This is a genomic window from Cupriavidus sp. KB_39 (assembly GCF_052114485.1).
GTDB lineage: Bacteria > Pseudomonadota > Gammaproteobacteria > Burkholderiales > Burkholderiaceae > Cupriavidus.
The window spans coordinates 57,672-173,014 of sequence record NZ_JBFREV010000009.1 but is presented as its reverse complement, the minus strand read 5'-3'; the positions used below and the strand labels follow the sequence as shown (position 1 = coordinate 173,014).

Below are 115,343 nucleotides of genomic sequence, written 5' to 3'. Positions count from 1 at the left end.
ACCGGGTGGTCGGAGCGCGCGGCCAGGCTCGCCGCAATCGCGCGTGCCTGCGGCAGGTCATCCGCCAGCAGGCCGACATCGGTCTGCACCGGCTTGCCGTGCGTGAGCGTGCCGGTCTTGTCGAGTGCCAGCCACTTCAGGTGCCGGCCCTGTTCCAGATAGACGCCACCCTTGATCAGGATGCCGCGCCGCGCGGCGGCGGCCAGCCCGCTGACGATGGTCACCGGCGTGGAGATCACCAGCGCGCACGGGCAGGCAATCACCAGCAGCACCAGCGCCTTGTAGATCCAGTCGGGCCAGGCGCCGCCCAGCAGCAGCGGCGGCACCACCGCCACGGCCACGGCCAGCGCGAACACCACCGGGGTGTAGATGCGCGCGAACTGATCGACAAAGCGCTGCGTGGGCGCGCGGCTGCCCTGCGCGGCCTCCACGGCGTGGATGATTCGGGCCAGCGTGGAATCGCTGGCCGGGGCCGTCACGGTGTATTCGAGYTCGCCGGACTGGTTGATCGAGCCRGCGTAGAGCGGGTCTCCCACGGCCTTGTCGACCGGCACGCTCTCGCCCGTGATCGGCGCCTGATCCAGCGCGGACTGGCCGCGCAGCACGCGGCCATCGATCGCCACGCGCTCGCCGGGGCGCAGGCGCACCACGGCGCCCACGGGCACGTCGCGCGCCRTCACGGCCAGCCAGGTGCCGTCCGGCTGCTGCACGGTGGCCTGYTCGGGCGCCATCGCCATCAGCCCCCGCACGGCGTTGCGCGCGCGGTCCAGCGAGGCGGCCTCGATGCGCTCCGCCAGCGCGAAGAGGACCATCACCATCGCCGCCTCGGGCCACTGGCCGATCAGCATGGCGCCGGTGACGGCGATGCTCATCAGCGCATTGATATTGAGGTTGCCGTGGCGGATGGCGATCCAGCCCTTGCGGTAGACGCCCAGACCCGACACCAGCACGGCGGCCAGCGCCAGCACGGCGGGCGCATACGGCAGGCCCCATTCGAACCAATGCGCCACCTCGGCGCCCAGCGCCGCCACGCCGGCCAGCGCCAGCGGCCACCAGGGCTTGGGCGSTTCGGGGGCGGCGACCGGCGCATCAGCCTGGGTGTCGGCATTCAGCGGCTGGGCATGCATGCCGAGCGTGGCAATCGCCTTGACCACGCCCTCAGTCGAATCCAGCGTGTGGTGGACGGTCAGCACGCGCTGCATCAGATTGAAGTCGAGCGCAGCCACGCCGGCCATGCCGCCAAGCTTGTTGCGGATCAGCGTTTCCTCGGTCGGGCAATCCATGGCCTCGATGCGGTAGGCGGCCGAGCGCGTACCGGCCGGGGCCGCCTTCGGCTTACGGATGGGCGTCGGCATCGACACCGTTGCCGTACCGCAACCGCCGCCACAGCAGGCGTGCTCGGCGGCAGGGGCATGGGCATGATCGTGGGCATGATCGTGGTCGTGCGCATGTGCATGAGGCATCACGTGATCGTCGGTATGGCGAGCCATGGCGGTGAGCGTTGGTCTGATATGGATGTCATTGAAGACCCTGTAGTCGCTACAAGGTCAACCCTTCGGGGCGAAGCCCCACAGATGACACGGTTGTCACGTGCGCCCGCGCGGCAGCCCCGTATAATCGGCCGCCATGCGTCGCCTGCTCCTCGTCTTTCTCGCCATCCTGCTGCCGATCCAGTTCGCCTGGGCCGGTGCTGCGGCGTATTGCGCCCATGAGGAGCGCACGCCGGCGAACGGCGCCAGTTGGCACATCGGGCATCACAGCCATGTGCATCCTGGCGCCGATGCCCATCAGGACGCCGCCAAGCCGGCCCCGAAACTGCCCGACGCCGACTGCGCCGCCTGCCACTTCCCCGGCTCGCACGGGGTGATTGCGCAGGCCATCCTGCCCGGCAGCTACCATTTCGTCACCGTGCGCTACCTGCCGCGTGTTGCGGGCTTCGGCTCGATCCCCGCGCGCGCCCCAGACCGGCCCCAGTGGTCCCGTCCCGCCTGAGCGGCGAGACGCGGACAATCCCCCTTCCCTGACTGCCTGACGTCTCGCCGRTTTTCCCTGTTTGCAACGGTGAAATTCGATGAGAAACCTTGTATTGCCCTGGGCAATGGCCGCCGCTTTGGCGTGGTGCGGCCTCCTGCCCCATGCCGCCGCGCAGCKTGCCTTGCCACCTGTGTCACCGCCTGCCGGCCAGGAGCCACCCGGCCCGCTGACGCTGGAAACCGCGCTGGCGCTGGCCATCGCGCAGAACCCCACGCTCTCCGCCTCGCGCCACGAGCTTGACGCCACCGAAGGCGGCATCACCCAGGCGCGCGTGATACCGAACCCCGAAGTGGCCGTGCTGATGGAAGACACGCGCCAGTCCACCCGCACCACCACGGCGCAGATGAACCTGCCGGTGGAGCTGGGCGGCAAGCGCGCCGCGCGCATCGGCGTGGCCCAGCGCACCCGTGAACTGGCGCAAGCGCAGCTGGAAGCTACGCAAGCCGACCTCCGCGCCAGCGTCATCGGCGCCTTTTTCAACGTACTGGTGGCCCAGGAGCGCGTGCGGCTGGCAGCGGGTGCCGTCGACATCGCCAGGCGCGGCGCCAACGTGGCCGCGCGCCGCGTGGCGGCCGGCAAGGTCTCGCCGGTGGAAGAAACCAAGGCCGGCGTGGAGTTGGCCAATGCCGAACTCGAGCGCGCCGAGGCCGATGCGGCGCTTGTCGCCGCGCGGCAGGCGCTGGCCACGCTGTGGGGCAACCCGTCGCCCCAGTTCGCCGAAGCGGACGGCAGCCTCGATACGCTGCCCGCGCGCCCGGACGCCCTCGTCCTGCGCGAAGCGCTCGACGCCGCCCCCGCCACCGTGGCCAGCCAGCGCGAACTGGCGCGCCGGCAGGCCGAGATCAACGTGGAGCGCAGCCGCCAGTATCCCGATGTGACGCTGAGCCTTGGCGCCAAGCGCGAAAACGCGTCCGACCGTGGCTACTACCCGGTGCTCGGCGTGGCGATTCCGCTGCCGCTGTTCGATCGCAACCAGGGCAACCTCTACACCGCGATCCGGCAGGCCGACAAGGCGGCGGACACCTATCGCGCYACGCGGCTCCGGCTGGACCACGACCTCCAACAGGCCACCAGCCAACTCGCCGTCTCGCGCGGCTCAGCGCAGACGCTACGCGACACCGTGCTCCCTGCCGCCCAGCGCGCCTATCAGGCCGCCACGCAGGGCTTCGAGGCCGGCAAGTTCAGCTATCTCGAAGTACTGGACGCCCAGCGCACGCTGTTCCAGGCGCGCATCCGCTATCTCGGCGTGGTGGCCAATGCCTGGCAGGCCGCCACCACGATCGACCGCATTCTCGGCCGCTGACGCGCCGCAAGGATTTCCCATGACCCTCACACGAAAACAAGGCATGGCCATCGCGGCCATCGTCATCGGCRGCCTGATCGCCGCGCTSGCGCTGCTGCTGGTGGGCCGCGAGAGCGGTTCGCATGACGACCACGTCCATGGCGGCCACGGCAGGCACAGCGAAAATGCACCCGCCGCCTCGGCGCCTCAGGCCCCAGCCGCCGCCCCCGGCCTGATCGCCATGACGCCTGAGCAGATCGCCAACGCCAACCTCGTGCTACGTACCGCCGGCCCGGGCCGCATCCGCAGCACGGTGCAGTTCCCGGGCGAAATCCGCTTCAATGAGGATCGCACCGCCCACGTGGTGCCGCGCGTGGCGGGCGTGGCGGAGGCGGTCGCGGCCAACCTCGGCCAGCGGGTGAAGAAGGGCGACTTGCTGGCGGTTTTCGCCAGTTCGCAGTTGTCCGAACTGCGTAGCGAATGGCTGGCCGGCCAGCGCCGGCTGGAGCTGGCGCGCAGCACCTTCGCGCGCGAGAAGCGGCTCTGGGAAGACAAGGTGTCCGCCGAGCAGGACTACCTGGCCGCCCGCACGGCCTTGCAGGAAGCCGAAATCGCCGTGCGCAACGCCACGCAGAAGCTGACCGCCATCGGCGCGAAGCCTTCGTCGGACGGCATCAACCGCTTCGAGCTGCGCGCGCCGTTCGACGGCATCGTGGTCGAGAAACACCTGTCGCTGGGCGAAGCCGTGGGCGCCGACACCGCCGTCTTCACCCTCTCCGACCTGACCACGGTCTGGGCCGAATTCGTGATCGCGCCGAAGGATCTCGGCCACGTGCGGCTCGGGGAGGCGGTRCGCGTCACYTCCACCGCGTTCGACGGCACCGCCGACGGCAAGGTCTCCTACGTGGGCGCCCTGCTCGGCCAGCAGACCCGCACGGCCACCGCCCGTGTGACGCTGGCCAATCCCGAGATGGCCTGGCGCCCCGGGCTGTTCGTCACGGTCAGCGTCAATACGGGCGAAGTGGACGCCCCCGTGGTGATCGAAGCCGAAGCCCTGCAGACCGACGATGGCCACACCCAGGTCTTCGTGGCGGTGCCCGGCGGCTTCGCGGCGCGCACGGTCAAGACCGGCCGCACGGACGGCCAGCGCATCGAGGTCACGGACGGCCTGCCCGCCGGCACGCGCTACGTGGCGGCCAACAGCTTCGTGCTGAAGGCCGAACAGGGCAAGGCTGGCGCCGAGCACGCCCACTGAGCGGAGCGACCACACATGTTCGAACGCATCCTCCGCTTCGCCATCGCCCAGCGCTGGCTGGTCATGCTGGCCGTGCTGGTCATGGCCGCGCTGGGCTTCTACAACTACGGCCGGCTGCCGATCGACGCCGTGCCGGACATCACCAACGTCCAGGTCCAGATCAACACGGCGGCGCCGGGCTACTCGCCGCTCGAATCCGAGCAGCGCATCACTTATCCGATCGAAACGGTCATGGCCGGCCTGCCGGGGCTGGTGCAGACGCGCTCGCTGTCACGCTACGGGCTGTCGCAGGTCACGGTGATCTTCCGGGACGGCACCGATATCCACTTCGCGCGGCAACTGGTCAGCCAGCGCATCCAGGACGCCCGCGCGCAGCTGCCAGCCGGCGTGGCGCCGCAGATGGGGCCAATCTCGACCGGCCTCGGCGAGATCTACCTGTGGACCGTGGAGGCGGAACCCGACGCGCGCAAGCCGGACGGCACGCCCTACACCGCCACGGACCTGCGCGAGATCCAGGACTGGCTCATCAAGCCGCAGCTGCGCACCGTGCCGGGCGTGACCGAGATCAACACGATCGGCGGCTTCGCCAAGGAATACCTCGTGGCGCCGAACCCCGAGAAGCTGGCGGCCTACGGCATGTCCCTCCAGCACGTGGTGCAGGCGCTGGAGCGCAACAACGGCAACGTCGGCGCCGGCTATATCGAGCGGCGCGGCGAGCAGTACCTGGTGCGGGCGCCGGGGCAGGTGAAGTCGATCGACGACATCCGCGATGTGATCGTCGGCACCGCCCAGGGCCAGCCGATCCGCATCCGGGATCTGGCCGATGTGGGCCTGGGCCGGGAGTTGCGCACCGGCGCGGCCACCGACAACGGGCGGGAGGTAGTGCTCGGCACGGTCTTCATGCTGATTGGCGAGAACAGCCGCGCCGTGTCGCGCGCGGTGGATGCGCGCATGGTGGCGATCAACAAGTCGCTGCCGGCCGGCGTGCGGGCGGTGACGGTCTACGACCGCACCGTGCTGGTCGACAAGGCCATCGCCACGGTCAAGAAGAACCTGCTGGAAGGCGCCGCGCTGGTGGTGGCGGTGTTGTTCCTGTTCCTCGGCAACCTGCGCGCGGCGCTGATCACGGCGATGGTGATCCCGCTGTCGATGCTGTTCACGTTCACCGGCATGGTSGCGGCCGGCATCAGCGCCAACCTGATGAGCCTGGGCGCGCTGGACTTCGGCATCATCGTCGATGGCGCGGTGGTCATCGTCGAGAACTGCGTGCGGCGGCTGGCCCATGCGCGGCAGGCCGCCGGACGGCCGCTGACGCGTGCCGAGCGCTTCGAGGAGGTGTTCGCGGCGGCGCGGGAGGCGCGGCGGCCGCTGGTCTTCGGCCAGCTCATCATCATGATCGTCTACGTGCCGATCCTGGCGCTGACGGGCGTCGAGGGGAAGATGTTCCACCCGATGGCGAACACCGTGGTGCTGGCGCTGCTGGGCGCGCTGATCCTGTCGGTGACCTTCGTGCCGGCCGCCGTGGCGCTGTGCATTGGCGACCGCGTGGCGGAGAAGGAGAACCGCGTGATGGGCTGGGCGCGCCGCTGGTACGCGCCGGCGCTGTCGCGCGCGCTGGCCAATACGCCGGTGGTGCTGACCGGCGCCGTGGTGGCCGTGCTGCTGAGCGGGCTGGTGGCCACGCGGCTCGGCAGCGAGTTCATCCCCAACCTGAATGAGGGCGACTTCGCCGTGCAGGCGCTGCGCATTCCAGGCACCAGCCTGACCCAGTCGGTGGCGATGCAGCAGCAGATCGAAACCCGGCTCAAGGCGAAGTTTCCCGAGGTGGAGCGCGTGTTCGCGCGCACGGGCACGGCAGAGATCGCGGCGGACCCGATGCCGCCCAACATCTCGGACGGCTACATCATGCTCAAGCCGCGCGACCAGTGGCCCGATCCATCCCGCTCGTACGACGCGCTGCGCACGGCCATGTCAGCCGAACTGGAGCAGCTGCCCGGCAACCGCTACGAGTTCTCGCAGCCGATCCAGCTCCGCTTCAACGAGTTGATCTCTGGCGTGCGCAGCGACGTGGCGGTGAAGCTCTATGGCGACGACAACGCCGTGCTGGCCGCCACCGCCCAGCGCATCGCCGAGGTGCTGCAACGCGTGCCCGGCGCCGCCGAGGTCAAGGTGGAGCAGACCTCCGGGCTGCCGGTGCTCACGGTAGACATCGACCGCGCGCGCGCCGCGCGCTACGGCCTGAACATGGCCGATGTGCAGGAAACCGTGGCAATTGCCGTGGGCGGGCGGGAGGCCGGCCTGTTCTACCAGGGCGACCGCCGCTTCAATATCGGCGTGCGGCTGCCGGAAGGGATTCGTGCCGACGTGGAGGCGCTGCGGCGCCTGCCGATTCCGCTGCCGGCCGCGGAAACCAAGGGCGCCGAGGCGCGCACGAGCTACATCCCGCTGGGCGAGATCGCCACGCTGGAGATTGCGCCGGGGCCGAACCAGGTATCGCGCGAGAACGGCAAGCGGCGCATCGTGGTCAGCGCCAACGTGCGCGGGCGCGATGTCGGCAGCTTCGTGCCGGAGGCGATGAGCGCCGTCGAGCGTGGGGTGACGGTGCCGGCCGGCTACTGGATTGCCTGGGGCGGCACGTTCGAGCAGCTGCAATCGGCCACGCAACGGCTCGCCATCGTGGTACCGCTGGCGTTGCTGCTGGTCTTCGGGTTGCTGTTCGCCATGTTCGGCAAYCTGCGCGACGGCCTGCTGGTCTTCACCGGCATTCCGTTCGCGCTGACGGGCGGCGTGCTGGCGCTCTGGCTGCGTGGCATGCCGCTGTCGATCTCGGCGGCGGTGGGGTTTATCGCGCTGTCTGGCGTGGCGGTGCTGAACGGGCTGGTGATGCTGTCGTTCATCCGCACCCTGCGGGACGCCGGCGAGCCACTGGACGCGGCGGTCACMACCGGCGCCCTGACCCGCCTGAGGCCCGTGCTGATGACGGCGCTGGTGGCSTCGCTGGGYTTCGTGCCGATGGCCATCGCCACCGGCACGGGCGCCGAGGTACAGCGCCCGGTGGCCACGGTGGTGATCGGCGGCATCCTGTCATCGACGGCGCTGACGCTGCTTGTCCTCCCGGTGCTKTACCGGTGGGCGCATCGGCGCGGGGGATTGGGCGCCGCCGGGCCTGCTCTTAGTGCTCGCAGTTGACCATCCAGCTCATGCCGAACTTGTCGACGAGCATGCCGAAKCCTTCGGCCCAGAACGTCTTCTGGTACGGCATGAGCACCTTTCCGCCTTCGGCCAGCGCCTCGAAGATGCGCTTGCCCTCCGCGTTGGGCACGTAGCCCACGGACAGCATGAAGCCCGAGAAGGGATACGGCTGGCCTTCCCTGCCGTCCGAGGCCATGATCTGGCTGTCGCCGATCTGGATGTTGGCGTGCATCACCTTGTCCCCCCAGGCCGGCGAGGCAGGCGCCTCTCCGGGCGGCGCTTCCTTGTAGCGCATCAGGAACGTCACCTTGGCGTCGAGCACCTTGCCGTAGAACGCCATCGCCTCGTCGAAACGGCCACCAAAATCGAGATACGGTTGTACCTGCATATCGGTCTCCTTTACGTCACGTGGGTTGCCCAGATCCGGGCGCCGTCAATTATGCGCCGGCCTTGCTGCCGGTCAACGCGTCCGGAAAGTCGATCTCGAACTCGGTCTGTACCGCATCGCTGCGCACGGTGACGCTGCCGCCATGCAGCCGCATGATGGTATCGACGATGGCCAGCCCCAGCCCCGTGGAGGTGGCCGAATTGCGGCGCGACGGGTCGGCGCGGTAGAAGCGCCCGAACAGGTGCGGCAACGACTCCGGCGCGATGGCCGGGCCGTCGTTGGCCACGCGGATGTCGGTAAAGCCCGGCCGACCGCGCCCCACCGCCACGCGCACGGTGCTGCCGGCCGGCGCGTGGCGCAGGGCGTTGTCGAGCAGGTTGATGATGGCGCGCCGCAGCAGCGTGCGGTCGGCCGTGACCGTGGCGACGCCCGACACGGCCAGCGTGACGTCGCGGTCGGCGGCCACGGCCTCGAAGTACTCGGCSACCTTGTCCAGTTCKGCGCGGGCGTCGAGTTCGCATGCCCCCAACGCCACCTGCGCGTTGTCCGCGCGGGCCAGGAACAGCATGTTCTCGATCATCCGCGCCAGCCGCTCGTATTCCTCGAGGTTCGATTCGAGCAGCGATTCGTACTCGGCGGCGCTGCGGCGTTGGGCCAGCGTGACCTGCGTCTGTCCCACGAGGTTGCTGATCGGCGTGCGGAAGTCGTGGGCCAGATCGGCCGAGAATGCCGAGAGCCGCGTGAAGCTGTCCTGCAGCCGCGCCAGCATGCCGTTGAGGGCGCCGGCCAGTTCGCGCAGCTCCTCGGGCGCGCCGCCCACGTCCAGCCGCGTAGCCAGCCGGCTGGTGGTCACCGCCGCCGCGTCGCCGGCCATGCGGCGCAGCGGCCTTAGGCCCCGGCGCGCCAGCAGGTAGCCCAGCGCCGCCGCCACCAGCGCGCCGCACAGCACGGCGCCCAGTAGCTGGCTGCGGTATTCGCTCATCAGCGCCACGCGGTARCCGGCATCGCTGAGCACGATGATCTCCACGGCGCGGTCGGTATTGCCCAGCACGCCCAGCGCCGCCATGCCGCGCGACGGCACGCCGTTGCGCGGATACCAGGTCTGGAGCATGCCCTTGTCCGGCGCGGCGTTAGCCGGCAGCACGCGCAGCGGCGGCACCGACTCGTTGCGCGGATTCAGCGTGATCAGCGGCTCGCCCTGCCGCGTGCGCACCACGAGGATCAGGCCCTCATGGCCCATGGCGATATCGGCAAAGCGGTGGGTGTCGGCACGGATATCGGCTTCGTCGCCCACCTCGCGCAGCAAGTGGCGCACGAGCAGGATCTCGCCAACCAGTTCGCTCTCGTCGCGCGCCTGCAGCTGGCTGTCGAGCGCGCTGGAGAGGTAGGCGGCCACGCCGACCAGGATCAGCGCCGTGGTCAGGCCATAGGCCAGCGCCAGCCGCGTGGTCAGGGACGCCGTGAGGGAAACCGGGAGCGCGCCGGAGAGGCGGCCCAGCATTCGTCGCCAGCGACGCGCCATCGCCGCTCAGCCCTCGTCCGATTCGTCGAGCACGTAGCCCATGCCGCGACGCGTGTGGATCAGCTTGCGCGGGAACGGATCGTCCACCTTGGCGCGCAGCCGGCGGATGGACACATCCACCACATTGGTATTGCTGTCGAAGTTCATGTCCCAGACCTGGGAGGCGATCAGCGAGCGCGAGAGCACCTCGCCCCGGCGCCGCGCCAGCAGTTGCAGCAGCGCGAATTCCTTCGATGTGAGATCGATCTTCTGCCCGGCACGCGAGACGCGGCGCCGGATCGCATCGATCTGGAGRTCGGCCACCTCCATGAACTCGCTCTCGCGCAGCGGCCCGCGCCGCAGGATGGTGCGGATGCGCGCCACCAGTTCCGCGAAGGCGAACGGCTTGACCATGTAGTCGTCGGCGCCCAGTTCCAGGCCCTTGAGGCGGTCGGACAATTCGTCGCGAGCGGTCAGGCAGAGCACTGGGGTGTCCTTGTCGCGGCGCAGTTCGCGCAGCACCTGCCAGCCGTCCATGCCGGGCAGCATCACGTCGAGGACGATCAGGTCGTAGTGCTGCTCGCGTGCGTGGCCCAGGCCGTCCACGCCGTCGCGGGCGAGATCGGCCACGAAACCTGATTCCGTGAGGCCCTTGAGCAGGTAGTCGCCGGCCTTGGGTTCGTCTTCAACAATCAGGATGCGCATGGGAATTCACTGACACCAGCCATGGGTTGCGGGGGGAATCCACGACACTAGCCGAGGTTGGTACGCAATGGGCGAAGATTGCAGGAATGTCATCTTGGCGCCAGCGTTCTGACGGGTGGAATCCCAKTACAATGCGTGCTGCCATGATGAAAGGACGCCACCTGTGCGTCCCGTCTGGCGCGCCGCCCCCAAGATCCCGCAATGAAACGCCTGCCTGCCCTCTCCCTGCTGTGCCTTGCCCTGTCCACCCTGCCCGTTTCCGGCGCCAGCGCGGCGGTCGTGGACTCCAGCGTAGCGGAAGTGGCCGGTTTGTCGATGTCGGAACGGCATGTGGCCATCAAGGCCGAGGCGGAAGCCGCCATCGCCAACACGGAAGCGGCCCAGTGCACCGAGGCGACCAGCGCGGCCAACCTGCCGGCGCCCCTGCCCGTGCTCGCGGAACTGCCGCGTGTGGCGCTTGAGCATCATCGACACTCCATGCCGATGGCCTCGCCGGCGGCGTTCGCGACCTCAGCGGCCTACGTCCCGCKGCCGGYCGAGCGCCCGGCCCCTCACTGCTGAACCCTGCCCGCGTGGCGCTCAGTCCACGCGATAAAAATCGATCGACTGCCCCGCGTTGACTGCGCGCTGGAGCCAGTCGGGATATTCGCCGGTACCGTCCCACGTCTGCCCCATCGCATTGCGGTAGAGCACCCGTACGCGCGCAACTTCGGGTTGGGCGGCGATGGTGGGGGGTACGTCGGTTTCCACGGTGACGGCGTCGCCGTCTTCGCTATCGGCAAAGCAACCTGCTTCGACCAGATCGTCGAACGTCAGGCCATGGCGATCCATTTGCTCGCGGATCCACGCTACCGCGGCTAGTTTGGCTGCATCAGACTCGGACATGACTATCGTGCGGCGCCCGCCGCAAGATGGGCGGGCTGGTGAAAGACCTTTTTGGGGGAATGGCCCTGAACGGCTGGGCCAGTACGGATTCTACAGGGTGTTTGCTCCGCCCCCGCCGCATTTCGTGCGGCGGCACATCGTCACACCGCTGGAATTGCTGCATGACAGCATTGTCATGGATGGGTCATCTTGGCGTCGGGGGCCCGCTTCTAGACTGCCTGCCATGGTCGCCATCAGCCCGGTGCGCGTCGTCAAGAACGGCGCCACGCAGCGCGGCCCAACGCAGTTTCCCGCCTCCCTGGGACACGCAACGGAGTCTCACTATGCCTTCTATCCGACAAACCATCCGACAAACCATCGCCTACGCCGCGCTGGCCGCCACACTGGCCGGCACCGCCGGTCTCGCCAACGCCGCGCCGCGCTCGACCGACCCGTTCACCGACGGGGCCCGTGTGGGTGCGCGCGATGTCTATTCCGACGGCGCCCGCGCCGTGCACGACACCCGCAGCCCGTTCGTGGACGGTGCGTTCAGCGCTACCGGCCCGCGTGACGCGTTCGACAGCGGCGCCTGATCGACACCCCTCCCTCSCGCGCAGGCGGCTTCAGCCCGCCTGCTCCACGCCGGGAAATTGCGACGCGGGCATCGGGCGGCCCAACAGGTAGCCTTGCAGCGCGTCGCAGCCCARATCGGCAAGGAAGGTCCGCTGCGCGGCCGTTTCCACACCTTCCGCCACCACCTGCAGTTTCAGCGTGCGGCCCAGCGCCACGATGGCGGACACGATGGCCGCATCCTCCGTATCCTCCGCAAGATCCCGCACGAAGCCACGATCGATCTTCAGCTCGCTGGCCGGAATCCGCTTCAGGTGCAGCAGGCTCGAATACCCCGTACCGAAATCATCGATGGCGATGCGCACGCCCATGTCGTCCAGTTGCGTGAGGATGGCCAGGCTGGCCTCCACGTCGCGCATGGCCGTGGACTCCGTGATCTCCAGCGTCAGGCTGGCCGGCGGCACGCCGTGGCACGCCAGCGCCTCCCCTACCGACTCGACCATGCCGGCATGGCAGAACTGCAGCGCCGACAGGTTGACCGCCATCGACCAGCTCGTATGGCCCAGCGCGTGCCACTCGGCCAGTTGGCGGCACGCCTCGTCGAGCACCCAGGCGCCAATCGGCACGATGGCGCCGGTCTTCTCCGCCAGCGTGATGAACTGGTCCGGCATCAGCATGCCGTGCGCGGGATGGTTCCAGCGCAGCAGCGCCTCCGCGCCGACCAGCTCGCCGCCCGCCGCCGCGAACTTGGGCTGGTAGTGCAGCTGTAGCTGCCCGTGCTTGAGCGCGCCGCGCAGATCCTGRATCAGCGCCTGCTGGGTGCGCGCCTGGTGATTCATCGAGCGTTCGAAGAAGCAGTACGCGTTGCGGCCGGCGGCCTTGGCGTGATACATCGCCGCGTCCGCGTTGGACATCAGCGCGTCCTGGTCCTGCCCATCCGCCGGATGCAGGGCGATGCCGATGCTGCCCGAGACATGCAGCGCATGGCCGGCCACCTGCACGGTCTCGCGCAGCGCTTCCAGCAGCCCTTCGGCGATCACGCCGGCGTCCTCGGGTTCGTCGATGCGCACCAGCAACACGAATTCGTCGCCGCCCACACGCGAGATGGTGTCATCGGCGCGCACCGCCGAGCGCAGCCGCCGGGCGATTTCCACCAGCAGGCCGTCCCCCACGTGATGGCCGTAGGTATCGTTGACGCCCTTGAATCCGTCGAGATCGACGAACAGCACGGCAAAGCGCGCATGCTGGCTGGCGCCGGCCTGGATGGCCTGCGCGAAGCGGTCGTCCAGCAGCGCGCGGTTCGGCAGATGGGTGAGCTTGTCGTGCAGGGCGAGGAATTCRAGTTCCTTATTCGCCACGCCGAGCGCCTGTGCCAGCATGGCGGTGCGCATTTCCAGCCGCATGTCGAGGACCGACGTAATCAGCGCCACCGCCAGCACGCAGACCGTGACGACGAGGATGGGCAGCGCCAGCGAGCCGCTGTCCACGCCGTCCCGGGCCGCGCCGCACACGCTGCCGAGCGGAAACTGGGCCGCTGCCATGCCCGTGTAGTGCATGGCGGCGATGGCCCCGCCCATCACCACGGCGGCGCCGAGGCGCAACTGGTGGATGCGCGGCATGTTCCGGCGCAGCCGGAAGGCAATCCACAACGCCACGCCCGACGCCACCACCGCGATCCCAATCGACAGCACGAACAGCCACGGCACGTACTGGATGCCCGGCTGCATGCGCAGCGCGGCCATGCCGGTGTAGTGCATGCTGGCCACGGCGGCGCCGAGCACCAGCGCGCCCATCACCAGCCGGCGGCGAGGCAGGTGTTCCTGGCAGACCAGTTTCAGCGCGAAGGCCGAGGCGACGATGGCAATCAACAGCGAGCCCACCGTGATGGCGGGGTCGTAGCCCAGTGGAATCGGCAGCCGGAAGGCCAGCATGCCGACGAAATGCATCGACCAGATGCCCAGCCCCATGGCAACCGCGCCGCCGGCCAGCCACATATGGGCATAGCGTCCGCGCGCAGTGGCGATACGGCCGGCCAGGTCCAGCGCGGTATAGGACGCGAGGATGGCCACCAACAGGGAAAACAAGACGAGAAGCGCGTCGTAGCTCGGGGAAATCATGGTGGCGCGTGACGAAGCAGTGGCTTGGAGAGCCGGAATTCTGAGGGGTGGCGCCGCGCGAGCGTGCAATTCCCGTTATCAGTAAGGTTATCGGCGGATGGAGGCCAGACTTTAGCGGGATTGCGCTAGGCCCGCCTCCCCCGTTTTCCCTGCTTGCGCGCTGATATCCGACCTGTACCCGGCTTGCGCCCAGCTTGCCGAGGGCTTGACACGAGGCCGACCCGGCCCGCCCSCCGTCCGACAATTCCTACATCCCAATCGGCGCGCGCCGGAATGGCTGYGCCCAGCGCCCCGCCTATTCTTGAGTCGTGGCGGAAGCGCCGCATCGCAAATCTGCAAGACCTAGGCAATGCGACGCGGCCCGCGGAATGCAGGAGAGCAACCATGTGGAAACGACTGGCTGGCGCGCTCGCGGTGGGCGCATGCTGTTGGGCCTTCTCGGGCTGCACGGCAACCGGCGCCGTCGCGGGCGGCGTCGTTGGACACGAAGCGACCAACGGCAGCRCGCTAGGCACCGTGGGTGGTGCSGTGGTGGGTGGCGTGATTGGCCACGAGCTTGGCAAGTAACGCTGCAAGTAACGGATTGATGAAGTAACGTTTTCCGCGGTCTGGATGGCGGGCAGGGTCGTCCAGGCTAGCGCGGCATATGCTTGAAGATGGGAAGGATATGCCGCCGCGCGCCGCGCCATGAGCATCGGCTGTTGTGTTTTTCAACGATGAGCGGACGTTTTCATCGCTGAAAGGCATCGCGGCACACAACGATGTCAGATCTCCCCGATCGTCATGGCGCGGCCGTGGGAAACCCTGCAATGAGAAAGCCCCGGCGCGTGTGCACCGGGGCTTTTTCTTTTCCTGCTTTTCTCGATACTGCCTTCGACACTGCTYTCGACACGCCTCTCGCGTTCCCGCGCGATAGGACTAGTACGACTTCGGCAACCCCAGCACCCGCTCGGCGATATGGCACATGATCAGTTGGGCGCTGACCGGCGCGATGCGCGGGATGTACGACTCACGCAGGTAACGCTCCACGTGGTATTCCCGCGCATAGCCCATGCCGCCCAGCGTCAGCACGGCGGTCTGGCACGCCTGGTGCGCGGCCTCGGCGGCCAGGTACTTGGCGGCGTTGGCCTCGGCGCCGCACGGCTTGCCGTTGTCGTAGAGCCAGGCGGCCTTCCACACCATCATGTCGGCGGCTTCCAGCGCCATCCACGCCTGCGCCAGCGGATGCTGGATGCCCTGGTTCTGGCCGATGGGCCGGCCGAATACGATGCGCTCGCGGGCGTAGCGGGTGGCGGCCTCCAGCGCAGCGCGGCCCAGTCCCACGGCTTCGGCGGCAATCAGGATGCGCTCCGGGTTCAGGCCATGGAGGATGTACTCGAAGCCCCTGCCCTCCTCGCCGATGCGGTCCGCCGCCGGCACCATCAGGCCGTCGATAAACAGCATGTTCGAGTCCACGGCGCCCCGGCCCATCTTGTCGATCTCGCGCACCTCGATGTGCTCGCGGTCCAGCGCCGTGTAGAACAGGCTCAGGCCCTGCGTGGGCTTGGCCACGGCCTCCAGCGGCGTGGTGCGCGCCAGCAGCAGCATGCGCGTGGCCACCTGCGCCGTGGAGATCCAGATCTTGCGGCCATCCACGCGATAGGCGCTGCCGTCCGCCGTGCGCACCGCCTGCGTCTTCAGGTGGGTGGTATCGAGCCCCGCGTCCGGCTCGGTCACGGCGAAGCAGGCCTTCTCCTGCCCGGCGATCAGCGGCGGCAGCGCGGCCGCCTGCTGGGCCTCGGTGCCGAACACCACCACCGGGTTCAGGCCGAACACGTTCATGTGGATGGCGGACGCGCCCGAGAATCCCGCCCCGGACGCCGACACGGTCTGCATGATCAGCGCCGCCTCGGTAATGCCCAGCCCCGCGCCGCCGTACTGCTCCGGCATGGCAATGCCGAGCCAGCCCGCGCCGGCCATCGCCTTGTGGAACGCCTCGGGAAACGCGTGGCGCTGGTCCAGCCCGGCCCAGTARTCGGGGCCGAAGTCGCTGCATAGCTGGCTGACGGCCTCGACGATGGCGTTCTGTTCAGGTGTCCTTTCGAAGTTCATCGGCGTCTCGCGTTATTCCGGCTGGATGCCGGCGTCCTTCACCAGCTTGGTCCACTTGACCAGCTCGCCCGCCACGAAGCCGGCGAACTGCTGCGGGGTCTGACCGAAGGCCTCGAAGCCCAGCGCCTCGAAGCGCGGCGCCACCTCCTTGCTCGACGCAATGCGCGACAGCTCGCGATTGACCCGCTCGACGATCGGCTGCGGCGTCTTGGCCGGCGCGAACACGCCGTTCCACGATGTGATGTCGAAGCCCTTCATCTCCGGCGTATCGGCAATCGGCGGCAGGTCCGGCAGCAGGCGGCTGCGCTGCGCGGTGGTCACGGCCAGCGCGCGCATCTTGCCGGCCTTCACGTTGGCGATGCCGGCGGCCACGTCGACGAACATCATCGGCACCTGGCCGGCAATCACGTCGGTCATGGCCGGCGGTGTGCTTTTATAAGGCACGTGCAGCAGGTCCAGCTTGGCCAGRCGCGAGAACGTGGCGCCGGAGACGATGCCMGTGCTGTTGCCGCTGGCGTAGGACATGCCCGGATGCGCCTTGGCATAGGCAATCAACTCGCCCACCGTCTTCACCGGCAGCTTGGGATTGATCACCAGCATGAACGGCAGGTTGCCCATGCGGCCGACCGGCGTGAAGTCCTTGATCGGGTCGTAGGGCAGCTTCTTCATCAGCGACGGATTGGCCGAATGCGTGGTGTTGGTGGTCATGAACAGCGTGTAGCCGTCCGGGGCCGCCTGCGCCACCAGCTCCGCCGCGATGGCGCCATTGGCGCCGGGGCGATTGTCGACCACCACGTTCTGGCCGAGCGCATCGCCCAACTCCTTGGCCGTGATGCGCGCCACGGCATCGGTGCCACTGCCGGCCGCAAACGGCACGACGAGGCGGATCGGGCGGCTAGGCCAGTTATCGGCAGCCTGGACGGCGGGGGCAAACGACAGCGTTGCCAGCGCGGGCAACGCCACGATGGCGGCGGCAAGCACGCGCCGCGCACGGAAAGTCGGCATGGAGGTCTCCTCGGGTTCTTATATAGGCAGGCGGCGCGGATTCAGGCGGGACGGATGACGCGGTCCGGCGATTCCTCGTAAGGCGGGGCGTAGACCACGAGCAGCTTGACGGGCTCGTCGCTGATCACCGTGAAGACGTGCATCGCTTCGGCGGGAAAGAAGCAGCAGTCCCCGGGGCCCAGTTCCTGGGACTGTCCGTTGACTTCGGCSCGCGCACGGCCTTCCAGCACATAGCAGACCTGTTCGATGCCCGGGTGCGCGTGGGGCAGCGCGCCCTTGCCGCGTTCGATGGTGCCGTGGATGACTTCGAGTTGGGTGGCGCCGACGTTCTCGCGCCCGATGATGCGGCGGTTCAGCGTGCCGACGTGATTGGCGGGGTGGTAGCCGGCAACGTCCTCGGTGCGGACGAAATACACCGGCCCSGATGCGGGTGATGCGGGTGATGCTTGAGTCATAAAGGGCTTGTCTCCAACAGGGAATGACATCGGTCGCCGCGTGGCATCACGGGCGTCTCTTTTCATGTTTGTGAAACTGATTTTATGCCCATGAAAAACGAAGTCAACTAGGGGATGGCCCTTGGGTGTGGCGCGGGTGCACAGCGCATTCATGAAATTGAGGCACGAATGAAGTGCATCGACCGAAATTATGTCTCCGCAGGCAAATGCTAGGATGCCAGCCATAACGACACCTATCCAAAAGGAGACAACCCCATGAAACTCAGCCATCTCGCCTGCACTGCCTTGCTCGCCTGCACCGCCGTCGTGGGCACGGCTTCGGCCCAGTCCTACCCGCAACGCCCGGTTCGCCTGATCGTGCCCTACGCGCCCGGCGGCAGCGCCGACATCGCCGCGCGCCTGATCTCGGAAGCCTGGTCGAAGAGCCTCGGCGGCACCCTCGTGGTGGAGAACCGCGCCGGTGCGGGCGGCAATATCGGCGTGGATGCCGTCGCCAAGTCGCCGGCGGATGGCTACACCATCGGCCTGCAAACCGTCTCGCTGGCCATCAACCCGGGCCTGTTCCCGCGCATGCCGTATGACACGCTGAAGGATCTGGCCCCGATCGGCATGGTGGCCAGCTCGCAGCACGTGCTGGTGGTCAACAACAAGGTGCCGGCCAAGAATCTGCAGGAACTGATTGCGCTGGCCAAGGCGTCGCCGGGCAAGCTGACCTACGGCTCCGCCGGCAATGGCAGCACCTTCCATATGTCGGCGGAACTGTTCAAGTCCGTCGCCAATGTGTCGATCGTCCACGTGCCCTATCGCGGCGGCGGCCCGGCCCTGGTGGACACCATCGCCGGACAGGTCGACATGAGCTTCCCGGTGATTTCCGCCGCCCAGCAGCACGTGCAGGGCGGCAAGCTGACCGCGCTGGCGGTGACCGGCGCCAAGCGCTCGGCCCTGCTGCCGAATGTGCCGACCGCCGCCGAAGCCGGCCTGCCCGACTACCAGTTCGAGACGTGGTTCATGGTCTTCGCCCCGACCGGCACGCCCAAGCCCATCATCGACAAGCTCAATGCCTCGCTGAACAGCGCGCTGGCCGCGCAGGCCACCAAGGAGCGCATGGTCAAGGAAGGCTTCGAGCCCACCCCGACCACGCCGGAAGCCGCCCGCCAGCGCCTGGAGCGCGAAATGCCGATGTGGGCCAAATTGATCAAGCAGCGCGGCATCACCGCCGAATGACCGAAGCAGAGAMCGTAGCGATGACTTCCCGAACCCTATACAACAAGCTGGTGGACTCCCACACCGTCGCCCGGATCGAYGAGGACAACGTCCTCCTGTTCTGCGACCTGCATCTGATGAACGAGTACACCAGCCCGCAGGCCTTTGCCGGCCTGCACGAGCAAGGGCGCGGCGTGCTGGTCCCGGGGCAGAATGTCTCGGTCGTCAGTCATATCATCCCGACCCATCCCACGGTGATCCGCGTGATTGCGGACCCGGCGTCGGCGCTACAGGCGACCAACCTGCGCGATAACTGCACCCGCCACGCGATTCCGCTGTTCGACACCAATGACCGCCTGCAGGGCATCGAGCACGTGGTGGCGCCCGAGCACGGCATGATCCGGCCCGGCATGGTGGTGATCTGCGGCGACAGCCACACCACCACCTATGGRGCGCTGGGGGCGCTGGGCTTTGGCATCGGCACGTCCGAGGTCGAGCATGTGCTGGCCACCCAGACGCTGGTCTACCGGATGGCGAAGACCATGCGCATCCGCGTGGACGGCAAGCTGCCGGTGGGCACCACGGCCAAGGACCTGATCCTCAAGATCATCGCCCGCATCGGCGCGCAGGGCGCGCGCGGCTACGTGGTGGAGTACTGCGGCACCGCRATTCGTGACCTGAGCATCGAGGCGCGCTTCACGCTGTGCAATATGACCGTGGAAGCCGCCGCGCGCGGCGCGCTGATCGCCCCGGACGACGCCGCCATCGACTACGTGCTGCGCCGAGCAGCCGATATGGACGAGGCGCAGCGCATCGCCGCCCGCCAGTACTGGGAAACGCTGAAAAGCGATGCCGACGCCACCTTTGACATGGAGTACGTGTTCGATGCCAGCGACATCGAGCCCTACGTCACCTGGGGTACCAGCCCGGACCAGGCGCTGCCGGTGTCTGGCCACATCCCCTTCCCCGAAGACCAGATGGACGATGCCGAGCAGCGCTCGGTGGCACGCGCCCTGGCCTACACCCACCTGACGTCTGGCGCGACGCTGGAAGGCACGCCGATCCAGCACGTGTTCATCGGCTCCTGCACCAATGGCCGCATCGAGGACCTGCGCGCGGTGGCCAGCGTGGTACGCGGCAAGCACGTGGCGCAAGGCGTGCGGGCGATGGTCGTGCCGGGCTCCGGCACGGTGAAGGCGCAGGCCGAACGCGAGGGGCTGGCCGACATCCTGACCGCCGCCGGCTTCGAATGGCGCCAGCCGGGCTGCTCGATGTGCCTGGCGATGAATGACGATGTGCTGGCCGACGGCGTGCGCTGCGCCTCCACGACCAACCGCAACTTCGAAGGCCGCCAGGGGCGCGGCGCCATCACCCACCTGATGAGCCCGGCCATGGCCGCCGCCGCCGCCATCACCGGCACGATTACCGATGTCCGCAAGCTGGAGCTTTCCCATGTCTGATTTCGCACACCTTACCGGCAAGGGCGCAGCCATCCGSTTCGAGAACCTCGACACGGACCAGATCATCCCCAAGCAGTTCCTGCGCGGCATCGACAAGGCCGGCCTGGCCCAGGGCGTGCTCTACGACCACCGCTTCGACGCCGCCGGCCAGCCGCGCCCCGATTTCGTGCTGAACCGGCCCGAATACGCCGGCACCCGCATCCTGGTGGGCGGCGCCAACTTCGGCTGCGGTTCCAGCCGCGAGCACGCGGTGTGGGGGCTCCAGCAGTTCGGCGTGCAGGCGGTGATCGCGCCGAGCTTCGGCGAGATCTTCTACTCGAACGCGATGAACAATCGCCTGCTGCTGGTGATGCTGCCCCGGGACGTGATCGAGCAGTTGATGAACGATGTCGATGCCGACAGCGACAACGTCATCACCATCGACGTCGACGCCATGCGGGTGCGCACCCCGGCTGGCGAATACCCGTTCGAACTGTCCGCGCGGCACCGCCGCATGTTCCTGGAGGGGCTGGACATGATCGGCCTGTCCCTGAAGCAGCGCGGCGAGATCGAGCAGTTTGCCGCGCGCTACTGGTCGGCATTCCCCTGGACCAAGGACGTCGCCCGGCGCACCCGGGATCGCCTCTCCGAGGTCTGAAATAAAAATCTTTCGGATGAGTGCCACCCAAACGGGTGGAACCTGTCTGCATACGGCCCGTGATGAACGGGCCGTTTTGCATTTCGGAATCGATATGGGGACCAGGCAGGCGGCACCATAAGCGCCGCTTTCACCATTTTCCACGCCGMYAATGTATTAAWACGGAGACAATCTCGATACGCTCACCGTGTCTGTGTCGGGCCAGCAACGCAAATTGCAATGGGAATTGTTCGCATTTATATTCCGCCAGCCCGCCAGATAGATGCCCCTCCCGCAGCCGAACCCCGCGCAATCGCGCCCGGCGGCTGAGGACGGATCGGGCCCGACCGCGGAGGAGCGAATGGACCTGACAATGATTCGCCGTACCCCCGTGGCCACCGCACTTGTGGCCCTGTTCGCCGCCCCCGCCGCCCCCGCTGCGTTCGCGCAGCAGGCCCCCACGCCTCCGGCCGCCACGGCCGCCCCAGCCGCCCCTGCTGCCACCGAAAGCGCGCCGACCACGCTGCGCGAAGTCACGGTCCAGGGCTCGGCGGCGCGCGACGACTTCAATGCGTCCGGCAGCCAGCTGTCCAAGCTGCCCGCCGACCTGCGCGACGTGCCCCAGTCCGTCACCATCGTGAACCAGGCGCTGATGCAATCGCAGGGCGTCAGCTCCCTGACCGACGCGCTGCGCAACGTCCCCGGCATCACCATCGGCGGCGCGGAAGGCGGCCAGATCGGCAACAACATCAACCTGAACGGCTTTTCGGCGCGCACCGACATCTACCTCGATGGCTTCCGCGACCGTGGCCAGTACTACCGCGACACCTTCGCGCTGGATCAGGTGGAAGTGCTGATGGGCCCCTCTTCGATGCTGTTCGGGCGCGGCTCCACCGGCGGCGTGATCAACCAGGTCACCAAGAAGCCGTCCCTGAAGGCCGCCACCGAGGTCAGCGCCTCGGTCACCACCAACGGCCTGGTGCGTGCCACCGCYGACGTGAACACGCCCACCGGCGACACCTCGGCCTTCCGCATTTCGGCGATGGCGCAGGACGGCAAGCCGAGCACGCGCGACGAGATGACCGTGCAGGACTTCGGCATCGCGCCGTCGTGGCGCTATGGCATCGGCACGTCCACCCAGATCACGCTGTCCGCGCTGCTCCAGCACAACGAGGACATGCCCGACTACGGCCTGCCGGCCATCAACGGCCATCCGGTGAAGGTGGACCGGGACACGTTCTACGGCTTCAACAACGACCACACGCGGCAGAACATCGCCTCGCTGTCGGCGGGCATCGACCACAAGTTCTCGCCCAACCTGCGCCTGCGCAACCAGACCGCGTTCAACTACGTGGAAACGGACGCCCGCGAGACCGCGCCGAACGCCGTCGGCTCCATCAACGCGGCGGGCGCCTTCACCGCGCTGACCACCACCAACCTGCCGCTGTCGCAGCTCTACGTGCGCCAGCAGAGCCACGACCGCAACATCCGCGACTACTCGATCTTCAACCAGACCGAGCTGACCGCCACCTTCGAAACTGGGTCGATCAAGCACACGCTGCTCACGGGCGTGGAACTGGGCCACGACGGCTACAACAACCAGAACTACTACCGGAACGGCAGCTGCGGCAGCACGCCGCTGAACCCGCCGGCCACCGCTACGGCTGCCGCCGGCACCTCGGGCTTCGTGGCCTGCACGCCGGTGGTCGATCCGGTGTACCGGGACTCCCCGGGCAACGTGCCGACCGCCACCGGCAACCTGCAGGGCGGCTCGGCCAACACCGTCGCCGTGTACGCCAACGACGCCATCGAATTCACAAAACAGTGGAAGGCGGTGGCGGGCCTGCGCTATGACCGCTACATCGCCAGCATCAGCAACTCGGTGAATGCCACGAACACACGGGGCAACACGGCGCTGGCCAACGCCGACCAGACCGTCAACTTCACCAGCGTGCGGCTGGGCGGCATCTGGCAGCCTACGGAGCAGCAGTCGTACTACCTCTCGTATGGCACGTCGTTCAACCCGTCGCTGGAGCARCTGGTGGGCACGGTGGGCCAGCAGTCGCTGGACCCCGAGAAGAACAAGTCCTACGAGGCCGGCGGCAAGTGGGACCTGCTGAACGGCAACCTCTCGGTCACCTCGGCCCTCTTCCGCATCACCAAGGACAACGCGCGCAGCCAGATCGACGCCACCACCTACGCGCTGGCCGGCAAGATCCAGGTGGATGGCTTCCGCGCCGGCGTCACCGGCCGCATCACGCCGAAGTGGCAGGTCTTTGCCGGCTACACCTACCTCGACGCCGAGATCAAGAACGGCATCGCGGCGGGCACGCAGGGCAAGGTGCCGACCAACACGCCCAAGCACACCGCCACGGCATGGACCAGCTACGCCGTGCTGCCAAGCTGGGAAGTGGGCGGCGGCGCGTTCTATATGTCCGAGCGCTACGCCAACAACACCAACACCGTGCAGGTGGGCGGCTTCGTGCGCTGGGACGGCATGATCGCCTTCCACCAACCGAAGTACGATGTGCGCCTGAATCTCTTCAACATCTTCGACAAGAAGTATTACGATGCGCTGATTCAGTCGGATGGCGGCCGGTCGGTGCCGGGCACGGGCCGTACCGCCATGCTGTCGCTCACCTATCGCATGTAAACGCCGGCGGGGCCGCCCTGCCGGCGGCCTTCGCCAGGATTCCAGCCATGCTCGTCTGCATTCCCCGGGTACTCGACGCCGAACAGCTCGCGGTACTGGTCGCCCAACTCGAACACGCCGGCGATGCCTGGGTGGATGGCCGCGTCACGGCCGGCTACTCCGGCGCACCGGTCAAGTTCAACCAGCAGATCGACGAACGCGCCGAGGTGGCGGCCCAGTGCCAGCACCTGATCCTGAGCGCGCTGGAGCGCAACCCGCTGTTCATCAGCGCGGCGCTGCCCAACCTCGTCTATCCGCCGATGTTCAACCGCTACAGCGAGGGCATGACCTTTGGCGCCCATGTGGATGGCAGCGTGCGCATCGACCCGCACAGCGGGCGCAAGCTGCGCACGGACATCTCGGCCACGCTGTTCCTCTCGGACCCGGCCAGCTATGACGGCGGCGAACTCCAGGTGGAAGACACCTACGGCCTGCACAAGGTCAAGCTGGCCGCCGGCGACATGGTGATCTACCCGGCCACCAGCCTGCATCAGGTCACGCCCATCACGCGCGGCACCCGGCTGGCCAGCTTTTTCTGGATCCAGAGCCTGGTGCGCGACGATGGCCAGCGCGCGCTGCTGTTCGACATGGACAACGCCATCCAGACCCTGAACCAGACCAACGCCGACGAACGCGCCCGGCGCAGCCTGGTGGGCTGCTATCACAACCTGCTGCGGCAGTGGAGCGAGACCTGAGCTAGCGCGGATCGGCGGCGAGCCACGGGCTGCCCCGCTCCAGTCCGGCCCGGACTTCGTCGGCATGCTCGCCAATGGCAGGAATACGCCCGACCTGCCGCACCGCGCCGTCGAAGCGCGGCGCCGGGGCAGTCTGCAGGAAACCATCCGCCTCCACATAGACCCCGCGCGCCACGTTATGGGGATGGGCGGCGGCCTCCGCCGGGCTCAGTACCGGCGCAAAGCACACGTCGGTGCCCTCCAGCCGGCGGCACCAGCCTTCCCGGGTATCCGTGGCGAACACCTCGGCCAGATGCCGGTGGAGTTCCGGCCAGGCCTCGCGCTGCCACTGCCGGGCGAAGCGCGGGTCATCGGCCAGCCCCAGCGCCTGCACCAGCAAGCCGTAGAACTGCGGCTCGATGGCGCCCACGGTGATGAACTGGCCATCCGCGCAGCGATARGTGGCGTAGAAGTGCGAACTGTCGTGGAGATTGCGCCCGCGCTCGCCGTGGATATAGCCCTTGGCCGTGGCCCCCAGCAGCAGTTGCAGCATGTGCGCCGAACCATCGACGATGGCGGCATCGACCACCGTGCCGACGCCCGTGCCCCGYGCGCGCAGGATGCCGGACAGCAGGCCCACGGCGAGGTACARGGCYCCRCCGCCCACGTCCCCGGTCACGGCGAAAGCGGTCGAGGGCGGCGTCTCSGGYGCRCCGTTGTARTAGAGCGCGCCRGACAGCGCGGTGTAGTTGTTGTCGTGGCCGGCCACCTGCGCCATCGGGCCGGTCTGGCCCCAGCCGGTCATCCGGCCATAGACCAGCCGGGGGTTACGCGYCATGCACACCTCTGGCCCGAGCCCCAGCCGCTCCATCACACCGGGMCGCATGCCTTCGATCAGCGCGTCSGCGTCCGCGATCAGGTCCAGCACCAGCGTGCGGCCTTCCGGCGTCTTCAGGTCGGCCATCACCGAGCGCTTGCCCCGGTTGACCAGCTTGCGCGGCTGCCCCGACGCGCCATCGTCAGGCCGTTCCACGGCTATCACATCGGCGCCGAGGTCGGCCAGATGCATCGCACAGAAYGGCCCCGGGCCGAGCCCGCTGATTTCCACGATCCGCACGCCTTCCAGCATGGCTGCTCCTGACATCGCTCAAACGACTCCGGCCGACTTCAGCGCCGCAAGATCCGCAGCGGTGACCCCGATCGCGCCATAGACCGCCGCGTTGTGCTCGCCCGTGGCCGGACCACTGCGCGGCGGCGACGGCTGGTAGCCGGAGAAGCGCGGCACMACGCACGGCGCCGGAATCGTGCCGAGGTCGGCGTCTTCGAGCCGGACGATGGCCTCGCGCGCCTGCAGGTGGGGATCGTCGATCACATCGACAATGGTGAAGACCTTGCTGAACGGCACCTCGTGCGCCTTCAGCGCGGTGGCGATGGCGTCATAGGACTGCGCGGCGAACCAGGCCACGATCAGGTCGTCCAGCGGGCCGATATTGCGGATGCGGTCCGGGTTGCGGCGATAGTCGACGGACTCCGCCAGATCGGGCCGTTCCATGGCCTTGGCCAGCCGCCGGAACGTGACGTCCGACGAGGCCACCAGCGAGACCCACTGGTTGTCCGCCGTGCGATACATATTCGACGGCGCGGTGTAGGTCGCCCGGTTGCCGGAGCGCCCGCGCACCTGCCCAAGTTGCTCGTACTCCACCGCCAGCGGCTCCAGCAGGCGCAGCAGCGCCTCCGTGGCCGACAGGTCGATCTCCCGCCCCGGGCCCTCCGGCGCGCCGCGCGCCTCGGCAATCGCCGTGGCAATCGAGAACGCGCCGAACAGCCCCGCCACCATGTCCCCGATCGGATAGTTCATRTGCATCGGCCCGCCGGCGGCCTCGCCGCACAGGTTGGTGAAGCCGCTCATCGCCTCGAAGATCCGCGCGAAGCCGGGGTTGGCGGCATACGGGCCGGTCTGGCCGAAGCCGGTCAGGCGCAGCACGGTCAGGCGCGGATTGGCGCGATGCAGGGTGGCGATATCCAGACCCCATCGATCCAGCGTGCCGGTGCGGAAGTTCTCCACCAGCACATCGAACTCCGGCAGCAGGCGCAGGAACAGCGCCCGGCCTTCCGGCGTGCGGACATCGAGCGAAATACCCTGCTTGCCGCGATTGGTGACCTTCCAGTACAGCGACAGGTCGTCCTTTACCGGCGCCAGGCCGCGCAGCGGGTCGCTGCCGTCCGGCAGTTCCAGCTTGACCACCTCCGCGCCCATGTCGCCGCACAGCGTGGCGGAGAACGGCGCGGCCACCACGGTGGCCATGTCCAGGATGCGCACGCCGCGCAGCGGGCCGCCTTGGGGCGAGTCGGAGGGGGTCCGCTGTGCGGAATTGCATTCGGAGGGGTGCATGTCGTCGCCAGGTAGAAAGGGAAAAAGCACGGTGAGACGAGGGTGGTCCCGCCAGACCCGCCTTGCAAGCAGGGTTTCGCACAGCGAAACCGTTCCGGTTCATCATTGACTCCCCGACCTGCGGAAACCAACATGAATCCACCCCAGCGCCCCCCCGCCATGGACCCAAACACGATTTCCGGCCTGGCCAGCGCCGACGAGCTGGCCCACGACAGACAGTTCGCCACCAACCTGGCGCGCGGCGTGGAAGTGCTGCGTGCCTTCACCCCGGCCCGGCCGATCCTGGGCAACCAGGATCTCGTGGTCAGCACCGGGCTGCCGAAGGCCACGGTGTCGCGACTGACCTACACCTTGTGCCTGCTGGGCTTCCTGAGCCGGGTGCCCGGCACGCAGAAATACCGGCTCGGTTCGGGCGTGCTGGCGCTGGCGTACCCGATGCTCGCCGCGCTGCCGATCCGCCAGGTGGCCCGCCCCTACATGGAGGCCATCGCGCGGGAAACCGGCTGCACGGTGAACCTCGGCATGCGGGACCGGCTGACCGTGGTGTACGTGGATAGCTGCCGGCTGGACCCGACCAACGTGTACCAGCCGGACATCGGCAGCACCCGGCCGGTGCTGTCCACGTCGATTGGCCGCGCGCTGCTGCTCGGGTGCAGCGCGGAGGAGCGCACGGCGGTGCTGAACCGGCTGCGCGTGGAAGACCCGGAGCGGTTCCGCGTGGAGAAGCCAATGTGGACGGCCGAGCAGCAGCACTTTCCCGCGCGCGGCTTCTGCCTGAGCCCGGGCGAGTGGCGGGCGGAGATCCACGCGATTGCCGCGCCGATCCGCATGCCGAAGCAGGAGCCGTTTGCCTTGAACTGTTCGATCTCGGCCTTGCGCGACAAGGACGGGTATCTGGAGCGGGAAGTCGCCCCGAAGCTGCTGGAAGCCGTGCGGCAAATCGAATTCGGCCTGATGCGATAGCGAACCCGCCATCGCGCACMGGCCACCCGGACGGCCCGCAGAGGCCGCCGGACCCATCGTGGACCATCGTCAAATACGGAGACAACCATGTCTGGCATGAAGAATCTGGCCCGCTCGCGYCGCGGGTGGCTCACYGGCGCGCTGCTGATGGCAGCCTCACCGGCCCTCTGGTCAGCGGCCGCTCAGGCAGCGGACAAGGCAGCRGATAAGGCCAACGAGAGCGCGGCGCGCTTCCCGGACCATCCGATCCGGATCATCGTGCCCTTCTCCGCCGGCGGCGTGGTGGATTCCGTAACGCGCGTGGTGGCGGAGCGGATGTCGAAGACGCTGGGCCAGCCGGTCATCGTCGAGAACAAGTCCGGCGCCGGCGGCGCCATCGGCACGGACGGCGTGGCCCGCTCCACGCCGGACGGCTACACGCTGCTCGCGGTCAGCCCCAGCCACGCGGTGGCCCCGCTGCTCAACGCCAGCATCACCTGGAACGCCGAGCGCGATTTCCGCGCCATCGGCGGCTTCGGCATGATTCCCAACGTGATCGCCGTGCCGGCCAACTCCAGCGCGCAGACGCTCAAGGCGCTGCTCGACGATGCCCGCGCCCACCCGGACAAGCTGACCTATGCCAGCGCCGGCGTCGGCACCTCCAACCACCTGGCGGGCGCGCTGCTGGCGCAGAGCGCCGGGGTGCAGATCACCCACGTGCCMTACAAGGGCCAGCCGGAGGCGCTGACGGACCTGCTCGGCGGCCGGGTGTCGATGATGCCGCTGACGGTGGCCATCGCCCAGTCGCACGTCAAGAGCGGCAAGCTGCGCGCGCTGGCCGTAACGTCCACCAAGCGCTACCCCGGCATGCCGGACGTGCCCACGGTGGCCGAGGCAGCCAACCTGCCCGGCTACGAGGCCGGCGGCTGGTTCGGGCTSGTGGCGCCGCGCAAGACGCCGGACGCCGTGGTGCGCAAGCTGGCCGATGCCGTGGCCCAGGCCGTGGCCGCGCCGGATGTGGCCAGCCGGCTCCAGGACCTCGGCATGGACGTGACCCCGCAGACCGCCCCCGCCTTCGACAAATACGTCGATGCCGAATCGCGCAAGTGGGCCCGTGTGCTCAAGGCGTCCGGCATCACCGCCCAATAATCCTTTCCCGAGAGGCGACCTCCCATGATTACCAACCCTTCCGCCATGAACACGCTGCTGGCCGACATCCGCCGCTTCGTGCTGGAAACCTGCATCCCGCTGGAAGCCGAGATCGATCGCACCGATGTCATTCCCGAGCCCGTGGTGGAACAGATGCGCGCGCTGGGCCTGTTCGGCCACAGCATTCCGCGCGAGTACGGCGGCGCCGGCCTGACGGCCGAGGAGCTGACGCTGGTCAATATCGAGGTGTCGCAGGCGGCCACGGTGTTCCGCGCCCGCTTTGGCGGCAATACCGGCATCGCCTCCGAATCGCTGGTGGCAGACGGCACCGAGGCCCAGCGCACGCGTTACCTGCCCCGGCTGGCCTCCGGCGAGATCACCGGCTGCTTCGCGCTGACCGAGCCCGAGGCCGGCTCGGACGCCACCTCGCTGCGCACCGTGGCCGTGCGCGATGGCGACCACTACGTGCTCAACGGCAGCAAGTGCTTTATCACCAACGCGCCGCTGGCGGACCTGTTCACGGTCTTCGCCCGCACGGACCCCAACACGCCGGGCGCGCACGGCATCAGCGCTTTCCTGATCGAGCGCGGCACGCCGGGCCTGAGCACCGGGCCGGCGGAGCGCAAGATGGGCCAGCACGGCTCCCCGGTGGGCGATGTGTACCTGAAGAACTGCCGCGTGCCGGCTTCGGCCATCGTCGGCGAGGTGCCGGGCCGTGGCTTCAAGACCGCGATGAAGGCGCTCAACAAGCAGCGCATCAACCTGGCCGGGCTGTGCATCGGCCCGGCCATCCGGCTGGTGGACGAAATGGTGCGCTACGCCGCCACGCGCGAGCAGTTCGGCCGCCCCATCGCCGATTACCAGCTGGTGCAGCAGATGATTGCCGACAGCAACACCGAGGTGCACGCAGCGCGGGCGCTGGTGCTGGAGACGGCGCGCAAGCGCGACAACGGCGGCGACGTGACCATGGAGGCGTCCATGTGCAAGCTGTTCGCCTCGGAGATGTGCGGGCGCGTGGCRGAYCGCGCGGTGCAGGTCTTCGGCGGCAGCGGCTATGTGGCGCGCACCGTGGCGGAACGCTTCTACCGCGATGTGCGCGTATTCCGCCTCTACGAAGGCACCACGCAGATCCACCAGCTCAATATCGCCCGGCGCACGATGGACGCGCGCGGCCGGGCGCTGGAGCTGGGCTGAGCCCGGACCTTACTGCAGGGTCACGCCGGCCTGCTTCACCAGTTTCTCGGTGCGCGGGATCTCCGCATCGACCATCGCCGTGAAGTCGCCCACGCTGCCGCCGCGCGGCTCGGCGCCGGTGACGGCCAGTTTCTCGCGGAAGTCTGGCGAGTTCAGCAGCTTGTTGATCGACACGTTGAGGCGGGTCACCACGTCTGCCGGCGTGCCCTTGGGCGCGACGATGCCGTACCACGGCGCGATGTCGAAGCCCGCATAACCCTGCTCGGCGATGGTCGGGATCTCGGGCGCCTGCGGCGAACGCTTGGCGGTGGACATGCCCAGCGCGCGCAGCTTGCCGGACTTCACGAACGGCAGGCCGGTCATGATGGTGTCGAAGTACATCGACACCTGGCCCGAGAGCAGCGCGGGAATCGCCTCGCCGGCGCCCTTGTAGGGCACGTGAACGATGTCGATGCCGGCCACGGCCTTGAGCATTTCCCCGGCGATATGCGAGGTGGTGCCCGAGCCGAACGAGGCATAGGTCAGCTTGCCGGGGTTCGCCTTGGCGTAGGCGACCATCTCCGGCAGCGTCTTGAACGGCAGCGACGGGTTGGACAGCAGGATGTTCGGCGTGATCGCCACCACGGCCACCTTCTCGAAGGCATCCGGGTCATAGCTGAGCTTCTTATATAGGAAGCGGTTGGTCACCATCGACGCCGGCCCGGACATCAACAGCGTGTAGCCGTCGCCGGGCGCGCGCGCCGCGGCCTCGCTGCCGATCATCGCGGCAGCGCCGGGCCGGTTCTCCACCACGAAGCTCTGCCCGTACTCCTTACCCAGCCCCACGCCAAGCTGGCGCGTGATGAGGTCCGTGGCAGAACCCGCCTGGAACGGCACGACGATGCGCACCGGCTGGGTCGGCCAGTCGCGCGCGGTCTGCGCCATGGCCGTGGAGGACATGGCGAGCACCGCCAGCACGGAAGCCGTCATGAGTGCCCGGAAACTCGTCGATCTACTAAAACGCATGGTTGGTCCCTCGTGGATTTTGCGCAGGTTCGCGCTGGGTGTTATCCGCAACATGCGTGCCACGCTGAATCGGCACGCTTCAGGCTAGCGTTGAAATGCGTGTTTCCCGCCCCCTTCCGCGTGGGGAAGTTGGCCGGGGCGATGCACCGGGTTGGCGCGGGGCACGCTTGGCGTGCCCCGCCATGGCGTCTGACTTACTCGACCATGGCTTGCGCCAGCACGCCCAGCGCGGCGTCGAACTGCGCCTGCGGAATCGTCAGTGGGTAGAGGAAGCGGATCACATTGCCGTAGGTGCCGCACGTCAGCAGCAGCAGGCCGGCGTCCAGCGCGCGGCGCTGCACGCGCAGCGCGTGCTCGGCGCTCGGCGCGCCCGTGGCGGGGTCGCGGAACTCGGCGGCGATCATCGAGCCCAGCCCGCGCACCTCGGCCAGCGCCGGGCAGGTGGCGCGCAGCGCGGTCAGGTGCTCGCTAAGCTGCCGGCCCAGTGCGTTGGCACGCTCGCACAGCTGTTCCTCGGCAATGGTGTCGATCACCGCGTGCGCAGCGGCCACGGCCAGSGGGTTGCCCGCGTAGGTGCCGCCGAGCCCGCCCGGCAGCGGGGCATCCATGATGGCCGCGCGGCCACACACCGCCGACAGCGGCATGCCGCCGGCGAGGCTCTTGGCCATCGTCACGAGATCGGGCCGCACGTCGTAGTGCTCCATCGCGAACAGCTTGCCGGTGCGGCCGAAGCCGGTCTGCACCTCGTCGGCAATCATCACGATGCCGTGGCGGTCGCACACGGCGCGCAGGCCGCGCATGAAGTCGGCCGGGGCCGGCTGGAAGCCGCCCTCGCCCTGCACCGGTTCCACGATGATGGCCGCCACGCGGTTGGGATCGATATCGGTCTTGAACAGCCCTTCCAGCGCCTGCAGCGCCTGCGCCGTGCTGACGCCGTGCAGCGCGTTGGGGAACGGCGCGTGGAAGATGTCCGACGGGAACGGGCCGAAGCCGACCTTGTACGGCGCCACCTTGCCGGTCAGCGCCATGCCCAGCAGCGTGCGGCCGTGGAAGGCGCCCGAGAACGCGATCACGCCCGGGCGGCCGGTGTGGGCGCGCGCGATCTTGACYGCGTTCTCCACGGCTTCCGCGCCCGTGGTGAACAGCGCGGTCTTGTTCGGCCCGGGCACCGGCGCCAGCTCGTTGATGCGCTGGGCCAGCGTGACGTAGCTCTGGTACGGCACCACCTGGTAGGCGGTGTGGGTGAAGCGGTCCAACTGGGCGACGATGGCCTGCATCACACGCGGATGCCGATGCCCGGTGTTCAGSACGGCGATGCCGGCGGCGAAGTCGGTGTACTGRCGGCCCTCCACGTCCCACAGGGTGGCGTTCTCGGCCCGGTCKGCATAGAAATCGCACATCACGCCAACGCCTCGCGGCGTGGCCTGGGCACGGGATTGGTTCAGTTCGCTGTTTTTCATGGGTCCGAGGTCTTGGGGCAGGGAGTGACAGGTGTGACGTGCATTCCAATCCCCTTTGGCTCTACAATCCAGCGCCACTTCGACAAATCAGATGGTGCCAATGTGAAATCGATCTGCGGCGACCTGCTGCTCCAGCGGCTCGGCCAGCCGACCGACCAACCGCTCAATCGGGCGCTGTACGCCTGCATCCGGGGGGCGATCCTGGACGGCAGCCTGGCGCCCGCCACGCGCCTGCCGCCCCAGCGCGACCTGGCGGCGGAGCTGGGCCTGTCCCGCAACACGGTGATGTTTGCCTACGAGCAGTTGCTGGCCGAGGGCTACCTGCGCGCCCGCACGGGCAGCGGCACCTTCGTGGCCGACACGGCGCCCGAGCGCTACCTGAACGCCACCGCCGCCGACAGCGCGCCGGCCACGGCAGACGCCATGCCGGGCCTCTCGCCGCGCGGGCAGCGGCTGGTCTCGAGTGCCTCCGCATCGCCCATCCAATGGGGCGCCTTCATGCCCGGCGTGCCGGACCTGACGCGCTTCCCGCATCGGCGCTATGCCCAGATCGCCGCGCGGCTGTGGCGCCGGCCGCAGCCCGAATGGCTSAGCTACAGCCACGGCGGCGGCCTGCCGGCCCTGCGCGAGGCGGTGGCGGCCCACCTGCGCGTGGCGCGCTCCGTGCGCTGCGATGCCGATCAGGTGCTGATTACCGAAGGCATCCATCAGGCGATCGACCTCGTGGCGCGCATGCTGGGCTCGCCGGGCGATCAGGCGTGGGTGGAGGAGCCGGGCTACTGGGGCATCCGCGGCGTGCTGCAGGTCAGCGACATCGGCATGGTGCCGCTGCCCGTGGACGCCGAAGGGCTGTGCCTGCCCGATGCGGACGCCAGCGCCCCCGYGCCGCGCTTTATCTTCGTCACGCCKTCGCACCAATACCCGCTGGGCGCCGTGATGAGCCTCCGGCGGCGGCGCGCGCTGCTGGAGTTCGCGCGGCGGCACGGGAGCTGGATCGTGGAGGATGACTACGACAGCGAATTCCGCTTCTCCGGCCAGCCGATTCCGTCGCTGCAGGGTATGGAGCCGGACGCGCCGGTGCTCTACATCGGCACCTTCAGCAAGACGCTCTACCCCGGCCTGCGCATGGGCTACCTGGTGCTGCCGAAGGGGCTGACGGAGGCGTTCCAGACCGCCCATTCCGACCTGTACCGCGCCGGCCACCTGATGACGCAGGCCACCGTGGCCGAGTTCATGCAGGCCGGCGACTATGCCGCGCACATCCGCCGCATGCGCCCGCTCTATGCCCGGCGGCGCGCGGTGCTGGCCGGGCTGATCGAACGCTACCTCGGGACGGAGGCGCTGCACGAACACGCGAGCAACGCCGGGCTCCACCTCGTGCTGCGCCTGCCCGACCACGTGGACGATGTGGCGCTGACGGCSGACATCCGCGCGCGCGGCATCCTGGTACGACCGCTATCGCGCTATTTCATGGGGCCGACGGTTCGGCGCGGGCTGCTGCTGGGCTATGCCTGCGTGCCCGAGGAAGACATCGGCCCCGCCTTCGACGTGCTGCTCGATTGCCTGCTGCCCCGGCTCAGACCGACCTAGGATACAAAGGCTTCGGTAACGTGGTGAGCAGGAGGACGTGATGATTCATGCACATCGATCGATGCTATGCCGGCTGCTCGCCATCACCACGCTGTGGCTGGCCGGCTGTGGCGGTGGCGGCGGCGACGTCCAGATCACCAGCGGCAGCACGCCCGCCACCCTCGCGATCGTCGTGTCCGGCCTGCCCGCCGGCACGCCGGCCAACATCACGGTGACCGGGCCGGGCGGCTATCGGCAGACCGTCGGCCAGACCGTCACGCTTGGCAACCTCGCGGCCGGCACCTACACCGTGACGGCGGCCCCGGTACTGACCGGATCGACGTCCTACCAGCCCTCGCAGGCCGCGCAGACCGCGATGGTGGCCGCCAACACGGCGCCCACTATCGGCGTGAGCTACGGCGCGCCCTCGGACATGCGGCTGTCGCTGACCCAGGTGGCGGAAGGCTTCGCGGCGCCGATCTTCCTCACCGCACCCGCCAACGACCCCCGGCTGTTCGTGGTGGAGCGCGCCGGCCGGGTCCGCATCGTGCGGGACGGCAGCGTGCTCGCCGCGTCCTTCCTCGACCTCTCCATCCTCACCACCACCGACGGCGAGCGCGGCCTGTTCTCGATGGCGTTCGACCCCGCCTACGCCACCAACGGGCGCTTCTACGTCTACTACACCGACCAGAACGGCGCGATCACCGTGGCGCGCTACACCGTCTCGGCCAGCAACCCGGACGCAGCGAACCCCACCGGCACGGTGCTGCTGTCGATTCCGCACCCGGGGGCCAGCAACCACAACGGCGGCCAGCTCGCGTTCGGCACGGACGGCATGCTCTACATCGGCACCGGCGACGGCGGCGGTAGCAACGACCCCGCCAACAACGCCCAGAACAGCGGCACGCTGCTGGGCAAGATCCTGCGCATCGACGTGAGCGGCGCCAGCTATACCGTGCCGGCCGGCAATCCGTTCGCCGGCGGTGGGGGTGGTGGGGCGGACGCCCCGAGATCTGGGCCACCGGGCTGCGCAACCCGTGGCGGTTCTCGTTCGATGCGAACGGCCTGCTCTATATCGCGGATGTCGGCCAAGGCCAGCGCGAGGAAGTCAACGCCATGCCAACCGCCAGCGGCGGCCTCAACTACGGATGGGATCGTCTGGAAGGCACCGCCTGCGTCGGCGGCACCGCGTGCGACCCCGCCGGCCTGACCGCGCCCGTGTTCGAGTACAGCCACGACGCCGGCGGCTGCGCCATCGTCGGCGGCTACGTCTATCGCGGCGCGGCCCTGCCCGAACTCCAGGGCCGCTATTTCTACACCGACCTGTGCACCGGCAAGCTGGCCAGCTTCCTGTACCGCGACGGCGCCGTTTCCGAGCGGGTGGACTGGCCGGTCACCGCCAGCGGCAGCGTCTACTCCTTCGGCACCGATGCCGCGCAGGAACTCTACGTACTGGCCGACGCCGGCACGTCTTCGACGAGCGGCAAGGTGTATCGGGTACAGCGGGCGCCTTAGGGGCGCCTTAGGGGCGCCTTAGGGGCGCCTTGCGGGGGGCGCCAGCGCCACACGCCGTGATGGCGGATAATCCCGCATCCTCACGACGCCCTCCCCACCCCCATGCATGCCAGCGCCACCCGCCGCCTCGACGGGACCACCCTGTTCCTGCTCACCTTCCCGCCACTGGCCTGGGCGGGCAACGCCATTGTCGGGCGGCTGGCCGCCGGTACGTTTCCGCCGCTCACGCTGAATTTCGTGCGCTGGGTACTGGCCGGGACCTTGTTGGGGCTCTACGCCTGGCGCGGGGTGGTGGAACATCGGGCCACGCTGCGCCGGCATGCGGGGCTGCTGACGGCGATGGGCGTGCTGTCGATTGCCAGCTACAACGCGTTCCAGTACCTCGCGCTGACCACCTCGACGCCGATCAACGTCACCTTGATTGGCGCCTCCACGCCGCTGTTCCTGCTGATCATCGGCGCGCTGTTCTTCGGGGAGCGCATGCGGCCGTGGGCTGTGGCGGGGGCGCTGCTGTGTCTGGTGGGGGTGTCTTTCGTGCTGGTGCGCGGGGAGTTGGGGCGGCTGGCGCAGCTCGACTTCGTGCCCGGCGACCTGTACATGCTTGCGGCGACCATCGCCTGGAGCGCCTATACCTGGCTGCTGCGCAAGCATCGCCCGGACCTGCCGCTGCCGGTGCTGCTGTTCGCGCAGATCGTCACCGGCGTGGTGGCCAGCGTGCCCGTCACGGCGTGGGAATTGATGACGCTGTCGACGCCCATCCCCTGGAACGGCAAGGTGATGGGCATCCTGCTTTATGTGTCGACGATTCCCTCGCTGCTGGCCTACTTCGCCTGGGAYCGCGCCATCGCACGGGCCGGCGCGCAGTTGCCGGTGTTCTTCATCACGCTGACGCCGGTGTTCGCCGCCCTGCTCTCCACGCTGCTGCTCGGCGAGTCGCCCCACTGGTATCACGGCGTGGGGCTGCTCACCATCGCCGCAGGCATCGGGYTGGCGCAGCGGCGCTGAATGACGCTGAAGGGTGCTGGCTAGCGCCCCAGCCGTTGATGGAAGGCCATCAGCGGCGTGGCCGTCAGSCCGTGCAGGACGATGGAGAACACCACGGTGCACAGCGTGGCGTGGATCAGGAAGGGRCTCCATTCCTCGCCGGCGGTGTGCGTCAGGGCATAGGCCAGGTAGTAAAGCGAGCCGATGCCGCGAATGCCGAACCACGCGGTCAGGCGCCGCTGGCCGCGCGCCATGGGCAGGTCGAAGGTGGACGCATAGACCGATAGCGGCCGGATCAGGCAGATCAGCAGCAGCGCCAGCACCACGTACTGGGCGTGGAAGACCTCCCGGGTCAGCATCGCCCCGATCAGCAGGGTGACGCACAGCTCGGCCAGCCGTTCGATATTGAACGAGAACTCCGAGGCCGTATGGGTGAGGTAGGCGGCGGCCTTGCGCTCGTGCGTGGAGGTGGTCTCGACATCGGCCGTATGCAGCGGTCCCAGCACCTCCGCCGGCGAGGTGGCGGGATTCTCGCGGCGCTCCACCTGCCGCATCGCCAGCCCCGCCGCGAACACGGCCAGGAAGCCGTAGGTGTGCAGCAACAGCGCGGCGCCGTAGGACACGCCGATCAGGCCCAGCGTGAGGAAACTCTCCAGCCCCACCGCCTCATGGAAGCGCAGCCGCAGGACCAGGATGGTCTTGCTCGCCAGCCAGCCCAGCAGCCMACCGATTGCCAGCCCGCCGAGGGTGCTCCAGACCAGATCGACCGCCATCCAGCGGCCGCCCCACGCGCCCAGTTCGTGGAAACCCAGCAAGCCAAGGCCGAGCATGACGAACGGGAACGCCGCGCCATCGTTCAGGCCGCCCTCACCCGTCAGGCTGTAGCGCACCACGTCGCGATCCTCGGTATCGGCCATCTGCACGTCCGAGGCCAGCACGGGGTCCGTGGGCGCCAGGATCGCCCCGAGCAGCACCGCCAGGCCCAGTGGCACCTGCAGCCAGCCCACTGCCACGGCGCAGACGCCGCCGATGGTCAGCAGCATCGCCACGGTGGCCAGCCGCACCGGCAGGCGCCAGACGCGGTACGTCATCTGCACCCGCAGCCGCAAGCCCACGCCGAACAGGGCGACGAGCACGGCCAGCTCGGTGATCCATTCCAGCACCTTCACGTGGCCCGGGTCCGTCAGATCGAGCACGATCAGCCCGGCCCCGCCCGGTCCCAGCGCCATCCCCACTAATAGATACAGGCCGGACGGGGACATGGGCAGGCGCTTCACCATGGAGTCGATCAACCCCATCGTGATCAGCAGCGCGCCAATGACCAATGCCCAGGTCGCGAACAAGCTGGCTCCTCTATTCGATATATCCCGGTCGAGACTTTCACAGTAGGCGGCGCGGCGGGCGGGCGCTGTCGGGCGGACCCCGTAGCGCCGTGTCAGTGAAGACCTCCCGACACTGGTGCGTGCGCGCACCACGCAGGGGCTTGCGGGTGGCCGGCGGGGTGTGGGTGGCAGGCCGAAGGCGCCCAGCAGCCCGGTCACGCGTGAACGGCCACGTGGTTAATCGACTGATTTCATTGACATTTTCCACGTCTGACCGGGCTTCCCCCTGCCCAAAAGTGCCTTTGGCACGGTGATTGCTATCTTGTATCCAAGATTGGATTTCAGATAGGACACTCATGCGTACCTCTACCTCGGCCACCACAGCGGCCACGACAGCCGCCCCCGGCGAGGCCGATGCGGCGTGGATCGCGCGGTTCGATACCCCGGTCGTCGCCCCGCACCCGGTTGGCGCCCCGCTGGCCGGCCTGCGTTTTGCCGCCAAGGACAATATCGACGTGGCTGGCGTGCCGACGACCGCCGCCTGCCCCGAATTCGCCTACGTGCCGGAYGCCCACGCCACGGTGATCGCGCGCCTGCTGGGCGCCGGCGCGGCGTTGGCCGGCAAGACCAACCTGGACCAGTTCGCCTGCGGCCTGAATGGCACGCGCTCGCCCTACGGCGCCGTGCCCAATGCGTTCGAYCCRGCCTATGTCAGCGGCGGGTCGAGTTCCGGTTCGGCGTACGCGGTGGCCAGCGGTGAGGTTGACTTCGCGCTGGGCACGGACACCGCCGGCTCCGGCCGGGTGCCCGCCGGGCTCAACAACATCGTCGGGCTGAAGCCGAGCAAGGGCCTGATCTCCGCCCACGGCGTGTTCCCCGCCGCGCAGAGCGTGGATTGCGTGTCGATCCTGGCACGCACGGTGGCCATGGCGGTGCGCGTGCTGGAAGCCGCCGCCGGCCATGATCCGCAAGACCCGTACTCGCGCGCGCTGCCGCTGGCGCGCACGCCGCTGCCGGCTGCGTTCCGCTTTGGCSTGCCGGCCGAGCCGGAGTTTTTCGGCGATGACCTCGCCCGCCGGGCCTTCGACGCCGCCGTTGCCGCGCTGGAGGCGCTGGGCGGTCGCGCGGTGCCCATCGACTATGCCCCGCTGGCCGAAGCCGCCGCGCTGCTCTATGACAGCGCGCTGGTCGCCGAGCGCTACGCCGCCGTGCGCCCCTTCTTCGACCGCGCGCCGGGCGCGGTCATCGAGCCGGTGCGTTCGATCCTGGCCGCCGGCAGCCGCTACAGCGCCGCCGATGTGTTCGATGCCCAGCACGCGCTCCAGGCCCTGGCCCAGCGCGCGGCCACGATGTGGCAGGACATCGACGTGCTGTGCGTGCCCACGGCGCCGACGCATTGCACCATCGCCGCCATGCTGGCCGATCCGGTGGTACGCAACCGCGAACTCGGCCACTACACGAACTTCGTCAACCTGCTCGACTACGCCGCGCTGTCCGTGCCCGCTAGCCTGCGCCCGGACGGGCTGCCGTTCGGCATCACGCTGATCGGCCAGGCCGGCAGCGACTGGCAGCTCGCCGACCTGGGGCAACGCTTCCACCACGCCACGGGGCTGACGCTGGGTGCGACGGGCGAGCCGCTGCCCGCGCCGGTGTCCATTGCCGGGCTGGCCCCGTCCCCCGCCACTCATCTGCCGCTGGCCGTGGTGGGCGCCCATCTCTCTGGCATGCCGCTGAACGGTCAGTTGACCGAACGCGGTGCGACGCTGGCCGAGGCCACCACCACCGCGCCGCACTATCGGCTGCACGCGCTGCCCGGCACCACGCCGCCAAAGCCCGGCCTGCGCCGCGTGGACGCCGGGGAGGATGCCGGCGCCGCCATCGCGGTGGAGGTGTGGCAGGTGCCGCTCGCCGCCGTCGGCAGCTTCCTGGCGCTGGTGCCGGCCCCGCTCGCGCTGGGCAGCCTCGAGCTGGCCGATGGCCGCTGGGTCCATGGCTTCGTCTGCGAAGGCCATGCGCTGCACGGTGCGCCCGATGTCAGCGCCCATGGCGGCTGGCGCGCCTATATCACGTCGCTCTCCGCCGCTTGACCGTCTTCCGAATCCTCAACATTCACGCACAGGAACCTGCCATGACCCGCTCCACCTCCCGTCCCGCCACCGTCTCCCCCTCGCGCCGCCGCGCGCTGAAGGCCGGCGCCGCCGCGCTGTCCGTGCTGGCCGCGCCGGCCATCGTCCGCGCGCAGGGCACGCCCAAGCTGCGCATCGGCTACTGGCCGGTCGCGTCGGGCCTGCCCTTCTTCGCCGCCGTCGAAAAGGGCTATTTCAAGGAAGCGGGGCTGAACGTCGAGCCGATCAAGTTCGCCAGCCCGCAGCAGGTCATCGAGGCCATCCTGGCCGGCCGCTGCGACGGCAGCGCCAATGGCACCGCCTCGGCCGCGCTGGCCATCGGTGACATCGCCCAGCCCGGCCTGCTGAAGATCTTCTGCACCAACCCGACCAACGCCAAGTTCGTGCTCGACGAGTTCCTCGTGGCCAGGGACAGCCCGATCAAGACCGTGGCAGAACTCAAGGGCAAGCGCGTGGCATGCGGCCCGGGCCTGCAGAACGTGGTGCTGGCCAAGACCATGCTGGAGCGTGCCGGTGCCGGCAAGATCAGCGTGACGGAACTGCCGATTGGCCAGCACGTGGCGGCGCTCGCCGCCGGCCAGATCGATGGGGTCTACTCGCTCGAGCCGACCGGCACCATCGGCCGGCTCAACGGCACCACGCGCACGCTGGAAGCCGGCGTGGTGGCGCGCTACATCCTCGGCGACCCGATGGCCCCGTGGCATGGCGGCTCGGCCAGCCTGACCACGGAATTCCTCGGCAAGAACAAGGACGTGGCCAAGGCCTACCTCGCCGCCTACCGGCGCGGCGTGGTGCTGGTGCGCCAGAACCCGACCGAGGCGCGCCCCTTCCTCAAGGGCTATACGGCCATCGAAGGCGCGCTGACGGCCGAGGTGCCGATGGCTGACTACCTGTTCTTCGACGAATTCAAGGCCAGCGACGCCGCCCACTTCCAGAAGTTCTACGACCTGTTCACCGAAAAGGGCATCTTCTCGCGCAAGGTGGACGTCAACACGCTGCTCTACAAGGCCTGACGACCATGTCCGAACTCTCCGATACCGCCGCCGTGCCGGGCACGGCCCCGCCCGCCGGCCAGTCCTGGGCGCCCCCGGCCTCGCACGACGCCGCGCCACGCCGGCCCCTCGGCGACCGACTCTTGCCGATGGTCGGCCCGCTGGTGCTGTTCTTGATCTGGGACCTGGTGGTCCGCTTCGGCCTGATCAAGCCGATCCTGCTGCCGAGCCCCGGCGATACGCTGGTGGCGCTGGCCACCGGGCTGGCCGGCGGCGAGCTGCTGGCGGACTTCGCCGTCACCGTCGCGCGGACGCTGCAGGCGTTCGCCATTGCGGCGGTGGTTGGCATGCCGCTGGGCGTGCTGCTCGGCAGCAATGAGCGGGCCTACCGCAGCGTGGAGTTCCTGATCGACTTCTTCCGCTCCACGCCGTCTTCCGCGCTGATTCCGCTGTTCCTGCTGATCTTCGGCGTGTCCGACATCAACAAGATAGCCATCGCCGCCTTCGGTGCCCTGCTGATCGTGGTCTTCAACAGCGCCTATGGCGTGATCAACGCGCGCAAGCAGCGCGTGATGGCGGCGCGCGTGATGGGCGCCTCCCGCTGGCGCATCTTCCGGGACGTGCTGGTCTGGGAGAGCCTGCAGCCGAGCTTTGTCGGCCTGCGCTCCGCCGTGTCGATGGCGCTGGTCATCGTGATCGTCGCGGAGATGTTCATCGGCTCCGAGAACGGTCTCGGCCACGCCATCATCGACGCCCAGCAGGTGCTCAACGTCAAGACCATGTACGCGGCCATCCTCGCGGCCGGCGCGCTCGGCTACGTGCTCAACATCGCGTTCCTCGTGCTGGAACGCCGCATCGTCCATTGGAGTGGAAGGTAACCATGACCACCGTTCTGTCCCCTGCCCGCCACGCCGACGTGCCGGTGCCGCCGTTCCGCCCCGGGCCGCCGGGCACCCACATCACCATCCGCGGGCTGACCAAGTATTTCGCCGGCTGGCCGCTGTACGAGAACTTCGACCTCGACATCCCGAAAGGCAAGATCGTCTCGGTGTTCGGCCCCAACGGCTGCGGCAAGAGCACGCTGATCAACATGATCGCGGGGCTGATTCCGATCGACCGGGGCGAGATCCTGTTCGACGGCAAGTCGCTCAAGGACACGCGCATCGGCTACGTGTTCCAGAACTACCGCGAGGCGATGTTCCCGTGGATGCGGACCATCGACAACATCGCCTATCCGCTCCTGCTGGAGGGCCGCAGCAAGGCCGAGGTGGACCGGCGCATGGCGGAGCTGGTGGCGTCCTTCGACGTGAAGTTCGACCTGAACCGCTACCCGTACGAGCTGTCTGGCGGGCAGCAGCAGACGGCGTCGATCATGCGGGCGTTGGCGCCCCGGCCCGAGGTGCTGTTCCTCGACGAACCGTTCTCCGCGCTCGACTTCGAAATGACGCTGTTCATCCGGGAGAAGCTGCAGGAGGTGTTCATGCAGACCGGCACGACCATGCTGCTGGTCTCGCACGACCTGGAGGAGGCGGTGTACCTGGCCGACCAGATCCTGCTGCTGACCAAGCGCCCGACGCGCGTGGCCGAGATCCTCGACTACGGCGACGCGCGGCCGCGCACGGTGGAGACGCTGTCGCAGGCGAGCTTCGTCGCGGCCAAGCGGCAGAGCCTGGAGATCTTCCAGCGTGAAGTCAGGCGCTGAAGCGTGCCCCCGGGGCCGGTGGCGACCCGGCCGGCGCCGGCGCATAATGGGCGCCAGCGCCGGCCCAGCCTTCCCCATGAGACCCGCACCGCGCCTATCCCCATGAATGCCATGCCCCCTACCGATGCCGAACGCACCTCGCGTGCCGACGATGTGTACGCGCTGCTGAAGCGCGATATCGCCGACTTTCGCCTCGTGCCCGGCGACCGCTTCACCGAGAACGAAGTCTGCGAGCGGCTGGGCGTGTCACGCACGCCGGTCCGCCAGGCGCTGTTCCGGATGAAGCAGGAAGGATTCGTCGAGGTCAGCTTCCGCGCCGGCTGGCGCGTGCTGCCGTTCGACTTCGACAAGTTCGAGCAACTGTACGACTTGCGCATGGTGCTGGAGACCGAGGCCGTACGGCGGCTGTGCGCGATGGCGCCGGACAGCAACCAGGAGGCGCTGGCCGCGCTGGCGSCGATCTGGCTGGTGCCGCCCGAGGCGCGGCTGCCGGACATGGCGCGCGTGGGCGAACTGGACGARGCYTTCCACTGCACGCTGGTGGAGGCYGCCGGCAAYCCCGAGATGGCGCGCGTGCATCGCGACGTAACCGAACGCATCCGGCTGATCCGCCGGCTGGACTTCACCAAGCCGGCGCGCGTGGATGCCACRTATGAAGAGCACGGGCGCATCCTGCGCGCCGTGCTCGCCCATCGGTCAGATGAAGCCTGCAGGCTGCTGCGCTCGCACATCGGGGCGAGCCAGGCGGAGGTGCGCAAGATCACCCTGCACGAGGTCTAYCTCGCCCGCAGCCAGGCGCGGGGCGAAGGGAAATGAACGGCCCCTGCAGCTTTTGCGGCGCGCCACTACAATGGCGCACACCCGGCCTGAAGCCGGGCTGACCTGGGGAGTCGAACATGCGGATTCTGGTAGTCGGAGCGGGTGCGATTGGTGGGTATTTCGGGGCGCGGCTGCTGCAGGCCGGGCGTGACGTCACGTTCCTCGTGCGGCCCCGGCGCGCSGCCCTGCTGGCCGARCGCGGCCTGCGGATCATGAGCCCGCAYGGCGACGTGCGCGTGGAAGACCCACCCACCGTGCTATCCACCCAGATCACCGAGCCGTACGACGTGGTGCTGCTGAGCTGCAAGGCCTACGACCTCGACGGCGCCATGGACAGCTTCGCGCCGGCCATGGGCCCCGGCACGGTGGTCATCCCGATGCTCAACGGCATGCAGCACCTGGACAAGCTCGATGCGCGCTTCGGCGCCGAGCGCGTGATGGGTGGCCGCTGCATGATCTCCAGCACGCTGGACGAGCAAGGCACCATCCTGCATCTGTCGGCCTTCCATATCCTCTCGTTCGGSGARCGCCCGGCTGGCAATACCGAACGCGCGCGCGCCGTGGCCGCCTTGCTCGAGAACGCCGGTTTCGACGTGCAGCGCAGCGAAGCGATCATGCAGGACATGTGGGAGAAGTGGCTGTTTCTGGCGACGCTGGCGTCGGCCACCTGCCTGATGCGGGCGACGATTGGCGACATTCTGGCCGCACCGCGCGGGCGGGAGACCATTGCGGCGCTGCTCGATGAGTGCGCGGCCATTGCGGCCGCGAACGGCTATCCGGCGCGGGCGCCGGCGCTCGAGCAGGCTCGGGCGACACTGTTTGCGGAAGGTTCACCGCTGATGGCGTCGATGCTGCGCGACCTGGAGCGTGGCGCTGCCATCGAATCGGACCAGATCGTGGGAGATTTGCTGGCGCGGCGCGGCAAGACGCCGGCGCCGACCCTGGAACTGGCCCTGACGAGTCTCAAGGCCTACGAGGCGCGCCGCGCACGCGGCTGACGCCTCGGGTACTCAGACGCCGAAGCCGGGCGCGCCGAATTTCGTCAGCAGCTGTTCGATCAGCGCCATGTCTTCGGTGCGCGGCGTGCGGTCCTCGACCACGCGGGACGGCCCGCCGTAGGTGGCGCTGACGTGCCGGCGCACGGTCAGCACGTCATCGGCCGGCGGGGCGATGTTCACGGCATCGCCCGGCTCGTGCCGGTAGCTGCCGTCCATCCAGCCCTTGGGCGTCAGATGCATGATTTCCCATTCGTCATTGGCTGACATGACGGCCTCTTCCAGGTCGGGATGGCTCATGACTGCGCTCAATTCTTGTGCCGGTAGTTGATGCGGCCCTTGGTCAGGTCATAGGGCGACATTTCCAGCGTCACGCGGTCGCCGGCCAGAATCCGGATGCGGTTCTTCTTCATGCGGCCCGACGAATATGCCCACACCTGGAAGCCGTTTTCGAGAACGACGCGGAAACGGTTATCGGGCAGCACTTCGGAAACGTGGCCGCCGAAYTCGACGAGATCTTCCTTAGCCATGACGGGCTCCTTGATTAGCGTGGGCAGTGGCGCCCGGTTGATGGTGTCGCGCAGCCAGGCGCGTGATGGCGCCTTCGCCGGCACAGCGGGCGGCATGCTTGGCCCGGGCGGCGGTGCGGTAGGTGTCGTGGCGCATGGCCACGTTGGCCACCACGCGTTCCATGCCGTCCTTGTATTCGCGGATCAGGTAGGCCGCGAACCAGACGCCTGGCTCTTGCTCGATGGGGTACACGGCAACCGTGTACGGCGATTCAATGATTTGCGTTTGCTGCAATGTGATGTGATGTCTCGTTTCGCGTGAACGCGCATGCGCAGGCTGGGCACCGATGTGCGCCTCTGCTTGCCAGTTGGTTCCAACGCGATGGGAAGGGGGTCAATGTGCGCGACACGCACTGAGGCGCATGTCGTCGCGATTGACGCGGAGTGACCGTGCTTGCGTAAGCTGGCGCGCTGGTACGGGGCGTGCCGGGTACGGAGCGGACTTGCCGCCGGTCATTATGGTGACGGGCCACGTGGCCCGGATCGATTCGGGTGTACGCCCGAAGGGTGCCAAAACTGAGTCTTTGTAGTGATGTCGGCACCCGGTCCTGTCGTTTGGAGAGAGGACCAAGTCCGGCATTATAACAGCTTCTTGCCTTGGGCCCTGATGCCATCGAACACGGCCCCGGCCACGTCCTGCGGAAATTCCCGGGGAAGGCGGGCCGCGACGGCGGCGATCGCCGGGTCCATGGCGGCAACGAGTTCGGCGATCATCGACTCCACCTCCGCCTCGGGCAGCCCCACCTGCCGCCCCTGCGCAATCCAGTGCCGACGCTGGATCTGGGCCAGCCGGTAGTAGTTCTGCGAGCCCCGCACCGCCATGGCCATGCGCGCCTTCTGTATGGCGAGTTGATTGGCGCCGCYCCCGACGATGGGATGTGCCGAAAGCACGTCATACAGCGGCGTGGCCCAGTAGCGACCGCCCGGCCCGATGCTCAGGCTGAAGTTCTTGGCATGCCCGTCCGTGGCSGCGAGCATCCAGAACAGGATCTGCGTCTTGAAGAAATTGCGACGRTCCGCCTCGCGCGCGTCGGAGCCGGCCAGGATCGCCATGATGTCCGCGATGCCCGGCCCGCCATCGGCCTGATACTTGGCCAGCGGGGACATGCCCATCGCCTGGCAGAAGTCCTCCTGCGGCAGGCGCAGGATCCACTCGCCATCGGGCGCCACGCGCCGGTCGAAACGCTCGACCACGAGCGCCTTCTGATCCTCGAACATCGCCATCTCGCACGCCGCGATGGGCAGGCCGAAGGCCTCGACCAGCTGCGCGCAAAGCCATTCGTTCTCGACGGACGTGCGCATGTCCGCGCGCATATTGCCTACCAGCCCGAGCGGCAGCTTGAGGATATGGGTCGTCGGCGTACTGCCGTGCGGAACGAACCATTGGCCGTCCCGGCGCAGCAGCGCGGTCTTTTCCTGCGCGCCGGCGATCGACAGGCGCAGGTCGGCATCGTCGCCATGCTGGCCGAGGGGCGATGCACTCGTGGTGTCGCGCAGCAAGCGGGCGATGTGGGCGTCATCAGCCRGGCTGCCTTCGATGACGCGCAGTTCTTCGGGTACCTCGCCTTCGGGGAGCAGCTGCAGCGCGCCCACGCAGTCGCGGCCCAGCGCCGTGAGCAGATCGAACGGACCGATCCCRCGCGTGCGATAGCGCTGCGCGAGCCGCCGGCGGATGGCGTCGCTRTCCGGCAGCAGGTTGTCGAAGTAGTCCGTCACCACGCGGCCGCGATACGGCGCGTTGTCTGACCGGAACGGCATCGAAAGCGACAGCGGCCGGCCTTGCGCGCTGTGGATCCAGCGGGCCGCATAGTGRAAGGTCTCGCCCTCGCTGCCCTGTGCCCACACGCCCGTGAAATGGCCGTTCATCCAGACGCCGAGCTGGCGTCGCAGAGGTCGACGTCCCATTACCAGGGCTCGCTTGGCGGGGGCTGGCGGAGCATGGAGCCGCCGCCGCGATAGTCCTCATCCCCATCGGTCGACAGGAGCATTTCCACGTCCAGCGCCTGCAATACCGCATGCAGCCGCTCCACGCTGACGCGCGCCGGGTTGGCTTCCAGCCGGGCATAGGTCTGCTGGCTCACCCCCAGGCGCGCCGCGAGTTGCGCCTGGGTCAGCCCGCGGGACTTGCGGAAGCCCTGGAGGATCGGCCGTAACTGGCTGATGATGCGGATGGGATACATAGTCGGATGTATGCTCGGATGGGGGCGCGAATACAGCTAGGAAGTTGTAAAGCCGTTTTACGCCATTTTGGCTGTATTTTCAAGATACAGCCTATCGGGCGTAAAACGGAAATACAACCATTAAGCTGTATCGACGCGGCCCATCGGGCACGCCGTGGTACATTCCGGCCCCATATCCCTCCTGATTGCATGACACGCCCCGATGCCCGTGCGTCCCGATCCGTCCGCCGCCAAGCCGCCCTCGATGAACGTCAAGACCGCCCTGCGCGTGCTCGAGATCATCGAGACCTTTGCGCGYGAACGGCGCGCGCTGTCGCTCTCGGAGCTCTCCCGGCTGCTGTCCGTGCCAGCCTCTAGCTGCCTGGCGCTGATCCGCACACTGACCTCGCTAGGCTATCTCTATGAGACGGCCCGCAGGCAGGGCTACTACCCCACCGGCCGGCTGCTGGCCATGGCCCAGCAGATTGCCCGGCACGACCCCGTACTCGATCGCGTGCACGGCACCATGAGCGAATTGCGCGAAGCCACTGGCGAGACCATCGTTATCGGCAAGCTGCATGAGGGCCACGCGGTGGTCTATCTCGATGTGCTTGAATCGCCACACGCGATCCGCTATATCGCCACGGCCGGCGAGCGGCGCGAACTCCACGCGAACTCGATCGGCAAGGCGCTGCTGGCCGCCATGGACGACGCCGAGCGCGCCGCCCTGCTCCCGCAGCTTCCCTTCCAGCCGTTCACCGCGCGCACGCTAGCCACGCCGGCGGCGCTGGAGGACGACCTCCGGCAAGCGCGCGAGCGCGGTGCGTTCGTGAATCTCAGTGAGTCGATGCCTGATGTCGGCGCGCTGGCCTGGCCGGTGCGGTTGTCGGGCGAGAGTTACGCGATTTCGATTGCCGGCCCGGTCTACCGGATCGAGCCGCATCTGGAGCGCTACGCGGCCATCCTGCGCGCRGCGTGCGCGGCGCTGGAGAAGATCTAGCCAGGCGGATCTAGTCGATCTGCTGCGCGCGGAGGCGCCATCCGGCCGGATTGGGCACCGACACCGAGGCCAGCGGCGCCGAAGCCGTCAGCGCCAGCACCGCGTCATCGCGCCGCCATGTGATGCCATTGGCGTGCGCCATCTGCACCGGCACGGCTTCCACCACGTGGCCCATCATGGTCCGGAACAGATTGCCGCCGTGGCACTTGATCCAGGCTTCCTTGAGCGTCCAGAGCTCGTAGAACGCCTCCAGCTTCGCCAACTCGTCACCCACGTCCAGCAAGGCCGGCAACGCGTCGCGCTCGGCCTCCGTGGTGGTGGCCTCGATCAGCGTGTCCAGGTGCTTGCGCGGCTGCATGTCCTCGATGTCGATGCCAACCGGCAGGTCGGACACGGCGCAAGCGAGGTGATCACCCGAATGGGCAATCGACAGGAATACCGGCGTGCCGACGGCCCCCCTGGTATGGGTCGCCAGCGGCGGCGCATCCTCGGCGGCCGACAGCGACCATTCCGCCGCCTCCCCGCCGAACGTCACCGCCAGCAGCCGCCGGGCGAGCCAGCGGCCCGCCGCGAACTGCTCGGCGCGGGCCCGGGCACGCATGGCGGCCAGCCGCGCCAGTTCCTCGGGTGACATCCAACGGCTGACGGGCGGCGCCATGGCCGCGAATGCCATGACCGATCCTGTGCGCAGCGCGAGCGGCATGGCAATCGTCCTGAAAACGTCTCAAACAGGTCCCGTCGATGGCGCCTTACTTGGCGGCCACCTTGGCGTAGGTGCCCTTCAGCGTCACGCCCACCACCACGGCGCCGGCGTGGCATTCGTACTCGGTGTTGCTGGCGTTGGTGTCCTTCTTGTAATAGCTCACCATGTCCACCACCGCATTCACGCCCAGCGACTTGGCCTTGTCCTGGAACGAGATCAGCGCCGAGAGCGCGGCCCAGCGGCACGCTTCCTCATCGGCCTTGCCCACGCCGTTGGTCTTTTTGTTCGAGACGTCGCTGTCCTTCTTCTCGAGCACCTTCGGCGTCTTCTGGCCGGCCAGGTAGAACGCAACCGAGCCGTCGAGCTTTTCCTTGGCTTCCGGCATGTTCAGGACGTCCTGGAACGGCAGCATGTACTTGGTGTCGCGCGCGGCGGCAGGGGTGGACAGCAGCGTGCCTGCACAGGCGAGGGCRACCAGCGGGAGAGCGAATTTCATTGACCTTCCTTTGTTCTTGATTGTTRAGGGATGAAAACGGCGGTACGGCTCGGGTACKGCTWCSTGCTCAGGCGTCCCAGCGGCGGAACACCAGCGAGGTGTTGATGCCRCCGAACGCGAAATTGTTGCTCATCACGTACCCGGTGTCGAGTCGGCGGCCTTCGCCCATGATGTAGTCCAGCGGCGCGCAGCGCGGATCCGGGTTGACGAGGTTCACCGTGGGCGCGAACCAGCCGTCGCGCATCATCTCGATGGTCATCCACGCCTCCAGCGCCCCGCACGCGCCCAGCGTATGGCCGAGGTAGCTCTTCAGCGAGCTGACCGGCACGGCGCCACCCAGCACCGCGTGCGTGGCGTGGGATTCGGCGATGTCGCCATGGTCGGTGGCCGTGCCGTGCGCATTGACATAGCCGATGCGATCCGGCGCCAGCMCGGCGTCCTCCAGCGCCTGCCGCATGGCCACGGCCATCGTCGCGGCCTGCGGCTGGGTCACGTGCGCGCCGTCGCTGTTGGTGCCGTAGCCGACGATCTCCGCCAGGATGCGCGCGCCGCGCGCCTGGGCGTGCTCCAGTTCCTCGAGCACCAGCGTGCCGGCGCCCTCGCCCAGCACCAGCCCGTCGCGGTCTGCGTCGAACGGGCGCGGCGTGGCCTCGGGGGCGTCGTTGCGCGTGCTGGTGGCGAACAGCGTGTCGAAGACGGCCGCCTCGGTCGCATCCAGTTCCTCGCCGCCGCCAGCCAGCATCGCCACCTGCCGGCCCGCGCGGATCGTCTCGTAGGCGTAGCCGATCCCCTGGCTGCCGGACGTACACGCGCTCGACGTGGTCAGAATCCGTCCGGTGATGCCGAAGAACACCCCGATATTGACCGCCGTGGTGTGCGGCATCATGCGGATATAGGTGGTGGCGCTGATGTCCTCGGTGGTGCGCTCGCTCATCATCCGGCCAAAGTCCTGGATCGCGGACGGCGTGCCCGTGGACGAGCCGTAGGCGATGCCCATCTGCCCGCCCGTGATGATCGGATGGCCGGTCAGCCCGGCATCCGCCAGCGCGGCCTCGCTGGCCAGCACCGCCATCAGGGCGACCCGCCCCATGGACCGCGTGGCCTTGCGCGTGTAGTGGGCCGGCAGCGCGAACGGCGGCACCGGTGCCGCCAGCTGCGTGTTCAGGCCCTTGATGTCGGCCCACTCCGGCATCTGCACCACGGCATTGCGGCCGCTGGCCAGGCGCGCGCGCACCGTGGTCCAGTCGTTGCCCAATGCGCTGATTGCGCCCGCGCCGGTTACGACAACCCGCTTCATCCGAACATCCCCCCGTTCACCGAAATCACCTGCCGTGTAATGTAACCGGCATCCGGCGAGAGCAGGAAGGCCACCGTGGCCGCCACCTCGTCCGGCGTGCCCATGCGCCGCGCGGGAATCATCTTCAGCGCTTCCTCGCGCACATGCTCGTCCACCATTTCCGTGTCGATCAGCCCCGGCGCCACGCAGTTCACCGTGATATGGCGCTTGGCCAGTTCGATGGCGAGCGCCTTGGTGGCGCCGATGATGCCGGCCTTGGCGGCGCTGTAGTTGGTCTGGCCGCGGTTGCCCACCAGCCCGGACACCGACGACAGCGTGACGATGCGGCCCGGCTGGCGGCGCTGCACCATCGGCATCACCAGCGGATTGAGCACGTTGTAGAAGGCGTCGAGATTGGTATGCACCACCTCGTCCCATTCCTCCCCGCTCATGGCCGGGAACGCCGCGTCCCGCGCGATGCCAGCGTTGCAGACCACGCCGTAGTAGGTGCCGTGTTCCTCGATGTCGGCATGCAGCACGCTGGCGGTGGCCTGGCGGTCGCTGATGTCGAAAGCCAGCACGCGCGCGTTGCGGCCGAAGGCGCGCACGGCGTCGGCCACGGAGTCGGCGTCGTCCCGGCGGGCGCGGCAGTGCACCACCACGTCGTAGCCGTCGCGCGCGAGCCGCAGCGCAATGGCGCGGCCAATGCCGCGCGAGGAGCCCGTGACCAGCACGGTCTTGTTCGTCATGCTTGCTGCCCCTGGAGAAACGCCTGCGCGTCCGCAGGCTGGAAAACGGAAACATTGGCGCGCGCCACGTCGCGGCCATCCATCTCGAGCGTGCAGGCGAACATGCCGAGGCCGTTGTCCCCGATCAGTTCCACCTGGGTGCGGATGGTCAGTACGCTGCCCACCGGAAATGCGGGCACGTCGCAGGCATAGCGGCGCGAGCCGAGCAGGAAGCCCAGCCCCGGCGGGCGGCCCGCCGCGCGCTCGCGCACACCGGCCCAGGCGGCAATCGTCTGGGCCATATATTCGATACCGACCCAGCCGGGCATGCCGGCATCGTCCACGAACAACTGCGTGGCGCGCACCGTGGCGCGGGCCACGCAGTGCTCGCCATCGGCCTCAACCAGTTCGTCGATCAGCCGCATGGCGCCCGCGTGGGGCACCACTTCGGACACCGGCGGCAGGAGTGGCGTGAAGTCAGGCTGCGTGTCAGATGCCGTCACGTCAGCCCTCCCCCATCACCAGCACGCTGTTGCTGCCGCCGAAGGCGAACGAATTGCTCATCACGTAGCGCGGGGCCCGGCCCAGCGACTCGTCCGCGCCCACCACGTGCAGCGGCGGCAGCGTCGGATCGGCCGCGCCGTCCCACCAGTGGGCCGGCAGCCGGCCACGCGGGTTGTCGGTCATGGTCAGCACCATCAGCGCCGCTTCCACGGCGCCGGCAGCGCCCAGCGTGTGCCCGGTCTGCGGCTTGGTCGAGCTGACCGGCACGTCGTGYCCGAGCAGGTCCGCCACGGCGCGGGATTCCATCGCGTCGTTCTGCTCGGTGGCCGTGCCGTGCAGGTTCAGGTAGTCGATGTCCGCCGGCTGCACGCCAGCGCGCGTCAGGGCCTCCTGCATGGCGGCGCGGGCGCCCGCGCCGGCCGGGTCGGGCGCGGACATATGGTGTGCATCGGACGTCTCGCCCCAGCCGGCCAGCCGCACCGGCCCGGCCTCGCGCGACATCAGGAACAATGCCGCGCCCTCGCCCAGGTTGATGCCGTGGCGATGGGCCGACAGCGGATTGCACCGCTCCGCGCTGACTGAGTCGAGCGAGCGGAAGCCGGCGATCGTGAACGCGCACAGCGTATCCACGCCACCGGCGATGGCGACATCGGCCATGCCCTGTTCCAGCAGCCGCGCGGCGGCGGCCAGCGCCTTCGCGCTCGACGAGCACGCCGTGGAAATCGTATAGGCCGGCCCGGCCGTGCCCAGCGCCAGCGCGAGGTACTGCGCGGGGGAGCCCAGCTCCTGCTGGCCATAGTGGAAGGCATCCGGCCACGTGCCGGCCGCGTGCCGCGCGCGCACGGCCAGCTCGCCGTCGCTGATACCCGAGGTGCTGGTGCCGAGCACGATGGCCACGCGGGTCGGACCCACGCGGGCGATGGCAGCTTCCACGGCGGGGCGCAGCGCGTCCAGCGTGCGGTCCAGCAGCGCATTGTTGCGGCTGAACAGCGCGGGGGCGATGCCAGCCGGCAGGTCGGTGGCGGCCACCGGCTCGCGCACGGTGCCCAGGTGCAGCGGCGTGCCGGGCGTGTAGCGGTCAGTGACTTCGCCGCCCGTCGGGCCGTCCGTGCGCCACAGCGCGGCGCGCACGGCGTCGTTGCCGCTGCCCAGCGCGCAGATGACATTCATCGCGTTCAGGAAGATCGTCATGGCCGTGCTCCTTCGCCCTGCAGCGTGCGGATGGTCAGCCGGTAGCCGTCGCGGCGCTGCACGAATTCCGTGGTGGCGGCGTCGGGATAGCGGATCTCGGCCACGAGTTCGTCACCGGCCAGCAGGCGGCGCGTGGCCGGCGTGGCGTCCAGGCGCCAGCCCGGCGGCAGCGCCGCGCGAATGGCCGCCACGGGCCAGAGCGACAGCTGCAGATCACTGAGGATACGCTCCGGCACGAGTTCCGCGGGCGCCCATGGCGCGCGTGTCACGTGCAGGTCACTGCCGTCCCAGTCCAGCCGGGCCAGCACCTGTCCGCCGGCCAGCGCGGCCAGCCGGGTGTGGCCGGCGTCGGCCTCCAGCAGCGCGAGGATGTCCCGCGTCTGCTCGCCCTGCGGCGACGGATAGCGCACCGTGATCTGCTGCTGCAGATGCAGGGTGCGACCGAGCGACGCGGGCGGCAGGCGCAGCAGCGGCACCGCCGGGCGGCCCGCTTCCGCCACGGGCGGCGTGGGGCCGGCCGGCGGCGTCGCGGCGCAACCGGCCAGCACGGCAAACGCCGCGCCGGCCAATATCGAACACGTCAGCCTCAGACCGCGCAAAGCTGCTCCAGCACGTTGAGGCGCCGCCGGGACTCGGCCACGAAGGGGTTGCTGCGGTCCCAGGCGTAGCCGGCCAGAATCGACGAGATCATCCGGCGAATCTCGGGCGTGGCGTTCGGATGGAAGATCAGGGTCTGGAAGCGGCCTTCGTACCAGGCTTCGACGAAGGTGCGGAAGCAATCCACGCCGGCCTTCAGCGGCTTGGCGTAGTCGGCCTCCCAGTCCACGGTCTCGCCGGCCAGCTGGCGGGCGAGGCAGGCGGTGGCCAGGCTGGCCGATTTGAAGGCGATRGTCACGCCCGACGAGAACACCGGGTCCAGGAACTCGCCGGCATTGCCGAGCAGCGCGTAGCCATTGCCCCAGAGCGAGCTGACGTTGGCCGAATAGCCGACGATCTGCCGCGCCGGCGTGTCCCAGTTGGCGTCGCGCAGCAGGTGCGCCAGCCCCGGTTCCTCGCTGACCAGCTGCTTCAGCTTGGCCATCTCGTCGCCCGGATACTGGTCCAGGAAGGACTTCTCCGCCACCACGCCCTGCGAGCAGCGGCCGTTCGAGAACGGAATGGTCCAGTACCAGACATCGACATGCTCGGGATGCACGCCGATGCGGATCTTGTTGCGGTCGAAGGTGCCGGGCRCCACGCGGTCTTCCACGTGCGTGAAGATGGCTGCGCGTACCGGGAAGTTCGACGGGGACTCGAGCTTCAGCAGGCGCGGCAGGATGCGACCGAAGCCGGAGGCATCGAGCAGGCACTTCGCCTGCACGTTGTACGCCTGCCCGTCCGGGTCGCGCACKGTGACCACCGGCTGCGCGCCGGTGACATCCACCGCTTCCACCACGTGGCGGAAGCGCACCTCGGCGCCCTGCTTCTCGGCCTCGCGGATCAGCACGTCGTCGAAATGCGCGCGCTGCACCTGGTAGGTGGTGCCCCAGCCCTTGGAGAACTTGTCGCGGAAGTCGAATTCCGTGTAGCGGTCGCCCCGGGCGAAGGCGGCGCCGTTCTTGTACTGGAACCCGGCCTCCACCACGGCCTGCAGCATGCCGGCTTCCTCGATGTATTCCATGCTCTGCGGCAACAGGCTCTCGCCGATGGAGAAGCGCGGGAACGTCTCCTTCTCGATGACCAGCACCTGGACGCCGCGCTTGCGCAGCAGGCCAGCCGCCACCGAGCCAGCGGGCCCGGCGCCGACGATCAAAACCTCCACCTGTTCCGTTTTCATATGGATCAACCCTGTTCAGCTTGTTGTTGTGAGGCATGCCGGGCGAATGGCCGGAACCATGGCGACAGCACCCAGACCGCGCCCACGCCCGAAAGCATGGTCATGCCGAACGCATGCAGCGCCGGCGTGGAAGACAGTGCGAGCAGCCCGAACGCCAGCAGCGTGCTGGCCGCCCCGAGCACGATGGCGGTCCAGGACACGCCATCGCCGGGATGCTCGAGCAAAAATATGCCGTAATCGACACCTACGCCCAGCAGCAACGCCAGCGCCAGCACCGAAAACAGTTGCAACGGCACGCCGAGCCAGCCCAGCACGGCCACGCTGAAGGCGGCGGCCAGCAGCGTGGGCGCCAGCGCGCGCCAACCCTCGCGGCCATAGCGCCACGCCAGCAGCAGGGCCACGCCGGCCGCACCGGCCAGCAGCAGCCAGCTCATCAGCACGCGGTAATGGYGCAGCAGGAAGGACAGATCGGCGATGCGGTCGGCCCACTCGGCACCCTGCACCGTGTTAACGGCGGCGGCGATGCCAGACATGACTGCCGGATTTTCCAGCCCGCGCAGCARCATCACGCTGGCRTAGCCGCTGCCCTCGCGGTCCAGCCACAGATGACGCAGCGTGCCCGAGACCGGATTGGCCAGCCAGGCGGGCAGCGTCAGCACGGCGTCGGCCGGGGACGCCGCCGGCGCGGCRATCGACCCACCCAGCGTGCGGGCCACCCGCTCGCGCACGGCAGCTTCTTGACGGCCGGCCAGCGCGGCGTCCGCGCGTTGGCGGGCGGCGGACGGCACCCAGTCGGAAATCGCCAGGAAGCCGGCCAGCTCGCCGCGCCGGATGGCCGGCGCCAGCGCGGCCTTGACGGCCTCCTCGCGCGCCAGCACCTCGTCCGGCGTGGCACCGCGTACGAGCACGAACTGCGCGGGGCTCGGCGTGCCGAGCAGGCGGCCCGTGAGGCGCTGCGCCTCGATCAACGCCGGCGGCGAGCTTTGCAGCTGGCGCACGTCATCGACAACCCGCACCTGCCAGATCCCCGGCACGATAAACAGGGCCAGCGCCCCGAGCGCCAGCGCCGTGCGCCGGTCCGCCCGCACGCGCGGCCAGCGGGCGAGGCTCTGGGCCAGCCAGCTYGACACCCGCGTGGGCCGCAGCGCGCCCCGGTCCAGCAGTGGAAACCAGAACACCACGGTCAGGAACGCGGCGACCAGCCCCACCGCCGAGAACAGCGCCATCTGGCGCAGCCCCGGGAACGGCGCGATGCCGAGCGCCAGGTATGCCACCACGCTGGTCGCCAGCGCCAGCGCCATGCCCGGCAGCAGATGGCGCATGACCGATGGCGGCGTGGCGCGCGGCAGCGCCTGCCGCGAGACGAAGTAATGGATRCCGAAGTCCTCCGCCACGCCCACCAGGCTGGCGCCGAACACCAGCGTGATCAGGTGCACGCGGTCGAAGACGATGGCCGTGGCCGAGATCGCCGCCGCCGTGCCGATGGCCAGCGACAGCCCCACCAGCACGATCGGCCGCAGCGAGCGGAACGCCAGCCAGACCAGCAGCAGCACCGCCGCCAGCGAGCCCCAGCCGATCACGTTCATTTCGAAATTCGCCTGCGCGGCGGCGGCCTCCGCGTGCAGCGGAATGCCGGCGGCCACTACGCGCACGTCCGCATCGCCCTGCCGCGCAGCGGCCTCGGCGGCGCGCAGCAGGTCGCTGTAGTCGGTACTGCCGCTGACCGAGAATGCCGGTTTGGTGATGTGGTACGTCAGCAGCACCCACTCCTTGCCATCGCCGGACAAGGCGGCCAGCCCGTCGCGCTCCTGCACGCGCGTCACGGCGGCGCGGGAGAGCCACCAGTCCTGCCACAGCCCAAGCGGATCGGCGGCCCAGTCGGTCAGGCGCGGCCCGGTGGAGAGCTGGTAGAGGCGCGTCAGCGCCTGCTGGGCGAGTTGGTCCGGATGACCTTGCTGCAACTGCTGACGCTGGGCGTCGGTSAGCAGGCGGTCCCGCCACGGGCGATAGAAGTCGAGCGCCTTGTCGAAGTCGAACGCGGCGATCTTGTCCACCGGTTGCAGCAGCGTGCCGCCCTGCGCCGTGGCTTGGCTGAAGCGCTGCGCGGCGGCGCGCGTGCGCGCCCAGTCCGGGCTGCCGACGAGCACCACCACCTCCTGCGCCACGCTGTCGGCCAGCCGGCGCAGCACGCGGTCCGCCGCAGCGGTGCGCTCGCTGGTCGGCAGCAGCGCCATCACATCCGTATCGAGCCGCGAGCCGCGCCAGAACTGCACCTGATGGGCGATCATCGCCAGCACGATCAGCAGCCAGACGATGGCCAGCCCACGCGCCAGCCGCGTGATGCCGCCCTGCATCGCCACGCCGCCCGCCACGTTACTCAAAGCGCTGCTCCTCGGCCGGGGTCAGCCTGGCGGCGGCGGCTGGGTCGATCATGCGGACCACGGTGCTGTCGCCGCCGGCTTCCTCGAGCCGCACGTCGCGCACGAACTTGTCGCCGGCCAGCTCGATCCGGGTGAACACGCGCCGCATGCCGGCATCCTTTGGGATCAGCGTCAGCGCCCATCCGGCGCTGCCGACCAGCTTGCCGGTCACGTCGAAACGCGCGGACAGCCCGCGCAGGTCGCCGCGCAGCACGGCGATCATCGACTCGCCGACCACGCGCATCGCAGGCTGGGATTCGGCTTGCATCYGCTGCTGCACGCTGCCATCGGCGCCGCGCATCACCAGCTTCTCAGGGGTGACCAGCAGGCTCGACGGGAACGGCTCGCGCGTCTGCCAGACCACGCCACGGCCGCGCGCGAGCACGAAATCGCCCCGCGAGACCAGCGGATTGCTGAAGCCGGACAGCCGGCGCGTCTGCTCGAACCGGCCCCGGATCACGGGCGCATCGGCCAGCCGCTTGGCCACCGAGGCCAGCAGGTCGTCGGCATGGGCCGGCAGCGCCGGCAACATCACCACCAGCGCCAGTGCGCCAGCAGCGGCCAGAACCTGGCGGCGCCTCACGACGGCACCCCGAGCTTCCGCAGCAACACCGGCGGGCAGACGTAGAGCATCTCCTGCGTCGTCATGTCCACGGCTACCTGGATCGAATAGCCCTTGGTCAGCCGCTGGCCAGACGCCGCATCGCGGATCTCGTAGTCGATCTTGAGCCGGTTTTCCCATTCGACGATGGTGGCGCGCACGATCATCGACTGGCCGTAGACCAGCGGGCGCACGTACTTGACGCGCAGGTCCACCACCGGCCACGCGTAGCCGGAATCGCGCATCTGGGGGTAGTCGTAGTCGATCTGCTGGAGCAGCGCGCAGCGCGCCACTTCGAAGTAGCGCACGTAGTTGCCGTGCCAGACCACGTTCATCGGGTCGAGGTCGTGGAACGCCGGCGTCAGCGTGATCTCGTGGCTGAAAGCTTTGGACATAGGTCTCCGGTGGGCGGCGCGGCTTAGTGCGCGTCCTGGCGCGCGTCCTGCGCGTCCTGGCGACCGGTACGGACCGGATCGTCCGCCCAGAAGTCGTAGAAGTTGAACCAGTCGAATGGCGAGCGCACCAGCAGCGCCTCCAGCCATGCGGCGTAAGTCGTGGCCAGCGCGGTCAGCGCGGCGTCACGGCTCGCACGTGGGAGCGTCACCGCGCGCGTGAGTTCCGTGAAACGCAGCAGATGGCCGTCGCCATGGCGCACGCAGCCCATGGCGTACAGCGGGCAGCGCATCAGCCCCGCCAGCACGTACGGGCCCACCGGGAAACGCGCCGGCGCGCCCAGGAACGGCACGCGCACCGCCCGGCCGCCGTGCGCGGGCGCGCGGTCGCCAGCAATCGCCACGAACTCGCCCGCCTGCACCTTGGCCGCCAGTTCCAGCGCCGTGGCGGGCGAGATATCGTCCACCTGATAGAGCTGGAGGCCCGATTTGGGATCGAGCCGCGACAGGATCCGGTTGAATCGCTCGGCATGGGCGGTGTGCACCAGCACGGTCAGCCGCAGCCCCTGCCGCTGGTTGGCCAGCACCCGGCACAGCTCCAGGCAGCCCATATGCGCGGTCATGATGATGCCGCCCTGCCCGCTGGCGATCTGGTCCAGCAGCACCTGGTGGCCTTCCCGCGTGACGTTGCCGAAGCGGTACTGGCCGCCGATGGACAGCAGCTTGTCCAGCAGCGTGTCTGCGAACGAGAACAGGTGGCGCARCGTATGGCGCCAGGTGGGCTGCGCGCCGATCGCGCCGGCGGTGGCCTCCATGCGCGTGAGGTAGTCCATCGACGCCCGGCGCGCCAGCGGATGCGTGATCCAGTAATAGGTGACCACCGGGTACAGCACCGCCCGGAACAGCGTGCGGCCGAAGACGCGATAGAGCCCGTACAGGCACCAGACGCCCCAGACGCACGTGGCCTCGCCGATGGTGCTCCAGTGGCGCGACGGCGTGCGGCGCGTGGCGGCGTCAGCCGTAGGCTTCGCCGTGCTCATGCCGGCCTCACCCTGCGCCAGAGCAGGCGCGGCAGCCGCCACACCATGCCGAAGAACAGCCGCGTATGCATGCGCGAGATCAGCACGTTGTCGCGCCACGCCTGGAAGTGCGAGACGCCATCGGACGGATACGTCACGCGCGTCGGCACGTTGACGATGCGCACGCCGCGCCAGACCAGATGCACCAGCACCTCGGTGTCGAACTCCATGCGCCGGCCGAGGTCCACGTCGCGCATCAGGGCGGTTACCGCCGCCAGCGGGTAGACCCGCAGGCCGCACATCGAATCCTTGATCTGGAACGAGAGCGTGTTGATCCAGACCCAGATGTGCGTCAGGTAGCGCGCGTAGAGCCGCAGGCGCGGCACCGAGTCGTCGTAGACCGGGTGGCCGCAGATCATCGCGGCAGGCTGGGCCTGCGCCAGCGCGGTGAACTGGGGAATGCAGCCGGCGTCGTGCTGGCCATCGGCATCGATCTGCAGCGCGTGCGTGTAGCCAAGCCGCGCGGCCTCCGTGAAGCCGGCCATGATCGCGCCGCCCTTGCCCTGATTCACGGACAGGCGGATCAGGCGGACGCGCTCGGGGTGCGCGGCGGCAATCTCGCGGAGCACCTGCTCGCAGGCCGGGCTGCTGCCGTCGTCCACCAGCAGGCACGGCAGCGGATGCGCGAGGATGGCATCGACCATGGCGCCGATGGCRCCTTCGTGGTCATAGACCGGCACGAGCACAACCGGACGGAACGGCGTCATGGCGTATCGGGATGAAAAACGATCTTGCCGCTGGCGTGCGGGCCGGTGTCGGATGTCAGCCGGAAGCCGAGCGCGAGGGCGTCTGGCTGCCACGTCAGCGCCATGCGCACCGTGGTGCCAGGCTGGATCACGGCCTGGAACTTGAGCGTGTCCAGCCGCGCGAAGCGCTCGCGCGGCGGAATCGGCAGCCGCTGGGGCGCCAGCGCCATCACCCAGTCCACCTGGGCCACGCCSGGCACRATCGGGGTATCGGGGAAGTGGCCGTCGAAGATCGCCAGGTCATCGGTCACCTCCAGCGCGGCGGTGGCCGAGGTGGCCGAATTGGCCTCAGCGTCCAGCCAGTGCGCAGCCGGCACCGTGCGGCGGAACAGGTCGCGCAGCATGGCTTCGGTGGTCTTGCCCTGCGCGTTGCACGGCAGCGCCGGCACGAAGGCCCAGCGACGCGGCAGCGCCACCGGGTCCACGGCGTCGGCCAGTTGCGCGCGCAGCGCGGCGGTCAACGCGGCACGCCCATGGGTGTCGAGGAGTGCCTGTCCGGCGTCGCCAGGCACCACGGCGGCGGCCACGCGGGTGCCGACATCGAGTTCGACCATGACGACCCGCGCCTCCCGCACCAGCGGCGAGGCGGCCAGCCGCTGCTCGATCTGCGTCAGCGAGACGCGTTTTTCCTCGATCTTGACGATGCGGTCAGCGCGRCCGGCCAGCACGAAGCTGTCGTCGCCGGCGGGCAGCGCGCGGTCCGCGCAGACGTACCAGTCGTCATCGGCCAGATGCGGCGAGCGCACGGCCAGGAAGCCGTCCTGCAGGCGCCAGGCGATGCCGGGCAGCGCCGTCCAGCGGTCCGCCTGCACGGCGCGCTGGCGCCAGGCGATGCCGCCGGTCTCGGAGCTGCCGAATACTTCGATGGGGGAGCGGCCGGTGTGGCGCAGCGCGTCCGCCGCAGCCTCGGGCGGGAGCGGCCCGCCGGACGAGAACACCGCCTGCAGCACSGGGCGCGTGACGGGCCAGTCGAGCGCATCGGGCATACGCTTCAGGTGCGCCGGGCTGCTGACCAGCACCGCCGGGCGGGCGTCGTCCGCGCAGGCGCGTACCAGTTCCTCATGGAAGGCGAGCCGCGCGCCGGGCATCGGCCGGCCCGCCGCCAGCGGCCAGAGCACCGTGAAGAGCAGGCCGTAGATGTGCTGGTGCGAGACCGTGCTCAGCACGCGCACATCGGCGGGCAGCCGCGCGCCAAAGGCYTGCTGGAGYGTRTGGACCTCSGCRTCGAGYTGGGCSAGGCGCTTGTCGATGGCGCCGGGCTCGCCGGTGGACCCSGAGGTGAACAGCGTGACCCAGGTGTCGTGCGTGCTTAGCGGGAGCCAGTCGGCCTCCCCTGCCCCCGGAGTTGTTCCGGGCGCTGGCAYCARGCCGCCCGGCAACTCGCCGGCCCAGCCATCGGCATGGCCGCGCAGCGCCGCGAGCGTCTCCGTGCGGGTATCGCCGGGCAGCACCACGTGCTTGCCGGCATGCCACGCGCCGAACAGCGCGGCGGCGAAATCGGCCGTGCCCTCGAAGTACAGCGCCCAGCGCGCCCCTGGCGCCGCCGCGAAGGCCCGGCGCCACGCCGCCACACTGGCGACGAACGCTGCCGCCTGGGCATCGCCTTGCGCGGCCCGTGCCGCCTGGGCAGCCATCACGGCGCCAACGCCCGTGAAGCCGGTGAAACCACTGAGCGCGGGCTCAGTCATGACGATTCTCCGCATGCCGCGCACGCGCGCGCTGCCGCACCAGCCATTCGCCGGCGAACATCGCGCCGATCAGGCCATAGGCAATCGCGCCGTTGTACAGCGCCCAGACCCGGTCGCTGGCGGCCAGCGCGGTCACGGCGGCAACGGCGCCATTGCAGATAAAGAACACGCACCAGGCCTGCGTCACGCGGCGCGTATAGGCCACGCCGCTGGGCGGCAGGTTCGGCTCGCGCAGCCGGGCCATGCGTTCCACCAGCGAGGGCGGATGGCGCAGGCTCCAGCCGAACACGCCCAGCATCGCCACGTTCACGAGCACCGGGTAGAGCTTCAGCGGCAGCGCGTGGTCGGAGGCCAGCACGATCAGGGCCAGCCCCGCCGCCAGCACCGCCATCGCCCGCCAGCCGGCCTGGCGGCTGGTGCCGGCGCGCAGCAGGGCGAGCGCGACCAGCGCCAGCGCCATCACGCGCGGCGAGAAGTGCTGCAGACCCAGGTAGATCACCACCGGGTACGACAGCGTCAGCAGCCCCAGCCCCCACTTGCGCCAGGTCATCGGGCGTCAGGCGGTGGCCGGCGAGTCGATCAGCAGCGCAAGCGCCTGCACCACGTCCTGCACGGTGCGCACGGACTTGAACTGCTCGGGCTTGAGCGGCTTGTTCAGCATCGGCTTCAGCTTCACCAGCAGGTCRACGGCGTCGATGCTGTCGATGTCGAGGTCGTCATACAGCCGCGCCTCGGGCGTAATGCGCTCCGGGGCGATCTCGAAGGTTTCCTCGAGAACCGCCGCCACCCGCGCGAAGATTTCGTCGTGAGTCATGATCTGGCTCCGTATAGCAGTATTGCGATGACCTCGCGGATCAGGCCGGGGCCTGGCCGCGCTGCGACGCCACGAACGCCGCCAGCGCCGAAACACTGGCAAAGCGCGCGCGGATTTCCTCCTTGTCGCCGTTCATGGTGATGCCGTAGCGCTTCTGCAGCGCCAGGCCCAGTTCCAGTGCGTCGATGGAATCGAGGCCCAGGCCTTCGATGAACAGCGGCGCGGTGGCGTCGATATCGTCAGCCGCCACGTCCTCGAGGGACAGCGACGAGATGATCAGTTCCTTGATTTCTTGCTCAAGCGCCTGCACGGCGGATCTCCCTGGAGAAAAACTCGAATAGTGATTGGGTCAGGTGGCGCACGGCCATGGCGTCGTCGGTGCCCGGCGCCACCCACTGCGCGGGTGGCACGTCTGGGTGCACGTCGATGACGAAGCGCGGGCGCCGCACCGGCACGTGGTACCACTTCTCGCCCTTGGTCAGCGTGGGCGGTTCGCAGCGGATGACCACCGGGGTCAGCGCAAAGCCGCCGCGTACGGCCACGTTGGCCGCGCCGCGCTGGAGTTGCAGCGGCTGGCCCGGGCGCGTGCGCGTGCCTTCCGGAAAGATGATCAGGTTGTTGCCGGCCCGCAGCGAGGCGATGCAGTCGTCGACCATCGCCGCGCCACTGTCGTTCTGCACCCAGCCGGTGGCCAGCACCGGGCCGCGCGTGAACGGGTTGCGTGCCAGGCCGGACTTCACCACGCAGTCGGCGCGGCGCGTCAGCGCCATCAGGAACACCACGTCGATCAGCGACGGATGGTTCGCCACCACCAGCATCCCCTCGCGTTGCAGCCGTTCTGGATGGCGGATTTCGTAGCCGATGACGCCGACGCTGCGCATCAGCCAGAGGAACAGCCGGAAGGCATGGTGGATGACATCGCGGCACACGCGCTGGCGCGTCTGGGTGGACCACGGCAGCAGCGCCAGCGCCGGGAACACCAGCACGCGCAGCAGCAGGCCGCCCACGCCGAAGCTCGAGAAGCAGAAGCCGGTGGCGCACACGCGCCAGGCGCGGTCGAGGCGTTCAACCATGGCGCTGCCACCTCCAGACCGCGCGTTCGCCACGGTGGCACAGCTCGGCGTCGCCGGTCAGCATGAATCGCAGCACATCCAGCGCGTGCGGCAGCACCGGATGGGCGGTGTCGGGGTCCGACGCCTCGCGCACATGGTCGATGTCGAGCCGGAACACCGGCTCGCCCGGGCGCGGCTTGCCGATGCGCCAGGCCCAGCCGAACAGGCAGCCGGGCTCATCGGCGAACTCGGCATAGGCTTCGGGCAGCGGCGCGTCATAGCAGACCAGCAGCACCTCGTCCGCCCCATCGGCCAGCAGCGCGCAGGCTTCGAAGGCGGCCGTCTCCACGGTATCGCGGCCAGCCGCCACGGCCTGGAGGTTGGAGGCGTCTCCCCGGTCGATCGTAAACATCGCACCAATGGCGTTGTGGACAGAGAGGCCGAACGCGGTGGGCGACAGTGGYTCGCCGGCTGCCAGTTCGCTGAGCATGTCGAAGGCGCGGCGGGTGTCGCCGTGGCGCGAGGCAAACACGGCCGGCGGGGCYGGCGCGGCGGGGGCCYCGTCGGGCGGGAGGGTGTCGTAGGCGGGATGCAGCGCCGCGCGGCCGATGGCATTGACGCGTCGGCGCAACATCGGGGCCATGGCCGAGAGCGCCGGCAGGTCCGATCCCTCGGGCAGCCATGGCGCAAGACTCCACGCCTGCCAGGCTTCCGGGGATTGCAGTGCCGGCGCACAGGCCGCCCATGCGCGAATTCCGAATTCAATTGCCATGCCGTGCGCGTTGGGTGGAATGTGAGCCCCGCGTCCCCCGCCGTGCCTGGGGCAACGTTGGCCACGCGCGTGTGCGCRGGCCCGCGCGCGACCATCGCACCGGGGAACAGATTCCGTTTTTCCCTGAAATTAGAAGCAAAATCCGAGGATTTCGCCGAARTTAGTTATCGACACCCCGATTTCGCATATACCGCGCTAACGGCGGGTTTCGGCCAAACACTGAGCCGCCCAGTCGAGGGGTGTCCGTGGAGCGTGCTCCGGGCGGTCATCGCGGCAAACTACCGAAATGTTTCAACCCGGCGAACTTCGCCACACTTTTTTTGTCAGGGGCGAATTCTCGCATAAAGCGGCACCCGTAGGAATGGCGCAACAGTAACGGTCCTTCGCAAATGTAACGAGGGCGGGCGCGGCTTTTCAGCCGCCCCGCCCTGTGCTGGGACGCCCCGGAGGACGTGTCGATCAGGCCGCCGGCAGGATCTTCCCCGTGACCTCGCCAAAGCCGACCCGGTAGCCATCGCCCTGGCACCAACCGGTCATGGTCACCGTGTCGCCATCCTCGAGGAAACCACGCTGCACGCCGCCGCTCAGCGCCACCGGTTCGGCGCCATTGCGCGTGGTCTCCAGCAGGCTGCCGCACGAATCGGGCGTGGTGCCGCTGATCGTGCCCGAGCCCATCAGGTCGCCGACGCGCACATTGCAGCCAGACACCGTGTGGTGCGCCAGTTGCTGCGCCATGGTCCAGTACATCGCCTTGAAATTGGTGCGGCAGACCGTGCTGGGCGCCGCGCCAGCCGGTTGCAGCGCGATTTCGAGCGCGATGTCGTAGGCGTTGCGGCCCTGCTGCTGCAGATACGACAGCGGTTCGGGCGACTGTGCCGGATTGTCACGGCGGAAGGGCTCGAGCGCCTCCATCGTCACCACCCACGGCGAGATCGACGTCCCGAACGACTTGCTGTTGAACGGCCCGAGCGGCACGTATTCCCACTGCTGGATATCGCGCGCGCTCCAGTCGTTGAGGATGACCATGCCGAACATGTGCGCGGGGGCATCCCCCGTGCTGACCGGCTCGCCCAGCGCCGACGGCTTGCCGACGATGAACCCCATCTCCAGCTCATAGTCGAGCTTGCGGCACGGGCCGAAGGTCGGGCGCGCCTCGTTCGGCAGCTTGGTCTGGCCGTTCGGGCGACGCAGCGCGGTGCCACTAACCACCACCGAGCTGGCGCGGCCGTTGTAGCCGATTGGGATTTCGAGCCAGTTCGGCAGCAGCGCGTTTTCCGGGTCGCGGAACATGCGGCCGACGTTGGTCGCGTGCTCGCGCGACGAATAGAAATCGGTGTAGCCAGGGATCTCGACCGGCAGGTGCAGCGTCACGCCGGCCATCGGCAACAAAGCCTTGGCGCGCAGCGCCGCGTGATCGCGCAGCGCGGCGTCTTCGCCGGAGAGCAGCGCCGTCAGCCGGGCGCGGGTGGCCTGCCACAGGGGCTGGCCCAGCGCGATAAAGCGGTTGAGGCTGGCCGAGGCAAACGCGCCCTTGGCCGCCGCCGGCAGCAGGCCGGCATCGTCGAGCGCGACGAGGTCCAGCACCTGGTCGCCAATCGCCACGCCCACGCGCGGGGCCTGGCCGTTTGCCGAAAACAGGCCGTATGGCAGGTTCTGGATCGGGAAATGGGTCTGGCCGTCGTTGGCCGATTCGACCCAGCTGGTGGCACGCGTTTGGGTGCCGGTTTGGGGGGCAGTCATCTTGGGAATCTTCCGGAAATCAGCGCACGTTCGGGTTGAAATGCTTCTTCAGGCCTTGCCAGCAGGTGTAGTAGTCATGCTGGAGCAGCGCCGACTGGGCCGCGTACGGCGTCGGGCGGATCACGCCCGGCGTCTCGAACATGAACGCCATGGTGTCGGTGATGTGGTGCGGCTGGCTCGTGTCAGCCCCCGAGGCGCGCTCAAAGGTTTCCGCATCGGGGCCATGGCCGCTCATGCAGTTGTGCAGGCTGGCGCCACCCGGTGCAAAGCCCTCGGCCTTGGCATCGTAAACGCCCGAAATCAGGCCCATGAACTCGCTCGCCACGTTGCGGTGGAACCAGGGCGGACGGAACGTGTTCTGCGCGGGCAGCCAGCGCGGGCCGAAGATCACGAAGTCGATGGTGTCCACGCCCGGCGTGTCCGACGGGGACTGCAGCACGAGGAAAATCGACGGATCCGGATGGTCGTAGCTGATCGATCCGATCGTGTTGAAACGGCGCAGATCGTACTTGTACGGCGCGTAATTGCCGTGCCACGCGACCACATCGAGCGGCGAATGGTCGATCTCGGCCTGCCAGAGATTGCCCTGGAACTTGGCGACGAGTTCGAACTTGCCCTCGCGGTCTTCGTAGCTCGCCACCGGCGTCAGGAAGTCACGCGGATTGGCCAGCCCGTTCGAGCCGATCACGCCGAGGTCCGGCAGCTTGAACAGCGCGCCGTAGTTCTCGCAGATATAGCCGCGCGCGGTGCCGTCCGGCAGGTCCACGCGGAAGCGCACGCCGCGCGGAATCACGACGATCTCCTGCGGCTCCACCGCCAGCCGGCCCATTTCCGTCGACAACAGCAGACGGCCCTGTTGCGGGACGATCAGCATCTCGCCATCGGCGTTGTAGAAGAAGCGGTCCTGCATCGACTGGTTGGCCAGGTACAGGTGGATGCCGCAGCCCGTCATCGCTTCGGGGCTGCCATTGCCGGCCATCGTCACGATGCCGTCGATAAAGTCGGTCGGCGCGGTCGGCATCGCCGGCGGGCTCCAGCGCAGCTGGTTCGGCGACGGCGGCACCTCGTCGAAACGGCTCAGCCAGCGGCCCGGCTCCAGGCGGCTGAACGGCTGATGCATGGCGGCCGGGCGGATGCGGTACAGCCACGCGCGCCGGTTGTGAGCGCGCGGCGCGGTGAAGGCGGTGCCCGAGATCTGCTCGGCGTACAGGCCATATGGCACGCGCTGGGGCGAGTTCTGGCCCACGGGCAGCGCGCCGGGCAGTGCCTCGGTGGCGAATTCGTTGGCGAAGCCGGACAGATAGCCGGCCACCGAGACGTCCGCCATGGCTTCGTTCAGTTGAGTCTGGGTCATGAAGTCTCCTCTCGTGCCCCGGATCGTATTCGTCGTCCGACAAATTACGAATTGTGAAATCAATTTCTCATATCGTAATGACGACGGATGGACGTGTCAAACCGGGAACGACCCTAAGTCGGTCCTAGGACGACAATAGGCGACCCGGCGGCCGGTTACAGCACTGCCGATGGAAAAGGCGAAGCGGAAATCAGAAGACGCGCAGCGAGATGTGCACGAAAAAGCACGCGGCGCAATGGCAGCGGCTGGGGATCGCGGGCGCGATCGGCATGAAGGACCGGGCATTGCCAGCGCGGCGGATTAGCCGCGCCGGAAATGCCCGGTGGTCTTGCTATCCGCAGACCATGTGGGCGGGTGCCCCCAGGCCCGTGGACTGGCGGTGTTACATGGGCTTGTGGCCCTCCCCGGTGCTGGGTCCGGAACCGAACCCGCCCTGCCCCTGCGGCGCTGCCGCGGGAGCCGAGCCGGCCGGCTGGCCGGCCATCGAGGCTGCTGTAACGCCGCCATTGCGGCTGGCGATGAATGCGTTGACGTCGGCTGCCAGATGCTGCGGGGCCAGCACCACTTCCAGCCCCAGCGCCTCACAGGCCGCCAGGAACGTGGACATGCGTGGATCGGCTTGCCCCGATTCGGCCCGAAGATAGGCTTCCCGGGAAATTCCCGCCTTACGGGCGACGTCCTCCTGCTTGAGCTTGCGCGCACGACGCAACGCCCGCAGTTGCCGGAACGGTTCGCTAGCGCCTCTTGGCACGGCTGTACTGTTCATGTCGGTCTCCAGTCACCAGTGAAAAAAAAGTGCGCGGACGTGCATTCGAGTATAGAGCACGTAAAGCGTTCCGTAAGGTCATGTTTGGAACACTTTTACAGATTTCTTATGATGGCTTGATCTCGCCCACCGGAACCTCCTCCAAAAGGCGGATACAGCACAACTTCCTCTCCCCGCCTCCTCATAACGACAACGCACGCTTTGCGTTGACGTCACTTCAGTATCAACGATGTGTGGAATAAGGCAAGTTGACAAACCGACCGGTCGTGCTATTCTCAACCTCATGCAAAAAGGCCAGCTCACCCGTACCGCGATCATCGAACAGGCACTCGCTTCCGCCGCGCGCGTGGGGTTCGAGCAGCTTTCGCTCGCCACGCTGGCCGCGGATACGAATATGTCGAAGAGCGGGCTCTACGCGCACTTCCGCTCGAAAGAGGCGCTGCAGGAGGCCGTGCTCGAGCGCGCGGCGGAGCGTTTCAACGATGTCGTCGTACGTCCGGCGATGCGCCAGCCGCGCGGCGCACGCCGCCTGCAGGCGCTGTTCGACGGCTATATGGACTGGCTAGGTGCCACGGTGACGGAGGGGCGCTGCCTGTTCATGGCGCTCTCCCAGGAGTACCGCGACAAGCCTGGCGTCATTCGTGACAGGGTCGTGCAGGCCTTCAAGGACTGGCACAGCACCATCTGCCGCGTGATTACCGACGCGATGGACGAAGGCGATCTCCGGACCGATGTGGACCCGCGCCAGTTTGCGTTCGAGATGGCCGGAATTGGTATGTCGTTCCAGACATCGTTCAAGTTGATGGCGCGCAGCGATGCCGAGGCGATGGCCCGGCGCGCGTTCGCCCGGCTGCTCGACGACGCCCGAACCACGCGGGAAACCGCCCCGGCCGACGCCTGAAACGGCTCGCCGGCGGCTTCACACCACGGCGTTCCCGGGCACGAACGCAGTGTGTCAGACGGCATTTTCATCGTCATTTATTGCCCGAAAAATAGCACGACTGGTCGGTCGTGAATCATAAAAAAACAGGCGGGAAGCCAGCGAAGCTGGCCGATTTCGCCGGCAAGCCATCGGTTGGAGGTGTTAGCCGTGCCGCAAGTGCTGTTTTCCTCATCCACGCCACGCGCCGCTGGGTCACATCATGTGACGCATGCGGAACCCGTTTCCACCGTCCGCAGGGGGCCGCCCGTGTGGCTCAGACTGCGGTGGCAGGCTGCGAGCCTCCTCCATCCGGGGGGCACCGCCCGCGCGCTGGAGCGCCTATGGTTCACGCCRCCCCGCGCCAAGTCGAGCCCGGATGCACTGCGCCTGATCGATGCCGCGCGCAGCGAATGGGCACTGGTCACCGGCCAGGGCATCAGCCGGCGTGTGCGCGTCTACCGCTGGGGCACCGAAGGGCCGGTGGTCCTGCTGGCCCATGGCTGGGGCGGTCATGCCGGCCAGTGGCAYGCACTGGTCCATGCGCTGCTGGGCGCCGGGATGCGCGTGGTGGCGTTTGATGCGCTATCTCACGGGGCCTCCGACGCCGGCGCACGCGGGCCGAACCAGACCTCCTTGCTGGAGATGGCACGCTCGCTGCTGGCCGCGGCCTGGCAGGTCGGGCCGGTCCATGCAGTGGTCGGCCATTCGCTGGGCGGTGCCGCCGCCGCGCAGGCGATACGCGAAGGCTTGCCGGTGCGCGGCGCGGTGATGATCGGCTCGCCCGCTGATATGGGCGAATCCTGCGCCGCCCTCGCCTGGCAGCTCGGCATTGCGCCGGGCATCCTCGCGCGTATGCGGCAACAGAGCGAACAGTGGCTCGGCACGTCCTGGGCGACGTTCAACGTGCCCGATGTGGGGCGCACGCGGCCGGTGCCGCCGGCGCTGGTAATCCATGACCGCGACGACAAGGAAGTGCGCTGGGAAGACGGCGCCGCCATCGCAGGCGCGTGGCCGGCGGCGCAGCTGGTGACCACGACCGGACTCGGCCATCGGCGCATCCTGCAGGACAAGGCCGTGGCGACCGAAGTGGTCAGTTTCGTGGCGGGACTGGTTGGGGAGAACCCAGTGCGAAGCCTCGCGCGCGCGGTCGCCGCTCGTCCTCTCAGCTAACCCCCTTCTATATAGACAATAAGGGCCGGGTGCTGCGTCAGCAGCCCCGGCCCTCGTTTATGGCGCACCCGCGACTTGGCGGTTAATTGCARATTAGAACCCGGACAGCACCAGCTTGCCGATAGTCTGGCCACCTTCGAGCTGCGCGTGGGCGCGGCGCAGGTTGGCCGCGTTGATCGTGCCCAGGTTCTCGCCCACCGTGGTTTGCAGGCGTCCCGCATCGATCAGCCGTGCCACCTCGTTGAGCAGGCGGTGCTGCGCGATCATGTCCGGCGTGCCGAACATCGCACGGGTGAACATGAACTCCCAGACGAAGGTCGCGCTCTTGCTCTTCAGCGCGCCCACCGGCAGTTCGCTCGCGTTCTCGACGATCGAGCAGATCTTGCCCTGCGGCGCGATGGCTTCGGCCATCGCCGGGAAATGGCGATCGGTGTCGTTGAAGCAGAGGATGTAATCCACCGCGTCAAACCCAAGCTTGCGCAGTTGCGCGGGGATGTCGGCACGATGGTCGATGATATGGTCGGCRCCCAGGCGGCGGCACCAGGCTTCCGATTCCGGCCGCGAGGCCGTGGCGATGACCGTCAGCCCGCCCAGCACCTTGGCCAGCTGGATGCCGATGGAGCCCACGCCCCCTGCCCCGCCGATAATCAGCACCGAACGGCCGGCATCGTCGCCCTTYGGCGASACRCCCAGGCGATCGAACAGCGCCTCCCAGGCGGTGATGGCCGTCAGGGGCAGCGCGGCGGCGTTGGGGAAGTCCAGCGATGCCGGCTTATGGCCGACGATGCGCTCATCGACGAGGTGAAATTCGCTGTTGGCGCCGGGCCGCGTGATGCTGCCCGCATAGAAGACCGGGTCGCCGACCTTGAACAGCGTCACGTCAGGGCCCACGGCGGCCACGGTGCCGGCGGCATCCCAGCCGAGCACGCGCGGGGCATCTTCAACCTTGTCCTTRGGCGCGCGGACCTTGGTGTCCACCGGGTTCACGGCGATCGCCTCCACCTTGACCAGCAGGTCGTGGCCCGAAGCGGCGGGCTTGTCGATTGCCACATCCACCAGCGCTTGGGGGTCGCTGATCGGCAGGTAACGGGTCAGTCCAATGGCTTTCATTGCAGGCATCCTTTCCAACGTATCGAGGGGATGCCTGCATCCTAACCGTTTCGGATTGCCCTGATTAGCCAGATGAATCCGCAATCACTTTCACGAATTTTCGGAAAATCATCCGGGCAAGGCCAATGCACCGGCCAGCGAATCCAGGATTTGCCCACCGCCGAAGCTCAGCTGCTCGGGCACGGCGCCGCCCAGCGTCATCCGGATCGCGCAGTACTTGAACTCCGGAATCTTGCCGAACGGGTCGAGCACCGGGTTGGTCAGCTTGTTGATGGCCGCCTCGTAATAGCAGAACGGCACGAACACGGCGCCGCGCGGGGTGCCATCGTCGGCGCGCGCGTAGAGCATCACCTGGCCGCGCCGGGACGCCAGCGTGACCACGTCGCCGGGCTTGCCGCCGAGCGCCGCCAGATCGAGCGGATGGACCAGCGCCACCGGATCCGGCTCGATGGCGTCGAGCACGCCGGCGCGGCGCGTCATGCTGCCCGTATGCCAGTGTTCGAGCTGTCGGCCCGTGATCAGGACCGTCGGATATTCCTGATCCGGACGCTCCGCCGCCGGGATGATGTCTGCCGGCACGAATCGCCCGCGTCCGCTTACGGTCGGGAACGTGTCGGTAAAGATCACCGGCTCGCCTGGATCTCCCTCCGTCTTGCAGGGATAGGTCACCGCATGCTCGCGCTGGAGTCGCGCCCACGTCATGCCGCCGATGCTCGGCATCGCGTGTCGCATTTCGTCGAAAACCAAGGCCACGGGCGCCGCATCGCGGGTGGCATGYCCRTAGTCCCARGGCAGCCCGAGCCGCGCAGCCAGTTCGCACAGAATCCACAGGTCCTGACGCGCCTGCCCGGGCGGGTCGATGGCCTGCCGGCCAAGCTGCACGGTGCGATCCGTATTGGTAAACGTGCCGGTCTTCTCGGGGAAGGCCGAGGCGGGCAGCACCACATCGGCCAGGCAGGCGGTCTCGGTCAGGAAGATGTCCTGCACCACCAGATGGTCGAGCGCGGCCAGCGCCTCGCGCGCGTGCTGGGCGTCCGGGTCGGACATCGCCGGGTTCTCGCCCATGATGTACATGCCGCGCACGGTACCCGCTTCGATAGCCTGCATGACCTCCACCACGGTCAGGCCCGGCTGCTTGTCCAGCGGCATGCCCCACAGCGCCTCGAAGGCGGCATTGGCGGCGGGGTCATCCACGCGCCGGTAGTCCGGGAACATCATCGGGATCAGCCCCGCGTCGGACGCGCCCTGCACGTTGTTCTGCCCGCGCAGCGGATGCAAACCCGTGCCCGGCCGGCCGATCTGGCCCGTCATCAGCGCCAGCGCGATCAGGCAGCGCGCGTTATCGGTGCCATGCACGTGTTGGGACACACCCATGCCCCACAGGATCATCGATCCCTTCGAGGTGGCATAGAGCCGGGCCACCTCGCGGATGGTTTCCGCGTCGATGCCACAGACCGGGGCCATGACTTCGGGGCTGTACGGGGCCACATTGGCCGCCAGCGCCTCGTAGCCGGCCGTGCGCGAGGCAATGAATTCGGGATCGACAAGTCCTTCCTCCACAATCACATGCATCATCGCGTTCAGCAGCGCCACGTCCGTATCGGCCTGGAACTGGAGGAAACGGTGCGCAAAGCGCGCCAGATCCGATCGGCGAGGATCGGCGACGATCAGCTTCGTACCGTTGCGCACCGCATTCTTGATCCAGGTGGCCGCCACCGGATGGTTGACCGTGGGATTGGCGCCGATCAGCAGCACCACCTCGGCCTTGCCGACATCCATCACCGGATTGGACACCGCGCCCGAGCCGATCCCTTCGAGCAGCGCCGCCACCGATGAGGCATGGCACAACCGCGTGCAGTGATCGACGTTATTGCTGCCAAACCCGGTCCGCACGAGCTTCTGGAACAGATAGGCTTCCTCGTTGCTGCCCTTGGCCGAGCCAAACCCCGCCAGTGCGCGGCCACCCAGCGTGTCCCGGATGCGCGCAAGCCCGCCGGCGGCCAGCGCCAGCGCCTCTTCCCAGGTGGCTTCCCGGAATACCTCCATGACGCGATCGGGATCCAGCACGATGTCGCCGGATTTCGCCACGCCTTCGCGCCGCACCAGCGGCACCGTCAGCCGGTGCGGATGCTGGGCGTAGTCGAAGCCGTAGCGCCCCTTCACGCAGAGCCGATTGTGGTTCGCCGGGCCATCACGCCCTTCCACGAACAAAATGCGGTTGTCCTTGACGTGGTACGTGAGCTGGCAGCCCACGCCGCAATACGGGCAGACCGAATCCACCTCGCGGTCGGGCACCGCCAGCGCCACGTTGCGTGCCGGCATCAGCGCGCCGGTCGGGCAGGCCTGCACGCACTCGCCACAGGCCACGCAGGTGCTGACGCCCATCGGATCGGCCATATCGAAGACGATGCGCGCATGATCGCCGCGAAATGCCAGCCCGATCACGTCATTGGCCTGTTCGTCGCGGCAGGCACGCACGCAGCGCGTGCACTGGATGCAGGCGTCGAGGTTGACGGCGATGGCTGGGTGCGACAGGTCGGCCGGCACCGCCTCGCGCGGGGCGAAGCGTGGCTTGCCGACTTCGAGCCGGGCCGACCACTGATCGAGTTCACTATGGCGCGTGTACGCGGTCTCCGGCATGTCGGACTGGAGCAGTTCCAGCACCATGCGCTGCGCGCGGCGGGCACGCTCGGAGTCCGTGTGCACCGTCATGCCATTGGCCGGCGCGCGGCAGCACGACGGCGCCAGCACGCGTTCCCCATCGATCTCCACCATACAGGCGCGGCAGTTGCCGGCCGTATCGAGCCCATCCTTGTAGCAAAGATGCGGAATCTCGATGCCTTCCCGACGCGCCACCTGCAGCAGCGACTCCCCGGGGCGGGCGGTCACGTCCCGGCCATCGAGCCGGAAGGTGACCTCGGTATCGGACGACGCCTGAACGAGCGCGACTTCAGCGCGGGTCAGTGCATTCATGGCTGGCCCTCCGGAGCGACGGATGTGAGTTCATGCGGGAAGTAGCGGATCACACAATCGACGGGATTCGGCGCGGCCTGCCCCAGCCCGCAGATCGACGCGTCACGCATCACGGCGGACAGGTCGGCCAGCGCGGCCAGGTCCCACGCCGCTGCCGGCTGCCGGATCAGGTCGAGCGCCTTGGCCGTGCCCACACGGCACGGCGTGCACTGCCCGCAGGACTCGTCGCGGAAGAAGTGCATCAGATTGCGCGCGGCATCGACGGCCCGGTCGTGGTCGGACAGCACCACGATAGCCGCCGAGCCGATAAAGCAGCCATGTGGCTGCAAGGTGTCGAAATCGAGCGGAATATCGCCCATCGCCGCCGGCAGGATGCCGCCGGACGCCCCGCCCGGCAGGTAGCCGTAGAAGGCGTGGCCGTCCAGCATGCCGCCGCAGTATTCGTCGATCAGCTCGCGCACGGTGATGCCAGCCGGCGCCAGATGCACGCCGGGATGCCGCACCCGGCCGGACACGGAGAACGAGCGCAGCCCCTTGCGACCATGCCGGCCCTGCCCCGCGAACCACTCCGGGCCGCGCTCCACGATCTCGCGCACCCAGTACAGGGTCTCGAAGTTGTGCTCGAGCGTGGGCCGGTCGAACAGCCCGACCTGCGCCACATAGGGCGGACGCAGCCGGGGCATGCCACGCTTGCCCTCGATCGATTCGATCATGGCCGACTCTTCGCCGCAGATATACGCGCCGGCGCCCCGCCGCAGGTGGATCTCGGGCAGGCCGGGCACGGGCGGCGCGGCGCGCAGTTGCGCCAGCGCCTCGGTCAGCACGGCACGGCAGCCCGCGTACTCATCGCGCAGGTAGATATAGATGGCGGCCACGCCGGTCACGCGTGCGGCCACCAGCATCCCCTCCAGGAAGCGGTGGGGATCGCGCTCCAGGTAGACGCGGTCCTTGAACGTGCCCGGCTCGCCTTCGTCGATATTGACGGCCATCAGGCGCGGCGCCGGCTCAGCCCGGACGATGCGCCATTTGCGGCCGGTGGGAAAGCCCGCCCCGCCCAGCCCGCGCAGGCCCGAGTTCTCCATCACGGCGATCAGCGCATCCGCATTGGTATCGCCCTGCTCCAGCGCCTGCAACAGGCGATAGCCRCCCTGGGCGCGATAGTCGTCATAGCCGAGGTAGGGTTGGGGGTCATCGCGCACCGTGCCGGCCGTCACGCAGGCCTGGACGGCAGCAGGCGTGGCGGCATCCACGGGATGCTGGCCTACCAGCACGGCCGGCGCCCGTTCGCAGCGGCCGATGCAGGGCGCGGCCAGCACGCGGACATCGGTGCCGAGCAACRCCGGCAGRCGYTCCAGCAGCGAKGRCGCRCCGGCCATCTCGCAGGCRATGCCCTCGCAGACGCGCACGGTCAGCGCCGCCGGGGCGGTGATATGGCCATCGGCGTCCTCTCGGACAATATCGAAATGGTGATAGAAGCTGGCCACCTCGAAGACTTCGGTCTGGGCCATGCGCATTTCCTGCGCCAGCGCGGCCAGATGGGGGGTGGCCAGTTGGCCGTAGTGGTCCTGGATGGCGTGCAGATGCTCGATCAGCAGATCGCGGCGGCGTGGGGCATCGCCCAGCAGCTGGCGCACCTCGGACAGTGCCGCCGGATCCACCTGCCGGCCCTTGGGCTGGCGGCGCTTCCGCTCGCGTCCCCCGCCCTCCACCACAATCGGAATCACAACCTGGTTCATGGGGAATCCTGTCGGTTGCTGTGTTGCGCGCCGGCTATGCTGCCGGCTGGTCTGATGATACGCCCGGCATCGCCAGACGCACGGGGCCCGCGATGGCGGGCCCCTTCTGTCTAACCCGGCGCTCGGCTCAGGTCAGGTCAGGTCGTCCGGCACGGCCCGATAGCCCATCGGCGGCGCCGAACTATCRTTGACGTACTTCCGGGCATGGGCCTCGCGCATCGGCTTGAGCACGAAGATCGCCAGCACCGCCGAGAGCGCCGCCATGCCGGAGGCCAGCATGAACACCGCGTGCCAGTCACCGGTGGCGGCGGTAATCACACTCGAGAACGGTACCAGCAGCGCGGCCGTGCCCTTGGCCGTGTACAGCAGGCCGGCGTTGGTCGCTGCAAACTTGGGGCCGAAGGTGTCGCCACAGGTGGCCGGGAACAGGCTGTAGATCTCGCCCCAGGCGAAGAACACCACGCCGGTCAGAATCACGAACGCCACCGGGTTGTGCCCGTACTTGGACAGCAGCAGGATGCCGACCGCCTCCACCGCGAAGGCCAGGAACATGGTGTTCTCGCGGCCGATGTTATCGGAGATCCAGCCGAAGAACGGCCGGGTCAGCCCGTTCAGCACGCGGTCGATGGTCAGCGCGAAGGTCAGCGCCGGCAGCGTCAGGCCGAGGATGGACACCGGGGAGTCATGGAGCCCGAAGTCCTTGGCGATGGGGCCCAGCTGCGCCGTGGCCATCAGCCCGCCGGCGGCCATCATCACGAACATCGCGTACATCACCCAGAAGATCGGCGAGGACAGCACCTGGCGCGGCGACGCATTATAAGTAGCAGCCGCCTTCAGGGTGCTCTTCACGTCGGAGAGGATCTTGGCCGACGGCGGATAGAGCGCCAGGCCCAGGATCACCACCACGATGCCTTGCCCCAGCCCGAAGGTCAGGAAGGTGCTCTCGTAGCCGCTGGTCTTGATCATGTTGGCGATGGGCACCACGGTCAGCGCGGAGCCCGCGCCGAAACCGGCCGCCGTAATCCCCGCCGCGAGCCCGCGCCGGTTGGGGAACCACTTGAGCGCATTGCCCACGCAGGTGCCATACACCGCGCCGGCCCCGACGCCGCCAATGGCCGCAGCGAAGTACAGCAGCGGCAGCGACGACGCCACCGAGTTCAGCGCCCATGCAATCGCACAGAGCAGGCCGCCGCCCACCACCACCGGGCGCGGGCCGTACTTGTCGACCAGATAGCCCTCRATCGGCACCAGCCACGTTTCCGTGACCACGAAAATCGTAAACGCCACCTGGATGGCCGTGCGGCCCCAGTGGTATTTGTCATCGATCGGATTGACGAACAGGGTCCAGCCGTATTGCATGTTGGCGATCATCGCCATGCAGATAACGCCGAATACGAGCTGCGTCCATGGGGACGCAAATCGTGACGTGGACGCGCTTTGCTGTAGTTCCATGGTGTCTCCTTCTGGCGGTCATCGCCGCCGTTGTGGATGGGCATCTGATTCGATGCCTCTGTGTACCGCTATCGTTTTCTAGATGTTTTCGTAGAGTGGCTCGCCGCTCTAGTGCTATACAGTATGTGGTATATCACCCAAGTCAAGCCGTTTTCAGTGACCAGTTTTTCTRCCCGATACGACTCAGACCACCGCCGCCCGGAGCGAGGCTGGCAGTGGTGCGCCGGGCGCATCAAACCATGCCGCGAAACGGCGCTCGGTTCGTTGCCGATCAATGACTTAGCGGACGGCGCCAGATCAATGGCGCGACCTGGCGGCAAGCACCTGGGATGCTGCAATGCGAAGGGAAAAAAGATGTCCTAGGGAAAGTCCTAGGCCTTGGGAAAGGCTGGAAAACGCTGGATCAGGCGGGGGATGAAGCGAGGGGGAAACGAAAGATACGGCCGATGAGTACGACGACTGCTGGGAGGGAGTTGCCGGCCGCTACAAGCTCCCTGCCTTCGAACCCAACTGGCTTACGCGTGGGCGAACTGCGGGCGCGCGCCAGCGGCAGGCGTCGCACGGCCGATCCCGTCCACTGCCTGATCCGAGCCGAGGCCGGCAAAGCGGCCATGGTCACCGGCGGTGGTCAGCAGACCCATCGGCAGGCGCGTGGCAATCAGCCAGGTTACGGAAACACCCGAGGCAATCAGACCGAGGGCGATGAGGGAAAGCTGTGCGGCGTGCATGAAAACTCCTGAATGAGGTAGGTCAATGAGTCTTCAGTATATGCTGCACCGCGAGGTCTGTAAATATCCTGTATGTGATATATCAATAGAAGATTGGCACTAAAAACAACAACGCACCCCGTGGGGTGCGTTGTGGATCGCTTCTTGCGAGWACGACTGGCGAATTCGMGGGAARTAGCGCCTTATTCAGCGCAAAAAACGTTGCGGCGCTGCATCAGATGAATCCGATTCACGGCCCTACCCCGCTTTCTTCATCTGGCCCTGTTCGTACTCCTGGCCACGCAGGTTGTCCCACACCGCCGCCGCGTTGGGCTTGAGCGAGCGCGCCTTCCTTCGAACCAGCATCACGTTATTGTTGACCTGGGGCCGCAAGGGCCGCAGCACGGCCGCGGGCGCCAGACCGGCGGCCTGCGTGCGCGACGGCACCACGCCGATGCCGAGCCCCATCGCCACCATGCCGAAAATCGCCGAGAAATGCCCGAGCAGCTGCAAGGCGCCGGGCCGTACGTGATAGGTGGCCAGCGCGCGCTCCACGGCGGGCTGCACGCCCGAGTTGTGGTCGAGCGAGAGCACCGAGGCATCGGCAAGTTCGCCCCAGCCGAGGGACTCGCGCGCGGCCAGCGGATGCCCGGAGGGCAGCACCGCGTGCAGCGGGTCCATATAGAGCGGTTCGCAATAGAGGTCGTCGCAGGCCACCGGGTTGCTGGCGATGCCGAAGTCCACCTCGCCGCTGCGCACACTTTGCAGCACGCATTCGTGCGAGCGGTCGCGCAGCGTGATGCCGATGCCGGGCCATGCCGTCCGGCAGCCGGCCACCCACATCGGCATGGACATCGACGACAAGACCGGATCGGTGGCGATATGCACGGTGCCCTGGCTGGGCTTGCCGGTGCCGTGGCTCTCGCGCAGCGTCTGCTCGACTTCCTCGATCAGATGGCAGATCCGTTGGGACAGATGCTCGCCGGCGTCGGTCAGCTCCACCTGGCGCGTGGTGCGGTCGAACAGCCGCTGGTCGATTTCCTCCTCCAGCTCACGCACGCTACGACTGATGGCCGACTGGGTCAGGCCGAGCTCCGCCGCCGCGCGCGTGAAGCTCTTCTGGCGCGCAACCGCAGCAAAGGCCTTCAGTTGGGGAAGCGAAACATTCATGGTGCCGCTCCTTGTCCTTGCATGGTGGGRTGGGTTGCCGCGTGTCCGGTGATGAAGCGCCGGCGCATCGGCTGCAACAGGAACTTGGCGGACAGCCCCGCTGCCACGGTCAGCACGGCCGCCACCGTAAAGACCAGGCTCCATCCACCGCGATGCGACAACACCGAGGCCAGCGGCACCAGCATCGCCGCCGTCCCCTTGGCCGTATAGAGCGTGCCCGCATTGGCTGCGGCGTACTCGCTGCCGAACGTATCGGCACAGAGCGCCGGGAAGATCGAGAAGATCTCGCCCCAGAACAGGAAGGTGAGCGCCGCGAAGAACATGAACCAGTACGGGTTGTGTCCGAACTCCATCAGCCCGATCAGCGACAGCCCTTCGCCGATGAAGATGAAGAACATGGTGTTCTCGCGGCCGATGCGGTCGGAGATCAGGCCGCACAGCGGGCGCGTCAGCCCGTTGCAGAGGTTGTCGATGGACAGCGTCATGGTCAGCAGCGGCAGCGTCATGCCCAGCAGCGTGACCGGCATCGAGGCGAAGCCAAAGTCCTTGGCGATGGGGCCGAGCTGCGCAGTGGCCATGATGCCGCCTGCCGCCACGGCCACGAACGATGCGTAGATCACCCAGAACACCGGCGTGCGCACCATCTGGCCCGGCGTCAGCGCCACGGGGTTGGTCAGGTTGGCCTTGCCGGCGACGAGCCCCTTGGGCGGCTTCGGCTTGACCAGCAACATCGCCAGGATGAAGATCAGCACGCCCTGCAAGATGCCGAACGTGAAGAAYGCGTGCTCGTAGCCCGATTTCTGGATCATGTTGGCGATGGGGATCACGGTCAGCGCCGAGCCCGCGCCGAAGCCGGCGGCGGTCAGCCCGGCGGCCAGGCCGCGCTTGTCCGGGAACCACTTCAGCGCGTTGCCCACGCACGTCCCATAGACGCCGCCCGCGCCGATACCGGCCACGACGGCCGCCGCGTAGAGCATCGGCAGCGAGGTGGCGAACGAGTTCATGACCCAGGCTGCTCCGGCGCACAGCGCGCCCACGGCCACCACGGGGCGCGGGCCGAACTTGTCCACGAGCCAGCCCTCTACCGGCACGAGCCAGGTTTCGGTGACGATGAAAATGGAGAAGGCGACCTGGATGGGGGACTCGCCCCAGTGATGACGCGCATTCATGGGCGTCACGAACAGCGTCCAGCCGTACTGGAGGTTCGCCACGAGGCCCATGCAAAGGACGCCGATGAAGAGCTGGAACCAGCGATTGCGGAGCAAGCCGCCCTGCCCGTCCAGATTGCCGTTGCCAAAGGCGGGGCCTGCCGCGTGCGGGTGCGCCATGTCGTGTCTCCTTACATTAGTGTGTCTCGCGCTCTGACGGCGCGACTGGTGGGCAGACCTGCGTGGGGACGCCCTACTTCACTACTGAATGAGCGCGCCTGACATTGCGGCACGTTGCATTGCTGATTGATGCTACTTCAAACTTAGATACGCAAAGCATAAAGTTTTTTATTATGATCATTGACGRTCCTTTATAGATTGCAGGATATCGACCAATGAAGAACGCCACGCTGCGCCAGTTGAAAGTGTTCGAAACGGTGGCCCGCCATCTGAGCTTTTCGCGCGCGGCGGAGGAACTGCATCTCACGCAACCCGCTGTTTCCACACAGGTTCGGCAGCTCGAACACCACGTGGGCCTGCCGCTGTTCGAGCAGCTGGGCAAGCGGATCTACCTCACGCCGGCCGGCACGGAGATGCTGCACTACAGCCGCAGCATCATCCAGCAATTCCGCGAGGCCGAGGACGCGATGGCGCAACTCAAGGGTATTTCCGGAGGCCGGCTCAACGTGGCGGTGATCAGCGCCGGCGATTATTTCTTTCCCCGCCTGCTGGCCGAATTCATGAATCGGCATGATGGCGTGACGCTGAATCTCGCGGTGCACAATCGTGAGGAACTGTTGCACCAGCTGGCCGGCAACCTGACCGACCTCGCCGTCATGGTGCGCCCGCCCGAAGGCATGGACACCATCGCCGAGTCTTTCGCCCCCCACCCCTATGTCATCGTGGCCGCGCCGAACCATCCGCTGGTCGGGCGCCGCGACATCCCCCTGGCCGGGCTGGCCGAAGAGGCGTTCGTCTCGCGCGAGAAAGGCTCCGATACCTGGAATTCGATGCAGGAAGGCTTTGCCGGGCGGCTCTCGAACCTGCGCATCGCCATGGAGATCAAGAGCACCGAGACGATCAAGCAGGCAGTCATCGCCAATATGGGTATCGCCTTCCTGTCCGCGCACACGGTGGGGCTGGAGCTACAGGCCGGCAAGCTGGCCGTGCTCGACATCGAGGGATTCCCAGTCATGCTGAACTGGTATGTGGTGCACCGCAAGAACAAGCGGTTGCCGCCCGTGGCGCTGGCATTCAAGCATTTCCTGATGGAAGAAGGCGCCACCCTGATCCAGCAGATCACCGGCGTGGAGGGGCTGATCCGGCCGCGTATCGCCCGCCAGGTCCAAATTCCCAATGTATAAGCGATAGCTTATGGTTTCTCGATGAAACTTTAATTATCGTAAATCGTTCGTCGCGCCTACTCTGCACTTGTACCAAGCTCGTGACCTTGCAAACACAGGAGACGATCATGAACCCACTGCATCCCGCCGCGTCTTCCGCGTCCGTTTCGTCGCCCGTCGCCGGCGCCACGGGCCCTGATCGTACGTTGCAACTCGCCGCCTTCAACGCCGCCTTCGCCGAACTGGGCCTGCGCTTCCGCTGGGACATGCCGATGTTCGAGTGGCTCTGCGGCATCGAATGCGAGAAGACCCGCGTGGCCCGCTATATCGAGGAACACCACGCGCATCTGCTCAACGCCTACGACGCGCCGTTCCTGAGCCAGCTGATCTTCGACAAGAAGAATGAATACCTGCGTGCGATGTCCGGCACCGGCATGAACTAGGCGTTTTACGATTTCCCTTTACGATTCGTCGCGCAATACCAGACAGGCCGTTCCCTCGGGAACGGCCTGTCGCATTTGCCCCTTCGTTTATCAAATGCCCCCAACGGTTGCTGTCTCGTTGGGGGCTGGTTGTGCTGGAGATGCCGGCAGGTCTGGCTATGCCGGCGGGGCGGACCGCATCAGATCTTGCCCGCTCCCCTCGCCCACTTGTACTTCGCGCCGAGCACCGCCACCGGGATTTCGGTCGAGTACGCGTAGGACGGYACGCCGTGCTCGTACAGGTACTCGGCAGCTTCCTCCACCTGCACGTCGCCGGCCAGCGACGCCACGATCGGCTTTTCGATGCCCTTCGCCGCCATCTCTTCCTTCACCTCGATGACCAGCTGGGCGAACACCATCGGCGGCGTGATGATCGTGTGCCAGTAGCCGAGGATGATCGCRTGGATGCGCGGATCTTCCATGCCAAGGCGCAGCGTGTTCTTGTACGTCGTGGGCGGTTCGCCGCCGGTGATGTCCACYGGGTTGCCGGCGGCGCCGAACGGCGGGATGAACTTGCGGAACGCTGCGTCGAGGTCGTCCGGCATCGTCATCAGGGACAGGTTGTTGTCCACGCAGGCATCGGACAACAGCACGCCCGACCCGCCCGCGCCCGTGATGATGACCACGTTCTCGCCCTTCGGCGTCGGCAGCTTGGGAATGCCGCGCGCGAACTCGAGCAGGTCGCGCAGCGAGCGCGCCCGGATCACGCCGGCCTGCTTGAACACGTCCTCGTAGATGCGGTCGTTGCCGGCCAGCGCGCCGGTGTGCGAGCTGGCTGCCCGCGCGCCCATGCTGGTGCGGCCAGCCTTGAGCACCACCACCGGCTTTTTCTTCGACACCCGGCGCGCCACCTCGGCAAAGGCACGGCCATCCTTCAAGTCCTCGCAGTGCTGGGCGATGATCTCGGTGTTGTCGTCCTGCTCGAAGAAGGTGAGCAGATCGTCTTCGTCGATATCCGACTTGTTACCCAGGCCGACGATGGCCGACACGCCCATCTTGGCCGAGCGCGAGAAGCCGATGATGGCCATGCCGATACCGCCCGACTGCGACGACAGCGCCGCCTTGCCCTTCACGTCATACGGCGTGCAGAACGTGGCGCAAAGGTTCTTCGGCGTGTAGTAGAAACCGTAGATATTCGGTCCCATCAGGCGGATGTCGTGCTTGCGGGCAATCGCCACGATCTCGTCCTGCCCTTSCACGTTGCCGGTTTCGGCAAACCCGGACGGAATCAGCACGGCGCCGGGAATGCCCTTCTTGCCGACTTCCTCGAGCGCCTGGGCCACGAACTTGGCCGGGATCGCAAACACCGCCACATCGATATTGCCCGGCACGTCGAGCACGCTCTTGTAGGCCGTCATGCCCATGATCTCTTCGGCCTTGGGGTGGATCGGGTAGATCTTGCCCTGGTAGCCGCCGTTGATCAGGTTCTTCATCACCGAATTGCCGATCTTCCCGTCCTCGGCGGACGCGCCGATCACCGCCACCGTGTCCGGGCGCATGATGCGGTTCATCTGCTTGACGATCTGTTCCTGCGTCGGACGGTACTTCTCCGGCTGCGGCGAGAAGTCCACCACGATCCGCACGTCGGCGGCGATGGCGCCGTCCTTGCTGGCGAACACCGGGTTCAGGTCCAGCTCGGAAATCTCCGGGAAATCGCTGACGAGCTGCGACACGCGCTCGATCATGCCGGCCAGCGCCTCGCGGTTGGCCGGGTCGGCGCCGCGCACGCCCTTGAGCACCTCGGCAGCGGCAATGCCGTCCAGCATCGACAGCGCATCTTCGTTGGTGGCCGGTGCCATGCGGAAGGTGATGTCCTTGAGCACTTCCACCAGCACGCCGCCCAGGCCGAACGCCACCAGCTTGCCGAACGACGGATCGGTCACGGCGCCGATGATCACTTCCTGGCCGCCTGTGATCATTTGTTGCACTTGCACGCCGATGATTTCGGCGTTGGCGTTGTACTTCTTGGCGTTCTCGATGATGGTGCGGTAGCCCTGCTCCACATCCGCCGCCGATTTCAGGCCCACCAGCACGCCGCCGGCTTCGGTCTTGTGCAGGATGTCCGGCGAGACGATCTTCATCACCACCGGAAAACCCATCTTCGTCGCCAATTCCACCGCGTTCGACGGCGATTTGGCCACGCCCTCGCCCGGCACCGAGATGCCATAGGCGTCGCAGACGAGCTTGCCCTCGGGCGCCGTCAGCGCAGCGCGCCCCTCTTCCTTCACGGTCGCCAGRATCTTGCGTACCGCATCCTTGTCATGTGCCATGTCAGGTCTCCATCTGTTCAGGCATTGCAGACAATCATTCGAGAGGTGGCGCGGCTCAGACCGCGCCGGCCGCCTTCAGCGCCGCGATCTGGGCCGGCGAGCGGCCGAGCCAGTCGAGGATTTCTTCGGTGTGCTCGCCCAGCAGCGGCGAACGTTCCACTTCCACGGGCGAGGCCGAGAGCGTGATCGGGCAACCCAGCTGCACGTACTTGCCGCGCTCCGGGTGGTCCAGCTCGACMAGGTAGCCGCGGTCGAACATCGACTCGTCCTCGATCAAGTCCTTCATCGAGAGAATCGGGCCGCACGGCACGTCCACCTCGTTCAGGGCGTCCATGACCTCGAATTTCGTCTTGGTCTTGGTCCACTTTTCGATGATGGAGAAGCACTCGCCCAGGCATTTCAGGCGCGCTTCCGGCGTGGCGAACTGCGGATGGGTGATCAGGTCCTCCCTGCCGCACAGGCGCATCAGCGGCTCCCAGCCTTGCGGCTGGATGATCACGTAGACGTAGTCGTTGGCCCCGCCCGGCGAGCAGCGCAGCGCGGCGCCCGGCTGGCCGCCGCCCGACGCATTGCCGGCACGCGGCACATAGTCGCCAAAGGTTTCGTTCGGAAATTCCTTAAGCGGACCGGCCGAGAGGCGCTGCTGGTCGCGCAGTTTCACGCGGCAGAGATTCAGCACCGAATCCTGCATCGCCACTTCCACGCGCTGGCCACGGCCCGAATGCTCGCGGTGCAGCAGCGCGGCCAGGATGCCGACCACGCAGTGCACGCCGGTGCCCGAGTCGCCGATCTGCGCGCCGGTCACCGTCGGGGCACCATCCTCGGTACCGGTCGTGCTGGCCGAGCCGCCCATGCACTGGGCCACGTTTTCGTACGCCTTGCAGTCCGCGTACGGCCCCGGGCCGAAGCCCTTGATCGACGCGTAGATCAGGCGCGGGTTCAACTCCTGCAGGCGGTCCCAGTCGAAACCGGCGCGGTCGAGCACGCCGGGGCCGAAGTTCTCCACCAGCACGTCGCAGCGCTGCACCAGGTCTTCCAGCAGCGCCTTGCCCTCGGGCGTCTTCATGTTCAGCGTGAGGCTGCGCTTGTTGGAGTTCAGCATCGTGAAGTAGAGGCTGTCGGCGTTCGGCACGTCGCGCAGCTGGCTGCGCGTGATGTCGCCCCGCCCGGGCAGTTCCACCTTGATCACGTCGGCGCCCAGCCAGGCCATCAGCTGGGTGGCCGAGGGGCCGGCCTGCACGTGCGTCATGTCCAGGATGCGGACACCGTCGAGTGCTTTGTTATTCATGCGTTGTCTCCTTGAGTATTCCCGTGCGCGCTTGCTGGATAACGTATGTGATATATCACGACACAACAAGAAGAAAATGCAGCGCGGTTCAGACTTTTCATTCCGCATCGCAATAGATCCTGCGGCATACACGAGCGTTAACCCGCAACATAGAAGGCTTTGCGATCAATCTTGCGCTATTGATGCGATGGCCTTGTCAGCGCGGACATCCCTTTTGCGCGATTCAGCTCGCACCCAGTTTCGGCATGATTTTATTATTGATATATTACATATMGTATTTTACGCCGCGAAGAACTGAACAGGCGGGTCCCGACCTGGCGGCCCGCGGCGCTTTTCAACCGAGGAGACACGTGAACATTCACGAATATCAGGCCAAGGAGTTGCTCAGGCGCTATGACGTGCTTGTACCGCATGGCCGCGTGGCCTTTACACCAGACGAGGCCGCCCATGCCGCCCGCAAGCTGGGCGGCCCGGTCTGGGTGGTGAAGTCGCAGATCCACGCTGGCGGCCGCGGTGCCGGCCGCTTCGCGGATGACAGCTCGGGCAAGGGCGGCGTGCGCGTGGTGAAGTCGATCGATGACGTCCGCTCGAGCGCCGCGCAGATGCTGGGCAAGACCCTGGTCACCAGGCAGACCGGCCCGGCCGGCCGGGTAGTGCGGCGCCTTTACGTCGAGGAAGGCTGCGACATCGCGCGCGAGCTCTACCTGGGCATCCTGATCGACCGCACCACCTCGCGCATCACGATCATGGCGTCCACCGAAGGCGGCATGGAGATCGAGGAGGTTGCCGCACGCACGCCCGAGAAAATCCTGAAGGTGGCAATCGATCCGGCCAGCGGCATCCAGCCGTTTCATGCACGCCGGCTGGCATTCGGCCTGGGGCTGTCGGGCAAGCAGGTGGGCGCGGCTACCCGTTTTATCCTCTCGACCTACCGCGCGTTCACCGAACTCGACGCGTCGATCGTCGAGATCAATCCGCTTGTGGTCACCGGCAGCGGCGACGTGATGGCGCTCGACGCCAAGTTCAGTTTCGACGATAACGCCCTCTTCCGCCATCCCGACATCGATGCCATGCGCGACGAGAGCGAGGAAGACCCGGCCGAGACCGAAGCCGCCCGGCACGCCCTGAACTACGTGCGGCTGGACGGCAACATCGGCTGCATGGTGAATGGCGCAGGCCTGGCGATGGCCACGATGGACATCATCAAGCTCCATGGCGGCGAGCCGGCCAACTTCCTCGACGTAGGCGGCGGCGCCACGACGGAGCGCGTCACCGCGGCGTTCCGGCTGATCCTGGCCGATCCCAGGGTCGAAGGGATTCTCGTCAATATCTTCGGCGGCATCATGCGCTGCGACGTGATTGCCGAAGGCGTGGTGGCCGCGGCGCGCGAAGTGGACCTGACCGTGCCGCTGGTGGTGCGGCTGGAAGGCACCAACGTCGACCTCGGCAAGAAGATCCTGCGAGATTCGGGCCTGCCGGTCGTCTCGGCCAAGGATCTTGCCGATGCGGCCGAGAAAGTCGTGTCCGCCGTGCGCACGCACCCATCGAAGAAGGGAGGAAAGTGAAATGGCCGTGCTGATCGACAAAGACACCCGCGTGATCTGCCAGGGCTTTACCGGCGCACAAGGCACATTCCATTCGGCACAGGCACTGGCCTATGGCACGAAGATGGTGGGCGGCGTCACGCCCGGCAAGGGCGGTGAATCGCACCTGGGCCTCCCGGTCTTCGATACCGTGGCCGCTGCCGCCAATGCCACAGGCGCCGACGCCTCGGTCATCTATGTGCCGCCACCGTTCGCCGCCGATGCCATCCTGGAAGCGGTCGATGCCGGCATCGCGCTGATCGTCTGCATCACCGAAGGCATTCCCGTGATGGACATGGTGCGAGTCAAGCGTGCGCTGTCGGGGTCCGGCAGCCGCCTGGTTGGCCCGAATTGTCCGGGGGTAATCACGCCGGGGCAGTGCAAGATCGGCATCATGCCCGGCCACATCCATACACCGGGCAAGATCGGCGTGGTGTCGCGCTCGGGCACGCTGACTTATGAGGCCGTGGCGCAGACCACGGCGGCCGGACTGGGGCAATCGACCTGCATCGGCATCGGCGGCGATCCGGTGAACGGCACCGACTTCATCGACTGCCTGGAGATGTTCCTGGCCGACGACAAGACCGAAGGCATCCTCATGATTGGCGAGATTGGCGGATCGGCGGAGGAAGAGGCAGCCCAGTTCCTGCGCGATGCGCACAGGCGCAAACCGGTGGCGGGCTTTATCGCCGGCACCACGGCGCCGCCGGGACGCCGCATGGGGCACGCCGGCGCGATCATCTCGGGCGGGACGGGCACGGCGGAAGCGAAGGTCAACGCCATGCGCGAAGCCGGCATCCATGTCGCCGGGTCGCCAGCGGAGCTGGGTGCGACCATGGCGGCGGCAATGAAGCAGGCATCGGAACGCGCCCCGCTCAGACGAAACCTGGCGTTGGCCAGCGCGTGAACGTAGAAACGGAAAAGGCCGGGAGAATCGCCCGGCCTTATCGTTCCTGCGCCATGCTGCAACTGCGTCCGGTGAGTCAGCCGGCTCCGGCCTCGGCGCCCGCCCTGGCTTCCAGTTCCGTGATGCGCTTGCGCAGCGCCCGCTCTTCCTGGAAGCGCACGGTCTCGTCACGGATCACCGCCACGATGCCGGTGATTTCCCCGCCCTGCCCGTGCAGCAGCGCCACGGTAAAAGCGATCGACATCGCTTCGCCGTTCTTGTTGATCGCCGGGACCTTGAGCAAGTCATGGCCGTAGCGGGTCTGGCCCGTTGCCATGGTCTTGTCGTAGCCCTCCCAGTGGCGCGCACGCAGGCGCTCGGGAATAATCAGATCCAGCGACTTGCCCAGGGCCTCCTCCCGGGTGTAGCCGAACATGTACTCGGCGGCCGGGTTCCATAACGTGATGGCACCGTCGGCGCCGGAGATGATCACGGCGTCGCCGATGGCCGACACCAGCTGTTCATAGTCGATCGCGGTCTGCATGGTCTTGGTCTTTCCTGAGCTTTCCAGGCGAATGGGGGGTGGCGAGGTTCGCCACCAGGGGTCCGGGCTGTCATTGTGGCACTGTCGGCCATGCCGGTCCCTCAGCTTGGCGTCCAAACCATGAAGCGCCAGGGTGCGTTACGTCCCGTCTACGCATTCCCCGGCGCTCCAGGTGTGACCCGCTGTCACATTGGGCACTGGCAGTGCTGGCGCCTGGCTCAGATCACCTGCGACTCACGCAGACGGGAGATCTCCTCGGCGGCATAGCCCAGGCTGGCCAGCACTTCCTCGCTGTGCTCGCCCAGCAGCGGCGAACCGGTGATTTCCGGCTTCATGGCCGAGAACTTGATCGGGCTGCCCACGGTCAGGTASGTGCCACGTTCCTTGTGCGGGACTTCCACGATCGAACCGCTCTTGCGCAGCGATTCATCCGCCGCGAGTTCCTTCATTGACAGCACCGGCGAGCAGGGAATATCGAACTTGCGCAGGATGTCCACCGCCTCGTACTTGGTCTTGTCGGCAAGCCATTCTTCGATGGTCTTGAAGATTTCGAAGATATGCGGCTGACGGCCCTTGGGCGTGTTGTAGTTCGGATCGCTGATCCACTCTTCCTTGCCCAGTGCCTTGCAGATCGGCTCCCAGGCGTGGCCCTGGATGGTGAAGTAGATATAGGCGTTGGGATCGGTCTCCCAACCCTTGCACTTCAGCACCCAGCCCGGCTGGCCGCCACCGCCGGCGTTGCCACCACGGGGCACCACGTCGCTGAACGTGCCGTGCGGATACTGGGGATACTCTTCCAGATAGCCCTGGCGGTCCAGTCGCTGCTGGTCGCGCAGCTTCACGCGGCACAGATTCAGCACGGCGTCCTGCATCGATACGGCAACCTTCTGACCCTGGCCGGTCTGCTGGCGGCCGATGATCGCGGTCAGGATGCCGATGGCCAGGTGCATGCCGGTGTTCGAGTCACCCAGGGCGGCGGCCGACACGGTCGGCGGGCCGTCCCAGAAACCGGTGGTCGACGCGGCACCGCCAGCGCACTGTGCCACGTTCTCGTAGACCTTCAGGTCTTCATAGTGGTGGCCGTCGCTGAAGCCCTTGACCGATGCCACGATCATCTTCGGGTTCAGTTCCTTGATGCGCTCCCAGGAGAACCCCATGCGGTCAAGCGCACCGGGGCCGAAGTTCTCGACCAGCACATCCGATTCGCGGATCAACTGCTCCAGGATCTTCTTGCCTTCCGGCTTCTTGGTGTCCAGCGTCAGCGAGCGCTTGTTGCTGTTCAGCATGGTGAAGTACAGCGCGTCCGCGTCGGGAATGTCGCGCAATTGCGTGCGGGTGACGTCGCCGGAGCCGGGGCGCTCCACCTTGATGACGTCTGCGCCGAACCATGCGAGAAGCTGCGTGCAGGCGGGGCCGGCTTGCACGTGCGTAAAGTCGATGATCTTGATGCCGTTGAGTGGGAGGTTCACAATCGCTCTCCTGATGGAATAGAGGGTGAAACTGGGGTGGATTACTTCTTGGCCGCGCTCTGCGGATTCAGATTGGTCAGACGACCGCTTTCGGTACCGGCAGCCGGGTCGATGACGGCGTTGACCAGCGTGGGCTTGCCCGACCGCAAGGCTTCGTTCACCGCGGCTTCGAGTTCCGCCGGTGTGGTGACGTTGTGACCAACCCCACCGAACGCTTCCATCATCTTGTCGTAGCGCGCCCCCTTGACGAACATCGTGACCGCCGGATCGTTGCCGCCGGTCGGATTCACGTCGATACCCTTGTAGACGCCGTTATTGTTGAAAATGACGATGCAGATCGGCAGGTTGTAGCGGCAGATAGTTTCCACCTCCATGCCCGAGAAGCCGAACGCACTGTCACCGCACAGCGCGAGGACAGGCTTGCTGGTTTCGACCGCCGCAGCGACCGCGTAGCCCATGCCCACACCCATCACGCCCCAGGTGCCCACGTCGAGGCGCTTGCGCGGCTCGTACATGTCGATCACGGCACGGGCGTAGTCCAGCGTGTTGGCGCCTTCGTTGACAAACGAGATGCCCGGATTGGCTTTGACGACGTCCTTCAGCGCGCGCAGCGCGCTATGGAAGTTCATCGGCGACACATCCTTGGACAAGGTCTCGGCCATCTTCGCCAGGTTCTTGTCCTTGCGTTCGTCCACCGCGTTCAGCCAATCGGCGCCCGGCTTGGCAAAGCCGTTGCCGATCTTGTCGAGCATTGCCGATACGCACGAACCAATGTCACCCACTACGGGCGCGGCGATGGCCACGTTACTGTCCATCTCGGTCGGCGAGATGTCGATCTGGATGAACTGCTTCGGCTTGCCCCAGGTCTTGCCTTTGCCGTGCGACAGCAGCCAGTTCAGGCGGGCGCCGACCAGCATCACCACGTCAGCTTCCGCCAGCACGTACGACCGTGCGGCCGAGGCCGATTGCGGGTGTGTATCGGGCAGCAGGCCCTTGGCCATCGACATCGGCAGGTACGGAATGCCGGTCTTCTCGACCAGCGCGCGGATATCCGCATCGGCGCGAGCGTATGCGGCACCCTTGCCCAACAGGATCAGCGGGCGCTTGGCGCTCTTCAGCAGCGCGACAGCACGGTCGATCGAGTCCGGTGCAGGGAGTTGGCGCGGGGCCGGGTCCACCACCTTGATCAACGACTTGCGGCCACGCTCGGCTTCCATCGACTGGCCCAGCAGATTGGCCGGCAGGTCCAGGTACACACCACCCGGACGGCCCGACACGGCGGCGCGGATGGCACGCGCGATACCGACACCAATGTCTTCAGCGTGCAGCACGCGGAAGGCAGCCTTGGCGTGCGGACGGGCGATAGCCAGCTGGTCCATCTCTTCGTAGTCACCCTGCTGCAGATCGACGATCTCGCGCTCGCTCGAGCCGCTGATCAGAATCATCGGGAAGCAGTTGGTGGTCGCATTCGCCAGCGCCGTCAGCCCGTTCAGGAAGCCGGGCGCAGACACGGTCAGGCAAACGCCCGGCTTCTGCGTGAGAAAGCCGGCAATCGCTGCGGCGTTGCCGGCATTCTGCTCATGACGAAAGCTGATAACGCGCATGCCGTTGGCCTGCGCCAGACGGGCCAGATCCGTGACCGGAATACCGGGCAGGCCGTAGATGTTCTCGATGCCGTTCAGCTTCAGCGCTTCGATGACCAGATGAAAACCATCGGTTTGTGCCTGATGTTCTTCGCCAGCCTGACGCTGCAGCTCGTTTCCGACTTCTGCCATGGTTGCATCCTTCTATACAAATTGACGGGGATTGGAAAACTTCTGCTTCAAGGTGTCTTCAGCGGTCGTTCTCGCGCCCGCCTGGCTACTTCGGACTTCACGATGTCTCCTCCTTGACGATTCGCTACAGGCAGCGACCTTTGGCAAATACGGTATGTGATATATCAGTATTCAGCAAGCATTGATGCGAACTTTCGTCGATGCGCCGCAGCATTTCCCCGAAATTACGCAACCAGWTAAGGGAAACTACCGAGCTCCCGCCTTCGCAAACTGGCTCGTTCAGCCGCGCACATGGTTGACCAGCGAGCCGATCCCGCGGATCGACACCTCCACCACAGAACCCTCCTTCATCGACCCGACCCCGATCGAGGTGCCGACGGCGATCACGTCGCCCGGCATCAACGTCATGTCCCGCGACAGCAGGCTGACCTGCTCCTCGGGCGAAAAAACAATATCGGACAACGGGTAGTTCTGGCGCTCGACGCCGTCCAGACGCGTTACCACGCTGGCGCTTCGCCAGTCAAAGCCGGAGACGATGGCCGGACCGACGCAACCGAAGGTGTCGGAACCCTTGGCGCGCGTCCACTGCGGGAAGTTGGGATCGGCATTGAGCAGCTCGCTCGCCGTGACGTCATTGACGATGGTGTAGCCGAAGATGTGCGAGGCAGCTTCGGCGAGCGGCACATTCCGGCATTCGCGGCCAATGACGATGCCGAGTTCGCCTTCGTAGGCGATCTTGCCGGTATACCCGCTCGGACGCAGGATGCCGTCGCCGGGGCCGGCCAGCGAACTTGCCGGCTTCAGCAGGAACAGCGGATGCACGGGCACCGCTTTCTCCAGCCGGGCCGCGAGGGCGTGAAAGTTGTTCCACAGCGCCACGATCTTGCCCGGCTGGCACGGGGCCAGCAGGTCCAGCGAGGCGTAGCTGTAGCTATTGCCCGTGGGGCGAGGATCGGTATAGCCAGGGCCATCGCATTCGATGACGCGGTCGGCATCACCCTCGTCAAGCCGGCCATAAGCGGCGTCGCCATCAGGACGGCGGAAGCGAATCCAGGTTTGCACGGCAGAACTCCTCTGACAGGCGCGAGCGTGCCGCGCCTGCTCTTTCAGCAGAGAATGGAGAGACCCYCGTCAGGGGCTGTGGAGACGAGGCACCGGCCGGGGCCGGACGCCTCGGGTCAGATCGCTCCCGCCAGGCGCAGCGCAGCAATCTGGGCCGGCGACCGCCCCAGCGATTCGAGGATCTCGTTGGTGTGCTCCCCCAGCAGCGGCGAGCGCTCGACGTTCACCGGCGAGTCGGACAGTGTGATCGGCGAGCCGAGCTGCACGTATTTGCCGCGCACCGGGTGCTCCAGCTCGATCAGGAAGCCGCGCTCGTACATCGACTGGTCCCCGATCAGGTCCTTCATCGACAATATCGGGCCACACGGCACATCCACCTCGTTGAGTGCGTTCATCACCTCGAACTTGGTGTGGCCCAGGGTCCATTGCTCGATGATGCCGAAGCACGCGGCGAGCTTTTTCAGACGCACTTCAGGCGTGGCGAATTCCGGATCGGTGATCAGATCTTCGCGGCCGCACAGGCGCATCAGCGGCTCCCAGCCCTGCGGCTGGATGATGACGTAGACGTAGTCGTTCGCACCGCCCGGCGCGCAGCGCAGCGCAGCGCCCGGCTGGCCGCCGCCCGACGCATTGCCCGCGCGCGGCACGTGGTCGTCGAACTGATCGTTGGGGTACTCGCGCAGCGGGCCGGCATCCAGGCGCTGTTGGTCGCGCAGTTTCACGCGGCACAGGTTCAGTACGGCGTCCTGCATGGCGACTTCCACGCGCTGGCCGCGCCCCGAATGCTCGCGCTGCAGCAGTGCGCCCAGGATCCCGACCACGCAGTGCACGCCCGTACCCGAATCGCCGATCTGCGCGCCCGTCACCAATGGCATGCCGCTGGCTTCGCCTGTCGTCGATGCCGCACCGCCCATGCACTGGGCCACGTTTTCATACGCCTTGCAGTCCTGGTAGGGGCCGGGACCGAAGCCCTTGATCGACGCATAGACCATGCGCGGATTCAGGTCCTGGATATGTTCCCAGTCGAATCCGGCGCGGGCCAGCACGCCCGGACCGAAGTTCTCGATCAGCACATCGCTCTGCTGAATCAGGTCTTCCAGCAGTGCCTTGCCTTCCGGCGTTTTCATATTGAGCGTCAGGCTACGCTTGTTGCTGTTCAGCATGGTGAAGTACAGGCTGTCAGCGTTGGGCACGTCACGCAGCTGGCTGCGCGTGATGTCACCGCGTCCGGGCAATTCGACCTTGATCACGTCGGCGCCCATCCAGGCCATCAACTGCGTAGCCGAGGGGCCGGCCTGAACGTGCGTCATGTCCAGGACGCGAATGCCGTCCAGGGCTTTGCGTTGCGCCATGGTGCTGCTCTGACTTTGGTTGGTAGCCTCGGCCATGCTCGTCTCCTGATTTGTGCTTCGCTCTTTTGACATACAGTATGTGGTATATCAGCAAGATGCAAGAGGGTTTAAACCCGAATCATGGAAGTTTCGACGCTGCATCGCAGCAAATGCGCATAGGCCGTTCCAAGGACAGCCCCTCRCCTGCGAGATGGGCAAATAGCCAAAGAAACGTGCCAAAGAAAAAGCCCCAACGTGCCGTAAAGCTGTTGGGGCGCAAGAAGATTCGGCCACATCGCGGAACAATGCCCGCGCTCCGTCATGGGCTGGGCGACGGGGCGTGCATGACGTGGCCGGCAGTCAGTCCAGGAAGTCGCAGTTCTTTTCCACGTAGTCGGCCAGGTCCAGCGAGTGCTGGCGCACCAGCTTCTCGGCCAGTTCCGTATCGCGCTTCTCCAGCGCCTCGATAATCCGCAGATGATCGACGATCGACCGCGCGGCGCGGTCGCTCTGCGAGATCGTCATTTTCCGAATCGCACGCACATGGACGAAGATGTTCTTGATCGCGTCCATGATGATCTGCGACTTCGATAGCTGCACGATCGCCTGGTGAAAGACGATGTTGGCGTCGGAATACTCTTCGATGTGTTCGGCTGGCGTGGAGTCTCGGAAGCTGTCGAACATGTGTCGCAGTTTGCCGATTTCCTCGTCGGTGGCATGGAGCGTGGCCAGGCGGGCCGCCATACTCTCCAGCGCGGCCCAGACCTGGATCATCTCCACGATCTCGCGCTTGGTCTTGCGCATGATGTAGATGCCGCGGCGCGGCACCGTGCGCAGGAAGCCTTCCTGCTCGAGCAGCGTCATCGCCTCGCGGATCGGCGTGCGGCTCACGCCCAGCGCTTCGGACAGCACGCGCTCGTCCAGCCGCACTTCCTCTCGCGACTGATAGATATCGGCATCGGCAATGGCCTGGCGCAGCATCGCATAGGCCTGGTCGCGCAGGCTGGCGCCCGCGTTGATCGGCTGCAGCGACAGGGTCAGGCCGGCGGGCTGGACTTCGGGTGTTTGGGCGGACATGAATGCACTCGTCTATGACCGGCGCCCCGGGGGCCGAGGCGGCCTCCGGCGGCGTCCCGCCCCACTCCACTGCCGGGACCTGACGCGCGGACGCATGGTGTCCAGTTTGGCATGGCGCCATGCGGTTTGCTCATCAATCTCGTCGATGATCGCGCGTCAAGAACCCGAACGGGTGAGAAAGGGGCGGGTCCGGCCTTTCGTATATGGTATATCAAGATCACCACATCGCCGGGGATTTCTCCCGCGTCATGCCGCGCGCGCCACCGGCACGGGCGGCGCAGTCTGACCGCCCTGCGCCATCCTGTCGCGCTGCTTGATCAGCCCCAGCACGGCATCGACCATCGGCGTAGGCTGGCCGATCATCCGGCCCATCTCCTGCACCACGGTCAGCAGGGGGTCGATTTCCATCGCCCGGCCGGCCTCCAGGTCCTGCAGCATCGAGGTCTTGTGCGCCCCCACCGCGCCGGCGCCGTCGATACGCCGCTCCACATCGACCCGAAAGTGCACGCCAAAGCGCTCGGCAATCGCCTTGGCCTCCAGCATCATCTGGCGCGACAGCGCGCGCGTGGCTGGGTCGGACGTGATGATGTCCAGCGTGGCATGCGTCAGCGCGCTGATCGGATTGAAGCAGAGGTTGCCCCACAGCTTGAGCCAGATCTCATCGCGGATGTTGTCGCGCACGGGCGCGTCGAGGTCCGCCTTGACCATCAGGTCGGCGAGTTGCGTCACGCGCGAGGAACGGCTTCCATCTGGCTCGCCGATAGGAAACTTCTTACCGTAGACATGGCGGATCACGCCCGGCGCCTCGATCTCGGCGGCCGGATACAGCACGCAGCCGATCGCCCGCTCCGGCCCGAGGCCGCGCCACTGCTTGCCGCCTGGGTCCACGCTCTCCAGCGTGCGCCCGGCGAACTCGCCGCCATGCTTGTGGAAGTACCAGTAGGGAATGCCGTTGACGCCGGTCACGACTGCCGTTTCCGGCCCGAGCAGCGGCTGCATCAGATCCACCACGCCGGGCACCTGGTGCGCCTTGAGCGTGATGAACACATAGTCCTGCGGACCCAGCTCGCGCGGATCGCTGGTGCAGCGCACGCGCGCCACGCGCTCCTCGCCTTCGATATGAAGGCGCACGCCGTTGGCCTGCATGGCCGCCAGATGCGGCCCGCGTGCGATAAAACTCACGTCGGCGCCCGCGAGCGCCAACTGCGCGCCCATGTAGCCGCCAATTGCCCCTGCCCCATAGATACAGATCTTCATGGGTTGTCTCCTCGATGGTTGTGATGACCGGTATTATTTTGATATATCACATACTATATTCCAGTCTTGGCGTTTCACAACCTCAATCTCGCCCTATCTGATGTCCCCTGCACCGCCGGCGTGCGCTACCATGATCCTGGTAGTCCGCTTTCGGGTAGCCCTGCCCCAGCCCACCCCAACCAAGGAGTTCGCATGGAATCGCTACTCGCGCTGGCGCGCGACCCGGCCGCCTGGGCCGCACTGGCCACGCTCGTGGCCATGGAGGTCGTGCTCGGCATCGACAACCTCATCTTCATCTCCATCCTGACCAACAAGCTGCCCGAGGCCATGCGCGAGAAGGCCCGACGGCTGGGGATCAGCCTGGCGCTGGTGATGCGCCTGGGCTTGCTGGCGACGATTGCGTGGATCGTGGCGCTGACCGAGCCGGTCTTCACGCTCCTCGGCAAGGGCATTTCGTGGCGCGACATCATCCTGATCGCCGGGGGCGCGTTCCTGGTCTGGAAGGCCACGCGTGAGATCCATCAGCACGTCGCGCCCGAGCCCGGGCACGGCGAGGAAGGCATGGTCGCCCGCGCCGCGCCKGGCTTCGCGATGGCCATCGGCCAGATCCTGGTGCTCGACCTCGTGTTCTCGGTCGACAGCATCATCACCGCCGTAGGCATGACCGACCACGTGCCGATCATGTTCGTGGCCGTCATCGCCGCCGTGACCGTGATGCTGTTCGCGGCCACGCCGCTGGCGAACTTCATCAACGCCAATCCCACCATCATCATGCTGGCGCTGGCCTTCCTGATCATGATCGGCATGACGCTGATTGCCGACGGGCTGGGTCACCACGTGCCGAAGGGCTACATCTATACAGCGATGGCGTTCTCRTGCGGCGTGGAGGCGTTGAATATGCTGGCGCGGCGGCGGCGCAGCCGGCGCGCGGCGTCGCCGCCGGCCTGATATCGGGTATTCGGGCGCGGTGGCTGGCGAGCCGCCTGCCCGAGCGGGTATGATGGCTGTCTTTGCTGTCATCCCCACTCACACGCATCCATGCTTCCTGCGGATCTTGCCGGCGCCGACGGCGACCAGAGCGCGTCGCTGCCGCGTTCCGAACGGGCCTACCAACAACTCCGGGGCGCGATCCAGGCCGGCCACCTGCCGCCCGGCACGCGCCTGCGCGAGGTGGAACTGGCCGAATCGCTAGGGTTGTCGCGCACGCCGGTGCGCGAGGCGCTGTCGCGGCTCGAGTCCGAAGGGCTCGTCGTCAACGAGCCGAATCGCGGCATGATGGTGACGCGGCTCGACGCCAGCATGGTGAGCGAGCTGTATGTCATGCGYGAGGTGCTCGAATCCACTGCCGCCGCGCTGGCTGCCCGCCACGCCACCGATGTGGAAATCTCGTTGTTGCGCGATATTGTCGAGCGCGACCTGGCCTTCGCCGAAGATCCCGACAAGCTGGCGGTCAACAATCGCCTGTTCCACGAGACGCTGCACCGCTGCGCGCACAATCGCTATCTGCTGAAGACCTTGCGCTCGCTGCACGAGTCGATGGCGCTGCTCGGCCGCTCCACGCTGGCCGTGCCGGGCCGCGCCCGGGGCTCATACGAGGAACATCTGGCGCTGGTGGAAGCGCTCGAGGCCCGCAACCCGGCGCAGGCCGAGCAGATCGCCCGGCGCCATATCCAGCAGGCGTACAAGGTGCGGCTGTCGCTGTGGATCGAGGAACAGTCAGCAGGCGGTCAATCGCTATCGCTTTGATTGATCGATAGYTTTCGATCCCGCCTAGCCCCAACAGCCCCAGCAGCCCCGCCCAGTGCGGGGCTTTGTTTTGGAATGTTGGGGTGGATTGTTTAATCCACGAGAAGAGTGTGTTCCCTCGCGCGTGCTATGCCGGGCCGGCCGCGCTTGCTATCGTCCATACCGAGGCCGAGGCTCTTCTCTCCCTTTTCGGCCTCACGTCACCTCCGTGGCGGTTTTTTCTTTGAGGCGCGGCCTGATCGCCGCGCCTCCTTTCTTAGGGAGGTCTGCCATGACCGACAAATCCGCCGACAAATCCGTCAGGATTCCCGGCCCGGATCATCCGATCACGATCACGCCCCAGGGCGGGCGCGTGGTGGTGACCGTAGCGGGCCGTGTGGTTGCCGATACCCGCCGCGCCTTGACGCTCGCCGAGGCCTCATACCCGCCAGTCCAGTACATTCCGCGCGAAGACGTGGACATGTCTCRACTGACGCGCACCCAGCACACCAGCCACTGTCCCTACAAAGGCGATGCGGCCTACTACAGCATTCCCGCMGGCGGCACCCGCACGGACAACGCCGTGTGGACCTACGAATCGCCCCATCAGGCGGTTGCCCAGATCGCTAATCATCTKGCCTTCTACCCGGATCGTGTCGATCGCATCGAAGTGACGCGTTAATCACCAAAAAAGCCAAAAGCCGACCCGCCGCACACCTCGAAGGGCTGTACGGCGGGTCGGCTTTTCAATGGCGGCGCCGGGAGACGCCGCAGGCACTACAGGGGGGTGTTCTGACCGGATTAACCGTTCGCGTAGACGACCTTGGCCTTGCGCGCTTCCGCTTGCAGGCGGGAGAAAACATTCTGCACAGCAGCCACAACGCGCTTCACGTCGTTGGCAAAACCCAGGCTTTGCGTGCCCAGTTCGCGCTCGATCAGGTCGCGTTCGAGTTGATCGGTCATCTTGATGTCGGATTGGGTGTTCATGGCTTCCTTCCTTGAGGGATTACCCTTATGGGGTTTTCCCGAATTGTAGCAGAAGGATTGTCGCAATGCAGCATTAGGTGATAGTACGTATGCAGGGAAGCAACGCAAGCCGTCTTCCCCTTGGACATTCCACCAGGCACCGGCAGCCATGAAGCGACGAAGAAGGCACCCCGCGTCCAGTACTATCGCCTTCCTGACGACTTCGAGACACACCATGACCGATACCGAAACATTCCTGCGCGAAGCCATCCGGCTCGCCCAAGCCAATATGGAGGCCGGCGGACGGCCCTTTGGCGCAGTGATCGTGCGCGACGGCAAGGTAATCGCCACCGGCGTCAACGAAATCCTGACCACCAACGATCCCACCTCGCATGCCGAGCTGAACGCCATCCGGGCTGCCAGCCAGGCGTTGGGCCGCCCAAGCCTTGCTGGCTGCGCGGTATATGCCAGCGGACATCCGTGCCCGATGTGCATGGCGGCCATGCGCTTGGCCGGCGTGACGCAGGTGGCGTACGCCTATTCGAATGACGATGGGGAACCGTTCGGCCTTTCGACAGCGGCGATCTACGCGGACTTGGCGCGGCCGTTCGCGGAACAGTCAATGAACATCGACTATGTGCCCGTCAGGCTGGACGGCGTCGCGGACCTGTATGCGGACTGGAGAACCCGACAGGGCACGGCCAAATCCTGAGGACCTGAAGCGGCCACGGGCGCCTTGATGGCCGGGCGGCGCGGTGATGGTCGGCCACGTACGCCACATATCGTTATCGTGTTTCCTTCGTTCCGTTGCGAGAGGCCCTTCCCTATCCTGCGTAGCTTGTACGGGAAAGGACCCTCGCATGACCGCTTCGCTGGAACTCGATCCTCAACGCGCCCCACGCCAGCTGCACCTGAACCTTAACGCGCTGCACAGCGGCTTCGTGCCGTCGGCATGGCGGCTCCCGGACAGCGACCCGCTCGCATTCACCGACGTGCAGCACTACGTCAGGCTGGCCCACAYCGCCGAGGCCGGCAAGTTCGATGCGATCTTCCTGGCCGACAACGCGGCCATTGCGGACCAGATCAACTTCCGGCCGATTACTGCGCTGGAACCCACTGTGCTACTGGCCTGCGTGGCCGCCGCCACGACGCACATCGGGCTGGTCGCTACCGCCTCGACGAGCTACAACGAGCCGTACAACATCGCCCGCCGCTTTGCCACGCTCGATCATGTCAGCGGCGGTCGCGCGGGYTGGAACGTCGTGACCACCGCCGACGCTGCCTCGGCACGCAACTTCGGCCACGACGCCGTGCCCGACCATGCGCAGCGCTATGCGCGRGCGGACGARTTCACGACCGTGGTGCGCGCGCTATGGGATAGCTGGGAGGACGATGCCTTCATCGGCGACAAGCGGGACGGCCGCTTCGTCGATACCCGCAAACTTCAGCCCATTGCGCACCGCGGCGCGTCGTTCAACGTGCAAGGGCCGCTGAACCTGCCCCGTTCGGTACAGGGGCATCCGGTGCTGTTCCAGGCCGGCGGCTCGGCCGACGGGCAGGAACTGGCCGCGCGGCATGCCGAAGCGGTGTTCTCGGCGGCGCAGTCGATCGAGGAATCCATCGAGTATGGCCGGCGGATCAACGCGCAGGCCGAAGCCATCGGGCGCGGCCCGCACGCCGTAAAGATCCTGCCGGGACTCACGACCATCATCGGTGCGACCGAGGCGGAGGCGCTGCGCCGGCGCGACGAACTCGTCGACCTGATCCCGTGGGACTACAGCCTTAACCGGCTGGCCGGCACGCTGGGCATCCCGGCCGACCGCCTTCGACTCGATGCGCCGCTGCCCGAGCCATTGACACTGCCGGCCAACGGCAACGGCAACCACACGTTCTTCAACACCACTGTGGCGCTGGCCCGCCGGCGCGGGCTGACCGTGCGAGCGCTGATCCGCGAACTGGCCGGCGGTGGGGGGCATCGCGTCATCGTCGGCACGCCCGAACAGATTGCCGACGACATCGAGCACTGGTTCCGCCAGGGCGCCGCGGACGGCTTCAACCTGATGCCGGACGTGCTGCCCGATGGCCTGAGCGCCTTCGTGGAGGGCGTGGTGCCCATCCTCCAGCGTCGCGGCATCTTCCGCACCGAGTACACGGGTCGTACCCTGCGCGACCACCTCGACCTGCCCCGGCCATCTGGCCGGGTATCCGCGCCGGAGCCCGCCACGTCGCGCGCTGCCGCCTGACCGCCTTCTTCCACCGATCACACCATACCCATCCATGAACCGCCGCGATTTCCTGGCTGCATCCACCCTGCTCTCGATTGGCCTGCCCTTCTCCGCTGAATCCTTCGCCCAGGCCACCGCCCCCGTGCGCGGCGGCGTGCTGAATGTGGCCGTCTCCCCGGAGCCCACGCTGCTGACTTCGGCGTTCATCACCACCATGAACATCGGGCAAGTCTCCAGCAAGGTGCTGGAAGGGCTGGTCGCCTACGATCTGAACCTGAAACCCGTGCCCGCGCTGGCGACGGCGTGGAACACCTCGCCGGACGGGCTCAAGACCACCTTCCAGCTCCGCAAGAACGTCAAGTGGCACGACGGCAAGGACTTCACCGCCGCCGATGTCCAGTACACCCTGCTCGAARTCTGGAARAAGCTGCATCCATTTGGGCGCGCAGCGTTCGCCAACGTCACGGCAGTCGACACGCCGGACCCGCACACGGTCATCATCCGGCTGTCCTCGCCGGCCCCGTACCTGATCAACTACATCAACACCTACGGCGCGCAGATCCTGCCGCGCCACCTGTATGARGGCAAGGACGTGCTCAGCAACCCGCTCAACAGCGCGCCGGTTGGCACGGGCCCGTTCGTGTTCAAGGAGTGGGTCAAGGGCAGCCATGTCCGGCTGGAGCGCAATTCGCACTACTGGCAGGCCGATCAGCCCTATCTCGACGGTATCGTCTTCAAATTCATCCCAGACGCCGCCGCGCGCACCGTGGCGCTGGAAGCCGGCGAGCTGGACGTGGCGCTCGGCTCCAGCATTCCGCTGTCGAACCTGAACCGCTTCCAGGACAAGCAGCGCTACCGCATCAACACCGACGACGGCCGCTACCTGGCAACGATCTTCCTGACGCAGTTCAACGTGCGCAAGCCCTACTTCGCCGACAAACGCGTGCGCCAGGCGTTCGCCCATGCGATCGATCGCAACGCGCTGCTCAAGGTGGTGTTTCTCGGCTACGGCAAGCCGGCCACGGGTCCGGTGCCTTCGTCGGTGGTCAACTACTACGCCGGCGACACCCGCCAGTACCCGTTCGATGTGAAGAAAGCGGCGGCGCTGCTCGACGAGGCTGGCTTCAAGCCCGGCAAGGACGGCAAGCGGCTGCGCATCACGCTCGACTACGATGGCGGCGGCGGCGTCACCGCCAGCCGGCCTGCCGAGTTCATCAAGCAGTCGCTTGCGCGCGTCGGCGTGGAGGTGGAGTTGCGCGCCGGTGACACCGCCACCTACCTGCGGCGCGTGTTCACTGACCAGGATTACGACCTGATGATCTCGAGCCTGCATCGCCTGCCCGATCCCACGCTCGGCGTGCAGCGCCTGTTCTGGACCAAGAACATCATCAAGGGCGCGCCGTGGACCAACGGCTCGGGGTACTCGAATCCCGAACTCGACCGGATCATGGAGGCGGCCGGACGCGAAGCCGATGACGGCAAGCGCAAGGCGCTGATCCGCAACTGGCAACAGATCGTGCAGGAAGATGTGCCAGTGCTGGACCTCGTCGAGCAGACCTGGGTCACGGTATCGACGGCGCGCTTCCGGAAGGCCACTGCGCAGGGCGACGGATTGTTCGCCTCGTATGCCGATGCCTGGCTCACACCCAAGGCATAAGCGCATGCGCCGCCCCGCCCTTGCGTTCCTGCGCCAGCGCCTGTTGCAGGTGATACCCGTGGTGCTTGGCATTGCCTTGCTGAACTTCGTGATCCTCCAGCTCGCGCCCGGCGATGTSGTCGACGTGCTGGCCGGCGAGGCCGGCGCGGCGACGCCCGAGACCATGGCCCAACTGCGCGCGAACTTCGGGTTAGACCAGCCGATGTGGCTACAGCTCGCACATTACCTGCGACAGATCGCCACGCTGGATCTCGGCTTTTCGTACCGCCAGAACATGCCGGTCTTCACCCTGATCGTGAACCGCCTGCCGGCCACGTTGTTGCTGATGACGCTCGCCATGGGCATCGCGCTGGTCCTTGGCATTGCCCTCGGCGTCGTGGCCGCCGTGCGCGTGCATCGCTGGCCCGACCGCCTCATCTCGCTGGGAACGCTGGTGGCCTACGCCATGCCAACGTTCTGGCTCGGCCTGATGGCCATCGTGCTGTTCTCCGCGCGACTGGGCTGGCTGCCGTCCGGTGGCATGACCGATGTCAGCGCCGCCCATACGGGGCTGGCCTACTTCGGCGATGTGGCGCGCCACGCCATCCTGCCGGCCTGCACGCTGGCAACGTTCTATCTGGCGGTCTACACGCGCCTGGTACGCACCGCGATGCTGGAGCTGGACGGCGCAGACTTCGTGCGCACCGCGCGCGCCAAGGGCGCTGGCGAGATCCGCGTCACGCTCGTCCACGCGCTGCGCAACGCCTTGCTTCCGCTGGTGACGATGGCAGGCTATCAGGTGGCCTCGCTGCTCAGTGGGGCGGTGCTCGTCGAGTCGGTCTTCAGCTGGCCGGGCCTGGGGCGGCTTGCGTTCGAATCGGTCCTCGCGCGGGATTTCAACCTGCTGCTCGGCATCCTGCTGCTCAGTTCGCTTCTGGTCATCGTTGTGAACATCTTCGTCGATCTGCTTTACGCGGCCATTGACCCGCGTGTGGCCGTGGTCCGCACTGGCGCACGGCCATGACTGCAGCGACCGCTTCCGTTATCGCCCGATCCCGTCCGCGGGCGCTCTGGCGCACYATCACGCGACATCCGGCCGTCTCGCTCGGCGCGCTGCTGATGCTGATCGTCGTCCTTGCTGCCGTAGTGGGGCCCGTTGTGTTCCCGGGCGACCCGTGGGAAATGGCAGGTCCGCCGATGCTGTGGCCCGGCGAGGACCCGGCCCACCCGCTTGGCACCGATTTCATGGGGCGCGACCTCGCCACGGGGCTGGCGGCCGGCGCGCGCGTCTCGCTGCTGATCGGACTGGTCAGTACCGCGCTGGCGGCCACCCTCGGCATTGCCGTCGGCGCTATCGGCGGGTATTTCCGTGGACGCGTCGAYGCSGCACTGATGCGGCTGACCGAAGTCTTCCAGACGGTGCCGAARTTTGTCCTCGCCGTGGTGCTGGTGGCGATCTTCAAGCCATCCRTCACGACCGTGGTGCTGGCTATTGGCGTGGTGTCATGGCCCGCCACCGCGCGGCTGGTACGCGCCGAGTTCCTGTCGCTACGCGAGCGCGAGTTCGTACTCGCCGGCGAGACCATCGGCATGGGCCACACGCGCCTCATCGTCACGCAACTGCTGCCCAATGCGCTGCCGCCCGTGATCGCCATGGCGACCCTCACGGTTGCCACCGCGATCCAGACCGAAGCCTCGCTGGCTTTCCTCGGTCTCGGCGACCCCAACGTCATGAGCTGGGGCACGATCATYGGCAGCGGGCGCGAACAAGTCGTGGACGCCTGGTACATCTGTGGCCTGCCCGGCTTTGCCATCGTGCTGACCGTGCTGGCMTTCAACCTGCTCGGTGACGGTCTCAACGATGCCTTGAACCCCCACCTGCGCCAACGACGGAGCTGACGCCATGACGCTGCTCGATGTGCGCGCGCTGCGCACCACCTTCACCACCGCCAACGGCCCCGTCACCGCGCTGCACGACGTCTCGCTGCACATCGATCGCGGCGAGACGCTGGCGCTCGTTGGCGAAAGCGGCTCGGGCAAGTCCGTGACGGCCTACTCGATCATGGGCCTGCTGCCACGCCGCACGGCAAGGATTGCGGGTGGACAGGCCTTATTTGATGGCACGGACCTGTTGGCGCTGGACGCACGTGCGATGCAGGACATCCGTGGCAACCGGATCGCCATGATCTTCCAGGAGCCGATGTCTGCGCTCAACCCCGTGATGCGGATCGGCGACCAGATTGCCGAGGCGATTCGCCTGCATCGGCAGGTAACGCACGCGCAGGCTGCCGAACGCGCGGTGGGGCTGCTCGAGCAGGTTCGCATGCCATCACCAGCCGCGCGCGCCGGCGACTATCCACACCAGTTGTCCGGCGGCATGCGGCAGCGGGCAATGATCGCCATCGCGCTGGCCTGCGCGCCCGACCTGCTGATTGCCGACGAGCCAACCACCGCGCTGGACGTCACGACCCAGGCCCAGATCCTTGCGCTGCTCAAGCGTCTCCAGGCGGAGACCGGCATGGCGATGCTGCTCATTACGCACGACCTCGGCGTGGTGGCGGAGACCGCCGACCGCGCGGCCGTCATGTACGCGGGCCGTATCGTGGAACACGGTGATGTGGCCGACCTGCTGTCACACCCCACTCATCCGTACACGGCGGGCCTGCTCGCSTCCCTTGCCATCGAGGCACTCCCGCCCGGCGCGCGGCTGCCGGAGATCCCCGGCACGGTACCGCCGTTGTCCGCCATGCCACCAGGCTGCGCCTTCGCGCCGCGCTGCGCACACGCACTGCCCCGATGCCGGACGGAGATCCCAACACTGCGACGCGAAGGCGGTCGCCAAACCGCGTGCCATGCCCCGCTGAGCTTGCCGGTGCGCAGCATCCCCGTTCTCGAAGAGGTGGCGGCATGACCGAGCCGTTGCTTGCGCTGCGCAATGTCACGCGGCATTTCCATACCCAGGCAGGTGTCGTGCGGGCCCTTGACGACGTTTCGCTCCACGTGTCACGTGGCGAGACGCTCGGCCTCGTCGGCGAAAGTGGCTGCGGCAAATCCACGGTGGCACGCGTGGCCATGCGCCTGACGGACGTCGATACCGGCCGCGTGCTGCTCGATGGCGAGGACATTGGCGCGCGGCGCGGCAGCGCGCTCGATACGATCCGTACGCGCCTGCAGATGGTGTTCCAGGACCCCGCCGCCTCGTTGAACCCACGCACCACCGTGGGACGGGCGCTGGAGGAGCCGCTGATCGTGCATCGTCGGGGCGCTTCGGCAGCGCGGCGCGCGCGCGTGGCGGAGATGCTCGACAAGGTCGGCCTGCATGCCGATATGGCCGCACGGCTGCCGCATGAGCTGTCTGGCGGTCAGCGTCAGCGCGTGGCGATTGCGCGGGCGTTGATGCTCGAACCGGACCTGATCGTCTGTGACGAAGCGGTGTCCGCGCTCGACGTCTCCATCCGCGCCCAGGTGTTGAACCTGTTGCTGGACCTGCGCGACACGCTCGGCATTGCCTACCTGTTCATCTCGCACGACCTCGCCGTGGTGCGCCATATGTCCGACCGCATCGCCGTGATGTATCTGGGGCAGGTGGTCGAACAGGGCCCCCGCGATGCGGTCTGGGATTCAGCGCTGCATCCGTACACGCGTGCGTTGATCGCTTCGGCACCTTCGGCGCGCCGCGAAGCGCGCGAGCGTCCCGGCGCGGTCATCGAGGGGGAACTGCCCAGCCCACTGGCGCCGCCGGCAGGTTGCCGCTTTCACACCCGTTGCGCGTATGCCAGCGCACAATGCCGCGAGTCCGCACCAGTTTTGCGGGAGCGTGACGCGGGTCACTGGGTAGCTTGCCACGTTGCGTAGTGGCAGGGCGTCATCGCAACTCGGCGTATCCACGGCGATGCGCCTCGTCTTCCATCTGCGCATGCGGCAGGTAGTCCGCCACCGTGGCGGGCACGAGGTCGCGCAGCCGTAGCCGTGCGCACAGTGCGGCGTCCTCGCGCAGGCACGCGCACAGCGCCAGCCTGACATTGTCGAGGAGCGCCTGCCCCACCCGGCGCGAGGCGATGAAGGGCAACCCCGCCACAGCACGTGTTTCGCCGATCTGGCGCAGGCCCTCCAGCTTCGCCGGCATGTGCTCGCGCGCGAAGGCCAGCGTGACGCAATCAATGGCCGCCACGTCCGCCTCACCTTCCGCAACGGCCGCCAGCGAGCACAGGTGCGAACCTGTATAGACCGTGTGCGCGAAGAATCGCCCGTCGCGCGCCAGTGGCGCAACGGCGTGGCGCAACGCATTCATGCCACTATGAGATGTGCGATCGTTGCATGCCACCCGCATGCCCTGGCAGTCTGTCAACGTGGCAGGGCCATCCTTCGCACGCACCATGATCGCGCTGGTATAGCGATGCTCCACGCATCCGCGCGCCGCGAAACTCGGCGTCCCGACCAATTGAACATGGCCGGCGAGGCCACGGATCAGCGGGTAACCGCAGGTCTGCGACAGCAGTACGTCGTCACGACGCCAGAACGCGTGCAGCGCCTCCGCGCGCTCTCCCGGCTCCACGACGGACAACGCTACGGGCGTATCGCTTCGTGCCAGCCGTTCCGCGATTCGAGCCAGCAGCGCGTGCCAGTCTTCCCGCAAGGCGGGGCTAACGTTGTACATCGGCAGTGCGGCCACCCAGCGTTCAGGTGCGCTCATGGTGTCCTCCTGCGTCCCTGGGGCGCTCCGCCGGGGCGTGATACACCGGATGCGCCACCGGTGCCACGGCACGCAACGCGTATCGAAAGATCCATTCGCGATAGCCGCGCACCAGGAATCCGTCCGTGCGCGCCAGGTAGTCCYCGGCACGCCGACGATAGACCCAAGCAAGCGCAAACCATGGCACTGCTGGCAGATCGTGATGCACGAGGTGATAGTTGTTGTTCAGGAACAGGAGCCGCCACGCCCATCCGGCATCGTTGATCACGCTGCGCGCGCCAAACGGCGGATCCACACGATGCTCATGGAAGGAACGGATCGCGGCAAGCGACAGCGCCGGGTATCCCACGCCCGCCAGCACCAGCCACGCCGGCATCCCGCAGGAGGTATCGAGCCACACCAGCAGCACGCCTAGCGCCAGCAGATGGGCGATCCACGTCGGCACATCCTCCCAGTTGCCGTGGCGAACCCGGCCCACGGCATCGGCGCCAATCGAGGCAATGGCAAACGCCGGCTGGAGCAACACACGCCCTGTCAGCGTATTGCGCGCCGCGTAGAGCCTGCGCACCAGCGGCCCGGCTGCGTGCCAGTCACCGGCGTACAGGAAGTAGCTTTCCGGATCGCCATCCGGATGGGTGAGGTCCGCAGCATGGTGCTCCAGATGTGAGCGCCGGTAGATGCCGTATGGCAGCCAGATGCCAAGTGGTGCGGCGCCTAGCAGGGCATTGAGCCACGGCAGCCGGGTGGGATGGCCGTGCAGCAGTTCATGTTGCAGTGACAGGAACCACGTGGTCGCCAACGTCAGCAGCACGCAGGCGAGCGGCAGCCCGATCCGGTTGGCGTTGACCGCCACGCCGAACCACGACGCGTAGACGGCAACGATCAGCAGCCAGGTTGGCAATTCCGATCGCCACAGCCAATGACGGGCGGCGTGGGCCAGTTCGGCGCGCTGTCTGTTGTCGAGGTAGGTGGCCATGAATGCTGTGATGCAACGGGAAATGGACGTTCAGCTTACGGGCATGAGCCGCTGGACCGGAACGATTGAATGACCATATGAATATGCGCGTGCCCGGTGTCGGAGCACTTCCCGGCGTATTCCTCATGAGCTCATTCACCCGACGCCGGTGGGCGACCGTGACGGCATTCCCACGCGCCACCGCACAGCCGGAYTTCGCATATGAATCGCACGCGCAAGCGATATCGACATGCGGATATCGTGCTTCGCCGTTCCCGCCGTATTGATTACCCTGAGTGGCCCCGAACCACGATGACGACATGGGAACTATCGATACGCTGGCGCCGCGCGACGCGGCCGTCAACCCGCACCCTGCCCCGCGCGGCGAAGCGCTACCGCCGGCCGGGGAAGTCGCCGTGCTGCGCGAGCGCGCGAGGGCATTRCTGCCCGAGATCGCGGCCGAGGCCAGCGCGCGTGAGTCCCGGCGCGAGCTGCCCTTTGCGCTCGCCCGAAAGATCGCGAACGCTGGCCTGCTGACGTTCAGGATACCCAAGGCATATGGCGGCCCGGGTGGCAGCATTCGGGACACGATCCAGTTCGTCATCGACCTCGCGGCGGTCGACGCCAATCTCGCTCAATCTCTGCGGCCGAACTTCGGCCTCGTGGAAGGGATATTGGCAGGACAGGACAACGAAGCCGAACGCGACCGCTGGTTCAACCGCTTACTGTCTGGCCAGATCATCGGGAATGGCGGCATCGAACGCGGTGGCAAGCAGGGCGAAGTCAGGGCGACCATCGTGCGGAACGACGACCATCACGTCGTCAACGGCACGAAGTACTACAGCACCGGGGCACTGTACGCGGACTGGGTCACGTCCATCGCCCTGGACGAGACCGGGCAGGAAACTCATTTCACGGTGCCACGCCAACGCGCGGGCATGGAACTCGTCGATGACTTCGACACCATCGGACAACGCCTCACCGCCAGCGGTACCACGCGCTTTACGGACATGCGAGTGGAGCCGGACGAAGTCCGCCGCAGTCATGTTCCGCGGGACCGCCGGAATCCCGTCACGCCCGTGTTCCAGCTCTTCCTCGCCGCTACCGAGGCCGGCATCGCACGCAACGCGTTGAACGATGCGATCTGGTTCGCACGCAACAAGGCGCGGCCCATCAAGCACAGTTCGGCCGAGCGTTCGGTGGATGACCCCTACGTGCAGGAGACCATCGGCCAGATTGCCGCCGAAGTCTACGCGGCCGAAGCGGCCACGCTGCGCGCCGCCGACGCCATTGACGCCGCCTGGGCCGACCACCTCAGCGATGCCTCGCTGACGCGGGCGTCCATCGATGTGGCCCAGGCACAGTACTTCGCCGTAGGCGCCGCATTGAAGAGTGCCGAGTACGTGTTCGACGTCGGGGGCGCATCGGCGTGTGATCGCACCTACAACCTCGATCGGCATTGGCGCAATGCACGCACCGTGGCGAATCACAATCCGCGCCAGTGGAAATCCGCCGCCGTAGGCGCCTGGCTGCTCAAGGATCAGCCCCCACCTACCACGGGTCTGTTTTAGCACCTCGCAACTCACATCAATCAGGGACTCTCACAATGAAAACATGGACGCGCGCCCTCATCGTGGCGCTTGGGGTTGGCATCGGCGCGGTCGGGGGCATGGGATCTGCCTCGGCGCAGGGCGCACCGGACAAATCGAAGATCAAGGTTGGCATTTCGGCCGGCAACCAGGAGCAGATCTTCGATGTGGTCAAGAAAGTGGCCGCCCGGGACGGCCTGACGATCGACGTCGTGGTATTCAACGACTACCTGCAGCCCAACGAGGCGCTCGCGTCTGGCGATCTCGATGCGAACGCGTTCCAGCACAAGCCATTCCTCGAYAGCCAGATCAAGACGCGCGGCTACAAGATCGTGCCGGCTGGCCTGACGATCACGGCRCCGCTCGGCATCTACTCCAAGAAGTACCACAGCAYTGATCAACTGCCGGAAGGCGCGCGCATCGGCATCCAGAACGATCCGTCGAACGGCAATCGCGCGTTGCTGCTGTTGCAAARGGCYGGCCTGATCAAGCTGAAGGCGGGGGTAGGCCAGAACGGYGTCAACGCGACGCCGCTCGATGTGGTGGAGAATCCGCGCAAGCTCAAGCTCGTGGAACTCGACGCCGCGCAGTTGCCGCGCGCGCTGCCTGACCTCGCGGCGGCATCGATCAACAACGACTATGCCTACCAGGCCGGRCTGTCCTTGCAGAAGGACACCATTGCGATCGAGGATGCACGCGGCCCCTACGCSAATYTGATTGCCACGCGCCCGCARGACAAGGAAAAGCCATGGGTGGCCAGACTGGTCAAGGCCTACCAGTCCGACGAAGTGCGCAACTTCATCAACACCCAGTTCAAGGGGTCGATCATCCCTGCATTCTGATCCCGAAGACGCGCAGCGACATCTGCGTGAATGACAACGAATTGCCTGCGGGAATCGCCGCAAAGGTCCAACGATGAACTCCGTCTTTCCGTTCGAACACCGGGCGTCTTTCACGCCCAACCCAGAACCGCGGCAGAAATTCTGGTTCGACCCGCTACCTGAGCGCCCCAGCGTGGCGGCCGAGCGCCGGCACCGTCAGGAGCGTCTTGCCGGCGCTTTCCGCCTCTTTGCACGCCAGGGCTTCGCGCTCGGCCTTGCCGGGCACATCACCGCGCGGGACCCCGAGTTTCCCGATCATTTCTGGGTCAACCCGCTCGGCGTGCATTTCTCGCGCATCCGCGTCTCCGACCTGTTGCTCGTGAACGCCCGCGGTGAAACAGTGGTCGGCAACCGCCCGCTGAACAAGGCGGCCTTTGCCATCCACGCGGCCATTCATGAGGCACACCCGCACGTCGTAGCAGCCGCGCATACGCATTCCACCTACGGCAAGGCCTGGTCCACGCTGGGCCGCAAGCTCGATCCTCTGACGCAGGATGCGTGCTCGTTCTTTGAAGACCACGTGCTGTTCGATGATTTCACCGGTATGGTCGTGGACAACTCCGAGGGGGATCGCATTGCGCAGGCCCTGGACAAGGGCAATGGCCAGACGTACAAAGGTGCGATCCTGAAGAACCACGGCATCCTGACGGCGGGTCCTACCGTGGAAGCCACAGCCTGGTGGTACATCGCACTGGAGAATGCCGCACACACGCAACTGCTTGCCGAAGCCGCCGGCACACCACAACTGATCGACACTGCCACGGCGCGGCACACACATGGCCAGGTGGGCGGCAATGAAGGCTCGTTGCACGCGTTCGAGAGCCTCTTCGCGGGGTTGGTGGATGCAGAACCCGATCTGCTCGATTAGACACGCCCGTCAAGATCGGCTTTCCCGGCCAGCGGATCGCTGAAGTGTTCCCGTACGAGCTGGGCGGCCACCTCCCAGAGGGCGGGTGCGCCACTTTCGATGGTCGGCCCGTAACGCGCGAAGACCTGCTCCTCACTGACCTGAGGCGCGACCCAGGTGCCGCCGTCCGTTGCCACGTTGTGAAGTAGCGGCTGGAAGCGGTCCAACGCCTTGGCGAACTTCGCGTCGTCGCTCTCCGCCGCCTCGAATTCGGTCCAAAGACCGCGAAACTCGGCGGCTTGCGCATCCGGCAACAAGGAAAAGATCCGCTCCGCCGCCTGGCGCTCCCGTTCCACCTGATCGGCCTGCATCGACGGATCATGGAACGGTGCATCGCCGGCATCGATCTCCACAATATCGTGGAGGAGGAGCATCTTCACGACGCGGACCACGTCGACAGGCGCCGCCGCGTGCTCCGACAGCACGAGCGCATACATGGCGAGATGCCAGGAATGCTCGGCACTGTTTTCTCGACGCGAGCGATCGATCAGCGGCGACATCCTTACGACGCTCTTCAGTCGATCAATCTCTCTCAGGAAGGCGAGCTGCCGCTCCAGGTGGGAAAGGTCCATGGTGAACACGAGGCGATAAGAATCACTGGAAGGAAGAAGTCTAGCAGCCACCTTCGCGTGCTTCAGGCACTACCCCCGCCAGCGGACAGAAGACCGCTTGCCGTCGACCCGCAGGGACTTTACTTCGCATGCAAAGTATCAATATACTTCGCATACGAACTTAAACCCTTGGAGACCGACATGACCACCCCGGAAATTCGCACCGACCTGACTGCCGGCGTGCTGACCATCACGCTAGCCAGACCGGACAAGAAGAACGCCCTCACGAATCAGATGTACGGCACGCTGGCCGATACCATCGAGCGCGCCGAGCACGATCGCAACATCCGCGTATTGCTGGTGCAAGGGGATGGGGACATGTTCACTGCAGGGAATGATGTGAGCGAGTTCGCAGCGATCGCGGTGGGAAAGGGTCCTGCCGAGCGTCATGTGCACCGCTTTCTGCATGCCTTGGCCAAGGCGACGGTGCCCATCGTTGCAGCGGTCCACGGCAAGGCCGTCGGCGTTGGCACCACCATGCTGCTGCATTGCGACTACGTGCTGCTGGCGCAGGATGCGCAACTGATCACRCCTTTCGTGAATCTCGCGCTCGTGCCTGAGGCGGCCTCGAGCTACCTGATGCCGCTGTGCATCGGCCACGCCCGGGCATTCGAGATGTTTGCGATGGGTGAGCCGCTGGACGCCCAGACTGCCGTGGCGTGGGGCATCGCCAACAGGGTCTGCAACAACGATCAACTTCGTGCGGAAGCGCGCCGCATGGCCGAGCGCATCGCCGCCAAGCCGCCCGGTTCCCTCAGCGCGATGAAGGCGCTGATGCGTAAAGCCGAGGCGCTGGTGGCCCAGATGGATAGCGAGAGCGCCAAGTTCCAGGAACGGCTGACGAGCGCCGAGGCCAGGGAGGCGTTTGCCGCCTTCGCCGAAAAACGCAAGCCAGATTTCTCGAAGGTGACGCAGCAGTAAGCGTGCACGCTGCGGCCCCAGCCGCAGCCCAGGTTACGCGTCCCCGTCGTCGGCAACGGGAAACTTTTCCTGCAGGCTGGCGAGCCACCGCGCCACCACGTCGACTTCCGCCTCCGTGAAGCCCTCGGTCAACTTTGCATTAAGGTCCTTCATGCGCGTCTTGGAACGCTGGCGCGCGGCACGCCCTGCATCCGTCAGCCACAAGCGCGATGCCCGGCCGTCGGTCTCATCGGCCCGGCGCTCGATCAATCCAGCTTTTTCGGTCCGGTCAGCCAGACCGCTGATGCCCGGCGCACCCAGATCGAGCGCGGCAGCCGCCTCGCTCATCAGTGCACCGTCGTGCGTGCCCAGGAAGAACAGCAGCCCGGACTGAGCCGCTGTCACCCCGCCACCGGCTGCGCGCGTCTGCCATCGTTGCAGTCGACGCTGGCCAACGTTCAATAGATATACAAGGCGATGCTGCATCTTCCTGAGGCAAGAGTTGTCGTGATTAGTTCGCATGTGAATCATATCACGCACATCGCCTTGAACCCGTCCGCTCAGGCGTTGAAACCGCCGTCGATCGTCAGGCTTGCACCAGTAACGAAACCAGCCTCCGGGCTGGCCACGTAGGCAACCATGCCCGCGATCTCGGCCGGATGCGCGTGACGCTCCAGGGCCATCAGGGCATGGAGGGCGCCGCCGAAATCGCCGGACTCCGGATTCATATCGGTATTGGTCGGACCGGGTTGGACATTGTTGACCGTGATGCCCTTCGGCCCGAGGTCGCGCGCCATGCCTTGCACGAGCCCTTGCAGCGCCGACTTGCTCATCGCGTAAGCCGCGCCGCCCGGGAACGGCATGCGCTCGGCATTGCAGCTGCCGATATTGATGATGCGACCGCCCTGCCCCATGTGCGGCAAGACCGCCTTCGACGCGACGAAGACGGCGCGCACATTCACTTCCAGGGTCTTGTCGAAGTCTTCCAGCGAGAAGGTATCGATCCCGCCCATCAGCAGCACGCCGGCATTGTTCACGAGGATGTCGATCTTGCCAAAGTGCCGCGCGGCGTCGTCGATGGCGCGCGTGAGCGAGGCCGYATCGCCTGCGTCCGACTGGATGGCCAGTGCGCGGCCGCCAGCGGCTTCCACGCTGGCCACCAGTGCGTTGGCGTTGGCGGTCGAGCCCTTGTAGGTAAATGCCACGGCTGCGCCGTCCTGCGCCAGACGCTGGACGATCGCGGCGCCAATGCCGCGGGCGCCGCCAGTAACGAAAGCAACCTTGCCGGCAAAGGTGGTGGGGGTGGTCATGTCGAAACTCCATCGGGTTAGGGTGAGTGAAGTATCCACACACGATTGCCGCGC

Annotated in this window: 108 protein-coding genes and 1 pseudogene (1 of these 109 only partly in view); 46 read left to right on the top strand and 63 right to left on the bottom strand. The window is 67.2% G+C overall.

Going from position 1 to position 115,343, the window contains the following annotated elements; translation table 11 throughout:
- Positions 1–1,490 carry the 5' portion of a heavy metal translocating P-type ATPase gene (locus tag AB4Z27_RS09900; RefSeq protein WP_441644363.1) on the bottom strand. 829 nt of this gene lie to the left of the window's left edge, so the window shows 1,490 of its 2,319 coding nt (coding positions 1–1,490); its start codon is at positions 1,488–1,490; the stop codon falls past the left edge of the window.
- A 136-nt stretch (positions 1,491–1,626) separates the two neighbouring features.
- Between AB4Z27_RS09900 and czcI the strand changes: the two genes are divergently transcribed.
- The 4 genes from czcI to AB4Z27_RS09880 all read left to right on the top strand — a co-directional run bounded on the left by czcI (position 1,627) and on the right by AB4Z27_RS09880 (position 7,760).
- Positions 1,627–1,992, top strand: coding sequence for a cation efflux protein, CzcI family (gene czcI / locus AB4Z27_RS09895; RefSeq protein ID WP_092299937.1), 366 nt, complete (start codon positions 1,627–1,629; stop codon positions 1,990–1,992).
- Positions 1,993–2,071: 79 nt separating this feature from the next.
- A complete protein-coding gene (locus AB4Z27_RS09890) occupies positions 2,072–3,337 on the top strand; it encodes a TolC family protein (protein ID WP_441644362.1) in 1,266 nt (421 codons plus the stop codon).
- A gap of 19 nt (positions 3,338–3,356) precedes the next feature.
- Positions 3,357–4,571 (top strand): efflux RND transporter periplasmic adaptor subunit, encoded by a 1,215-nt coding sequence (locus AB4Z27_RS09885; RefSeq protein WP_441644361.1) that lies wholly within the window; start codon positions 3,357–3,359, stop codon positions 4,569–4,571.
- Between the two features lie 15 nt (positions 4,572–4,586).
- Positions 4,587–7,760, top strand: a complete 3,174-nt coding sequence (locus AB4Z27_RS09880; protein WP_441644360.1) for an efflux RND transporter permease subunit — start codon at positions 4,587–4,589, stop codon at positions 7,758–7,760.
- Here AB4Z27_RS09880 and AB4Z27_RS09875 read toward each other — a convergent pair.
- From AB4Z27_RS09875 to AB4Z27_RS09865, 3 genes are read right to left on the bottom strand one after another with little or no spacing between them, the layout of a single operon-like run.
- On the bottom strand, positions 7,744–8,151 hold the full coding sequence (locus tag AB4Z27_RS09875; protein ID WP_441644359.1) for a VOC family protein: 408 nt from the start codon (positions 8,149–8,151) through the stop codon (positions 7,744–7,746). The genes AB4Z27_RS09880 and AB4Z27_RS09875 overlap by 17 nt on opposite strands.
- A 49-nt stretch (positions 8,152–8,200) precedes the next feature.
- Complete coding sequence (locus AB4Z27_RS09870; RefSeq protein ID WP_255370953.1) at positions 8,201–9,652, bottom strand: heavy metal sensor histidine kinase; 1,452 nt, start codon at positions 9,650–9,652, stop codon at positions 8,201–8,203.
- 27 nt (positions 9,653–9,679) lie between these two features.
- On the bottom strand, positions 9,680–10,357 hold the full coding sequence (locus tag AB4Z27_RS09865) for a heavy metal response regulator transcription factor (protein WP_092299922.1): 678 nt from the start codon (positions 10,355–10,357) through the stop codon (positions 9,680–9,682).
- A 201-nt stretch (positions 10,358–10,558) separates the two neighbouring features.
- On the opposite strand from AB4Z27_RS09865, the gene AB4Z27_RS09860 reads away from it, so the two are divergent.
- A complete protein-coding gene (locus AB4Z27_RS09860) occupies positions 10,559–10,918 on the top strand; it encodes a hypothetical protein (protein WP_441644358.1) in 360 nt (119 codons plus the stop codon).
- A gap of 18 nt (positions 10,919–10,936) precedes the next feature.
- Here AB4Z27_RS09860 and AB4Z27_RS09855 read toward each other — a convergent pair whose 3' ends face one another.
- Positions 10,937–11,242, bottom strand: a complete 306-nt coding sequence (locus AB4Z27_RS09855) for an H-NS family nucleoid-associated regulatory protein (RefSeq protein WP_092299916.1) — start codon at positions 11,240–11,242, stop codon at positions 10,937–10,939.
- Positions 11,243–11,565: 323 nt separating this feature from the next.
- Here AB4Z27_RS09855 and AB4Z27_RS09850 point away from each other — a divergent pair, with 323 nt between their 5' ends.
- Positions 11,566–11,814: a copper resistance protein CopQ gene (locus AB4Z27_RS09850; RefSeq protein ID WP_092299913.1), complete on the top strand. Its 249-nt coding sequence runs from the start codon at positions 11,566–11,568 to the stop codon at positions 11,812–11,814.
- A gap of 30 nt (positions 11,815–11,844) precedes the next feature.
- Here the strand turns inward: AB4Z27_RS09850 and AB4Z27_RS09845 are convergent, their stop codons facing one another.
- Positions 11,845–13,908 carry a putative bifunctional diguanylate cyclase/phosphodiesterase gene (locus tag AB4Z27_RS09845; RefSeq protein ID WP_092299910.1) on the bottom strand — a complete coding sequence of 688 codons (2,064 nt, stop codon included), beginning with the start codon at positions 13,906–13,908 and terminating at the stop codon, positions 11,845–11,847.
- Between the two features lie 384 nt (positions 13,909–14,292).
- Between AB4Z27_RS09845 and AB4Z27_RS09840 the strand changes: the two genes are divergently transcribed.
- Positions 14,293–14,475, top strand: a complete 183-nt coding sequence (locus tag AB4Z27_RS09840; RefSeq protein WP_441644357.1) for a glycine zipper 2TM domain-containing protein — start codon at positions 14,293–14,295, stop codon at positions 14,473–14,475.
- A gap of 351 nt (positions 14,476–14,826) precedes the next feature.
- Here AB4Z27_RS09840 and AB4Z27_RS09835 read toward each other — a convergent pair whose 3' ends face one another.
- From AB4Z27_RS09835 to AB4Z27_RS09825, 3 genes are read right to left on the bottom strand one after another with little or no spacing between them, the layout of a single operon-like run.
- Positions 14,827–15,999 (bottom strand): acyl-CoA dehydrogenase family protein, encoded by a 1,173-nt coding sequence (locus AB4Z27_RS09835; protein ID WP_092299904.1) that lies wholly within the window; start codon positions 15,997–15,999, stop codon positions 14,827–14,829.
- 12 nt (positions 16,000–16,011) lie between these two features.
- Entirely contained in the window at positions 16,012–17,004 is a 993-nt protein-coding gene (locus AB4Z27_RS09830) for a Bug family tripartite tricarboxylate transporter substrate binding protein (RefSeq protein WP_092299902.1), read from the bottom strand.
- Positions 17,005–17,045: 41 nt separating this feature from the next.
- On the bottom strand, positions 17,046–17,459 hold the full coding sequence (locus AB4Z27_RS09825; protein WP_092299899.1) for a cupin domain-containing protein: 414 nt from the start codon (positions 17,457–17,459) through the stop codon (positions 17,046–17,048).
- A gap of 255 nt (positions 17,460–17,714) precedes the next feature.
- On the opposite strand from AB4Z27_RS09825, the gene AB4Z27_RS09820 reads away from it, so the two are divergent.
- The 5 genes from AB4Z27_RS09820 to AB4Z27_RS09800 all read left to right on the top strand — a co-directional run bounded on the left by AB4Z27_RS09820 (position 17,715) and on the right by AB4Z27_RS09800 (position 24,125).
- Positions 17,715–18,683 carry a tripartite tricarboxylate transporter substrate binding protein gene (locus AB4Z27_RS09820; protein ID WP_441593439.1) on the top strand — a complete coding sequence of 323 codons (969 nt, stop codon included), beginning with the start codon at positions 17,715–17,717 and terminating at the stop codon, positions 18,681–18,683.
- Positions 18,684–18,703: 20 nt separating this feature from the next.
- Complete coding sequence (gene leuC, locus AB4Z27_RS09815; RefSeq protein WP_092299893.1) at positions 18,704–20,122, top strand: 3-isopropylmalate dehydratase large subunit; 1,419 nt, start codon at positions 18,704–18,706, stop codon at positions 20,120–20,122.
- Entirely contained in the window at positions 20,115–20,759 is a 645-nt protein-coding gene (gene leuD, locus AB4Z27_RS09810; RefSeq protein WP_092299890.1) for a 3-isopropylmalate dehydratase small subunit, read from the top strand. The genes leuC and leuD overlap by 8 nt, the downstream gene beginning before the upstream one ends.
- A 352-nt stretch (positions 20,760–21,111) precedes the next feature.
- Entirely contained in the window at positions 21,112–23,391 is a 2,280-nt protein-coding gene (locus tag AB4Z27_RS09805) for a TonB-dependent receptor (protein ID WP_441593440.1), read from the top strand.
- A 47-nt stretch (positions 23,392–23,438) separates the two neighbouring features.
- Positions 23,439–24,125, top strand: a complete 687-nt coding sequence (locus AB4Z27_RS09800) for a Fe2+-dependent dioxygenase (RefSeq protein WP_092299887.1) — start codon at positions 23,439–23,441, stop codon at positions 24,123–24,125.
- Position 24,126: 1 nt separating this feature from the next.
- On the opposite strand, the gene AB4Z27_RS09795 is transcribed toward AB4Z27_RS09800, so the two are convergent.
- The gene (locus AB4Z27_RS09795; RefSeq protein WP_441644366.1) at positions 24,127–25,233 is read right to left on the bottom strand and encodes a CaiB/BaiF CoA transferase family protein; all 1,107 of its coding nucleotides are present in this window, start codon (positions 25,231–25,233) and stop codon (positions 24,127–24,129) included.
- Between the two features lie 18 nt (positions 25,234–25,251).
- Positions 25,252–26,496, bottom strand: a complete 1,245-nt coding sequence (locus AB4Z27_RS09790) for a CaiB/BaiF CoA transferase family protein (RefSeq protein WP_092299881.1) — start codon at positions 26,494–26,496, stop codon at positions 25,252–25,254.
- A gap of 132 nt (positions 26,497–26,628) precedes the next feature.
- Between AB4Z27_RS09790 and AB4Z27_RS09785 the strand changes: the two genes are divergently transcribed.
- The 3 genes from AB4Z27_RS09785 (at position 26,629) to AB4Z27_RS09775 (ending at position 29,781) form a co-directional block, all read left to right on the top strand.
- Entirely contained in the window at positions 26,629–27,459 is an 831-nt protein-coding gene (locus AB4Z27_RS09785; RefSeq protein ID WP_255370952.1) for an IclR family transcriptional regulator, read from the top strand.
- A gap of 87 nt (positions 27,460–27,546) precedes the next feature.
- A complete protein-coding gene (locus AB4Z27_RS09780) occupies positions 27,547–28,587 on the top strand; it encodes a Bug family tripartite tricarboxylate transporter substrate binding protein (protein ID WP_441644356.1) in 1,041 nt (346 codons plus the stop codon).
- Between the two features lie 24 nt (positions 28,588–28,611).
- The gene (locus AB4Z27_RS09775; protein WP_092299872.1) at positions 28,612–29,781 is read left to right on the top strand and encodes an acyl-CoA dehydrogenase family protein; all 1,170 of its coding nucleotides are present in this window, start codon (positions 28,612–28,614) and stop codon (positions 29,779–29,781) included.
- A 9-nt stretch (positions 29,782–29,790) separates the two neighbouring features.
- Here the strand turns inward: AB4Z27_RS09775 and AB4Z27_RS09770 are convergent, their stop codons facing one another.
- Both AB4Z27_RS09770 and AB4Z27_RS09765 read right to left on the bottom strand, forming a co-directional pair.
- Positions 29,791–30,750: a Bug family tripartite tricarboxylate transporter substrate binding protein gene (locus AB4Z27_RS09770; RefSeq protein WP_441593442.1), complete on the bottom strand. Its 960-nt coding sequence runs from the start codon at positions 30,748–30,750 to the stop codon at positions 29,791–29,793.
- A 230-nt stretch (positions 30,751–30,980) separates the two neighbouring features.
- Positions 30,981–32,246 (bottom strand): 4-aminobutyrate--2-oxoglutarate transaminase, encoded by a 1,266-nt coding sequence (locus AB4Z27_RS09765; protein WP_092299866.1) that lies wholly within the window; start codon positions 32,244–32,246, stop codon positions 30,981–30,983.
- Positions 32,247–32,348: 102 nt separating this feature from the next.
- Here AB4Z27_RS09765 and pdxR point away from each other — a divergent pair, with 102 nt between their 5' ends.
- From pdxR to AB4Z27_RS09745, 4 genes and pseudogenes are all read left to right on the top strand, one after another.
- Positions 32,349–33,836, top strand: a complete 1,488-nt coding sequence (gene pdxR, locus AB4Z27_RS09760; RefSeq protein ID WP_441644355.1) for a MocR-like pyridoxine biosynthesis transcription factor PdxR — start codon at positions 32,349–32,351, stop codon at positions 33,834–33,836.
- A gap of 40 nt (positions 33,837–33,876) precedes the next feature.
- Positions 33,877–34,743, top strand: a pseudogene (locus tag AB4Z27_RS09755) (PQQ-dependent sugar dehydrogenase); the annotation flags it as partial.
- An 83-nt stretch (positions 34,744–34,826) separates the two neighbouring features.
- Positions 34,827–35,330: a PQQ-dependent sugar dehydrogenase gene (locus tag AB4Z27_RS09750; RefSeq protein WP_441644365.1), complete on the top strand. Its 504-nt coding sequence runs from the start codon at positions 34,827–34,829 to the stop codon at positions 35,328–35,330.
- Positions 35,331–35,432: 102 nt separating this feature from the next.
- A complete protein-coding gene (locus AB4Z27_RS09745; RefSeq protein ID WP_092299856.1) occupies positions 35,433–36,335 on the top strand; it encodes a DMT family transporter in 903 nt (300 codons plus the stop codon).
- 20 nt (positions 36,336–36,355) lie between these two features.
- On the opposite strand, the gene AB4Z27_RS09740 is transcribed toward AB4Z27_RS09745, so the two are convergent.
- On the bottom strand, positions 36,356–37,657 hold the full coding sequence (locus tag AB4Z27_RS09740) for a cation:proton antiporter (protein WP_441644354.1): 1,302 nt from the start codon (positions 37,655–37,657) through the stop codon (positions 36,356–36,358).
- Between the two features lie 335 nt (positions 37,658–37,992).
- Between AB4Z27_RS09740 and atzF the strand changes: the two genes are divergently transcribed.
- The 6 genes from atzF (at position 37,993) to panE (ending at position 44,273) form a co-directional block, all read left to right on the top strand.
- Entirely contained in the window at positions 37,993–39,723 is a 1,731-nt protein-coding gene (gene atzF, locus AB4Z27_RS09735) for an allophanate hydrolase (RefSeq protein ID WP_441644353.1), read from the top strand.
- Between the two features lie 41 nt (positions 39,724–39,764).
- A complete protein-coding gene (locus AB4Z27_RS09730; RefSeq protein ID WP_441644352.1) occupies positions 39,765–40,775 on the top strand; it encodes an ABC transporter substrate-binding protein in 1,011 nt (336 codons plus the stop codon).
- Positions 40,776–40,780: 5 nt separating this feature from the next.
- A complete protein-coding gene (locus AB4Z27_RS09725; protein WP_441593444.1) occupies positions 40,781–41,632 on the top strand; it encodes an ABC transporter permease in 852 nt (283 codons plus the stop codon).
- 2 nt (positions 41,633–41,634) lie between these two features.
- Positions 41,635–42,456, top strand: a complete 822-nt coding sequence (locus tag AB4Z27_RS09720; protein ID WP_092299844.1) for an ABC transporter ATP-binding protein — start codon at positions 41,635–41,637, stop codon at positions 42,454–42,456.
- A gap of 102 nt (positions 42,457–42,558) precedes the next feature.
- Positions 42,559–43,272: a GntR family transcriptional regulator gene (locus AB4Z27_RS09715; protein ID WP_441644351.1), complete on the top strand. Its 714-nt coding sequence runs from the start codon at positions 42,559–42,561 to the stop codon at positions 43,270–43,272.
- An 80-nt stretch (positions 43,273–43,352) separates the two neighbouring features.
- Positions 43,353–44,273, top strand: a complete 921-nt coding sequence (gene panE, locus AB4Z27_RS09710; RefSeq protein WP_441593445.1) for a 2-dehydropantoate 2-reductase — start codon at positions 43,353–43,355, stop codon at positions 44,271–44,273.
- A 12-nt stretch (positions 44,274–44,285) separates the two neighbouring features.
- Here panE and AB4Z27_RS09705 read toward each other — a convergent pair whose 3' ends face one another.
- From AB4Z27_RS09705 to AB4Z27_RS09685, 5 genes are all read right to left on the bottom strand, one after another.
- Positions 44,286–44,540 carry a translation initiation factor 1 gene (locus AB4Z27_RS09705; RefSeq protein WP_092299977.1) on the bottom strand — a complete coding sequence of 85 codons (255 nt, stop codon included), beginning with the start codon at positions 44,538–44,540 and terminating at the stop codon, positions 44,286–44,288.
- Between the two features lie 38 nt (positions 44,541–44,578).
- Positions 44,579–44,800: a translation initiation factor IF-1 gene (infA, locus tag AB4Z27_RS09700; protein ID WP_092299836.1), complete on the bottom strand. Its 222-nt coding sequence runs from the start codon at positions 44,798–44,800 to the stop codon at positions 44,579–44,581.
- A complete protein-coding gene (locus AB4Z27_RS09695) occupies positions 44,793–45,074 on the bottom strand; it encodes an isochorismatase (RefSeq protein ID WP_092299833.1) in 282 nt (93 codons plus the stop codon). Before AB4Z27_RS09695 ends, infA begins: the two co-directional genes overlap by 8 nt.
- A 344-nt stretch (positions 45,075–45,418) precedes the next feature.
- The gene (locus tag AB4Z27_RS09690) at positions 45,419–46,744 is read right to left on the bottom strand and encodes a type II toxin-antitoxin system HipA family toxin (RefSeq protein ID WP_441644350.1); all 1,326 of its coding nucleotides are present in this window, start codon (positions 46,742–46,744) and stop codon (positions 45,419–45,421) included.
- Positions 46,744–47,019, bottom strand: coding sequence for a helix-turn-helix domain-containing protein (locus AB4Z27_RS09685; protein ID WP_092299829.1), 276 nt, complete (start codon positions 47,017–47,019; stop codon positions 46,744–46,746). Before AB4Z27_RS09685 ends, AB4Z27_RS09690 begins: the two co-directional genes overlap by 1 nt.
- Before the next feature lie 244 nt (positions 47,020–47,263).
- Here AB4Z27_RS09685 and AB4Z27_RS09680 point away from each other — a divergent pair, with 244 nt between their 5' ends.
- Positions 47,264–47,998, top strand: coding sequence for an IclR family transcriptional regulator (locus AB4Z27_RS09680; RefSeq protein ID WP_092299975.1), 735 nt, complete (start codon positions 47,264–47,266; stop codon positions 47,996–47,998).
- Between the two features lie 10 nt (positions 47,999–48,008).
- Here the strand turns inward: AB4Z27_RS09680 and AB4Z27_RS09675 are convergent, their stop codons facing one another.
- The 22 genes from AB4Z27_RS09675 to AB4Z27_RS09570 form a co-directional block, all read right to left on the bottom strand.
- The gene (locus AB4Z27_RS09675) at positions 48,009–48,671 is read right to left on the bottom strand and encodes a 4'-phosphopantetheinyl transferase family protein (protein ID WP_441593447.1); all 663 of its coding nucleotides are present in this window, start codon (positions 48,669–48,671) and stop codon (positions 48,009–48,011) included.
- 76 nt (positions 48,672–48,747) lie between these two features.
- The gene (locus tag AB4Z27_RS09670; RefSeq protein WP_092299825.1) at positions 48,748–49,197 is read right to left on the bottom strand and encodes an excinuclease ATPase subunit; all 450 of its coding nucleotides are present in this window, start codon (positions 49,195–49,197) and stop codon (positions 48,748–48,750) included.
- A gap of 67 nt (positions 49,198–49,264) precedes the next feature.
- Positions 49,265–50,494 carry a beta-ketoacyl-ACP synthase gene (locus tag AB4Z27_RS09665; protein ID WP_441644349.1) on the bottom strand — a complete coding sequence of 410 codons (1,230 nt, stop codon included), beginning with the start codon at positions 50,492–50,494 and terminating at the stop codon, positions 49,265–49,267.
- Positions 50,491–51,222 (bottom strand): 3-oxoacyl-ACP reductase FabG, encoded by a 732-nt coding sequence (gene fabG / locus AB4Z27_RS09660; protein ID WP_144197106.1) that lies wholly within the window; start codon positions 51,220–51,222, stop codon positions 50,491–50,493. The genes AB4Z27_RS09665 and fabG overlap by 4 nt, the downstream gene beginning before the upstream one ends.
- On the bottom strand, positions 51,219–51,704 hold the full coding sequence (locus tag AB4Z27_RS09655; protein ID WP_255370950.1) for a hotdog family protein: 486 nt from the start codon (positions 51,702–51,704) through the stop codon (positions 51,219–51,221). Before AB4Z27_RS09655 ends, fabG begins: the two co-directional genes overlap by 4 nt.
- 1 nt (position 51,705) lies before the next feature.
- Complete coding sequence (locus tag AB4Z27_RS09650; RefSeq protein ID WP_441593450.1) at positions 51,706–52,896, bottom strand: beta-ketoacyl-ACP synthase; 1,191 nt, start codon at positions 52,894–52,896, stop codon at positions 51,706–51,708.
- A complete protein-coding gene (locus tag AB4Z27_RS09645) occupies positions 52,893–53,495 on the bottom strand; it encodes a DUF3261 domain-containing protein (protein WP_441644348.1) in 603 nt (200 codons plus the stop codon). Before AB4Z27_RS09645 ends, AB4Z27_RS09650 begins: the two co-directional genes overlap by 4 nt.
- On the bottom strand, positions 53,483–54,712 hold the full coding sequence (locus AB4Z27_RS09640; RefSeq protein WP_441644347.1) for an NAD(P)/FAD-dependent oxidoreductase: 1,230 nt from the start codon (positions 54,710–54,712) through the stop codon (positions 53,483–53,485). The genes AB4Z27_RS09645 and AB4Z27_RS09640 overlap by 13 nt, the downstream gene beginning before the upstream one ends.
- A gap of 5 nt (positions 54,713–54,717) precedes the next feature.
- Positions 54,718–57,084, bottom strand: a complete 2,367-nt coding sequence (locus AB4Z27_RS09635) for an MMPL family transporter (RefSeq protein WP_441644364.1) — start codon at positions 57,082–57,084, stop codon at positions 54,718–54,720.
- A gap of 1 nt (position 57,085) precedes the next feature.
- On the bottom strand, positions 57,086–57,715 hold the full coding sequence (locus AB4Z27_RS09630; RefSeq protein ID WP_441644346.1) for an outer membrane lipoprotein carrier protein LolA: 630 nt from the start codon (positions 57,713–57,715) through the stop codon (positions 57,086–57,088).
- Positions 57,712–58,128 (bottom strand): acyl-CoA thioesterase, encoded by a 417-nt coding sequence (locus tag AB4Z27_RS09625; RefSeq protein ID WP_441593453.1) that lies wholly within the window; start codon positions 58,126–58,128, stop codon positions 57,712–57,714. Before AB4Z27_RS09625 ends, AB4Z27_RS09630 begins: the two co-directional genes overlap by 4 nt.
- 23 nt (positions 58,129–58,151) lie before the next feature.
- Positions 58,152–59,165, bottom strand: coding sequence for an LpxL/LpxP family acyltransferase (locus AB4Z27_RS09620; protein WP_441644345.1), 1,014 nt, complete (start codon positions 59,163–59,165; stop codon positions 58,152–58,154).
- Positions 59,162–59,911 carry a glycosyltransferase family 2 protein gene (locus tag AB4Z27_RS09615; RefSeq protein ID WP_092299801.1) on the bottom strand — a complete coding sequence of 250 codons (750 nt, stop codon included), beginning with the start codon at positions 59,909–59,911 and terminating at the stop codon, positions 59,162–59,164. Before AB4Z27_RS09615 ends, AB4Z27_RS09620 begins: the two co-directional genes overlap by 4 nt.
- The gene (locus AB4Z27_RS09610) at positions 59,908–61,638 is read right to left on the bottom strand and encodes an AMP-binding protein (protein WP_441644344.1); all 1,731 of its coding nucleotides are present in this window, start codon (positions 61,636–61,638) and stop codon (positions 59,908–59,910) included. Before AB4Z27_RS09610 ends, AB4Z27_RS09615 begins: the two co-directional genes overlap by 4 nt.
- On the bottom strand, positions 61,631–62,188 hold the full coding sequence (locus AB4Z27_RS09605; protein WP_092299798.1) for a hypothetical protein: 558 nt from the start codon (positions 62,186–62,188) through the stop codon (positions 61,631–61,633). The genes AB4Z27_RS09610 and AB4Z27_RS09605 overlap by 8 nt, the downstream gene beginning before the upstream one ends.
- A gap of 6 nt (positions 62,189–62,194) precedes the next feature.
- The gene (locus AB4Z27_RS09600; RefSeq protein WP_092299795.1) at positions 62,195–62,452 is read right to left on the bottom strand and encodes an acyl carrier protein; all 258 of its coding nucleotides are present in this window, start codon (positions 62,450–62,452) and stop codon (positions 62,195–62,197) included.
- A gap of 40 nt (positions 62,453–62,492) precedes the next feature.
- Positions 62,493–62,762, bottom strand: a complete 270-nt coding sequence (locus AB4Z27_RS09595) for a phosphopantetheine-binding protein (protein WP_092299792.1) — start codon at positions 62,760–62,762, stop codon at positions 62,493–62,495.
- Positions 62,749–63,525 carry a lysophospholipid acyltransferase family protein gene (locus AB4Z27_RS09590; protein WP_092299789.1) on the bottom strand — a complete coding sequence of 259 codons (777 nt, stop codon included), beginning with the start codon at positions 63,523–63,525 and terminating at the stop codon, positions 62,749–62,751. The genes AB4Z27_RS09595 and AB4Z27_RS09590 overlap by 14 nt, the downstream gene beginning before the upstream one ends.
- The gene (locus tag AB4Z27_RS09585) at positions 63,518–64,276 is read right to left on the bottom strand and encodes a beta-ketoacyl synthase chain length factor (RefSeq protein ID WP_441644343.1); all 759 of its coding nucleotides are present in this window, start codon (positions 64,274–64,276) and stop codon (positions 63,518–63,520) included. Before AB4Z27_RS09585 ends, AB4Z27_RS09590 begins: the two co-directional genes overlap by 8 nt.
- A gap of 459 nt (positions 64,277–64,735) precedes the next feature.
- A complete protein-coding gene (gene fahA / locus AB4Z27_RS09580) occupies positions 64,736–66,016 on the bottom strand; it encodes a fumarylacetoacetase (protein ID WP_092299783.1) in 1,281 nt (426 codons plus the stop codon).
- 19 nt (positions 66,017–66,035) lie between these two features.
- The gene (gene hmgA, locus AB4Z27_RS09575; RefSeq protein WP_092299780.1) at positions 66,036–67,370 is read right to left on the bottom strand and encodes a homogentisate 1,2-dioxygenase; all 1,335 of its coding nucleotides are present in this window, start codon (positions 67,368–67,370) and stop codon (positions 66,036–66,038) included.
- A 382-nt stretch (positions 67,371–67,752) separates the two neighbouring features.
- Positions 67,753–68,136 carry a helix-turn-helix domain-containing protein gene (locus AB4Z27_RS09570; protein WP_092299777.1) on the bottom strand — a complete coding sequence of 128 codons (384 nt, stop codon included), beginning with the start codon at positions 68,134–68,136 and terminating at the stop codon, positions 67,753–67,755.
- A gap of 283 nt (positions 68,137–68,419) precedes the next feature.
- Here AB4Z27_RS09570 and AB4Z27_RS09565 point away from each other — a divergent pair, with 283 nt between their 5' ends.
- Complete coding sequence (locus AB4Z27_RS09565; RefSeq protein WP_092299774.1) at positions 68,420–69,037, top strand: TetR/AcrR family transcriptional regulator; 618 nt, start codon at positions 68,420–68,422, stop codon at positions 69,035–69,037.
- Positions 69,038–69,325: 288 nt separating this feature from the next.
- Complete coding sequence (locus AB4Z27_RS09560) at positions 69,326–70,228, top strand: alpha/beta fold hydrolase (RefSeq protein ID WP_255370947.1); 903 nt, start codon at positions 69,326–69,328, stop codon at positions 70,226–70,228.
- 93 nt (positions 70,229–70,321) lie between these two features.
- On the opposite strand, the gene AB4Z27_RS09555 is transcribed toward AB4Z27_RS09560, so the two are convergent.
- From AB4Z27_RS09555 to oxlT (AB4Z27_RS09525), 7 genes are all read right to left on the bottom strand, one after another.
- Positions 70,322–71,338, bottom strand: a complete 1,017-nt coding sequence (locus AB4Z27_RS09555) for a zinc-binding alcohol dehydrogenase family protein (RefSeq protein WP_092299768.1) — start codon at positions 71,336–71,338, stop codon at positions 70,322–70,324.
- Between the two features lie 108 nt (positions 71,339–71,446).
- A complete protein-coding gene (gene fdhF, locus AB4Z27_RS09550) occupies positions 71,447–74,311 on the bottom strand; it encodes a formate dehydrogenase subunit alpha (RefSeq protein ID WP_441593459.1) in 2,865 nt (954 codons plus the stop codon).
- The gene (locus AB4Z27_RS09545; RefSeq protein ID WP_441644342.1) at positions 74,308–76,047 is read right to left on the bottom strand and encodes an NADH-ubiquinone oxidoreductase-F iron-sulfur binding region domain-containing protein; all 1,740 of its coding nucleotides are present in this window, start codon (positions 76,045–76,047) and stop codon (positions 74,308–74,310) included. Before AB4Z27_RS09545 ends, fdhF begins: the two co-directional genes overlap by 4 nt.
- Positions 76,048–76,179: 132 nt before the next feature.
- Positions 76,180–77,499: an oxalate/formate MFS antiporter gene (gene oxlT / locus AB4Z27_RS09540; protein WP_092299759.1), complete on the bottom strand. Its 1,320-nt coding sequence runs from the start codon at positions 77,497–77,499 to the stop codon at positions 76,180–76,182.
- Positions 77,500–78,014: 515 nt separating this feature from the next.
- Positions 78,015–78,227 carry a hypothetical protein gene (locus AB4Z27_RS09535; protein ID WP_092299756.1) on the bottom strand — a complete coding sequence of 71 codons (213 nt, stop codon included), beginning with the start codon at positions 78,225–78,227 and terminating at the stop codon, positions 78,015–78,017.
- Positions 78,228–78,464: 237 nt separating this feature from the next.
- Complete coding sequence (locus AB4Z27_RS09530; protein WP_092299753.1) at positions 78,465–79,376, bottom strand: LysR family transcriptional regulator; 912 nt, start codon at positions 79,374–79,376, stop codon at positions 78,465–78,467.
- The gene (gene oxlT / locus AB4Z27_RS09525; protein ID WP_092299750.1) at positions 79,373–80,704 is read right to left on the bottom strand and encodes an oxalate/formate MFS antiporter; all 1,332 of its coding nucleotides are present in this window, start codon (positions 80,702–80,704) and stop codon (positions 79,373–79,375) included. The genes AB4Z27_RS09530 and oxlT (AB4Z27_RS09525) overlap by 4 nt, the downstream gene beginning before the upstream one ends.
- A gap of 215 nt (positions 80,705–80,919) precedes the next feature.
- Here oxlT (AB4Z27_RS09525) and AB4Z27_RS09520 point away from each other — a divergent pair, with 215 nt between their 5' ends.
- Both AB4Z27_RS09520 and AB4Z27_RS09515 read left to right on the top strand, forming a co-directional pair.
- Positions 80,920–81,888 (top strand): LysR family transcriptional regulator, encoded by a 969-nt coding sequence (locus AB4Z27_RS09520; RefSeq protein ID WP_092299747.1) that lies wholly within the window; start codon positions 80,920–80,922, stop codon positions 81,886–81,888.
- 107 nt (positions 81,889–81,995) lie between these two features.
- Entirely contained in the window at positions 81,996–82,310 is a 315-nt protein-coding gene (locus AB4Z27_RS09515; RefSeq protein WP_441593462.1) for a LysR family transcriptional regulator, read from the top strand.
- A 179-nt stretch (positions 82,311–82,489) separates the two neighbouring features.
- Here the strand turns inward: AB4Z27_RS09515 and AB4Z27_RS09510 are convergent, their stop codons facing one another.
- Positions 82,490–84,619, bottom strand: a complete 2,130-nt coding sequence (locus AB4Z27_RS09510; RefSeq protein ID WP_441644341.1) for an acetate--CoA ligase family protein — start codon at positions 84,617–84,619, stop codon at positions 82,490–82,492.
- A 55-nt stretch (positions 84,620–84,674) separates the two neighbouring features.
- Positions 84,675–85,907, bottom strand: coding sequence for a formyl-CoA transferase (gene frc, locus AB4Z27_RS09505; protein WP_092299738.1), 1,233 nt, complete (start codon positions 85,905–85,907; stop codon positions 84,675–84,677).
- Between the two features lie 350 nt (positions 85,908–86,257).
- Here frc (AB4Z27_RS09505) and sucC point away from each other — a divergent pair, with 350 nt between their 5' ends.
- Both sucC and sucD read left to right on the top strand, forming a co-directional pair.
- Positions 86,258–87,472, top strand: coding sequence for an ADP-forming succinate--CoA ligase subunit beta (gene sucC, locus AB4Z27_RS09500; RefSeq protein WP_441644340.1), 1,215 nt, complete (start codon positions 86,258–86,260; stop codon positions 87,470–87,472).
- Position 87,473: 1 nt separating this feature from the next.
- Positions 87,474–88,397 (top strand): succinate--CoA ligase subunit alpha, encoded by a 924-nt coding sequence (sucD, locus tag AB4Z27_RS09495; RefSeq protein WP_092299735.1) that lies wholly within the window; start codon positions 87,474–87,476, stop codon positions 88,395–88,397.
- Positions 88,398–88,473: 76 nt separating this feature from the next.
- Here sucD and AB4Z27_RS09490 read toward each other — a convergent pair whose 3' ends face one another.
- The 7 genes from AB4Z27_RS09490 to AB4Z27_RS09460 form a co-directional block, all read right to left on the bottom strand.
- Positions 88,474–88,920 (bottom strand): PAS domain-containing protein, encoded by a 447-nt coding sequence (locus AB4Z27_RS09490; protein ID WP_092299733.1) that lies wholly within the window; start codon positions 88,918–88,920, stop codon positions 88,474–88,476.
- Positions 88,921–89,138: 218 nt separating this feature from the next.
- On the bottom strand, positions 89,139–90,389 hold the full coding sequence (gene frc / locus AB4Z27_RS09485) for a formyl-CoA transferase (RefSeq protein WP_092299730.1): 1,251 nt from the start codon (positions 90,387–90,389) through the stop codon (positions 89,139–89,141).
- A 41-nt stretch (positions 90,390–90,430) separates the two neighbouring features.
- On the bottom strand, positions 90,431–92,164 hold the full coding sequence (gene oxc / locus AB4Z27_RS09480; protein WP_092299727.1) for an oxalyl-CoA decarboxylase: 1,734 nt from the start codon (positions 92,162–92,164) through the stop codon (positions 90,431–90,433).
- 279 nt (positions 92,165–92,443) lie between these two features.
- On the bottom strand, positions 92,444–93,226 hold the full coding sequence (locus AB4Z27_RS09475) for a fumarylacetoacetate hydrolase family protein (RefSeq protein WP_144197074.1): 783 nt from the start codon (positions 93,224–93,226) through the stop codon (positions 92,444–92,446).
- Positions 93,227–93,342: 116 nt separating this feature from the next.
- Positions 93,343–94,614, bottom strand: coding sequence for a formyl-CoA transferase (gene frc, locus AB4Z27_RS09470; RefSeq protein ID WP_441644339.1), 1,272 nt, complete (start codon positions 94,612–94,614; stop codon positions 93,343–93,345).
- A 303-nt stretch (positions 94,615–94,917) separates the two neighbouring features.
- Positions 94,918–95,634, bottom strand: coding sequence for a GntR family transcriptional regulator (locus tag AB4Z27_RS09465; RefSeq protein ID WP_092299721.1), 717 nt, complete (start codon positions 95,632–95,634; stop codon positions 94,918–94,920).
- A 246-nt stretch (positions 95,635–95,880) separates the two neighbouring features.
- Complete coding sequence (locus tag AB4Z27_RS09460) at positions 95,881–96,891, bottom strand: 2-dehydropantoate 2-reductase (protein WP_092299718.1); 1,011 nt, start codon at positions 96,889–96,891, stop codon at positions 95,881–95,883.
- Between the two features lie 192 nt (positions 96,892–97,083).
- On the opposite strand from AB4Z27_RS09460, the gene AB4Z27_RS09455 reads away from it, so the two are divergent.
- From AB4Z27_RS09455 to AB4Z27_RS09445, 3 genes are all read left to right on the top strand, one after another.
- Positions 97,084–97,839: a TerC family protein gene (locus AB4Z27_RS09455; protein WP_092299715.1), complete on the top strand. Its 756-nt coding sequence runs from the start codon at positions 97,084–97,086 to the stop codon at positions 97,837–97,839.
- Positions 97,840–97,929: 90 nt separating this feature from the next.
- A complete protein-coding gene (locus AB4Z27_RS09450) occupies positions 97,930–98,637 on the top strand; it encodes a GntR family transcriptional regulator (RefSeq protein ID WP_144197071.1) in 708 nt (235 codons plus the stop codon).
- A 271-nt stretch (positions 98,638–98,908) separates the two neighbouring features.
- Positions 98,909–99,298 (top strand): DUF427 domain-containing protein, encoded by a 390-nt coding sequence (locus AB4Z27_RS09445; RefSeq protein WP_441644338.1) that lies wholly within the window; start codon positions 98,909–98,911, stop codon positions 99,296–99,298.
- Between the two features lie 119 nt (positions 99,299–99,417).
- Here the strand turns inward: AB4Z27_RS09445 and AB4Z27_RS09440 are convergent, their stop codons facing one another.
- Entirely contained in the window at positions 99,418–99,603 is a 186-nt protein-coding gene (locus AB4Z27_RS09440) for a hypothetical protein (RefSeq protein ID WP_092299706.1), read from the bottom strand.
- A gap of 214 nt (positions 99,604–99,817) precedes the next feature.
- Here AB4Z27_RS09440 and AB4Z27_RS09435 point away from each other — a divergent pair, with 214 nt between their 5' ends.
- The 7 genes from AB4Z27_RS09435 (at position 99,818) to AB4Z27_RS09405 (ending at position 107,298) form a co-directional block, all read left to right on the top strand.
- On the top strand, positions 99,818–100,294 hold the full coding sequence (locus AB4Z27_RS09435) for a nucleoside deaminase (protein ID WP_092299703.1): 477 nt from the start codon (positions 99,818–99,820) through the stop codon (positions 100,292–100,294).
- Between the two features lie 148 nt (positions 100,295–100,442).
- Positions 100,443–101,825: an LLM class flavin-dependent oxidoreductase gene (locus tag AB4Z27_RS09430; protein WP_441644337.1), complete on the top strand. Its 1,383-nt coding sequence runs from the start codon at positions 100,443–100,445 to the stop codon at positions 101,823–101,825.
- Between the two features lie 34 nt (positions 101,826–101,859).
- Complete coding sequence (locus AB4Z27_RS09425; protein WP_441644336.1) at positions 101,860–103,464, top strand: ABC transporter substrate-binding protein; 1,605 nt, start codon at positions 101,860–101,862, stop codon at positions 103,462–103,464.
- 4 nt (positions 103,465–103,468) lie between these two features.
- Positions 103,469–104,467 carry an ABC transporter permease gene (locus AB4Z27_RS09420; RefSeq protein ID WP_441593468.1) on the top strand — a complete coding sequence of 333 codons (999 nt, stop codon included), beginning with the start codon at positions 103,469–103,471 and terminating at the stop codon, positions 104,465–104,467.
- Positions 104,464–105,342 (top strand): ABC transporter permease, encoded by an 879-nt coding sequence (locus AB4Z27_RS09415; protein WP_441644335.1) that lies wholly within the window; start codon positions 104,464–104,466, stop codon positions 105,340–105,342. The genes AB4Z27_RS09420 and AB4Z27_RS09415 overlap by 4 nt, the downstream gene beginning before the upstream one ends.
- A gap of 4 nt (positions 105,343–105,346) precedes the next feature.
- Positions 105,347–106,354 (top strand): ABC transporter ATP-binding protein, encoded by a 1,008-nt coding sequence (locus tag AB4Z27_RS09410; protein ID WP_441644334.1) that lies wholly within the window; start codon positions 105,347–105,349, stop codon positions 106,352–106,354.
- A complete protein-coding gene (locus AB4Z27_RS09405) occupies positions 106,351–107,298 on the top strand; it encodes an ABC transporter ATP-binding protein (RefSeq protein ID WP_092299685.1) in 948 nt (315 codons plus the stop codon). The genes AB4Z27_RS09410 and AB4Z27_RS09405 overlap by 4 nt, the downstream gene beginning before the upstream one ends.
- 10 nt (positions 107,299–107,308) lie before the next feature.
- Here the strand turns inward: AB4Z27_RS09405 and AB4Z27_RS09400 are convergent, their stop codons facing one another.
- Together AB4Z27_RS09400 and AB4Z27_RS09395 are read right to left on the bottom strand one after the other, a co-directional pair.
- Entirely contained in the window at positions 107,309–108,136 is an 828-nt protein-coding gene (locus AB4Z27_RS09400; protein ID WP_441644333.1) for a phosphate/phosphite/phosphonate ABC transporter substrate-binding protein, read from the bottom strand.
- A complete protein-coding gene (locus tag AB4Z27_RS09395; protein ID WP_441644332.1) occupies positions 108,123–109,112 on the bottom strand; it encodes a fatty acid desaturase in 990 nt (329 codons plus the stop codon). The genes AB4Z27_RS09400 and AB4Z27_RS09395 overlap by 14 nt, the downstream gene beginning before the upstream one ends.
- Positions 109,113–109,411: 299 nt before the next feature.
- Between AB4Z27_RS09395 and AB4Z27_RS09390 the strand changes: the two genes are divergently transcribed.
- From AB4Z27_RS09390 to AB4Z27_RS09380, 3 genes are all read left to right on the top strand, one after another.
- A complete protein-coding gene (locus tag AB4Z27_RS09390) occupies positions 109,412–110,662 on the top strand; it encodes an acyl-CoA dehydrogenase family protein (protein WP_441644331.1) in 1,251 nt (416 codons plus the stop codon).
- Between the two features lie 35 nt (positions 110,663–110,697).
- Entirely contained in the window at positions 110,698–111,522 is an 825-nt protein-coding gene (locus tag AB4Z27_RS09385) for a MetQ/NlpA family ABC transporter substrate-binding protein (protein ID WP_441644330.1), read from the top strand.
- A 73-nt stretch (positions 111,523–111,595) separates the two neighbouring features.
- Positions 111,596–112,429, top strand: coding sequence for a class II aldolase/adducin family protein (locus tag AB4Z27_RS09380; RefSeq protein ID WP_441593473.1), 834 nt, complete (start codon positions 111,596–111,598; stop codon positions 112,427–112,429).
- On the opposite strand, the gene AB4Z27_RS09375 is transcribed toward AB4Z27_RS09380, so the two are convergent.
- Positions 112,426–113,040 (bottom strand): HD domain-containing protein, encoded by a 615-nt coding sequence (locus tag AB4Z27_RS09375; RefSeq protein ID WP_441644329.1) that lies wholly within the window; start codon positions 113,038–113,040, stop codon positions 112,426–112,428. The two genes, AB4Z27_RS09380 and AB4Z27_RS09375, sit on opposite strands and share 4 nt — an antisense overlap.
- Before the next feature lie 180 nt (positions 113,041–113,220).
- On the opposite strand from AB4Z27_RS09375, the gene AB4Z27_RS09370 reads away from it, so the two are divergent.
- On the top strand, positions 113,221–114,000 hold the full coding sequence (locus AB4Z27_RS09370) for an enoyl-CoA hydratase (RefSeq protein ID WP_441644328.1): 780 nt from the start codon (positions 113,221–113,223) through the stop codon (positions 113,998–114,000).
- 33 nt (positions 114,001–114,033) lie between these two features.
- On the opposite strand, the gene AB4Z27_RS09365 is transcribed toward AB4Z27_RS09370, so the two are convergent.
- Complete coding sequence (locus tag AB4Z27_RS09365; protein ID WP_092299953.1) at positions 114,034–114,465, bottom strand: MarR family winged helix-turn-helix transcriptional regulator; 432 nt, start codon at positions 114,463–114,465, stop codon at positions 114,034–114,036.
- 74 nt (positions 114,466–114,539) lie between these two features.
- Entirely contained in the window at positions 114,540–115,289 is a 750-nt protein-coding gene (locus tag AB4Z27_RS09360) for an SDR family oxidoreductase (RefSeq protein WP_441644327.1), read from the bottom strand.
- Positions 115,290–115,343 lie beyond the last annotated feature (54 nt).

Bases quoted from the DNA above. Each gene is read 5' to 3' on its own strand.
- AB4Z27_RS09465 (WP_092299721.1), bottom strand. From the start codon at position 95,634: ATGTCCGCCCAAACACCCGAAGTCCAGCCCGCCGGCCTGACCCTGTCG.
- AB4Z27_RS09720 (WP_092299844.1), top strand. From the start codon at position 41,635: ATGACCACCGTTCTGTCCCCTGCCCGCCACGCCGACGTGCCGGTGCCG.
- hmgA (WP_092299780.1), bottom strand. From the start codon at position 67,370: ATGACCCAGACTCAACTGAACGAAGCCATGGCGGACGTCTCGGTGGCC.
- AB4Z27_RS09705 (WP_092299977.1), bottom strand. From the start codon at position 44,540: ATGTCAGCCAATGACGAATGGGAAATCATGCATCTGACGCCCAAGGGC.
- AB4Z27_RS09375 (WP_441644329.1), bottom strand. From the start codon at position 113,040: ATGGACCTTTCCCACCTGGAGCGGCAGCTCGCCTTCCTGAGAGAGATT.
- fabG (WP_144197106.1), bottom strand. From the start codon at position 51,222: ATGACGAACAAGACCGTGCTGGTCACGGGCTCCTCGCGCGGCATTGGC.
- AB4Z27_RS09820 (WP_441593439.1), top strand. From the start codon at position 17,715: ATGAAACTCAGCCATCTCGCCTGCACTGCCTTGCTCGCCTGCACCGCC.
- AB4Z27_RS09440 (WP_092299706.1), bottom strand. From the start codon at position 99,603: ATGAACACCCAATCCGACATCAAGATGACCGATCAACTCGAACGCGAC.
- AB4Z27_RS09380 (WP_441593473.1), top strand. From the start codon at position 111,596: ATGAACTCCGTCTTTCCGTTCGAACACCGGGCGTCTTTCACGCCCAAC.
- AB4Z27_RS09460 (WP_092299718.1), bottom strand. From the start codon at position 96,891: ATGAAGATCTGTATCTATGGGGCAGGGGCAATTGGCGGCTACATGGGC.
- AB4Z27_RS09405 (WP_092299685.1), top strand. From the start codon at position 106,351: ATGACCGAGCCGTTGCTTGCGCTGCGCAATGTCACGCGGCATTTCCAT.
- AB4Z27_RS09850 (WP_092299913.1), top strand. From the start codon at position 11,566: ATGCCTTCTATCCGACAAACCATCCGACAAACCATCGCCTACGCCGCG.
- AB4Z27_RS09625 (WP_441593453.1), bottom strand. From the start codon at position 58,128: ATGTCCAAAGCTTTCAGCCACGAGATCACGCTGACGCCGGCGTTCCAC.
- AB4Z27_RS09520 (WP_092299747.1), top strand. From the start codon at position 80,920: ATGAAGAACGCCACGCTGCGCCAGTTGAAAGTGTTCGAAACGGTGGCC.
- AB4Z27_RS09435 (WP_092299703.1), top strand. From the start codon at position 99,818: ATGACCGATACCGAAACATTCCTGCGCGAAGCCATCCGGCTCGCCCAA.
- AB4Z27_RS09570 (WP_092299777.1), bottom strand. From the start codon at position 68,136: ATGAACAGTACAGCCGTGCCAAGAGGCGCTAGCGAACCGTTCCGGCAA.
- AB4Z27_RS09535 (WP_092299756.1), bottom strand. From the start codon at position 78,227: ATGCACGCCGCACAGCTTTCCCTCATCGCCCTCGGTCTGATTGCCTCG.
- AB4Z27_RS09530 (WP_092299753.1), bottom strand. From the start codon at position 79,376: ATGAATGTTTCGCTTCCCCAACTGAAGGCCTTTGCTGCGGTTGCGCGC.
- AB4Z27_RS09400 (WP_441644333.1), bottom strand. From the start codon at position 108,136: ATGAGCGCACCTGAACGCTGGGTGGCCGCACTGCCGATGTACAACGTT.
- AB4Z27_RS09855 (WP_092299916.1), bottom strand. From the start codon at position 11,242: ATGTCCGAGTCTGATGCAGCCAAACTAGCCGCGGTAGCGTGGATCCGC.
- AB4Z27_RS09590 (WP_092299789.1), bottom strand. From the start codon at position 63,525: ATGGTTGAACGCCTCGACCGCGCCTGGCGCGTGTGCGCCACCGGCTTC.
- AB4Z27_RS09785 (WP_255370952.1), top strand. From the start codon at position 26,629: ATGAATCCACCCCAGCGCCCCCCCGCCATGGACCCAAACACGATTTCC.
- AB4Z27_RS09725 (WP_441593444.1), top strand. From the start codon at position 40,781: ATGTCCGAACTCTCCGATACCGCCGCCGTGCCGGGCACGGCCCCGCCC.
- sucD (WP_092299735.1), top strand. From the start codon at position 87,474: ATGGCCGTGCTGATCGACAAAGACACCCGCGTGATCTGCCAGGGCTTT.
- frc (WP_441644339.1), bottom strand. From the start codon at position 94,614: ATGGCCGAGGCTACCAACCAAAGTCAGAGCAGCACCATGGCGCAACGC.
- AB4Z27_RS09685 (WP_092299829.1), bottom strand. From the start codon at position 47,019: ATGTATCCCATCCGCATCATCAGCCAGTTACGGCCGATCCTCCAGGGC.
- AB4Z27_RS09605 (WP_092299798.1), bottom strand. From the start codon at position 62,188: ATGACCTGGCGCAAGTGGGGGCTGGGGCTGCTGACGCTGTCGTACCCG.
- AB4Z27_RS09800 (WP_092299887.1), top strand. From the start codon at position 23,439: ATGCTCGTCTGCATTCCCCGGGTACTCGACGCCGAACAGCTCGCGGTA.
- oxc (WP_092299727.1), bottom strand. From the start codon at position 92,164: ATGGCAGAAGTCGGAAACGAGCTGCAGCGTCAGGCTGGCGAAGAACAT.
- czcI (WP_092299937.1), top strand. From the start codon at position 1,627: ATGCGTCGCCTGCTCCTCGTCTTTCTCGCCATCCTGCTGCCGATCCAG.
- AB4Z27_RS09490 (WP_092299733.1), bottom strand. From the start codon at position 88,920: ATGCAGACCGCGATCGACTATGAACAGCTGGTGTCGGCCATCGGCGAC.
- AB4Z27_RS09565 (WP_092299774.1), top strand. From the start codon at position 68,420: ATGCAAAAAGGCCAGCTCACCCGTACCGCGATCATCGAACAGGCACTC.
- fahA (WP_092299783.1), bottom strand. From the start codon at position 66,016: ATGACTGCCCCCCAAACCGGCACCCAAACGCGTGCCACCAGCTGGGTC.
- AB4Z27_RS09515 (WP_441593462.1), top strand. From the start codon at position 81,996: ATGAACCCACTGCATCCCGCCGCGTCTTCCGCGTCCGTTTCGTCGCCC.
- AB4Z27_RS09770 (WP_441593442.1), bottom strand. From the start codon at position 30,750: ATGACGGCTTCCGTGCTGGCGGTGCTCGCCATGTCCTCCACGGCCATG.
- AB4Z27_RS09730 (WP_441644352.1), top strand. From the start codon at position 39,765: ATGACCCGCTCCACCTCCCGTCCCGCCACCGTCTCCCCCTCGCGCCGC.
- AB4Z27_RS09675 (WP_441593447.1), bottom strand. From the start codon at position 48,671: ATGGCATTCGCGGCCATGGCGCCGCCCGTCAGCCGTTGGATGTCACCC.
- AB4Z27_RS09365 (WP_092299953.1), bottom strand. From the start codon at position 114,465: ATGCAGCATCGCCTTGTATATCTATTGAACGTTGGCCAGCGTCGACTG.